This window comes from Exiguobacterium sp. s56, assembly GCF_018618255.1.
Lineage (GTDB): Bacteria > Bacillota > Bacilli > Exiguobacteriales > Exiguobacteriaceae > Exiguobacterium > Exiguobacterium chiriqhucha.
Window position 1 is genome coordinate 228,682 of the sequence record NZ_JACSLR010000001.1, and the last position, 115,343, is coordinate 344,024.

Annotated in this window: 119 protein-coding genes, 1 pseudogene and 1 riboswitch (2 of these 121 only partly in view); of the genes and pseudogenes, 117 read left to right on the forward strand and 3 right to left on the reverse strand. The window is 54.3% G+C overall.

Annotated features, from left to right (window positions below):
* From KNP71_RS01205 to KNP71_RS01345, 29 genes are all read left to right on the forward strand, one after another.
* Positions 1 to 901, forward strand: partial view of a penicillin-binding protein gene (locus tag KNP71_RS01205; protein WP_353049131.1) — the end only. The gene continues 1,208 nt to the left of window position 1, outside the view; 901 of the gene's 2,109 nt are visible here — the last part of the coding sequence; the start codon falls outside the window, past its left edge; it ends in the stop codon at positions 899 to 901.
* A gap of 58 nt (positions 902 to 959) precedes the next feature.
* On the forward strand, positions 960 to 2,267 hold the full coding sequence (locus tag KNP71_RS01210; RefSeq protein WP_251132726.1) for a UDP-N-acetylmuramoyl-tripeptide--D-alanyl-D-alanine ligase: 1,308 nt from the start codon (positions 960 to 962) through the stop codon (positions 2,265 to 2,267).
* A gap of 21 nt (positions 2,268 to 2,288) precedes the next feature.
* Entirely contained in the window at positions 2,289 to 3,248 is a 960-nt protein-coding gene (gene mraY, locus KNP71_RS01215; protein ID WP_214755772.1) for a phospho-N-acetylmuramoyl-pentapeptide-transferase, read from the forward strand.
* Between the two features lie 15 nt (positions 3,249 to 3,263).
* Positions 3,264 to 4,601, forward strand: coding sequence for a UDP-N-acetylmuramoyl-L-alanine--D-glutamate ligase (gene murD, locus KNP71_RS01220; protein WP_029595736.1), 1,338 nt, complete (start codon positions 3,264 to 3,266; stop codon positions 4,599 to 4,601).
* Positions 4,598 to 5,674 carry an undecaprenyldiphospho-muramoylpentapeptide beta-N-acetylglucosaminyltransferase gene (gene murG, locus KNP71_RS01225; protein ID WP_029595735.1) on the forward strand — a complete coding sequence of 359 codons (1,077 nt, stop codon included), beginning with the start codon at positions 4,598 to 4,600 and terminating at the stop codon, positions 5,672 to 5,674. The genes murD and murG overlap by 4 nt, the downstream gene beginning before the upstream one ends.
* Before the next feature lie 13 nt (positions 5,675 to 5,687).
* Complete coding sequence (locus tag KNP71_RS01230; protein WP_214713833.1) at positions 5,688 to 6,458, forward strand: cell division protein FtsQ/DivIB; 771 nt, start codon at positions 5,688 to 5,690, stop codon at positions 6,456 to 6,458.
* Positions 6,459 to 6,685: 227 nt separating this feature from the next.
* Positions 6,686 to 7,981: a cell division protein FtsA gene (ftsA, locus tag KNP71_RS01235; RefSeq protein ID WP_214713831.1), complete on the forward strand. Its 1,296-nt coding sequence runs from the start codon at positions 6,686 to 6,688 to the stop codon at positions 7,979 to 7,981.
* Positions 7,982 to 8,029: 48 nt separating this feature from the next.
* Positions 8,030 to 9,175: a cell division protein FtsZ gene (gene ftsZ / locus KNP71_RS01240; RefSeq protein ID WP_021067047.1), complete on the forward strand. Its 1,146-nt coding sequence runs from the start codon at positions 8,030 to 8,032 to the stop codon at positions 9,173 to 9,175.
* A 54-nt stretch (positions 9,176 to 9,229) separates the two neighbouring features.
* Complete coding sequence (gene pgeF, locus KNP71_RS01245) at positions 9,230 to 9,991, forward strand: peptidoglycan editing factor PgeF (RefSeq protein WP_214713829.1); 762 nt, start codon at positions 9,230 to 9,232, stop codon at positions 9,989 to 9,991.
* Entirely contained in the window at positions 9,988 to 10,641 is a 654-nt protein-coding gene (locus KNP71_RS01250) for a YggS family pyridoxal phosphate-dependent enzyme (RefSeq protein WP_214713827.1), read from the forward strand. The genes pgeF and KNP71_RS01250 overlap by 4 nt, the downstream gene beginning before the upstream one ends.
* A 23-nt stretch (positions 10,642 to 10,664) precedes the next feature.
* Entirely contained in the window at positions 10,665 to 11,132 is a 468-nt protein-coding gene (locus KNP71_RS01255; protein ID WP_029595732.1) for a cell division protein SepF, read from the forward strand.
* A 4-nt stretch (positions 11,133 to 11,136) separates the two neighbouring features.
* Complete coding sequence (locus KNP71_RS01260) at positions 11,137 to 11,409, forward strand: YggT family protein (RefSeq protein ID WP_021067051.1); 273 nt, start codon at positions 11,137 to 11,139, stop codon at positions 11,407 to 11,409.
* Complete coding sequence (locus tag KNP71_RS01265; RefSeq protein WP_214755774.1) at positions 11,410 to 12,180, forward strand: YlmH family RNA-binding protein; 771 nt, start codon at positions 11,410 to 11,412, stop codon at positions 12,178 to 12,180.
* An 18-nt stretch (positions 12,181 to 12,198) separates the two neighbouring features.
* Complete coding sequence (locus tag KNP71_RS01270; protein ID WP_021067053.1) at positions 12,199 to 12,744, forward strand: DivIVA domain-containing protein; 546 nt, start codon at positions 12,199 to 12,201, stop codon at positions 12,742 to 12,744.
* Positions 12,745 to 13,015: 271 nt separating this feature from the next.
* Positions 13,016 to 15,742, forward strand: a complete 2,727-nt coding sequence (gene ileS, locus KNP71_RS01275; RefSeq protein WP_214755775.1) for an isoleucine--tRNA ligase — start codon at positions 13,016 to 13,018, stop codon at positions 15,740 to 15,742.
* A 58-nt stretch (positions 15,743 to 15,800) separates the two neighbouring features.
* Complete coding sequence (gene lspA / locus KNP71_RS01280) at positions 15,801 to 16,274, forward strand: signal peptidase II (RefSeq protein ID WP_214710567.1); 474 nt, start codon at positions 15,801 to 15,803, stop codon at positions 16,272 to 16,274.
* Positions 16,274 to 17,185, forward strand: coding sequence for an RluA family pseudouridine synthase (locus KNP71_RS01285; RefSeq protein WP_021067056.1), 912 nt, complete (start codon positions 16,274 to 16,276; stop codon positions 17,183 to 17,185). The genes lspA and KNP71_RS01285 overlap by 1 nt, the downstream gene beginning before the upstream one ends.
* Before the next feature lie 201 nt (positions 17,186 to 17,386).
* A complete protein-coding gene (pyrR, locus tag KNP71_RS01290) occupies positions 17,387 to 17,920 on the forward strand; it encodes a bifunctional pyr operon transcriptional regulator/uracil phosphoribosyltransferase PyrR (protein ID WP_021067057.1) in 534 nt (177 codons plus the stop codon).
* 48 nt (positions 17,921 to 17,968) lie between these two features.
* Positions 17,969 to 19,270, forward strand: coding sequence for a uracil-xanthine permease family protein (locus KNP71_RS01295; protein WP_214713821.1), 1,302 nt, complete (start codon positions 17,969 to 17,971; stop codon positions 19,268 to 19,270).
* Positions 19,271 to 19,400: 130 nt separating this feature from the next.
* Positions 19,401 to 20,306 carry an aspartate carbamoyltransferase catalytic subunit gene (locus KNP71_RS01300; protein WP_021067059.1) on the forward strand — a complete coding sequence of 302 codons (906 nt, stop codon included), beginning with the start codon at positions 19,401 to 19,403 and terminating at the stop codon, positions 20,304 to 20,306.
* Positions 20,303 to 21,583 carry a dihydroorotase gene (locus tag KNP71_RS01305; RefSeq protein ID WP_214829863.1) on the forward strand — a complete coding sequence of 427 codons (1,281 nt, stop codon included), beginning with the start codon at positions 20,303 to 20,305 and terminating at the stop codon, positions 21,581 to 21,583. Before KNP71_RS01300 ends, KNP71_RS01305 begins: the two co-directional genes overlap by 4 nt.
* Positions 21,561 to 22,643, forward strand: a complete 1,083-nt coding sequence (locus tag KNP71_RS01310; protein WP_029595727.1) for a carbamoyl phosphate synthase small subunit — start codon at positions 21,561 to 21,563, stop codon at positions 22,641 to 22,643. Before KNP71_RS01305 ends, KNP71_RS01310 begins: the two co-directional genes overlap by 23 nt.
* Before the next feature lies 1 nt (position 22,644).
* Positions 22,645 to 25,848, forward strand: a complete 3,204-nt coding sequence (carB, locus tag KNP71_RS01315) for a carbamoyl-phosphate synthase large subunit (RefSeq protein WP_214713816.1) — start codon at positions 22,645 to 22,647, stop codon at positions 25,846 to 25,848.
* Positions 25,845 to 26,564, forward strand: coding sequence for a dihydroorotate dehydrogenase electron transfer subunit (locus tag KNP71_RS01320; RefSeq protein ID WP_131471144.1), 720 nt, complete (start codon positions 25,845 to 25,847; stop codon positions 26,562 to 26,564). The genes carB and KNP71_RS01320 overlap by 4 nt, the downstream gene beginning before the upstream one ends.
* The gene (locus KNP71_RS01325; protein WP_214713814.1) at positions 26,561 to 27,487 is read left to right on the forward strand and encodes a dihydroorotate dehydrogenase; all 927 of its coding nucleotides are present in this window, start codon (positions 26,561 to 26,563) and stop codon (positions 27,485 to 27,487) included. The genes KNP71_RS01320 and KNP71_RS01325 overlap by 4 nt, the downstream gene beginning before the upstream one ends.
* On the forward strand, positions 27,462 to 28,166 hold the full coding sequence (gene pyrF, locus KNP71_RS01330; protein ID WP_131471146.1) for an orotidine-5'-phosphate decarboxylase: 705 nt from the start codon (positions 27,462 to 27,464) through the stop codon (positions 28,164 to 28,166). Before KNP71_RS01325 ends, pyrF begins: the two co-directional genes overlap by 26 nt.
* Positions 28,150 to 28,779 carry an orotate phosphoribosyltransferase gene (gene pyrE, locus KNP71_RS01335; RefSeq protein ID WP_131471147.1) on the forward strand — a complete coding sequence of 210 codons (630 nt, stop codon included), beginning with the start codon at positions 28,150 to 28,152 and terminating at the stop codon, positions 28,777 to 28,779. The genes pyrF and pyrE overlap by 17 nt, the downstream gene beginning before the upstream one ends.
* Before the next feature lie 131 nt (positions 28,780 to 28,910).
* Positions 28,911 to 29,711, forward strand: a complete 801-nt coding sequence (locus KNP71_RS01340) for a hypothetical protein (protein WP_251132727.1) — start codon at positions 28,911 to 28,913, stop codon at positions 29,709 to 29,711.
* Positions 29,708 to 30,643, forward strand: a complete 936-nt coding sequence (locus tag KNP71_RS01345; RefSeq protein ID WP_021067068.1) for an FUSC family protein — start codon at positions 29,708 to 29,710, stop codon at positions 30,641 to 30,643. Before KNP71_RS01340 ends, KNP71_RS01345 begins: the two co-directional genes overlap by 4 nt.
* A 401-nt stretch (positions 30,644 to 31,044) precedes the next feature.
* Here the strand turns inward: KNP71_RS01345 and KNP71_RS01350 are convergent, their stop codons facing one another.
* Positions 31,045 to 32,733 carry an Rqc2 family fibronectin-binding protein gene (locus tag KNP71_RS01350; protein ID WP_214714076.1) on the reverse strand — a complete coding sequence of 563 codons (1,689 nt, stop codon included), beginning with the start codon at positions 32,731 to 32,733 and terminating at the stop codon, positions 31,045 to 31,047.
* Between the two features lie 131 nt (positions 32,734 to 32,864).
* On the opposite strand from KNP71_RS01350, the gene gmk reads away from it, so the two are divergent.
* The 14 genes and pseudogenes from gmk to KNP71_RS01415 all read left to right on the forward strand — a co-directional run bounded on the left by gmk (position 32,865) and on the right by KNP71_RS01415 (position 46,742).
* The gene (gene gmk / locus KNP71_RS01355) at positions 32,865 to 33,512 is read left to right on the forward strand and encodes a guanylate kinase (RefSeq protein WP_029595720.1); all 648 of its coding nucleotides are present in this window, start codon (positions 32,865 to 32,867) and stop codon (positions 33,510 to 33,512) included.
* Entirely contained in the window at positions 33,512 to 33,721 is a 210-nt protein-coding gene (gene rpoZ / locus KNP71_RS01360; RefSeq protein ID WP_021067071.1) for a DNA-directed RNA polymerase subunit omega, read from the forward strand. The genes gmk and rpoZ overlap by 1 nt, the downstream gene beginning before the upstream one ends.
* Positions 33,722 to 33,780: 59 nt before the next feature.
* Positions 33,781 to 34,971, forward strand: a complete 1,191-nt coding sequence (gene coaBC, locus KNP71_RS01365) for a bifunctional phosphopantothenoylcysteine decarboxylase/phosphopantothenate--cysteine ligase CoaBC (RefSeq protein WP_214713810.1) — start codon at positions 33,781 to 33,783, stop codon at positions 34,969 to 34,971.
* Positions 34,968 to 37,292, forward strand: coding sequence for a primosomal protein N' (gene priA / locus KNP71_RS01370; protein ID WP_214713808.1), 2,325 nt, complete (start codon positions 34,968 to 34,970; stop codon positions 37,290 to 37,292). Before coaBC ends, priA begins: the two co-directional genes overlap by 4 nt.
* Before the next feature lie 11 nt (positions 37,293 to 37,303).
* A pseudogene (gene def / locus KNP71_RS15975) lies at positions 37,304 to 37,729 on the forward strand (peptide deformylase); the annotation flags it as partial.
* A 45-nt stretch (positions 37,730 to 37,774) separates the two neighbouring features.
* The gene (gene fmt / locus KNP71_RS01375) at positions 37,775 to 38,689 is read left to right on the forward strand and encodes a methionyl-tRNA formyltransferase (RefSeq protein ID WP_353048041.1); all 915 of its coding nucleotides are present in this window, start codon (positions 37,775 to 37,777) and stop codon (positions 38,687 to 38,689) included.
* 1 nt (position 38,690) lies between these two features.
* The gene (rsmB, locus tag KNP71_RS01380) at positions 38,691 to 40,019 is read left to right on the forward strand and encodes a 16S rRNA (cytosine(967)-C(5))-methyltransferase RsmB (RefSeq protein ID WP_214713806.1); all 1,329 of its coding nucleotides are present in this window, start codon (positions 38,691 to 38,693) and stop codon (positions 40,017 to 40,019) included.
* Between the two features lie 2 nt (positions 40,020 to 40,021).
* Complete coding sequence (gene rlmN, locus KNP71_RS01385; protein ID WP_021067076.1) at positions 40,022 to 41,107, forward strand: dual-specificity RNA methyltransferase RlmN; 1,086 nt, start codon at positions 40,022 to 40,024, stop codon at positions 41,105 to 41,107.
* Between the two features lie 8 nt (positions 41,108 to 41,115).
* Positions 41,116 to 41,850: a Stp1/IreP family PP2C-type Ser/Thr phosphatase gene (locus KNP71_RS01390; protein ID WP_021067077.1), complete on the forward strand. Its 735-nt coding sequence runs from the start codon at positions 41,116 to 41,118 to the stop codon at positions 41,848 to 41,850.
* Between the two features lie 5 nt (positions 41,851 to 41,855).
* Complete coding sequence (gene pknB / locus KNP71_RS01395; protein ID WP_029595717.1) at positions 41,856 to 43,799, forward strand: Stk1 family PASTA domain-containing Ser/Thr kinase; 1,944 nt, start codon at positions 41,856 to 41,858, stop codon at positions 43,797 to 43,799.
* 44 nt (positions 43,800 to 43,843) lie between these two features.
* On the forward strand, positions 43,844 to 44,728 hold the full coding sequence (gene rsgA, locus KNP71_RS01400; protein ID WP_021067079.1) for a ribosome small subunit-dependent GTPase A: 885 nt from the start codon (positions 43,844 to 43,846) through the stop codon (positions 44,726 to 44,728).
* Position 44,729: 1 nt separating this feature from the next.
* Positions 44,730 to 45,386 (forward strand): ribulose-phosphate 3-epimerase, encoded by a 657-nt coding sequence (gene rpe, locus KNP71_RS01405; protein WP_029595716.1) that lies wholly within the window; start codon positions 44,730 to 44,732, stop codon positions 45,384 to 45,386.
* Between the two features lie 19 nt (positions 45,387 to 45,405).
* Positions 45,406 to 45,506, forward strand: a riboswitch (TPP riboswitch).
* A 76-nt stretch (positions 45,507 to 45,582) separates the two neighbouring features.
* Positions 45,583 to 46,155, forward strand: a complete 573-nt coding sequence (thiT, locus tag KNP71_RS01410) for an energy-coupled thiamine transporter ThiT (protein ID WP_021067081.1) — start codon at positions 45,583 to 45,585, stop codon at positions 46,153 to 46,155.
* Entirely contained in the window at positions 46,155 to 46,742 is a 588-nt protein-coding gene (locus KNP71_RS01415) for a thiamine diphosphokinase (RefSeq protein ID WP_029595715.1), read from the forward strand. Before thiT ends, KNP71_RS01415 begins: the two co-directional genes overlap by 1 nt.
* Before the next feature lie 58 nt (positions 46,743 to 46,800).
* Here the strand turns inward: KNP71_RS01415 and rpmB are convergent, their stop codons facing one another.
* Positions 46,801 to 46,989, reverse strand: coding sequence for a 50S ribosomal protein L28 (rpmB, locus tag KNP71_RS01420; RefSeq protein ID WP_015881349.1), 189 nt, complete (start codon positions 46,987 to 46,989; stop codon positions 46,801 to 46,803).
* Between the two features lie 253 nt (positions 46,990 to 47,242).
* Between rpmB and KNP71_RS01425 the strand changes: the two genes are divergently transcribed.
* The 11 genes from KNP71_RS01425 (at position 47,243) to rnc (ending at position 57,419) form a co-directional block, all read left to right on the forward strand.
* The gene (locus KNP71_RS01425; protein WP_016509701.1) at positions 47,243 to 47,605 is read left to right on the forward strand and encodes an Asp23/Gls24 family envelope stress response protein; all 363 of its coding nucleotides are present in this window, start codon (positions 47,243 to 47,245) and stop codon (positions 47,603 to 47,605) included.
* Between the two features lie 22 nt (positions 47,606 to 47,627).
* Complete coding sequence (locus KNP71_RS01430) at positions 47,628 to 49,319, forward strand: DAK2 domain-containing protein (protein WP_029595714.1); 1,692 nt, start codon at positions 47,628 to 47,630, stop codon at positions 49,317 to 49,319.
* Positions 49,320 to 49,382: 63 nt separating this feature from the next.
* Entirely contained in the window at positions 49,383 to 50,045 is a 663-nt protein-coding gene (gene sdaAB / locus KNP71_RS01435; protein ID WP_021067084.1) for an L-serine ammonia-lyase, iron-sulfur-dependent subunit beta, read from the forward strand.
* Between the two features lie 12 nt (positions 50,046 to 50,057).
* On the forward strand, positions 50,058 to 50,945 hold the full coding sequence (gene sdaAA, locus KNP71_RS01440; protein ID WP_029595713.1) for an L-serine ammonia-lyase, iron-sulfur-dependent, subunit alpha: 888 nt from the start codon (positions 50,058 to 50,060) through the stop codon (positions 50,943 to 50,945).
* A complete protein-coding gene (gene recG / locus KNP71_RS01445) occupies positions 50,932 to 52,962 on the forward strand; it encodes an ATP-dependent DNA helicase RecG (protein WP_214713803.1) in 2,031 nt (676 codons plus the stop codon). The genes sdaAA and recG overlap by 14 nt, the downstream gene beginning before the upstream one ends.
* A 92-nt stretch (positions 52,963 to 53,054) precedes the next feature.
* Positions 53,055 to 53,624, forward strand: a complete 570-nt coding sequence (gene fapR, locus KNP71_RS01450) for a transcription factor FapR (RefSeq protein WP_021067087.1) — start codon at positions 53,055 to 53,057, stop codon at positions 53,622 to 53,624.
* Positions 53,621 to 54,610 carry a phosphate acyltransferase PlsX gene (gene plsX / locus KNP71_RS01455; RefSeq protein ID WP_021067088.1) on the forward strand — a complete coding sequence of 330 codons (990 nt, stop codon included), beginning with the start codon at positions 53,621 to 53,623 and terminating at the stop codon, positions 54,608 to 54,610. The genes fapR and plsX overlap by 4 nt, the downstream gene beginning before the upstream one ends.
* Before the next feature lie 18 nt (positions 54,611 to 54,628).
* Positions 54,629 to 55,549 (forward strand): ACP S-malonyltransferase, encoded by a 921-nt coding sequence (fabD, locus tag KNP71_RS01460; protein ID WP_029595712.1) that lies wholly within the window; start codon positions 54,629 to 54,631, stop codon positions 55,547 to 55,549.
* Positions 55,542 to 56,282 carry a 3-oxoacyl-[acyl-carrier-protein] reductase gene (gene fabG / locus KNP71_RS01465; RefSeq protein WP_021067090.1) on the forward strand — a complete coding sequence of 247 codons (741 nt, stop codon included), beginning with the start codon at positions 55,542 to 55,544 and terminating at the stop codon, positions 56,280 to 56,282. Before fabD ends, fabG begins: the two co-directional genes overlap by 8 nt.
* 59 nt (positions 56,283 to 56,341) lie before the next feature.
* The gene (acpP, locus tag KNP71_RS01470; protein WP_021067091.1) at positions 56,342 to 56,581 is read left to right on the forward strand and encodes an acyl carrier protein; all 240 of its coding nucleotides are present in this window, start codon (positions 56,342 to 56,344) and stop codon (positions 56,579 to 56,581) included.
* Positions 56,582 to 56,639: 58 nt separating this feature from the next.
* A complete protein-coding gene (gene rnc / locus KNP71_RS01475) occupies positions 56,640 to 57,419 on the forward strand; it encodes a ribonuclease III (RefSeq protein WP_214829865.1) in 780 nt (259 codons plus the stop codon).
* 51 nt (positions 57,420 to 57,470) lie between these two features.
* Here rnc and KNP71_RS01480 read toward each other — a convergent pair whose 3' ends face one another.
* Positions 57,471 to 57,665 carry a DUF1128 family protein gene (locus tag KNP71_RS01480; protein WP_021067093.1) on the reverse strand — a complete coding sequence of 65 codons (195 nt, stop codon included), beginning with the start codon at positions 57,663 to 57,665 and terminating at the stop codon, positions 57,471 to 57,473.
* Positions 57,666 to 57,780: 115 nt separating this feature from the next.
* Here KNP71_RS01480 and smc point away from each other — a divergent pair, with 115 nt between their 5' ends.
* From smc to KNP71_RS01795, 63 genes are all read left to right on the forward strand, one after another.
* Positions 57,781 to 61,338: a chromosome segregation protein SMC gene (smc, locus tag KNP71_RS01485; RefSeq protein WP_214829867.1), complete on the forward strand. Its 3,558-nt coding sequence runs from the start codon at positions 57,781 to 57,783 to the stop codon at positions 61,336 to 61,338.
* Complete coding sequence (ftsY, locus tag KNP71_RS01490; protein ID WP_021067095.1) at positions 61,335 to 62,336, forward strand: signal recognition particle-docking protein FtsY; 1,002 nt, start codon at positions 61,335 to 61,337, stop codon at positions 62,334 to 62,336. Before smc ends, ftsY begins: the two co-directional genes overlap by 4 nt.
* Positions 62,337 to 62,432: 96 nt before the next feature.
* Positions 62,433 to 62,756: a putative DNA-binding protein gene (locus tag KNP71_RS01495; protein WP_021067096.1), complete on the forward strand. Its 324-nt coding sequence runs from the start codon at positions 62,433 to 62,435 to the stop codon at positions 62,754 to 62,756.
* Positions 62,757 to 62,767: 11 nt separating this feature from the next.
* A complete protein-coding gene (ffh, locus tag KNP71_RS01500) occupies positions 62,768 to 64,108 on the forward strand; it encodes a signal recognition particle protein (RefSeq protein WP_021067097.1) in 1,341 nt (446 codons plus the stop codon).
* Between the two features lie 81 nt (positions 64,109 to 64,189).
* A complete protein-coding gene (gene rpsP, locus KNP71_RS01505) occupies positions 64,190 to 64,465 on the forward strand; it encodes a 30S ribosomal protein S16 (RefSeq protein WP_021067098.1) in 276 nt (91 codons plus the stop codon).
* Between the two features lie 53 nt (positions 64,466 to 64,518).
* Complete coding sequence (gene rimM, locus KNP71_RS01510) at positions 64,519 to 65,034, forward strand: ribosome maturation factor RimM (protein WP_021067099.1); 516 nt, start codon at positions 64,519 to 64,521, stop codon at positions 65,032 to 65,034.
* On the forward strand, positions 65,024 to 65,740 hold the full coding sequence (gene trmD, locus KNP71_RS01515) for a tRNA (guanosine(37)-N1)-methyltransferase TrmD (RefSeq protein WP_214755793.1): 717 nt from the start codon (positions 65,024 to 65,026) through the stop codon (positions 65,738 to 65,740). Before rimM ends, trmD begins: the two co-directional genes overlap by 11 nt.
* 113 nt (positions 65,741 to 65,853) lie before the next feature.
* Positions 65,854 to 66,207, forward strand: a complete 354-nt coding sequence (rplS, locus tag KNP71_RS01520; RefSeq protein WP_021067101.1) for a 50S ribosomal protein L19 — start codon at positions 65,854 to 65,856, stop codon at positions 66,205 to 66,207.
* Positions 66,208 to 66,289: 82 nt separating this feature from the next.
* Positions 66,290 to 66,832 (forward strand): signal peptidase I, encoded by a 543-nt coding sequence (lepB, locus tag KNP71_RS01525; protein WP_021067102.1) that lies wholly within the window; start codon positions 66,290 to 66,292, stop codon positions 66,830 to 66,832.
* A gap of 12 nt (positions 66,833 to 66,844) precedes the next feature.
* Positions 66,845 to 67,705, forward strand: a complete 861-nt coding sequence (gene ylqF / locus KNP71_RS01530) for a ribosome biogenesis GTPase YlqF (RefSeq protein ID WP_021067103.1) — start codon at positions 66,845 to 66,847, stop codon at positions 67,703 to 67,705.
* Positions 67,706 to 67,746: 41 nt separating this feature from the next.
* The gene (locus tag KNP71_RS01535) at positions 67,747 to 68,499 is read left to right on the forward strand and encodes a ribonuclease HII (RefSeq protein WP_214713797.1); all 753 of its coding nucleotides are present in this window, start codon (positions 67,747 to 67,749) and stop codon (positions 68,497 to 68,499) included.
* An 11-nt stretch (positions 68,500 to 68,510) separates the two neighbouring features.
* The gene (locus KNP71_RS01540) at positions 68,511 to 69,356 is read left to right on the forward strand and encodes a hypothetical protein (protein ID WP_214713795.1); all 846 of its coding nucleotides are present in this window, start codon (positions 68,511 to 68,513) and stop codon (positions 69,354 to 69,356) included.
* Entirely contained in the window at positions 69,353 to 69,622 is a 270-nt protein-coding gene (locus KNP71_RS01545; protein ID WP_021067106.1) for an EscU/YscU/HrcU family type III secretion system export apparatus switch protein, read from the forward strand. Before KNP71_RS01540 ends, KNP71_RS01545 begins: the two co-directional genes overlap by 4 nt.
* A gap of 111 nt (positions 69,623 to 69,733) precedes the next feature.
* Positions 69,734 to 70,894 carry an ADP-forming succinate--CoA ligase subunit beta gene (gene sucC / locus KNP71_RS01550; RefSeq protein ID WP_029595707.1) on the forward strand — a complete coding sequence of 387 codons (1,161 nt, stop codon included), beginning with the start codon at positions 69,734 to 69,736 and terminating at the stop codon, positions 70,892 to 70,894.
* A 12-nt stretch (positions 70,895 to 70,906) separates the two neighbouring features.
* Entirely contained in the window at positions 70,907 to 71,824 is a 918-nt protein-coding gene (gene sucD, locus KNP71_RS01555) for a succinate--CoA ligase subunit alpha (RefSeq protein WP_021067108.1), read from the forward strand.
* Between the two features lie 54 nt (positions 71,825 to 71,878).
* The gene (dprA, locus tag KNP71_RS01560; protein ID WP_021067109.1) at positions 71,879 to 72,670 is read left to right on the forward strand and encodes a DNA-processing protein DprA; all 792 of its coding nucleotides are present in this window, start codon (positions 71,879 to 71,881) and stop codon (positions 72,668 to 72,670) included.
* Between the two features lie 65 nt (positions 72,671 to 72,735).
* Positions 72,736 to 74,832, forward strand: a complete 2,097-nt coding sequence (topA, locus tag KNP71_RS01565; RefSeq protein WP_021067110.1) for a type I DNA topoisomerase — start codon at positions 72,736 to 72,738, stop codon at positions 74,830 to 74,832.
* Entirely contained in the window at positions 74,784 to 76,142 is a 1,359-nt protein-coding gene (gene trmFO / locus KNP71_RS01570) for an FADH(2)-oxidizing methylenetetrahydrofolate--tRNA-(uracil(54)-C(5))-methyltransferase TrmFO (protein ID WP_051627734.1), read from the forward strand. Before topA ends, trmFO begins: the two co-directional genes overlap by 49 nt.
* A gap of 186 nt (positions 76,143 to 76,328) precedes the next feature.
* Complete coding sequence (locus tag KNP71_RS01575) at positions 76,329 to 77,210, forward strand: tyrosine-type recombinase/integrase (protein ID WP_029595705.1); 882 nt, start codon at positions 76,329 to 76,331, stop codon at positions 77,208 to 77,210.
* A gap of 11 nt (positions 77,211 to 77,221) precedes the next feature.
* On the forward strand, positions 77,222 to 77,770 hold the full coding sequence (gene hslV, locus KNP71_RS01580; protein ID WP_029595704.1) for an ATP-dependent protease subunit HslV: 549 nt from the start codon (positions 77,222 to 77,224) through the stop codon (positions 77,768 to 77,770).
* Entirely contained in the window at positions 77,767 to 79,137 is a 1,371-nt protein-coding gene (gene hslU / locus KNP71_RS01585) for an ATP-dependent protease ATPase subunit HslU (RefSeq protein ID WP_029595703.1), read from the forward strand. Before hslV ends, hslU begins: the two co-directional genes overlap by 4 nt.
* Before the next feature lie 37 nt (positions 79,138 to 79,174).
* On the forward strand, positions 79,175 to 79,954 hold the full coding sequence (codY, locus tag KNP71_RS01590; protein WP_016508279.1) for a GTP-sensing pleiotropic transcriptional regulator CodY: 780 nt from the start codon (positions 79,175 to 79,177) through the stop codon (positions 79,952 to 79,954).
* Positions 79,955 to 80,227: 273 nt separating this feature from the next.
* Entirely contained in the window at positions 80,228 to 80,596 is a 369-nt protein-coding gene (gene flgB / locus KNP71_RS01595) for a flagellar basal body rod protein FlgB (protein WP_029595702.1), read from the forward strand.
* A 2-nt stretch (positions 80,597 to 80,598) separates the two neighbouring features.
* A complete protein-coding gene (flgC, locus tag KNP71_RS01600) occupies positions 80,599 to 81,027 on the forward strand; it encodes a flagellar basal body rod protein FlgC (RefSeq protein ID WP_021067116.1) in 429 nt (142 codons plus the stop codon).
* 13 nt (positions 81,028 to 81,040) lie between these two features.
* The gene (gene fliE / locus KNP71_RS01605) at positions 81,041 to 81,325 is read left to right on the forward strand and encodes a flagellar hook-basal body complex protein FliE (protein ID WP_021067117.1); all 285 of its coding nucleotides are present in this window, start codon (positions 81,041 to 81,043) and stop codon (positions 81,323 to 81,325) included.
* Between the two features lie 21 nt (positions 81,326 to 81,346).
* The gene (fliF, locus tag KNP71_RS01610) at positions 81,347 to 82,915 is read left to right on the forward strand and encodes a flagellar basal-body MS-ring/collar protein FliF (protein ID WP_021067118.1); all 1,569 of its coding nucleotides are present in this window, start codon (positions 81,347 to 81,349) and stop codon (positions 82,913 to 82,915) included.
* A 5-nt stretch (positions 82,916 to 82,920) separates the two neighbouring features.
* Positions 82,921 to 83,928 (forward strand): flagellar motor switch protein FliG, encoded by a 1,008-nt coding sequence (gene fliG / locus KNP71_RS01615; protein WP_021067119.1) that lies wholly within the window; start codon positions 82,921 to 82,923, stop codon positions 83,926 to 83,928.
* The gene (locus KNP71_RS01620; RefSeq protein ID WP_214713793.1) at positions 83,912 to 84,634 is read left to right on the forward strand and encodes a FliH/SctL family protein; all 723 of its coding nucleotides are present in this window, start codon (positions 83,912 to 83,914) and stop codon (positions 84,632 to 84,634) included. The genes fliG and KNP71_RS01620 overlap by 17 nt, the downstream gene beginning before the upstream one ends.
* Complete coding sequence (fliI, locus tag KNP71_RS01625; protein WP_035385679.1) at positions 84,621 to 85,940, forward strand: flagellar protein export ATPase FliI; 1,320 nt, start codon at positions 84,621 to 84,623, stop codon at positions 85,938 to 85,940. The genes KNP71_RS01620 and fliI overlap by 14 nt, the downstream gene beginning before the upstream one ends.
* Complete coding sequence (locus tag KNP71_RS01630) at positions 85,937 to 86,371, forward strand: flagellar FliJ family protein (RefSeq protein WP_021067122.1); 435 nt, start codon at positions 85,937 to 85,939, stop codon at positions 86,369 to 86,371. The genes fliI and KNP71_RS01630 overlap by 4 nt, the downstream gene beginning before the upstream one ends.
* 4 nt (positions 86,372 to 86,375) lie before the next feature.
* On the forward strand, positions 86,376 to 86,936 hold the full coding sequence (locus KNP71_RS01635; protein ID WP_021067123.1) for a MotE family protein: 561 nt from the start codon (positions 86,376 to 86,378) through the stop codon (positions 86,934 to 86,936).
* Positions 86,937 to 86,956: 20 nt separating this feature from the next.
* Entirely contained in the window at positions 86,957 to 88,003 is a 1,047-nt protein-coding gene (locus KNP71_RS01640; protein ID WP_241764592.1) for a flagellar hook-length control protein FliK, read from the forward strand.
* Positions 87,975 to 88,406: a flagellar hook capping FlgD N-terminal domain-containing protein gene (locus KNP71_RS01645; protein WP_021067125.1), complete on the forward strand. Its 432-nt coding sequence runs from the start codon at positions 87,975 to 87,977 to the stop codon at positions 88,404 to 88,406. The genes KNP71_RS01640 and KNP71_RS01645 overlap by 29 nt, the downstream gene beginning before the upstream one ends.
* Positions 88,407 to 88,417: 11 nt before the next feature.
* Positions 88,418 to 89,209, forward strand: coding sequence for a flagellar basal body rod protein FlgG (flgG, locus tag KNP71_RS01650; protein WP_021067126.1), 792 nt, complete (start codon positions 88,418 to 88,420; stop codon positions 89,207 to 89,209).
* Positions 89,209 to 89,427, forward strand: a complete 219-nt coding sequence (locus tag KNP71_RS01655; RefSeq protein ID WP_021067127.1) for a flagellar FlbD family protein — start codon at positions 89,209 to 89,211, stop codon at positions 89,425 to 89,427. Before flgG ends, KNP71_RS01655 begins: the two co-directional genes overlap by 1 nt.
* Complete coding sequence (locus KNP71_RS01660) at positions 89,420 to 89,869, forward strand: flagellar basal body-associated FliL family protein (protein WP_021067128.1); 450 nt, start codon at positions 89,420 to 89,422, stop codon at positions 89,867 to 89,869. Before KNP71_RS01655 ends, KNP71_RS01660 begins: the two co-directional genes overlap by 8 nt.
* Before the next feature lie 9 nt (positions 89,870 to 89,878).
* Positions 89,879 to 90,868: a flagellar motor switch protein FliM gene (fliM, locus tag KNP71_RS01665; protein WP_021067129.1), complete on the forward strand. Its 990-nt coding sequence runs from the start codon at positions 89,879 to 89,881 to the stop codon at positions 90,866 to 90,868.
* Positions 90,865 to 91,980, forward strand: coding sequence for a flagellar motor switch phosphatase FliY (gene fliY / locus KNP71_RS01670; RefSeq protein WP_029595697.1), 1,116 nt, complete (start codon positions 90,865 to 90,867; stop codon positions 91,978 to 91,980). The genes fliM and fliY overlap by 4 nt, the downstream gene beginning before the upstream one ends.
* A 12-nt stretch (positions 91,981 to 91,992) precedes the next feature.
* Positions 91,993 to 92,358, forward strand: coding sequence for a response regulator (locus tag KNP71_RS01675; RefSeq protein WP_021067131.1), 366 nt, complete (start codon positions 91,993 to 91,995; stop codon positions 92,356 to 92,358).
* On the forward strand, positions 92,355 to 92,849 hold the full coding sequence (locus KNP71_RS01680) for a flagellar biosynthetic protein FliO (protein ID WP_021067132.1): 495 nt from the start codon (positions 92,355 to 92,357) through the stop codon (positions 92,847 to 92,849). Before KNP71_RS01675 ends, KNP71_RS01680 begins: the two co-directional genes overlap by 4 nt.
* Positions 92,846 to 93,511, forward strand: coding sequence for a flagellar type III secretion system pore protein FliP (fliP, locus tag KNP71_RS01685; protein ID WP_021067133.1), 666 nt, complete (start codon positions 92,846 to 92,848; stop codon positions 93,509 to 93,511). Before KNP71_RS01680 ends, fliP begins: the two co-directional genes overlap by 4 nt.
* An 11-nt stretch (positions 93,512 to 93,522) precedes the next feature.
* A complete protein-coding gene (gene fliQ, locus KNP71_RS01690; RefSeq protein ID WP_029595696.1) occupies positions 93,523 to 93,795 on the forward strand; it encodes a flagellar biosynthesis protein FliQ in 273 nt (90 codons plus the stop codon).
* Entirely contained in the window at positions 93,792 to 94,562 is a 771-nt protein-coding gene (fliR, locus tag KNP71_RS01695) for a flagellar biosynthetic protein FliR (RefSeq protein WP_021067135.1), read from the forward strand. The genes fliQ and fliR overlap by 4 nt, the downstream gene beginning before the upstream one ends.
* The gene (gene flhB, locus KNP71_RS01700; RefSeq protein WP_029595695.1) at positions 94,559 to 95,650 is read left to right on the forward strand and encodes a flagellar biosynthesis protein FlhB; all 1,092 of its coding nucleotides are present in this window, start codon (positions 94,559 to 94,561) and stop codon (positions 95,648 to 95,650) included. The genes fliR and flhB overlap by 4 nt, the downstream gene beginning before the upstream one ends.
* 13 nt (positions 95,651 to 95,663) lie before the next feature.
* Positions 95,664 to 97,682, forward strand: coding sequence for a flagellar biosynthesis protein FlhA (gene flhA, locus KNP71_RS01705; RefSeq protein WP_214755800.1), 2,019 nt, complete (start codon positions 95,664 to 95,666; stop codon positions 97,680 to 97,682).
* Positions 97,683 to 98,762 carry a flagellar biosynthesis protein FlhF gene (locus KNP71_RS01710; RefSeq protein WP_021067138.1) on the forward strand — a complete coding sequence of 360 codons (1,080 nt, stop codon included), beginning with the start codon at positions 97,683 to 97,685 and terminating at the stop codon, positions 98,760 to 98,762.
* Complete coding sequence (locus KNP71_RS01715; RefSeq protein ID WP_214755801.1) at positions 98,741 to 99,580, forward strand: MinD/ParA family protein; 840 nt, start codon at positions 98,741 to 98,743, stop codon at positions 99,578 to 99,580. The genes KNP71_RS01710 and KNP71_RS01715 overlap by 22 nt, the downstream gene beginning before the upstream one ends.
* Before the next feature lie 19 nt (positions 99,581 to 99,599).
* Positions 99,600 to 101,567 carry a chemotaxis protein CheA gene (locus KNP71_RS01720; RefSeq protein ID WP_021067140.1) on the forward strand — a complete coding sequence of 656 codons (1,968 nt, stop codon included), beginning with the start codon at positions 99,600 to 99,602 and terminating at the stop codon, positions 101,565 to 101,567.
* Positions 101,568 to 101,579: 12 nt separating this feature from the next.
* A complete protein-coding gene (locus KNP71_RS01725; RefSeq protein WP_029595691.1) occupies positions 101,580 to 102,011 on the forward strand; it encodes a chemotaxis protein CheW in 432 nt (143 codons plus the stop codon).
* Positions 102,001 to 102,600, forward strand: a complete 600-nt coding sequence (locus tag KNP71_RS01730) for a chemotaxis protein CheC (RefSeq protein WP_021067142.1) — start codon at positions 102,001 to 102,003, stop codon at positions 102,598 to 102,600. Before KNP71_RS01725 ends, KNP71_RS01730 begins: the two co-directional genes overlap by 11 nt.
* On the forward strand, positions 102,593 to 103,078 hold the full coding sequence (locus tag KNP71_RS01735; protein WP_214829869.1) for a chemotaxis protein CheD: 486 nt from the start codon (positions 102,593 to 102,595) through the stop codon (positions 103,076 to 103,078). Before KNP71_RS01730 ends, KNP71_RS01735 begins: the two co-directional genes overlap by 8 nt.
* A gap of 11 nt (positions 103,079 to 103,089) precedes the next feature.
* Positions 103,090 to 103,860, forward strand: a complete 771-nt coding sequence (locus tag KNP71_RS01740) for a FliA/WhiG family RNA polymerase sigma factor (protein WP_131471153.1) — start codon at positions 103,090 to 103,092, stop codon at positions 103,858 to 103,860.
* A 13-nt stretch (positions 103,861 to 103,873) separates the two neighbouring features.
* The gene (locus KNP71_RS01745) at positions 103,874 to 104,242 is read left to right on the forward strand and encodes a hypothetical protein (RefSeq protein ID WP_021067145.1); all 369 of its coding nucleotides are present in this window, start codon (positions 103,874 to 103,876) and stop codon (positions 104,240 to 104,242) included.
* Between the two features lie 152 nt (positions 104,243 to 104,394).
* Positions 104,395 to 105,135 (forward strand): 30S ribosomal protein S2, encoded by a 741-nt coding sequence (rpsB, locus tag KNP71_RS01750; protein WP_021067146.1) that lies wholly within the window; start codon positions 104,395 to 104,397, stop codon positions 105,133 to 105,135.
* Between the two features lie 117 nt (positions 105,136 to 105,252).
* Complete coding sequence (tsf, locus tag KNP71_RS01755; RefSeq protein ID WP_029595690.1) at positions 105,253 to 106,134, forward strand: translation elongation factor Ts; 882 nt, start codon at positions 105,253 to 105,255, stop codon at positions 106,132 to 106,134.
* Between the two features lie 106 nt (positions 106,135 to 106,240).
* A complete protein-coding gene (gene pyrH / locus KNP71_RS01760; RefSeq protein WP_021067148.1) occupies positions 106,241 to 106,966 on the forward strand; it encodes a UMP kinase in 726 nt (241 codons plus the stop codon).
* Positions 106,963 to 107,523: a ribosome recycling factor gene (frr, locus tag KNP71_RS01765; protein WP_021067149.1), complete on the forward strand. Its 561-nt coding sequence runs from the start codon at positions 106,963 to 106,965 to the stop codon at positions 107,521 to 107,523. Before pyrH ends, frr begins: the two co-directional genes overlap by 4 nt.
* 83 nt (positions 107,524 to 107,606) lie before the next feature.
* Positions 107,607 to 108,344, forward strand: a complete 738-nt coding sequence (locus tag KNP71_RS01770) for an undecaprenyl pyrophosphate synthase (RefSeq protein ID WP_021067150.1) — start codon at positions 107,607 to 107,609, stop codon at positions 108,342 to 108,344.
* A 1-nt stretch (position 108,345) separates the two neighbouring features.
* Entirely contained in the window at positions 108,346 to 109,143 is a 798-nt protein-coding gene (locus tag KNP71_RS01775; RefSeq protein WP_029595689.1) for a phosphatidate cytidylyltransferase, read from the forward strand.
* 15 nt (positions 109,144 to 109,158) lie between these two features.
* Complete coding sequence (dxr, locus tag KNP71_RS01780; protein WP_029595688.1) at positions 109,159 to 110,304, forward strand: 1-deoxy-D-xylulose-5-phosphate reductoisomerase; 1,146 nt, start codon at positions 109,159 to 109,161, stop codon at positions 110,302 to 110,304.
* Between the two features lie 16 nt (positions 110,305 to 110,320).
* Positions 110,321 to 111,571 (forward strand): RIP metalloprotease RseP, encoded by a 1,251-nt coding sequence (gene rseP / locus KNP71_RS01785; RefSeq protein ID WP_029595687.1) that lies wholly within the window; start codon positions 110,321 to 110,323, stop codon positions 111,569 to 111,571.
* A 40-nt stretch (positions 111,572 to 111,611) separates the two neighbouring features.
* A complete protein-coding gene (locus KNP71_RS01790) occupies positions 111,612 to 113,312 on the forward strand; it encodes a proline--tRNA ligase (protein WP_214829871.1) in 1,701 nt (566 codons plus the stop codon).
* Between the two features lie 75 nt (positions 113,313 to 113,387).
* Positions 113,388 to 115,343, forward strand: the 5' portion of a protein-coding gene (locus KNP71_RS01795) for a PolC-type DNA polymerase III (RefSeq protein ID WP_214829873.1). It continues 2,337 nt past the right edge of the window; only the first 1,956 of its 4,293 coding nucleotides appear in the window; its start codon is at positions 113,388 to 113,390; the stop codon falls past the right edge of the window.

A 115,343-nucleotide genomic window follows, 5' to 3' on the forward strand; every position in this document is an offset into this window, starting at 1 on the left:
CCCGTTGAACGTCTTGATCACGGCATGGGGCCAATCGACGGCCGTCACGCCGATGCAGATATTACAAGCGACGTCGGCCATCGCGACCGATGGGACGATGAAGCAACCCCATGTCATCAAGAAAGTCGTCAACCGTGAGACCGGTGAAACGATTCGGACGACGAATCCAAAAATCGTCGGACAACCGATCACGGCCGAGGCGGCCAAACAGACGCGGGAAGCGCTCGATGGCGTCGTCAACAGCGATGTCGGGACGGGGCAATTGTATGCCCTCGACAACTATCGCGTCGTCGGTAAGACCGGAACGGCGCAAATCGCCGAGAACGGGAAGTACTTGAGTGGACAATACATCCATTCGTTCGTCGGCATGGCGCCGGAAGACGACCCGGAACTCGTCATGTATATCGCCGTCGACCGTCCGAACGGTGACTCATCAACGACGGGACCACGCATCATGGCACCGCTGTTCAAAGATGTGATGGACGTCGCGCTCCGCTATCGGAGCGTCGAGCCAGACAAGCAAGCGAAATCGATTGACGCCTCGACGAAAACGACGGCATCGTTCGTCGACCAAGGTCGTGACGACGCTGTGAAGGAAGCCAAAGCGGCCGCGTTCACACCGGTGGCACTCGGTAACGGTGAGACGGTCACGGCGCAAAGTCCGGTCGAAGGCCAACCGTACGTCGTCGGTGAGCGGTTGCTGTTAAAGACGGAGGACTCGTTCACGATGCCGACGCTCAAGGGCTGGTCACTTCGTGATGTGAAACGACTGGCGACGCTGTATCAATTGAATTTAGAAATAGACGGCACCGGCTTCGTCACGTCCCAATCGATTGGGAAAGGCAAGCCCGTCAAGACGGGAGCGACACTCAAAGTGAGGCTCGCGTCACCGTCGAACTAACGCAAAGGGATGAAGAGGGCCTCGGCTCTCTTTTCCTTTGTCACAGGAGGAAATGGTTATGGAACAGTTGACGATTCAAACACTCGCATCTTGGTTTGGGATGGAAATACAGGATTCGCGTGAGGTACGCCACGTCGCGACCGACTCGCGAGACGACAATGCCGACGGCTTGTTCGTCCCGATTATCGGGGCACGCGTCGATGGACATGATTACATCGAGGCTGCCATCAAGCAAGGGGCGATCGTGACGTTTTGGGAACAAGACCGTCCGTTACCGGAAGGGATTATCGCCATCCCGGTCGCATCACCGTTGACAGCGCTCCAAGAAGCGGCGGCCCGCTATTTGGCGGAAATCAATCCGAAAGTCGTCGCCATCACCGGCTCGAACGGGAAGACGTCAACGAAAGACATGATTGCCGTCGTGCTCGGTGAGACGTTCAAGACGCACAAGACGGCCGGGAACTTCAATTCGGACGTCGGATTGCCGCTCACCGTGCTCCGGATGCCACGGGACACCGAAGTCGCCGTCCTCGAGATGGGCATGAACGGATTCGGGCAAATCGAACTGTTATCGAAACTCGCCAAACCGGATATCGCCTTCGTCACGAACATCGGCGAGTCACACGGTGAACAAGTCGGGGGGCGCGAGGGGATCGCCAAGGCGAAGCTCGAGATTAAAGCCGGGTTGAAACCGGACGGCGTCTTAATCGTCGATGCCGACGAGCCGCTCCTTAATGAAGCGGGCGGGTACCGCGTCGGATACGACTCGACCGCGGACGGTAAGCTCGAAGTCGTGGAGGCGACGTTTGACGCCTCGATTTTCCGCTACAATAACGAGCTGTACGAATTGAAAGTGCTCGGGGCCCACCAAATCCGTAACGCCGCCTATGCGATCGCCTGCGGTCTCAAGTTCGGATTAGGACATGACACGATTCAACGCGGTCTCGACCGCGTCCAGTTGACGTCGATGCGGATGGAGAAACGGATGTTCGGCGACGCCCACTTGGTCAATGACGCCTATAACGCGAGCCCGACCTCGATGATTGCCGCCGTCGAGACGATTAAAACGCTAGAAGGGTTCTCACGCCGCGTCCTCGTCCTCGGGGACATGTATGAACTCGGGACGGACGAGGTCGCCCAGCACGAACAAGTCGGCCACGCCATCACGGCACCGGTCACGGATTGCGTGCTCATCGGAGAGAAAGCGAAATGGATTGCGGCAGGCATCACCGACCCGCGTGTGAACGTGACGATGGTGCCGACGGTCGAGGAAGCGAAAGTCCTCCTCGGCAGTTATCAACGCCCCCAGACTGTGATATTGTTAAAAGCATCGCGAGGACTGGCGCTCGAGCGTCTAGTTCAATAAACAGAGTAGTGAGGTACGAACATGTTAATCAGTTTAATCGTCTTAATCAGTTCATTATTGACCGTATTGGTCGTCATGCCGCGGGCCATCCCGGCACTGCATAACTTAAAGTTTGGCCAAGAAATCCGTGACGTAGGTCCAGATTGGCATCAAAAGAAATCAGGCACGCCGACGATGGGCGGAATCATCATCTTGCTCGCCCTTATCATCGGATTCCTCATCTCAGTCGTCTTCGGTGAAGACGTCGCTGGGTTTGGCACGCTCTTGTTCGTGACTCTCGCCTTCGGGGTGATCGGCTTCCTCGACGACTACATCAAAGTCGTCAATAAACGCAACCTCGGTTTGACGTCGCTTCAGAAATTGATCGGTCAAATCGTCGTCTCGGTCTTATTCGTTTGGTTCCTCTCCCTCGGTGGGGCACTCGATACGACGATTCAAATCCCGTTCACTTCGATCGCGTTTGATACGGGCTGGTTGTATGTCGCCATCGTCATCTTCTGGCTCGTCGGCTTCTCGAACGCGGTCAACTTGACAGACGGCCTCGACGGTCTCGTCTCGTTCTCGGCCATCCCGACGTTCGCCTTCTTCGGCATCTATGCGCTCGGACAAGACGAAGCGGGCATCGCTTGGTTCGCCTTCAGTGCGGTCGGCGCCTTGCTCGGCTTCCTCGTCTTCAATAAATACCCGGCGAAAATCTTTATGGGTGACACGGGATCGCTCGCCCTCGGTGGTGCGGTCGCCGGCCTCGCGCTCATGCTCAAGCTCGAGCTGTTGCTCGTCTTCGTCGGAATCATCTTTGTCATCGAGACGCTTAGCGTCATCTTGCAAGTGCTCTCGTTCAAGACGACGGGCAAACGAATCTTTAAGATGAGCCCGATTCATCACCATTTCGAAATGGTCGGTTGGTCAGAATGGCGCATCGTCTTGACGTTCGGTGGAATTAGTTTGATCACGGCAGTCTTGTCGTTACTACTCATGTAATGGATGGTGGAAGACATGCAACAACAGTGGAACGATAAACGAGTCCTCGTACTCGGCGCGGCACGGAGCGGCATCGCCGCAGCCGCTTACTTAAGAAATGTCGGCGCGGACGTGACCCTCAATACCGGGAGCGAACCGTCAACGGAAGAACGGATGAAAATTGAAGCGCTCGGCATCAACGGCGTTTTCGGTGCCCATCCGCTCGAATTGCTCGACACGACGGACATGATTGTCAAAAACCCGGGAATCCCGTATCACATCCCGCTCCTTCAAGCAGCGCTTGAGCGGAACATCCCGATTTATACAGAAGTGGAACTCGCCTACTTGGCGACCGATGCCACGTTCGTCGCCATCACCGGCTCGAACGGGAAAACGACGACGACCACGCTCGTTCATGAATTGCTCAAAGGGGGAAGTCGTCCTGTCCATGTGGCAGGGAATATCGGTTTCCCGGCAATCGAAGTCGCATCGAAAGCGAAGCAGGGCGACATCATCGTCATCGAACTATCGAGCTTCCAACTGATGGGCGTTGAGCAGTTCCATCCGCAAGCGGCGGCACTGTTGAACTTGTCACCGGCGCATTTGGATTATCATGGTGACTTCGAATCGTATGCCGACGCCAAAGGGAACTTGTTCCGGAACATGACGGCATCAGACCGTGTCGTCGTCAAAGGCAGTGACACCGAAGTGATGAAACGCGTCCCGGCCGATCTCGATGCTTCGACGTTCGGTTACGACAGCGGGGATGCGCATGTCACCGACGGCTGGATTACGTTGCACGGCAAGCGGGTCATCCGGGTCGAGGATCTCGCCCTCGGCGGGGCCCATAACGTGGAGAACGTGTTGGCAGCCTTGTTGCTCGTTGAACCGTTCGATATCCCGGCCGAACATATCGATCGTGTGTTGCGCACGTTCGGTGGCGTGGCCCACCGAACGGAAAGTCTTGGCCAAGTGCTCGGACGCCGGGTTTATAACGACTCGAAAGCGACGAACAACGTGGCGGCCGAAGCGGCATTGAGCGGATTCGATGCTCCGATCGTTTGGGTGTGCGGGGGACTTGAACGTGGAGCCGAATTGGATTCACTCATTCCGGCGCTCGGACGCGTCAAAGCCATCGTCTCGTACGGTGAGACGGCAGGGCGTTTCCAAGCACTCGGTGAAGCCGAGCAGATTCCATCGTTCGCGGTCGATACGCTCGACGCAGCCGTCCCGCTCGCATTTGAACAGTCAGCCCCAGACGACGTGATTTTATTGTCACCGGCCTGTGCGAGCTGGGACCAATATAAGACGTTTGAAGAGCGCGGCGAACATTTCGTCCGCCTCGTCCATGCATATGAGGAGGCCAATCGATGAAAATCATGATTTCTGGTGGAGGAACGGGTGGTCATATCTACCCGGCACTCGCTCTCCTTGATACGCTCAAACAGCGCCATCCGAACCTCGAGGTGCTCTACATTGGCACTGAGAACGGTCTCGAGGCCGATCTCGTCCCACGCGCTGGTGTGCCGTTCAAATCGATTCGAATCGCCGGGCTCAAACGGTCGTTGTCGCTAGATAACGTCAAGACGGCCTATTGGTTTGTCCAATCTGTCCTGACGTTGCGTAAAGAGATGAAGACGTTCCGTCCGGACGTCGTCATCGGCACGGGCGGATTCGTCTCAGGTCCGGTCGTCTTCACCGCACAACAACTCGGCATCCCGACGATTCTGCATGAACAGAACAGCATCCCAGGCTTGACGAACAAGTTCTTGTCGAAGAAAGCCGACCGGGTCGCCTTGTCGTTCGCCGGTTCGGAATCACAGTTCCCTGATGCGAACGTCCGCGTCATCGGTAACCCGCGCGGGAGCGAAGTGTTGAAGACGACGGTGAACGAAACGTCCGTCCGGGCCGAATATGGTATCGATGAACGTCCAATCGTCTTGATTTACGGCGGCAGCCGCGGAGCCGAGGCCATCAACCGGGCCGTCATCGAGGCCATCCCGGAACTTGCGACCGAACCGGTGAACGTGCTCTACGTGACCGGGAACGTCCATTATGACAACGTCGTGGCGAAGGCGCCAAAAGCCGATAACGTCCATGTGTTGCCATACGTTTACGACATGCCTGAACTGCTCGCGTGTGCGAGTCTCGTCGTGTCGCGGGCCGGTGCCTCGACCATCTCGGAATTGACGGCGCTCGGTTTGCCGAGCATCTTGATTCCGAGTCCGTACGTGACGGCCGACCATCAGACGAAAAACGCCTCGGCGCTCGTCGAAAGCGGCGCGGCCGAACTGATTAAAGAAGGGGATTTGTCGGGCGAGACGCTCGTTCGCTCGATCCGACACGTATTGGCCCATCATGATGAGATGGCCGCAGCCTCGAAACGGTTAGGATTCCCGCACGCCGCGGAGTCGCTCGCCGACCTCGTCGAAGAAGTCCGCGCTTGAAAGGAGAGTAGCCATGGAGACACGTCAGAATACCGTTCGTAGTTTGGAAGACCGAATCCCGTATATGAAAGATCAACGTCGTAAGAAAGCGAACCGACGTTTGTCGACGATCCTGTTGTTGTTCGCGGTGTTGATTGCGCTCGTCGTATATATGCAGACATCGGTGTCTGACGTGAAAGCGGTGAACGTGAACGGCCTGTCCTGGTTGACAGAAGCGTATGTGCTCGCCGAAACGGATATCGACACGTCCACGAAAATCGTTCAAGTGTCGCCGAACGGGATTGAACGGGAACTTCGTAAAGTGCCTGGCGTGAAAGACGTCTCGGTCGATCGCTCCTGGTATAACGTCGTGACGATTGACGTCGAAGAAGAGAAAATGATCGCCTATTCACGAACGGACGAAGAGGAAGTCGTCGTCCTCGCTGACGGTTCTTTGCACCCGACTGGATCGATTACGGATCCAGAGAAGCTAAAAGACGGTCCGTTGTTGCGTGAATTCACCGATGCGGCGGAACTCGAGAAAATCGCGAGTGAGCTCGAGCAAGTCGATGACGCGATGCGGGCCAGGATGTCAGAGATTGTCTTCTCGAAACAGAAAGGCGAACCGACACGATATGAGATTTATATGAACGACGGCAACACGATTCAGACGCCGACGTTCAAGCTCAGTCAAACGGTATCCAAGTACGGCGAAATCTATGAGAATATTCCAAAAGGACAGCGGGGAACCGTCGTCATGGATGGCGGATATTATTTCGTTCCGTACGAAAAACCGAAAGAATAATCTGAATTTTTACAGCCCTTAGACACATAAGGGCTGTTTTTTTATCGATTGTAATCGAATTGACACCCCAAAACCGCGTAATTTGTAGGATTCTACCTTTTCTCACTATCTTATTTGTTGTAAACTTAGACGTGAGATATCTTGCCGGACCTAACAATATTTTTGGATATCTGTAACAATGTAACGGAATTCAAGCACAGAAATTAAAGCGCGGAGGTGTTTCCCTTTTGGAAGCGAATGGTTATGTGGCCGCATTGGATATAGGAACGTCAGAAATTAAGCTCGTCGTGGGTGAACTACTCGGGGGAACGCTTAACATTTTGGCGGAGGGGTGTGCCCCGTCTGCAGGAGTAAAACGTGGCGCCGTCGTCGACATCGATAAGACGGTTCAAGCCATCAAGCAAGCCGTCGAACATGCCGAAGCGGCGCTCGGTGATCAAATTCGGTCGGTATACGTTGCCATCGAAGGGGAACATATCCAAATCGCCCCATGTCATGGAATTGCATCGGTCAAACGAGAAGACCAAGAAATCACGGACACAGACGTCATCGAAGTCATCAATTCGGCGCAAGTCATGCGCTTGCCGGATGAGATGAGTGTCATCGATGTGATTCCGTCTTCCTTCACGGTCGACCAACAGACAGGTGTCGTCGATCCCCGGGGCATGCTCGGTTATCGCTTAGAGATGCACGGCAAGATGGTGACCGGTTCGAAGACGATTTTACATAGCATTCGTCGTTCCATCGAACGGGCGGGACTGAAACTAGAAGGTTTCGTCCTCGGCAACTTGGCGCTCGGCATGAGTGCGGCATCGGTCGATGAAATCGATTTAGGCATCGGCTTGGTCGATATCGGTCATGAAAAGACGACCGTCTCGGTCTTCTATCGAGGCGACCTCGTCTACTCATATATCCTTCCGGTCGGAGGCGATCATATGACGCGCGACTTGGTGTACAAGCTCAACTGTAAATACCAAGACGCCAAAGTGGCGAAAGAAGAGTACGGACTTGCCCTCGAAGAGATGGCGGACGCCTCAGAAGGGTTCTCGTTCACGAACATCAACGGGGAAGTCACGTTCGAACCGCAGTCAGAAATTAGTTACGTTTTAGAGGCAAGAATAGAGGAAATGTTCACGCTTGTGTTGAATAGAGTGCAAAAGGTAGGCGTTCCAACGCTCAGCGGAGGTTATCTCCTCTGTGGTGGGGCCGCTGCTTTACCTGGCATCCAAGAACTAGCGACTCGTGTCATGGGTCAAAAGACGAGACTGTATCAGCCATCGTCGATTGGCGTCAGACATCCGAAATACGCGACCGCGGTCGGCGTCCTCAAGTACGTGCTCATGAGCGATCACCACGTCTCGAAGTCACGACTTGAAAAGCCGGATGACCGTGTGGCCGTCGCAAAACCAGACGGCACGTCTCAAACCGGGAACGTCCAAGACCACGACGATGATGTGGAACCGGACGACCGCGAGACGAAAAACGGTTTCGGTCGATTAATGGAAAAATTATTTGGCGTGTAAATTTGACGTTGTGTTAACAATTGGAAATTACGTAGGGGGATACCTGAAATGATGTACTTTGATGAGGCGATTGACGCCGTAGCAAAAATTAAAGTAATTGGAGTCGGGGGCGGCGGGTCAAACGCTGTCAACCGCATGATCGAGCACGGAGTACAAGGTGTCGAGTTCATCGCCGTCAACACGGACGCGCAAGCACTCAACATGTCGAAAGCGGACGTTAAGCTTCAACTCGGAGCGAAATTGACGCGTGGCCTCGGTGCCGGCGCGAATCCGGATATCGGTAAAAAAGCGGCGGAAGAGAGCCGCGAGCAGTTGATTGAAGCGCTCGATGGCGCGGATATGGTCTTCGTCACAGCTGGTATGGGCGGAGGAACCGGAACGGGGGCAGCACCTGTCATCGCCGAGATTTCAAAAGAAATCGGAGCGCTCACGGTCGGTGTCGTCACGAAACCGTTCATGTTCGAAGGACGCAAACGGATGCAACACGCCCAACACGGGATTCAAGCGTTCAAAGAAAAAGTCGATACACTCATCGTCATTCCAAACGACAAGTTGCTTGAAATCGTCGAGCGCAACACGCCGATGATCGAAGCGTTCCGTGAAGCGGATAACGTCCTTCGCCAAGGTGTCCAAGGGATCACGGACTTGATCGCCATTCCTGGTCTCATCAACCTTGACTTCGCTGACGTCAAGACGATCATGACGGAAAAAGGTTCGGCACTCATGGGTGTCGGTGTCGCCACTGGCGAGAACCGTGCCGTCGAAGCAGCGAAGAAAGCCATCTCATCTCCACTTCTCGAGTCTTCAATCGAAGGCGCGAAAGGTGTCTTGATGAACATCACAGGCGGACTTAGCCTCAGCTTGTATGAAGTCACGGAAGCAGCTCAAATCGTTCAAAGTGCCGCAGATGAAGAAGTGAACTTGATTTTCGGTTCGGTCATCAACGAAAACTTGAACGACGAGATTATCGTTACCGTGATCGCAACTGAATTCGCAGAAGAAGCGCAAGGGACGAACCCGTTCCTTCAACAACCGAAGAAACAACCGGAAGCTGAAGTGAACCGTGAGGCTCAACCGAAAGCGCAAGAAGCTGCGCCACAAGATGAAGGGAACTTCCATAGACCGGTCTATGGTGGGGACGTCCCAGACGAGACGATCAACATCCCAGCGTTCGTAAGACAACGCCGTAACTAAACAACAGGGGGTGCCGGTTCTCGGCATCCCCTTTTTCTAAAAAAGGAGAATCATATGCGACTGTTACATACATGGGAAACCGAAACGTATCGCTATCAGGCTTATGTGACGACCCGGACGGACGGACATAATGAAGGCAACGTCGGACTCCACGTCGGCGATGACGCAGATCAGGTCGTCGCCAATCGGGAGTACTTCTTTGACGCGGCCGGTCTTGCCCTCGCGGATTCGGTGTGGGCCGACCAAGTCCATCAGACGAACGTCGAAGTCGTCGGTGACGCCGACCGCGGCAAAGGCGCGTATTCCTATGACGAGACGATTCCGGCGACGGACGGCCTCATCACGACGGCCGACGCGTTGCCACTCGCCCTCGTCTTTGCCGACTGTGTCCCGCTCTTCTTCTGTGCCGAGGACCATGGCGTCATCGGTGTGGCCCATGCCGGGTGGAAAGGGACGGTCGGGAATATCGTCGCCGCGATGACGGATGCGTTCGCCACGCTCGGCGTTCCGGCCGAAGCCATCGACATGTTCGTCGGGCCGGCCATCACAGCCGAACATTATGAGGTCGACCGCCGCGTCCTGGATGCGGTCGAAGCGGTCTCACCGGCTGCGTATGCATCAGCGGTCATGGACGAACGAGCGGGCCATGCCCGTCTATCCCTGCAGCAAGTGAACGAGACGCTCGCTGTGGAACGAAATATCGAGGTCACCCAATCGAACTTGTCGACCGTTTCTGATCAGACGTTTTTCTCGTATCGGAATGGAGACGCCAAGCGTCGTTTTGCGGCCGTCCTCGTCAAGGAGAAGAAATCGTGAGTATAGCCAATAATGTGAAGCAAGTCAGACAGACGATCGACGCGCATCGGGCCGATCAAGCGGTGACGCTCATCGCGGTCACGAAATCGGTCGGTCCCGACGTGGCGAACGCCCTCTATGCAGAAGGCATCCGCGACTTCGGCGAAAATCGTCCCGAAGGATTGCTTGAGAAAGTCGAGCAGTTGCCGGCTGATGCCAAGTTCCATTTCATCGGCAGCCTGCAGACACGTAAAGTGAGACAAATTATCGACCATGTGGCAGCGATTCATTCGCTCGACCGCATCTCGCTCGCCGAAGAGATCGATAAACGCGCCCAAGGCGTGATCGATTGTTTCGTGCAAGTGAACGTATCGGGCGAAGCGTCAAAACATGGTCTCGAAAAAGAGGAAGTCATCCCGTTCATCGAGAACTGTAAACAGTATCCTCACGTGCGGATCATCGGCCTGATGACGATGGCCCCGTTCACAGAGGACGAGACGGTGATTCGGGAGACGTTCCGAAACTTGAGACAGTTGCGCGATGACGTCGCGCGTCATGCCTATGCGCATGCACCGTGTACCGAACTGTCAATGGGTATGTCGAACGACTACACGTTGGCAATCGAAGAAGGCGCATCGTTTGTTCGTATTGGAACCGTACTTGTGCAATAATATATTTTAAGGAGGAATCCGTTATGTCAATCAAAAACAAAATGAAGGACTTCTTTGGACTCGAGGAAGATCCGAACAACCAGTTCGAAGGAGACGAGTATGCTGTCGCCGAAACGAAGACACAACCGATGACGGAGGCAATCGTCAAAACGGAGGACCGTCCGAAAACATCGAACAATATCGTCGCGTTGAACACGAAGAAGAAAGAACGTTCAAAAGTCGTCTTGGCCGAGCCGCGTGTATTCGCTGAGGCCCAAGACATCAGCGACCAGTTGAAAGAAAACCGGGCCGTCATCGTCAACCTTCAACGGATGTCGAAAGAGCAGTCTCGTCAAGTCGTCAACTTCTTGTCAGGTGTCGTCTATGCGTTAGAAGGGACGATGACGTCGATTGGACATAACACGATTCTATGTACTCCGAACAACATCGAGTTGACGGGGTCGATCTCGAACTTGATTTCGGAGGACGAACTCAATAGTAAAGGGTGGTAACTGAATGGAAAATGCTATACCTGCGTTAGGCAACACGATCGTTACATTGCTTGGATATTATAGCTGGGTCTTGATTGCCTATATTTTATTATCGTGGTTCCCGAATGCGCGTGAATCAAAATTTGGTCAAATCTTGTCGTATCTGTGCGAACCGTTTTTGAATCCGTTTCGTCGCATCATCCCACCAATCGGCGGGATGCTCGACATCTCCCCAATCGTCGCTTTATTTGTGCTACGGATGGCGCAATTTGGAGTGCGTGCGATTTTCGGTATTTAAATGAGCGTCTTCGATCATTATCGACCGAATGAACGGGCATTTATCGAGCAAGTGCTCGATTGGGTTCAACAAGTCGAGGACAACTATATGTTGAAAGTGACGGACTTTTTAGATCCACGCGAGCAACAAATCGTCCGGCAACTCGTCGGCAAGCAGCTCGCGATTTACGAGGATGGCGGATTTGTCGGCGCGGAACGGCGTCGTCTCATCCTGGCCCCGGATTATTACGAGCTCGACCCGAACGACTTCGAGATTGCGATTCGTCAAATCGACTATCCGACCAAATTCGTCGAATTGACGCACCGTCAAGTGACGGGGACGCTCTTGAACGCCGGGTTGAAGCGGCAGAAGTTTGGAGACGTCGTCCTCGACGAGGGCATCGCGCAATTCGCCACGACGCGTGAGGCGGCCGGTTTCATCGAGATGAACGTCGATCGGGTCGGCAAGGCCCGGATTCGCATCTCAGAAGTGGCGCCCGAAGCCGTGCTCGTCGTACCGGAAGTCAAATGGAGCGATGAGTTCGGCATCGTCTCATCACTCCGATTTGACACGGTCGTCAGCGAAGTGCTCGGGTTATCCCGACAAAAAGCCCAGGCGCTCGTCAAACATGGAGACTGTAAAGTGAACCATAAACCGATCGATGATCCGAGCTTCATCCTTGAACCAGACGATTTGGTCTCGATCCGAGGGTATGGCCGTGTCAAACTGACGGCGATTCTCGGCTCGACAAAGCGTGAGAAAATAAAAATCCAGTATGGCATCATACGTTGAACTTAGGAGGAAAGTCGAATGGCGTTGACACCGATTGATATTCATAATAAAGAGTTCTCGACTCGTTTTCGCGGGTACGACATCGATGAGGTCAATGAATTTTTAGATCAAATCATTAAAGAATTTGAACTATTGATTCGTGAGAATAGAAGGTACGAAGAACTCGTCAACGATATGCAAGCTCGCATTGACTACTTCTCCTCGATGGAAGACACGTTGAACAAATCGATTATCGTCGCCCAAGAGGCAGCCGAAGAAGTGAAGACGAACGCGGCCAAGGAAGCGAGTCTCATTTTGAAGCAAGCTGAACGTGAGGCGCTCGCCCGTGAGGAAGAAGCGTCACGCAAAGAGCAGCTCGCCGAACGTGAAGTCATTCAAATGCTCAAGAAAGTCGAATTGTACCGGACCCGGTTCCGCGTCCTCGTCGATGCTCAGATGGAGCTCTTGAACAGTACAGAATGGGACACGATTGTCGGGGAGCCGCCGGTCCAGACGGTTCTTGACGATACGACCGAACTTGCGTATAATGACGACGAAGTCATACCAACAAAACATCACGGATAATACACAATACGTCGATTAGGACACGTCGATAAAGTCATACCTACGAAGCGACTTAGGGAAGGTGCAAGCCTAAGAGAAAGACTTTATCGGTATCCCCTATGAGTGTCGGGCTGAAGTTAGTAAGCGCGACCGCCTGACCTCGTTATCGGTTACCAAGAGCGGTCTCGAGGGTTTCCTTGAGATTAGTAGGGTGGTACCGCGAGTCGACCAACTCGTCCCTATTAGGGGCGGGTTTTTTTGTTGTCAAAAAAAAGTTGCAGGAGGAGTTTCAATGAACTACAAAGACACACTATTGATGCCTGACACAGAGTTCGCGATGCGCGGAAATCTGCCAAAACGTGAGCCAGCGATGCATGAGGCTTGGGAACAAATGGACCTATACAACCGCGTCCAAGAGAAAAACGCCGGGAAACCGCAATACATCCTTCACGACGGACCTCCGTACGCGAACGGCGACATCCATATGGGCCACGCGCTCAACAAAGTATTGAAAGACATCATCGTCCGTTTCAAATCATTGAACGGCTACCAGTCACCGATGATTCCGGGCTGGGACACACACGGTCTCCCAATCGAGAACGCGCTTCAAAAAGCGGGTGTCAACCGCAAAGAAATGACGGTCGCCGAGTTCCGTGAGAAGTGTGCAGCGTATGCGATGGAACAAGTGAACTCGCAACGTGAACAGTTCAAACGCCTCGGGTTGCTCGCTGACTTTGACAACCCGTACATCACGCTCCTCCCAGAATACGAAGCGGCTCAAATCCGTCTCTTCGGGACGATGGCCGAAAAAGGCTACATCTATAAAGGGAAGAAACCGGTCTATTGGTCACCTTCTTCTGAATCGGCGCTCGCTGAGGCGGAAATCGAATATTATGACAAGAAGTCACCGGCCATTTACGTGGCGTTCCAAGTCGTCGACGGGAAAGACGTTCTTCAGACGACCGATCATTTCGTCATCTGGACGACGACACCATGGACAATTCCAGCCAACCTCGGGATCGCGGTCAGCGACGAGTTGACGTATACGCGTATCGAGCATGACGGCAAAGGCTATATCGTCGCCGAATCGCTCGTGGAAGAAGTGACGACGGCACTCAAGTGGACGGATTACACGGTGAGCGGTTCTTGGAACGGACGTGAGTTCGAACACATGACGGCGCAACACCCGCTTTACGACCGGACCTCGCTCGTCATGATTGGCGATCACGTCACGGCTGATGCGACAGGTCTCGTCCATACGGCACCTGGACACGGGGAAGACGACTATCGTGTCGGACAAGCGTACGGACTCGACGTCTTGTGCCCGGTCGACGACCGTGGTTATATGACGGATGAGGCGCCAGGTTTCGAAGGCTTGTTCTATGAAGACGCGAACAAACAAATCGGGATGAAGCTCGAAGAGAACGGCTATCTCCTCAACTTGAAATTCATCAAACACTCGTACCCGCACGACTGGCGTACGAAGAAACCGGTCATCTTCCGCGCGACACCGCAATGGTTCGCCTCAATCAAAGACTTCCGTGCCGATATGCTCCGTGAAATCGAAGAAGTGAACTGGGTGCCGGAATGGGGCATGACACGTCTTTACAACATGGTCCGTGACCGTGGGGACTGGGTCATCAGCCGTCAACGTGCCTGGGGTGTTCCAATCCCGATCTTCTATGCCGAAGACGGAACGGAGATCATCACGAACGAGACGATCGAACATATCGCCAACTTGTTCCACGAGCACGGATCGAACGTCTGGTATGAGCGTGAAGCGAAAGACTTGTTGCCAGCAGGCTTCACACACCCGAACAGCCCGAACGGCGAGTTCCGTAAAGAGCTCGACATCATGGACGTTTGGTTCGACTCAGGTTCGTCACATGCGGGCGTACTCGAACAGCGCGACAACTTGCGCCGCCCGGCCGACTTGTACCTTGAAGGATCGGACCAATACCGCGGCTGGTTCAACTCGTCACTCTCGACGGCTGTCGCGACGACTGGCAAAGCGCCGTATCGCAACGTGCTCAGCCACGGTTTCGTTCTCGACGGAGACGGACGCAAGATGTCGAAGTCACTCGGTAACACGATTGCACCGAACGACCTCGTCAAACAGTACGGAGCAGAAATCGTCCGTCTTTGGGTGTCGTCGGTCGACTATCAGTCAGATGTCCGCGCGTCACACGATAACTTTAAACAAGTGTCGGAAGTATACCGGAAAATCCGCAACACGTTGCGCTTCTTGCTCGGTAACTTGAACGGATTCGACCCGTCGATGCGTGTCGCGTTCGAAGACATGCCGGAAGCGGACCGCTTCATGGCGACAAAACTCAAACAGCTTCAAGCGAAAGTCGTCAAAGCATACGACACGTTCGACTTCATGGCCGTCTATCACTTGAGCCATAACTTCTGTGTCAACGAGTTGTCGTCATTCTATCTCGACTTCACGAAAGATATCCTGTATATCGAGCGCGAAGATGATGCGCGTCGTCGTGCCGTTCAAACGGTCATGTATGACACGGTCGTCACGCTCACGAAATTGCTCGCCCCAATCCTTCCGCACACGGCGGATGAGGTGTGGCAAGAAGTGCCGGCGAAACAAGGGGATAGCGTCTTCTTGACGGACCTTGACGAAGTAGCGGCATTGTCGGAAGACGAGAAGGCGTTGCTTGCGAAATGGTCGAAGTTCCTCACGTTCCGTGACGACGTCTTGAAAGCGATCGAGATTGCACGTGGTGAGAAATTGATCGGGAAACCGCTCGAAGCGAAGTTGCTCGTCGCGCCGAAAGGTGAGACGAAACAGTTGCTCGAGACGATCGACAACGTGCGCCAATTGCTACAAGTGTCACAGCTTGATTACGTCGACTCGGCTGATGTCGATTATGCGACAGCCGAAATCAGCGTCTTGAAAGCTGATGGTGCCGCTTGTGCCCGCTGCTGGACGTACTCGATTGAACTTGGTCAAGACGAACAGCACCCAGAGCTTTGCCCGCGTTGTACAGAAGTCATCGCATAAGCCGGACCGGAGTGGCGATCGTCCACTCCGGTTTCTTATGACTTGAAAGGAGAATCTGATGAAACGTTACTACGGATTAGCACTTTTCCTCATTTTGCTCGACCAAGTGACCAAATGGATCGTCGTCCAGACGATGACGATCGGACAGTCGATTGAACTCATCCCTGAGTTGCTTTATTTGACGTCTTACCGTAATAAAGGTGCGGCTTGGGGCATGCTCGAAGGGCAGATGGTGTTCTTCTTTATCGTCACGGCCATCGTCGTCGTCGGTTTGATTTACTTCTTGCATAAAGAAGTGAACGGGTTCGATTTGCTCGGTTATAGCGTCGGGTTACTACTCGCCGGTGCCATCGGGAACTTTATCGACCGTCTCTTCCGCGGAGAAGTCGTCGACTTTGTCGACACGTACCCGTTCGGATACAACTTCCCCATTTTTAATGTCGCCGATATGGCGCTCACGTTCGGGGTCATCTTTATGATCATCGGCGTCTTGTTCGAAGAAAAATTAAACAAAGAAAGGGGACAATCGTAATGGAAACTTACACATTTGTCGCCGAAGAAAAGGCTCGTATCGATAAATGGATGAGCGAACAAAGTGATTGGTCACGTTCGCAAATCCAAGACTGGATCAAGGCGGGAGACCTGCTCGTCAATGGACAGATCGTCAAGCCGAACTATAAATTGCAAGAAGGCGACGAAATCGTCGTGACGGTCCCAGATGCCGTCGAACTCGAAGTGTTACCTGAGGATATCCCGCTCGACGTCGTCTATGAGGACGAGGATGTCATCGTCGTCAATAAGGCACGCGGCATGGTCGTCCATCCGGCGGCCGGCCATACGTCAGGGACGCTCGTCAACGCGCTCCTTTACCACTGTGACGATTTGTCAGGCATCAATGGCGTCAAACGTCCAGGCATCGTCCACCGCATCGACAAAGACACGACCGGTCTTCTCATGGTCGCGAAAAATGATGTGGCCCACGAATCGCTCGCGAGCCAGTTGAAGGATCGTAAAATCAAGCGTGAATATATCGCCCTCGTCCACGGCGAAGTCGCCCATGAACTTGGGACAATCGAAGCGCCAATCGGACGTGACACGAACGACCGTCAACGGATGACGGTGACCGACAAGAACGCGAAAGAAGCGATCACGCACTTCCGTCTGCTCGAGCGATACAAAGATTTCACGCTCGTCGAGTGTAAATTGGAGACGGGACGGACGCACCAAATCCGCGTTCACATGCGTTATATCGGCCATCCGCTTGCTGGTGACCCGAAATACGGTCCACGCCGTACGATTCAATTGAACGGTCAGGCGCTCCACGCGGCGACGCTCGGTTTCTTCCATCCACGCACGAACGAATGGCTTGAATTCGAGGCGAAACTCCCAGCCGACTTCGAGGCGGAGCTTGCCAAATTAGACAAAATCGAGAAAACGCGTTGACTTTCAACCGATTCCGATTTATAGTCTAGGAAGCATAACACCTTTAAACCCAGTCCAGAGAGGCTGTGAAAGGATTGTGGCCGCGGCCACGACACGTCGATTATTTGAGGCAGAGGTCTGCCCTCACATATGAAGACTTCCTTTTCCAGCCGGATGAGGAAGTCTTCTTTTTTTATATAATTTGTGAGAGGGGGGAACTAGTTGAAACGTTCCACCATTTTAGACGAAGCGGCCATCCGCCGCGCACTTACCCGAATTGCCCATGAGATTATCGAGCGAAACAAAGGGACGGACAACGTCGTACTCGTCGGGATTAAAACCAGAGGCGAGACGCTCGCCGACCGGCTCGCCCGCCGAATCGAAGAAATCGAAGGCAAACCGATTGCCCTCGGCAACTTAGACATCACGCTCTACCGGGATGACTTATCAAAGAAATCACTCGACCCGGAAGTGAAAGCGACCGAGTTACCGCATGATATCAACGGCAAGACGGTCGTCTTGATTGACGACGTCCTTTATACAGGCCGGACAGTGCGGGCTGCCATGGACGCGCTCGTCGACCACGGTCGGCCGGATTATATCCAGCTCGCCGTCTTGATCGACCGCGGACACCGTGAGTTACCGATTCGCCCCGACTTTGTCGGCAAGAACGTCCCGACGTCGAAGTCGGAACAAGTCGTCGTCAGACTCAGTGAAGTCGATGCGACCGACGAAGTATTCATCAAACAGCAATAATCAAAAACCTTTAAGGTGGTCCAGAGAGGCCAGGAAGGAGAACCACATATGAAACCCATCCTCAACATCCACGAGCGTCCCGCTCACTTACCGCAATGGCTGCTCTTCAGCCTGCAACACGTCTTCGCCATGTTCGGAGCGACGATTTTAGTCCCGATTTTGACGGGCCTAAGCACGTCCGTCGCCCTCGTCGCTTCCGGTGTGGCCACGCTCTCATTCCTAGCAATCACACGTTTCAAAGTCCCAACTTATCTCGGATCGAGCTTCGCGTACATCGCGCCGATTATCGCCGTCAGTCAACAATGGGGTGTCGAAGCCGCCTTGTTCGGAGGCATCATCGCCGGTTCCGTCTACGGCGTCGTCTCGCTCGTCATCTATAAGACAGGCGTGAACTGGTTGCTACGCTTGCTGCCGCCGGTCGTCGTCGGTCCGGTCATCATGGTCATCGGCTTATCGCTCGCACCGGTCGCCATCGACATGTCGATGAATAAGGACGGGGCATACAACGGAACGTTCATCACCGTCGCGTTGCTCACGCTCGGTATTACGATTCTCGCCATGACGACGCTCAAAGGAGTATGGGGCGCTGTTCCGATCTTGTTCGGAATCATCGGTGGTTACTTCATCGCCGCACTGTTCGGAATCATCGACTACTCGGCGCTCGGACAAGCGAGTTTGTTCCAACTGCCTGACTTCACGATGGTGTTCGTCGACTACATGCCGATGTGGCAAGTCGGGGCACTCCTCGCCATCGTCCCAGTCGCACTCGTCACGATGACGGAACATATCGGCGACCAGATGGTCACGTCGAAAATCATCGGCCGCGAGACGATGAAAGACCCAGGTCTCCATCGGACCCTCCTCGGCGACGGGGTCGGGAAAGCGGTCGCCTCGGCACTCGGTGGTCCACCGTGTACGACTTACGGTGAGAACAACGGGGTCATGGCTATCACGAAAGTGTATAGCGTCTACGTCATCGCCGGAGCGGCGCTCATGGCCATCAGTTTCGGATTCCTCGGACACGTCGAAGCGTTCATCTCGACGATTCCGAACCCGGTCAAAGGCGGCATCTCGATCCTCTTGTTCGGGGTCATCGCCTCGAACGGTCTCCGGACGATGGTCGAGAGCAACGTCGATCTCGCCGAGAAACGCAACCTCATCATCGCCTCGGTCATCCTCGTCATCGGACTCGGTGGGGCGATGGTTCAACTCGGTAGCTTCCCGGTCCAAGGGATGGCGCTCGCAACGGTCGTCGGGATTCTCTTGAACGCCTTCTTGCCAAAAGCGGAAAGCGTGGAAGAACCTGCTGCCGAAACAACTGAAGACACACGACAAGCAAGTAACTTTTAATTCGATCCCGTGAGGTCGGCAAAGTGAAGGCTCGTTTATTTGGGTGTGTTCTGCCCAGATAAAGGCGTCCCTTCACGTAGGTGAAGAGACGCCTTTTCTCTTTGCCTTCACATAAAAGGAGGAGACGAACATGAACATCATCAAACAACAACCGAAGCATTTTGTCAGCCTGGACACGCTATCCCTCGACGAGATTATGGGTTTGATCGAGGAGTCACTCCGCTATAAACAAGGGAACATGCCCCCATTGTTCGATGGGAAGACGGTCGCGAATTTATTCTTTGAAAACTCGACGCGAACGAAAAATTCGTTTCAAATGGCCGAACGGCACTTGAAGGTCCAGGAGATCCCGTTCGACGTGGCGACGTCATCGGTGACGAAAGGTGAGACGCTCTACGACACTTGCAAGACGCTCGAGGCGATCGGGGTCGATGCCCTCGTCATCCGCCATCCGGAGTCGGGCTACTACCATGAACTCGTCGAAACATTGAATATCCCGGTGTTGAACGGCGGTGACGGGAGCGGGGAACATCCGTCCCAGTCACTCCTCGACCTCGTCACGATCTTTGAAGAGTTCAAGACGTTCGAAGGATTGAATATCGCCATCTGCGGTGACCTCGTTCATAGCCGTGTCGCCCGCTCGAACGCCTCGGTGCTCAAGCGGCTCGGCGCGAACGTCGTCGGCTGTAGTCCCGCCTCCTGGTGGGACGAGTCGATGGGGCTCGAGCATCGTGACCTCGACGACGTGTTGGCCGACTGTGACGTCATCATGTTGCTGCGCGTCCAGCACGAACGCCACATCATGGGCGATATCTTCTCGAAAGAAGATTACCATGTACGCTACGGCTTGACGCCGGAACGCGTCGAGCGGATGAAACCGCAAGCCATCATCATGCATCCGGCCCCGGTCAATCGGGACGTCGAGATTGCCGGCAGTTTAATCGAACATCCACAGTCGCGTATCTTTCCACAGATGACGAACGGTGTTTACGCCCGGATGGCCATCTTAAATCGAGCATTAGGGGGACAATTATGATACTTCAACACGCAACTTGGTATGACGGGAATACGAAACGGACGACGACGCTATTGATTGAAGACGGCGAGATCCGCTCGGTCGACTATAACGGCACGACTGAAGGACACGAAGTGATTGATGCGACAGGGATGCTACTCATCCCAGGACTCGTCGATGTCCACGTCCACTTGCGCGAACCGGGTGGGGAGAAGAAAGAGACAATCAAGACCGGGACAGAGGCGGCTGCAGCCGGCGGATTCACCACAATCTGTGCGATGCCGAACACGCGTCCGGTCCCAGACGACCGCGCAACGATGGACCAGCTGTTGGCTAAAATCGAGCAAGACGCCATCGTGCGTGTCCTGCCATACGCCGCCATCACGAAACGACAGCTCGGTACCGAGCAAGTCGACATGGCCTCGCTCGCAGATTCATTCGCCTTCACCGACGACGGAGTTGGCGTCCAATCGGCAGCGATGATGCGCGCGGCGATGCGGGAAGCGAAACGACTCGACAAGGCGATTGTCGCCCATTGCGAGGACAATACGCTCAAGGCCGGTTCGGTCCACGAAGGCCGGTTCAGTGAAGAACATGACATCCAAGGCATCCCGAGCCTCGCCGAGAGCATCCATATCGCCCGGGACGTCTTGATCGCCGAAGAGACAGGCTGTCACTATCACGTCTGCCACGTCTCGTCACGACAGTCGGTGCGCGTCATCCGCGACGCCAAACGAGCCGGCATCCGGGTCACGGCCGAAGTGACACCGCATCACCTCATCCTCTGTGAAGACGATATCCCAGGCCTCGACCCGAACTTTAAAATGAATCCACCGCTCCGGAGTGCGGACGACCGGGAGGCGCTACTCGAGGGCTTGTTCGATGGCACGATCGATATGATCGCGACCGACCACGCCCCGCACACGGCCGAGGAGAAAGCGGCCGGCATGGAACGGGCCCCGTTCGGGATCACCGGTTTCGAGACGGCGTTCCCGCTCTTGTACACGACGTTCGTCAAAACGGGACATATGGAAGAGGCGGCGCTCATCGAGTGGATGACGAAACGACCGAGCGACGTGTTCGGGTTGCCGTACGGTGTGATTGAAGTCGGCCGGGCGGCGGACCTCGCCCTCATCGACCCGGAGACGGAGCGGGTCGTCGATCCGACGACGTTCTGCTCGAAAGGGAAGAACACACCGTTCGCTGGGAAGAAACTAGTTGGCTGGCCGGTGATGACCATCGTGGCTGGAAAAATCGTATATAAGGGGAGATTCGATGAAACGAACATTATGGCTTGAGGACGGTACTTCATTTGTAGGAACAGCGTTTGGTGCAAGTGTGGAGACGATCGGGGAAGTCGTCTTCCAGACTGGGATGACCGGATATCAAGAGATGTTGTCTGACCCGTCTTACTGTGACCAACTCATCGTGTTGACGAATCCGTTGATCGGGAACTATGGCGTCAACCGCGAAGATTTCGAGACGACCGTTCCGATGGCGAAAGGGCTCATCGTCAAAGAAGTGTGCGACACACCGTCGAACTTCCGCTCGACCGCGACGCTTCATGATACGCTCAAACGCTTCAACATCCCGGGTCTAGCAGGAGTCGACACACGCATGTTGACGCGTCACTTGCGCTCACTCGGCGTCATGCGCGGTGTCATGGTCGACGGCGACTCGACGTGGGAGACGGTCCAACACCGCTTCGATGTTCTCCTGCCGACCAATCAAGTCGAGCGTGTCTCGACGAAGCGGGCGTATGTCAGCACCGGCAGCGGTCCACGGATTGCCCTCATCGATTTCGGCGCGAAGCTCGGCATCATGCGTGAACTCGTGAAACGCGACTGTGAAGTCGTCGTCTTGCCGCACGACGTGACGGCAGAAGAAGTGATGCGCTATGAGCCGGACGGCGTCATGCTGTCGAACGGACCGGGGGATCCGAAAGACGTCCCGACGGCGTTACCGCTCATCGAGCGCCTCATGCCGACACTCCCGATCTTCGGAATCTGTCTCGGCCATCAGTTGATTGCACTCGCGAGCGGTGCCAACACGTTCAAACTCCCGTTCGGTCATCGCGGTGCCAACCATCCCGTGGTCGAACTAGAGACCGGAGCGGTGACAATCACGTCCCAAAACCACGGCTACGCAGTCGATGAAGCGTCGCTCGCGACGACAGGACTCGTCGTCACGCATCGCGCCGTCAACGATGGCACGGTCGAAGGTGTGAAGCATCTACATCATCCGACGTTCTCGGTCCAATACCATCCCGAGGCGGCACCGGGTCCATACGACGCCAACGATTTATTTGACCGTTTCATGCAACTCGTTCAAGAAAACAAACAGAAAGTAGGAATGTGACATGCCAAAACGACCAGATATTCAGAAAATCCTTGTAATCGGATCCGGCCCAATCGTCATCGGACAGGCGGCAGAATTTGACTATGCTGGTACCCAGGCGTGTCTTGCCTTGAAAGAAGAAGGATATGAAGTCATCCTCGTCAACTCGAACCCGGCGACGATCATGACCGACCCGACGACGGCGGACCGTGTCTATATCGAACCGCTCGAACCGGAGTTCGTCGAACGGATTATCCGTCAAGAGCGACCGGACGCGCTCCTGGCCACACTCGGCGGCCAGACCGGTCTCAACTTGGCGATGGAACTCGATCGTCGCGGCGTGCTTGAAGATTGTGGCGTCGAATTGCTCGGGACAAAATTATCGGCCATCGAACAAGCTGAGGACCGGGAACAGTTCCGCGACCTCATGTATAAGCTCGGCCACGGGGTCCCGGAAAGCGAAATCGTGCAGTCGCTCGAGTCGGCTTGGGGCTTTGCCGACCGGATCGGCTATCCGATTATCATCCGTCCGGCGTACACGCTCGGAGGAACCGGTGGCGGGATTGCCCATGACCGGAATGAATTCGAACAGTTCGTCGAATCAGGGCTGAAAGCGAGTCCAGTGACACAAGTGTTGCTCGAGAAATCGATTGCCGGCATGAAAGAAGTCGAGTATGAAGTGATGCGCGATTCGAGCGACCAGGCCATCATCGTCTGTGCGATGGAAAACTTTGATCCGGTCGGGGTCCATACGGGCGACTCGATCGTCTTCGCTCCGACGCAGACACTGTCGGACCGCGACTATCAGATGCTCCGCAGCGTCTCACTCGACATCATCCGCGCTCTCGGCATCGAAGGGGGATGCAACATCCAGTTCGCCCTTGACCCGGACAGCTTCACGTACTACGTCATCGAGGTCAACCCACGTGTCTCCCGCAGTTCGGCGCTCGCCTCGAAAGCGACGGGATATCCGATCGCCAAGTTGGCTGCGAAAGTAGCGGTCGGATACAAGTTGTCAGAATTGAAGAACCCGGTGACGGAGACGAGTTACGCCTCGTTCGAACCGGCGCTCGACTATGTCGTCGCTAAGATTCCGCGCTTCGCTTTCGATAAGTTCGAGACGGCTGACCGCCGGCTCGGCACTCAGATGAAAGCGACCGGGGAAGTGATGGCGATCGGCCGCAACTTGGAGGAAGCGCTCCTTAAGGCTGTCCGTTCGCTTGAACTCGGGACAGAAGACTTGGCCGTACCACGGCTCGCACAATTGACGACGGATGAGCTCAATCGCGAGTTGACGACGCCGACTGATGAGCGACTCTGGATGCTTTATGAGGCACTCCGTCGCGGTTATTCGACGGAACAGCTGCATGAGCTGACGAAAATCGACCGTTTCTTCCTATCGAAACTCGCACGGATTTGGCAACATGAAGAGACGCTCCGGCTTGAGCCGCTCACGAAAGAACGACTCGTCGAAACGAAGCGTCTCGGGTTCAGCGATAAGATGATCGCCCGCATCATAAACGAGAACGTGGAGACGGTGACGTCGCTTCGGAACGACTGGGGCATCCGTCCGGTGTACAAGATGGTCGACACGTGTGCGGCTGAGTTCGCCTCGGAAACACCATACTTTTACGGGACGTACGAAGTTGAGAACGAGGCCGTGAAGACGGACAAGCCGTCGATTCTCGTCCTCGGCTCGGGCCCAATCCGCATCGGTCAAGGTGTCGAGTTCGACTACGCGACCGTCCACTCGATTCAGACGATTCGTGACGCAGGTTATGAAGCGATCATCATAAACAACAACCCGGAGACGGTGTCGACCGACTTCTCAATCTCGGACCGGCTCTACTTCGAACCGCTTACGACCGAGGACGTACTCGAGGTCATCCGCAACGAACAGCCACTCGGCGTCATCGTCCAGTTCGGTGGCCAGACGGCCATCAACTTGGCAGCCTCGCTCGAAGCAGAAGGGGTCCAGATTTTAGGGACATCGCTTGAAGACATCGATCGCGCCGAAGACCGGAAAGCGTTCGAAGCGACGCTCTCGGCCGAACAGCTCGCCCAACCTCCAGGCAAGACGGCGGTCACGGTCGAAGAGGCCGTCGCGTGTGCCGACATGCTTGGCTATCCGGTACTCGTCCGCCCATCATACGTCCTCGGCGGCCGGGCGATGGAAATCGTTTATGAGCGCTCGGAGCTCGAGCGGTATATGCGCCACGCCGTCGTCGCCTCGAAAGACCGTCCCGTACTGATTGACCGCTACTTGACGGGCATCGAGATTGAAGTCGACGCCATCTGTGACGGGACGGACGTCTACATCCCGGGCATCATGGAACATATCGAACGGGCCGGGGTCCACTCGGGCGACTCGATTGCCGTGTACCCGCCGCAGCGGTTGAGCGAAGCGTTGAAACAGAAAGTCGTCGATTACACGATTAAACTCGCCAAGGCGTTCCGGATCAAAGGGTTGCTCAATATCCAGTTCGTCTACGCGGACGACTTATACGTCATCGAGGTCAACCCGCGGGCGAGCCGGACCGTCCCGTTCATCTCTAAAGTGACGGGCCTTCCGGTCGCACGCATCGCCACGCAGACGATTCTCGGAACGAGTTTGAAAGACCTCGGTTTAGGGACCGGCTTACATCCGGAAGCGGACGCGATTTCGGTCAAAGTCCCGGTATTCAGTTTCGCGAAACTGAAAGAAGTCGACCCATCACTTGGGCCGGAGATGAAATCGACCGGTGAAGTCATGGCGACAGATCGCACGCTCGAAAAGGCGTTATATAAAGGACTCGTCGCCGCCGGCATGACGATCGCCTTGAAAGGGAACGTCCTGTTGACGGTCGCCGACCAAGACAAGGAAGAGGCGCTCGACATCGCCCGCCGTTTCAACCGACTCGGATTCCGCCTGATGGCCACGTCTGGCACGGCGCAGGCGCTCTCGGCAGATGGCTTGCCGGTCCACCCGGTCGGGAAAATCAATGAGGCCGGAGAGACGATGCTGAGCGTCATCGAACGAGGGGAAGTCGATATCGTCTTGAACACGACGACGCGTGACGCCCTTGCGACGAAAGACGGGTTCATCATCCGTCGGGCCGCGGCCGAGCAAGGGGTGCTCTGCTTGACGTCGCTCGACACGGTCGAGGCGCTGCTCCAAGTCATCGAGAGCCTGTCGTTCCAAACGACGAGTTTACCGGCCTTCACGACATTCGGGGTGACCGTATGAGACAACTCGCGACCATTTTATCGAACCGATTGATTGCGACGGCGACGATGGAGATGAAAATCGAGATCGCACCGCAGGCCGTTGCGCCGGGCACGTTCTTCCATGTGAAGACGTCAGAGCTGTTGCGCCGGCCGCTCTCGGTCGCGAACGTCGAAGACAACGTCGTCACATTCCTGTATAAAGTGATCGGCAGCGGGACGGCAGATTTGGCCGCGCGTCGGACGGGAGACGTCTTAGACGTCCTCGGACCGCTCGGCAACGGTTTCCCGCTTGAACAGACGGGTAAACGGGTCGTGCTCGTCGGCGGGGGCATCGGGGTGCCGCCGCTCTACTACACGCGGCGCCTGCTCGCCGCCCGTGGCATCGAGACGGTAGCAATTCTCGGGTTTGATACGAAAACGAGCATTTTTTATGAAGACGCGTTCCGTGAACTTGGGGAGACGATCATCACGACGGTCGATGGAACGTATGGAGAAATGGGATTTGTGACCAGTCCGCTCGCGCGGGTCGACGCCGATGTCTTATTCAGCTGCGGGCCGGAACCGATGCTGAAAGCGGTCGCCGCGTCACATATCGAAGAGCGATATATCTCGATTGAGAATCGGATGGGGTGTGGCATCGGCGCTTGTTTCGCTTGCGTGTGCGAAGCGCCAAGCGGTTACGTCAAAGTGTGCAGTGACGGACCGGTATTTCGGGCAGAAGAGGTGACGCTATGAGACTACACGTCGATTTGCCAGGCTTACAGTTAAAGAATCCGATTATGCCGGCATCAGGCTGTTTCGGATTTGGGGAAGAGTTCGCCAAACTCTATGACTTATCGATGTTAGGCGGAATCATGATTAAGGCGGCGACAGGCGAGTCGCGATTCGGCAACGGGACGCCGCGGGTCGCCGAGACGGCACAAGGCATGTTGAACGCCATCGGCCTCCAAAACCCGGGTGTCGACGCCATCATCGAACACAAACTACCGTTCTTGTCCGCGTTCGATACAGAGATTATCGCCAATGTGGCCGGCTCGACGCCCGAAGAGTACATTCATGTCGCGCGAGAGCTCAGTGCCGACCCGACCATCAAGGCGCTCGAACTGAACATCTCGTGCCCGAACGTGAAGTGCGGGGGGATGCAGTTCGGGACCGATCCCGACATGGCGGCGGAATTGACCCGACTCGTCAAAGCGGCGTCAACAAAACCGGTATACGTCAAACTGTCACCGAACGTCACGTCAATCACAGCGATGGCGAAAGCGGTCGAAGCGGCCGGGGCCGATGGCATTACGATGATTAACACGCTCGTCGGGATGCGCATCGACGTCACGACCGGGCAGCCGATTCTCGCCAACCGCATCGGTGGTTTGTCTGGACCGGCCGTCAAACCGGTCGCCATTCGGATGGTCTATGAGGTCGCCCAGGCCGTCGAGATCCCGATTATCGGGATGGGCGGCGTGCGGACGGTCGACGACGTCTTGGAGTTCATTTATGCGGGTGCTTCGGCAGTCGCGGTCGGAACGGCCAATTTTGAAAATCCTTTCGTCTGTCAGGAAATCATCGAAGCGTTACCAGGACGACTTGACGAACTTGGGATCGATCATATTTTAGACATCAGGGGGAAAGCTTATGAACAGACTGTATCTCGCGCTTGATGTCGAAACGGGCGCCGACGCGTTCCGATTATTGGAACGAATCGAACAAAAACCGGCCGTCAAAGTCGGGATGGAACTGTTCTATCGGGAAGGGGGCCGCTTTGTCGAGCAACTCGTCGACAGCGGGTACCCGGTCTTCTTAGACGTCAAAGTTCATGACATCCCGGAGACGGCACGGCGGACGCTCCGTCAAATCGGCCGCCTCGGCGTCGAGTTGACGAACGTCCATACGCTCGGCGGCGAGACGATGATGCGTTACGCCTTGGACGGCTTACGCGATGTGACTGATACGACGAAATTGATTGGGGTCACCCAGTTGACGTCGACCGATGAACGAATGCTCGCCGAAGAGCTACACATCGAAGGGGGATTGGAACAGGCCGTCCTTCGCCAGGCTGCCATGGCCGACCGGGCCGGGCTCGACGGAGTCGTCGCGTCCGTGCATGAGGCCCACTCGATTCGCCAAGCGCTCGGCTCGTCATTTTTGACCGTGACGCCCGGTATCCGCATGAACGAGACAGCGGACGACCAAGTCCGGATTGCCACGCCGAAAGCGGCTCGTGACGCAGGTGTGTCGGCCATCGTCGTCGGCCGACCCATCACCCGGGCTGAAGACCCGAACGCTGCCTATGCATACTACTTACAAGAATGGAGTCGAACTTATGAGACAAATCGCTGAAGCTTTATTACAAATCGAGGCCGTGACCCTGTCACCGGAAAACCCGTATACGTGGTCGAGCGGGATGAAGAGTCCGATTTATTGTGACAATCGCTTGACGCTCAGCTATCCTGACGTCCGCAACCTCATCATCGACGCGCTCGTTGAGGTGATCCGTCCGCTCGATGTCGACGTCATCGCCGGAACAGCGACAGCGGGAATTCCCCATGCGACGCTTGTCGCCGACCGGCTCGGGTTGCCGCTCGTCTATGTCCGTTCGAGTGCGAAAGGACATGGGAAAGGGAATCAAATCGAGGGCCGGTTTGAACCGGGGGCTCGTGTCGTCGTGATTGAAGACTTGTTGTCGACCGGCTCGTCGAGCATCGAGGCCGCCAAAGCGATTCAGGAAGCCGGCGGGGAAGTCGTCAAGATTCAAGCGATTTTCTCCTACAGTCTGAGCCGCCTCGCCATCAATCTGTTAGACTCCGGCTTCACTGCGCATGCACTGATTACACTTTCGGATTTGCTCGACGTTGCCGTCAAGAAGCGAATCATCAGTAAAGAAGAATATGCTTCCTTACGGGACTGGCGAAATGATCCGACAGGTTGGAGCGAACGTGTCTTATCTTCATAATCTGTAACGAGAATCCACCTCCGGGCGGATTCTTTTTCTATTCGGTACATGGCATACTGAACATGTTAGAATAGGGAAAGCAGTCAATAAAGGAGATGTGTATGGCGTATTCTAGAATGAAGGGAAAATCCTTGAAAGTCCGTTTTCAAGCAATCCCGAAACATCGTAAACTTGCGTTCGGACTCGTCCTCACCGTCTTGCCCCTCATTTTCTTCTTGAATTTATTCATATTCAGTCACGTGTTGGCACTTGGGGACACGTACGAGGACCGCTATCAAATGAAGAAACTTCGGCTCGAGACGGCGCACGGCAATGTCGAATTCGTTCGTAGCACGAATGAGAAAGTCCACATTGATGTGTTACAGACGAACTCGAAAGAGCGTCGCATCAAAGTCAAATCGGTCGGCGATACGATTTCGGTCGTCGAGCGCTACGGCCAATTCAGTCAATTCGGTAGTCGGGCGAGTGATGAACCATCCCGTTATAAAATCCGAGTCGCCTTGCCGAGCTCGATGACATCGATTGAAGTCGAGGCCGAGCAAGTGACCGGCCAAGGATTGATTGTCAAGACGATCGTCTTGGAGGCGAACGCCGTTAATGTAAAAAAACTCGAAAGTGATCGGCTTCGTGTCGAAACACGGAGTGATACGACACTCGAAACCGTCCGTGTCGTCACGGGAGATATCCGTTCGTATCGGAACGCGACCGTGAGCGACATCGTCGTCAATCAAAGCATGACGATTCAGACGGAGGCGGGGACGCTCGCGTACGCGCCGCGTAATGCGACCGGACAAGTGAACGTCACGACCACAGGCAACGTGACGGCGTCGGAACGGTTCAACGAAATCGGGGGCGGCGTGTACCATCTGTCGAACTCGAACCGACCAAACATCGAACTCATTTCCGAGACAGGAAAGGTCGAGCTTAAATGATGAACAAACGTTACATCCCAAAAGTCGGACTTCGAACTTTGAAAACCGGCATCGCCGTCGCCATCACCATCGCTTTGTCCTGGTACGTGTTCGGCATCTATTCAGGCATGGGGGCCATCGCGGCCGTCGTCGCGATGCAACCGACCGTGAAACGGTCATCGAAAATCGTCTTCAGCCGCATCTTCGGGACGATGGTCGGGCTCATGTGCGGTCTCCTGATCGTCTATGCGTTCGGGGTCAACCCGATTTCAATCGGGCTCGCCGTCATCGTCGCGCTCACGCTCAATACGACGTTCGATAAGACGCACATGTCGACGTATGCGGCGTTCGCGATCGTGCTCATGCTCGAGAACCCGACGACCGACTTCTTCCACTATGCGTGGACCCGTTCCCTGTTGACGGCCGTCGGTGTCTTCGTCTCGCTCGGTGTCAACTATGCGTTCATGCCGCCTCGTTACGAGGAGCGGTTGCTCAGTGAGATTCGGAAGACGTCGGCGTATATGTTCCAGCACTGGCGCGAGCTCGTCGGGTCGCCGTCCGAGTTGCTCGAGACGCGGGCCCGTATCCTCGGCCATCAGGAGCTGCACATGATGCTCCAAGAGGATATGAAAGTGACGAACGTGAAATTGAAGCATTTGACGATGAAGCAATACCGGTTATTGATTCACCTTGAGGACAAGCTCGTCTTATTGCTCGAGAGTCTCGCTGAACATCGGGAGGCGCTATTGGTCATGGACGAGGAAGAACGCCGGGTGTTCGAGTCCGAGTTTTTATACCTCCTCGCGCATCACCACGATATCCTTTATACGTGTGACAAGCCGCATGCGCTGTTCACGTTGCCGCATGAGGATTTATCCGTTTCTGAAATTTTACACGGGCACTTGCTCGACTATCATGAACAGCTCGAAGCGTTCAAACATAATCCGAAATAAACGAAGGCCCCGTTTTAGCGACGGGGCCTTTATTTGTTGTCAATGTAAGTGGAGATGTCATATTTACACATGCCTTTGGCGACACCCTCCGTTCCTGGGGCGATGCGGATGCCTCCGCAGTGCGTGCCGCACTTTACAGGGTCATCCTTGCATCGCTATCCCCTAGGAGTTCGGGTGCCGGCCTTGGCATGTGTCTGCTCGCCTGTCGATCAGACGTGTACCAATCCTTTCGTTCGTCCGCCGGCGTCCCGACTCCTGCAGGAAAGCAACCCAACGGAGACCCAGCAGCGACATTGAGTCGCGATGCGGCTCCGGGGTTGCCTGCGGAAAGCGTAGGCGCCGAGAGGACGAGTGACCATGGGCTAACAAGAAAAAGCCACGTCATGTGACGTGGCCAGAACTCATTGCTGGAGTGATTTGACGAGCCGCTCATCCGGCGTGACGTACACCGTCTGCTGGTCCGTATATATGACGAATCCAGGCTTGGCACCGCTCGGCTTTTTCACGTAACGTGCTTTCGTGTAATCGACCGGCACACCGCTCGAGGCACGGGCCTTCGAGAAATAAGCGGCGACGGTCGCCGCCTCGAGCAACGTCGTCTCGTCAGGTTCGCCCGAACGGATGATGACGTGGGATCCGGGAATATCTTTCACATGAAGCCAAATCTCGTCGCGACGGGCGAACTTGAACGTCAAATGATCGTTTTGCGTATTGTTCTTCCCGACGAAGAACTCTGTCCCCGTCGACGACGTATACGCCTCGAGCGAAATTTTCTTCGTCTGTTTCTTCTTTTGATTCCGTTGCTTCATGTAGCCGCCTTCGGCCAACTCTTCTCGAATCTCGACGATGTCGGCCGGTGAGGCGACGTCGAGCTGGGCGACGAGCGTCTCTAAATACTCAATTTCGGCGTCGTTCAATTCGATTTGTTTCTGTACTTCGACTTTGGCGACTTTCAACTTGTTGTATTTCTTGTAGTACGCTTGTGCGTTCTCGTTCGGTGTCTTGAGCTTGTTGAGCGGGATGTCGATCATGCCGCCTTCCTCGTCGTAATAATCGACGACGTGGGCGACGGTCATGCCTTTCTCGAGCTGGAACAAGTATGTTGTCAACAGCTCCCCGTATTTCTGAAGTTCGTCGGACCGTTCCGTCGCCTTCAAATCGTCAAGCAGTCGCTTACGCTTCAACAGGTTTTTCTCAAGCTCGGACTTGAGCAGACGCTCGACATCGTGAGCTTGTTGTTTGACACGGTCGCGGTTCGCTTTCTCATAGAAGAAACGGTCGAGCACGTCTTTGCTCGTCTCATAGCTCTCTTCAGAGGTGATCTCACCGGACGTGAGCACGATTGGACTGAAGCGTTCTTTGCCCGACGCGAGCTGTTGGAAGACGTAAGGGCCTTCGAGGTCGCTCATCACGCTGACGAACGACTCCTCGATGCTGGCCCGGTTCGGGAGTTTGGCCCGGTGGACGATCTCTTGGGCGATTTGCGGGCTGAGCCCGGCGAAACTGGCCACGAGCTGCTTGTCGAGCGAGCCGGCGTTCCAGTCGATACGTTTCAAACCGGCTTCACGCTCCGTCAACGGATCACACTTGTCTTGGGCCGGTGGCAGTAAGTACTCGCTGCCCGGCATGATTGTCCGGTATGTGTTTTGTGACGGCGGAAGATGTTTGATGGCGTCTAAAATCTTGCCGTCCTCGTTCGTCAAGACGACGTTCGAGTGACGCCCCATTAGTTCGATATACACTTTCTTATTCTCTTCGTCGCCGAGCTCGTTTCGTGAACGGATCGACAGGACGATGACACGGTCACGTCCGACTTGTTCGATTGCCGTGATGAAGCCGCCTTCGATGTGTTTTCGGAGCATCATACAAAACATCGGCGGTTCTTGCGGGTTCTTGGTCGGGTTGTCGGTCAGTTGGAGCCGTGCGTACATCGCATTCGCCGAAACGAGCAATTGGACGCTTTGGCGGTTCGAGCGGACTTGAATCATCAAATCGAGCGAATACGGTTGGTGCACGCGATTGATGCGCCCCCCGACGAGCGCTTGTAATTCTGTTACAACACGATATGTCATTAATCCATCATATGCCACTAGTCTCATCACCTTTGTTCTTTTTCTGTCTCTACGTTATCAGATTCACGGAAAATATGGTACGATGAAGTAGGAAATCCGAACTTCTTCTTGCCGGAACAATTGATTGACTGCTATTATAATTAAATGTGATGTTAGAAGATGGAGGTCTTGCAGTGAATTTTAAAGAACGAGGATTATTAATCGTCTTGTCTGGCCCGAGCGGCGTCGGGAAAGGTACCGTTTGTCGAGTACTCCGTGAAGAGAAGGACAACAACCTTCAATATTCGGTCTCGGCGACGACCCGCAAACCGCGCGAAGGAGAAGTGGAAGGCGTACACTACTTCTTTAAGACGAGAGAACAATTTGAACACATGATCGAGCATAAACAATTGCTCGAGCACGCTGAATTTGTCGGCAACTATTATGGGACACCGGTTGAATGGGTTCGTGAGACACTCGAAAGCGGGAAGGACGTCATCCTCGAGATTGAAGTCCAGGGCGCTTTCCAAGTGAAAGAGCGTTTCCCGGAAGCGGTCTTTTTATTCTTGGCTCCGCCAAGCCTGCAAGAACTACGTAACCGCTTAGTCGGTCGAGGCACGGAATCGGAAGACGTGATCAAGCAACGCTTGCTCGTCGCCCGGGAAGAAATTGAATTGATGGATGCATACGATTACGTCGTTACGAATGATGAAGTGGATAAAGCGATCGATCGTATCAAAGCGATCGTGACGGCCGAACATTGTAAACGTGAACGTGTCGCGTCTCTCTATAAAAAAGCCATGATGGAGGTCATTTAATGTTATACCCTTCGATTGATGCCTTACAACGTATCATCCCGTCGAAATACACAATCGTCACGGTGGCCGCGAAGCGGGCCCGCCAAATCCAGGACGGAAAAGCAACAAAAATCGCCGCGCCAAAATCGTATAAGCCGGTCGGTCAAGCGCTAGAAGAATTGTATTCGGGTGACACGACAATCATCACGAACGAAAAAAACAACGGATGAAGTGTGACCCAAGTCGGATGCGACTTGGGTCTCATTGTCTATAAGGGGGAGAATTGTGAATGTTGAACGATCGGAATATCTTGCTTTGTGTGAGCGGCGGTATCGCGGCGTATAAGGCGTGCGCGCTCACGTCGAAACTCGTCCAGGCCGGTGCGAACGTTCGAGTGGCGATGACCGCGTCAGCCGAAGAATTCGTCGGCAAAGCGACGTTTCAGGCGCTCAGCCGAAATCCGGTATACACCGACGTGTTCGAGGAACACGATCCGACCAAAATCGCCCACATCGACGTCGTCGATACGAGTGACTTGATCGTCGTTGCACCCGCCACGGCGAACATGATTGCGAAACTCGCAGCCGGTATTGCCGATGACTTCATCACGACCTCGATTTTAGCGGCCAAATGTCCCGTCATCGTCTCACCGGCGATGAACGTCAATATGCTCGAACATCCGGCCACGCGCCGCAATATCGAGACGCTCAAAACGTTCGGCTATCAAATCATCGAACCGGGCGTCGGCAATCTCGCGTGCGGGTGGATCGGTGGTGGACGCCTTCCGGAACCGGAAGACCTCGTCCGTATCGTCGAGAGCCAGTTCGTCCCGAAACATCTGCTCGGGAAACGCGTGCTAATCACGGCCGGTCCGACGGTCGAACGCATCGACCCGGTCCGCTTTTTATCGAACGACTCCTCTGGCAAGATGGGCGTCGCGCTCGCCGCGGCTGCCCGCGATATGGGCGCATACGTCACGCTCGTCCACGGACCGCTGCAAGTACCCGTACCGGACGGCGTGACCGCCATCGCCGTCGAATCAGGCACGGATATGCTCGAGACGGTGCTCGCGCGTTTCGATGACCAAGACCTCGTCATCAAATCGGCCGCCGTCGCCGACTATCGCCCGAAGACGGTCCATAGCGAGAAACATAAAAAAGTGCACGGCCCGTTGACGATCGAACTCGAAGAGACGACCGACATCTTGAAGACGCTCGGGGAGAAGAAGACGCATCAGCTCCTCGTCGGTTTTGCGGCCGAGACGGAGAATCTCGAGCAACACGCCCGCGATAAAATCGCCCGTAAACGGGTTGACTATCTCGTCGCCAACGATGTGTCCCAGCCAGATATCGGCTTCCGCGCCGATGACAACGAAGTCACGTTGTTTCGGGCGGACGGGGCTCATGTCCGCTTACCGCGACAGAGCAAACGTGCACTCGCTGTCGAGTTGCTCACACATTTTAAGGAAGATTTGCGATGATCGCCCACGTCCATGTCGATGCGCCCGTCATCACGATCGACCGTCCGTTCGATTATGAAGTGCCGCCCCAGTTCGAGACGTTAATCGAACCGGGCATGCGTGTCTCGGTCCCGTTCGGCTCACGACGCCTGCTCGGAATCGTCACCGGTGTCTCAGAAGGGACGCGCGAAGGGTTGAAACCGCTCGAAGCCCTATTAGATGAAGAATCATCACTGACGGACGAGTTGCTCGACTTATCGACCCATGTGAAAGAGACGACGCTCTGTTTCCGGTCGTCGGCACTCCTCGCCATGTTGCCGGCAGCGCTGAAAGTGAGTTACGACAAAGAGATTAAAGGCGAGACGCTCCCGGACGGCGTTCGAGCCGGTACCCATCTTTCGGAGTATCCGAAAGAGACGCAGTCCATCATCTTGGCGCTCGCCAAAAAAGGGGACATCTTGCTCGCGCCGGTGTTAAAAGAGAAACGGACGGTGAAGACGGACCTCGTCATCGAGCTCATCGATGCGACGCTCATCCCGGCCCGGGCGAAGAAACAACAAGAAGCGATTCAGTTGCTGAAGGACGTCCCGCGGATGTATTGGTCGTCGTTACGTCAAATCGGCTTGTCGCGCGCACAACTGCAAAAGATGGAGTCGCTCCGTGCCGTCAAAGTGACCGAGGTCGAACTGAACCGCGACCCGTACGCCACGATTGAACAGGTCATCGAGACGGTCGAACTGAATGAAAGTCAAGCCACGGCTGTCCATGCCATCCGCGATGCGGAAGCCGGGGAGACGTTACTCTTACACGGTGTCACCGGCAGTGGGAAGACCGAGGTCTATTTAGAAGCGATCGGTCAAGTCGTCGATGACGGCAAGCAGGCGATTTTGCTCGTCCCGGAAATCTCGCTCACGCCGATGATGGTCAAACGATTCAAACGTCGCTTCGGAGACCGGGTCGCCGTGCTCCATAGCGCCTTGTCACAAGGAGAGAAATATGACGAGTGGCGCAAAATCAAACGACGTGAAGTCGATGTCGTCGTCGGGGCACGCTCGGCGATTTTCGCACCGCTCGAAAACATCGGCCTCATCATCTTGGACGAAGAGCATGAGACGACGTACAAGCAAGAAGAGAACCCGCGCTATCACGCGCGTGACGTCGCGATTTGGCGGGCCGAGTACCACGAGTGCCCGGTCGTCCTCGGAAGTGCGACCCCGTCACTCGAGTCTTACGCCCGCGCCCAAAAAGGCGTCTATCGCTATTTGCAACTGAGCGAACGGTACGGTGGCGAGATGCCGCCTGTCCATATTATCGACATGCGGCGTGAGCTCGCCAAAGGCAACACGACGATGTTTTCAGAAGATTTATTTGTCGCCATCAACGACCGCATCGCGAAAAAAGAACAGTGCGTCATCTTGCTCAACCGTCGTGGTTTCACGACGTTCGTCATGTGTCGCGACTGTGGGGAAGGGCTTACCTGTCCGCACTGCGCCGTCAACTTGACGTATCACCAACACGGCGACCGGCTCAAATGCCACTACTGCGGCTATGAGATCGGTATGCCGTCGAAGTGCCCGACGTGTGACAGCAAGAAAATCAAACAGTTCGGCACCGGGACGCAAAAGATCGAGACCGAGCTGTTGAATCGCATCCCTGAGGCGCGGATCATTCGGATGGACCAAGACACGACGTCACGCAAAGGGTCGCACGAACAACTATTGAAACGCTTTGAGGATGGGGAGGCCGACATTTTGCTCGGTACCCAGATGATCGCCAAAGGGCTCGATTTCCCGAACGTCACGCTCGTCGGCGTGCTCGCGGCGGATGCGACGCTCGGCATGCCCGATTTCCGGGCGACCGAGCGTACGTTTCAACTCGTGACCCAAGTCGCCGGTCGGGCCGGACGCGGTAGTCTGCCGGGTGAGGCGTACGTTCAGACGTACAACCCGGACCATTATGTCATCGAGACGGCGAGTGAACATGATTATGAATCGTTTTACGCCCGGGAGATGCAACTGCGCCAAGTCGGTAATCATCCCCCATATTGGTACGTCACGCTCGTCACGTTCGCGGCGGAAAGTCCGCTCGTCGCCCAAGCCGAGGCCGAGCTGTTCGCCGCCGATTTCGTCGAGGCGCACGTGGCCCAGTCGCGACTGAACGGGCCGATGCCGGCACCGTTGTCGAAACTGAAGAACTTGTTCCGCTATCAGTTGTTCATCAAGACGAAACATCCGGAAGCGTTATATCCGGTCCTCGCCACGCTGCAACAGGCACGGGCAAAGGCGATTAGCAAAAAAGAATATCAATTGAGTATCGACGTAAACCCATACGTATTCATGTGAGGTGGAACCAGATGTATAAAGTAGTAGAGATTCCAAATGAGATTTTACGGGTCACGTGTGATCCGGTGACAAAGTTTGATAAAAAATTGCGTCAGACGGTCGATCGACTGTTCGACACGATGTATGAATATGATGGGGTCGGCGTGGCCGCCCCACAGGTCAATTTGAATCAACGGCTCGCTGTCGTCCATACGGATGATGAGACGGGACCGCTCGTGTTGATCAATCCGGAAATCATCGAGACGTCCGGGACCGAGATCGGTCTTGAAGGCTGCTTGAGTATCCCGGGTGAGTTCGGTTTCGTCGAACGGCATGAGACGATCGTCGTCAAGACGCAGGATTTGAAAGGCCGCACCCAACAAGTGAAGGCGAGCGGATTCTTCGCTCGGGCGATTCAACATGAGATCGACCATTTGGACGGAGTATTGTTCACGGACAAGCTCGCCGTGCCGGACAAAGGGACGGATCAGCGTATCGTCTTCATGGGGACGCCGACGTTTGCCGTATCCGTACTTGAGCGCTTGCTCGAAGAAGGATACAATGTCGTAGGTGTCGTCTCGCAACCGGACAAACCGGTCGGCCGTAAACGCGAACTGAAACCGACGCCGGTGAAAGAGTGTGCCCTGCGCCACAATATCCCGGTGTTACAGCCTGAAAAGGTGCGGACCGATTTCGCGGATATCTTGGCACTCGAACCGGACTTGATTGTGACGGCGGCGTACGGACAAATCGTCCCGACCGAACTGTTAGAAGCACCAAAACATGGCGCCATCAACGTCCATGCCTCGCTGTTGCCGAAATATCGAGGTGGCGCGCCGATTCATCAAGCCATCCTCGATGGGGACAAAGAGACGGGTGTCACCATCATGTATATGGTCGATAAGCTCGATGCTGGCGACATGATTGCCAACACGGTCGTCCCGATTGAAGAATTGGACACGGTCGGTACGTTGTTCGACAAGCTCGCGGTCGCAGGATCAGACTTGTTGCTCAAGACGCTTCCTGCCTTCCTCGCTGGTTGGATTGAAGCCGTACCGCAAGACGAGCGTGACGTCACGTTCGCACCGAACATTAGCCGAGAGCGGGAACAGATTGACTGGACCCGTGCCGGTGCAGATATTTATAACCACATCAGAGGGATGAATCCGTTCCCGACGGCGTATACGACGATTGCCGGGGAACGGGTCAAACTGTTCTTCGGGTCGAAAACGACAGGGACGGGTGAACCGGGAACGATTGTACGACTTGAAGAGGATGGATTTGTCGTCGCGACAGGCGACGCGGTCGCCATTAAAGTGGTCGACTTGCAACCATCTGGTAAAAAACGAATGGACGGGGCCACATTTATGCGTGGGGCCGGCCAAAAGTTACAAGTCGGCGATCGACTAGGAGGATAATATGAACGTACGAGTTGCAGCACTGGATACGCTAATCAAAATCGAACAAGGCGGCGCCTATTCGACGATTGCGGTCAACGATTTATTGAAACAGAAGAAATTGGCGACGAAAGATGTCGGCCTATACACAGAGCTCGTCTATGGGACGCTCGGCCGGAAACGGACGCTCGATTATATTTTAGAGAAGCGGGTTCAAAACCCGAAAAAATTGGACCGTTTCGTCTTGCCGCTCTTACGGATGAGTGTCTATCAACTGTTTTACCTCGACAAGATTCCGGATCGGGCCGTCTTGCACGAAGCGGTCGAGATTGCGAAAAAACGGGGCCATTCGGGTACCGGTAAGTTCGTCAACGGCGTGTTGCGCAACGTCATTCGGGACGGGTTCCCGGATTTGAGCACGCTTCCGGACGCTGAACGGATTGCCATCGAACATAGCCATCCCGATTGGCTCGTCGCCGAATGGGTGGAAACGTACGGTGTCGAAGCGACCGAGGCGATGTGTAAATTAAACAATGAGCCGGCTCCGGTCACGGTTCGGGTCAACCGCCAGCGCGTCACGGTCGAAGAGATGATTGAACGGCTCGCCGAAGTCGATGTCGTCGCGACACGCTCGGAGCTGTCAGCGGACGGACTCATCATCGAATCCGGAAACGTGCACTCGACAGCGTTCATCGATATGGGCTTGTTGTCGATTCAAGACGAGAGCTCGATGATCGTCGCCGATGCGCTTCAAGCCGGGAAAATGGAACGCGTCCTCGATGCGTGTGCCGCACCAGGTGGAAAAGCGATGCATACGGCAGAACGCATGGACGGTGGAACGCTCGTCGCCCTCGACTTGCATCCGCATAAAGCGAAGTTGATTGAACGTCAAGCGAAGCGTCTGCATATCGATGGAGTGACCGCACTTGCCCTCGATGCCCGCCAGGCCGGGGACAAATTTGAACCGGAGAGCTTCGACCGGATTTTACTCGACGTCCCATGTTCGGGACTCGGTGTCATCCGTCGCAAGCCCGATATCAAATGGACGAAAGACAAGTCCGCCCTCGCTGGACTGCCGAAAGTCCAACGTGAAATCATTGACGCCGTCTTGCCACTGCTTAAACGAGGTGGTACGCTAGTGTACTCGACATGTACCATCGACCCTACTGAGAATGAACAGCAGGCCGATTACATTTTGTCGAACGGATTGACGTGGGATGAGACACTCCAAGACCGTCTTCCACAAGTATTGCACCCGATGATGTCATCGGACCGCGCTGAAGTCAAATTACTCCCGACGTCGTTCGGGACGGACGGTTTCTATATCGCCGCATTCAAGAAAGAGGTATAAACATGAATCCAAAAGCAGTTGAAAAAAATCCATTAGTCGGTGCCAAGCCGTCACTCTATTCCCTCACGTACTCAGAGCTCGAACAATGGCTGATTGAAGCAGGAGAAAAATCGTTCCGCGCGAAACAGTTATATGACTGGATGTACGTCAAGCGTGTGACATCGTTCGACGATATGACGAACGTCTCGAAACCGCTCCGCGAGAAATTAGACGCGGCGTTCCAATTGACGACGTTGAAAGAACTCGTCCGTCAAGAATCAAAGGACGGGACGATCAAGTTCTTGTTCGAGCTTCAAGACGGTTATTCTATCGAGACGGTACTCATGCGCCATGAGTACGGAAACTCGGTCTGTGTCACGACGCAAGTCGGCTGCCGCATCGGTTGCACGTTCTGTGCTTCGACGCTCGGTGGTTTGAAACGTAACTTGGAGGCCGGTGAAATCACGGCCCAAGTCCTCGACGTCCAGCGCGCGCTCGACGCGAGCGAAGAGCGGGTCGACTCGGTCGTCGTCATGGGAATCGGCGAACCGTTCGATAACTACGACGAATTGATGCGCTTCTTGCGCACGGTCAACCACGATGACGGCTTGAACATCGGTTCACGTCACATCACCGTGTCGACGAGTGGGATCGTACCGAAGATTTACAAGTTTGCCGATGAAGGCATGCGCATCAACTTCGCGATCTCGCTTCACGCGCCGACGACGGAGATTCGGACACGCCTTATGCCAATCAACCGTGCTTACAACTTGGACAAGTTGATGGAAGCCGTCAACTACTATACAGAGAAGAGCGGTCGCCGCATCACGTTCGAATACGGTTTATTCGGCGGGGTTAACGACACGGAAGAACACGCGCATCAACTCGCTGACTTGTTGAAAGGCGTCAAATGCCACGTCAACTTGATTCCAGTCAACCACGTGCTCGAGCGCGATTACGTCCGCACACCACGTAAACAAATTTTTGCCTTTGAAAAAGTGCTCAAAGATCGAAAAGTGAACGTGACGATTCGTCGCGAACAAGGTTCGGATATCGATGCGGCTTGTGGGCAGCTTCGAGCGAAGGAGCGCGAACAAGAAACGAGGTAATCACGAAGATGGAATTAGCATACCGAACCGACCGAGGCCAAGTGAGAGCACAGAACGAGGATGCCGTCTTGATTTTAGGGGACGAACATGCCGGAATTGCTCTCGTGGCCGACGGGATGGGGGGACATGAAGCCGGGGAGGTCGCGAGTCAGCTCGTCATCGAGCAGTTTCGCCGTGCCTTCTCGACGCTTCCGGCCTCGCCGATGGAGATGGAGAATTGGTTCCGCCAAAACGTGGAACTGGCCAATGATCAAGTGCTCGATTTCTCGAAACAAGCCAACCTCCTCATGATGGGGACGACGATTGCCGGTGTCTGTTGGCACGACGAGACGATCGTCATCGTCCACGTCGGGGATAGTCGTGTATATGCCTTGCGAGATGATAAGCTGCAGCAATTGACGGAAGATCATTCCTACGTGAACGTGTTGAAACAACTCGGCGAATTGACCGAGGAAGAGATGCGCGTCCATCCGAAACGTAACATTATCACCCGTTCAATCGGCTCGAATGAGCATGTCGAACCTGATCTGCAAGTGTTTGCCGAACCCGAGTTTGACACGATTTTAATCTGTACGGACGGCTTGACGACTCATTTGACTGATGAGGAGATCAAGCAAGTCTTGAAACGTCCCGTCTCGGCGGACGTCAAGGCGGATCAATTGATCGATCAAGCCAACCGTTTGGGTGGGAGTGACAACATCACCGTTGCCCTCGTCCAGTTCACAGATAGAAAGAGAGGATGAATCCGATGCGAAGTGGAGAACGAATCAACGATCGTTATCGGATCGAACAGCAAATCGGCAGCGGCGGCATGGCAAATGTCTACCGGGCTCACGATGAGATTTTAAACCGAACCGTCGCCATCAAGGTGTTGCGATCTGAATTCTCGCATAACGAACAATTTATACGCCGGTTCGAACGGGAAGCCCACGCGGCGACTAGTCTGAACCATCCGAATATCGTCGCCATCTACGACGTCGGAGACGAGCGTGACATCTATTACATCGTCATGGAACACGTCGATGGGATGACGCTCAAACAATATTTGCAAGAAGAGTACATATCTGTCGACGAGGCGCTTCGCATCATGGGACAGATTTGTGATGCCATCGACCATGCCCATGCGAATCGAATCATTCATCGGGACATCAAACCGCAAAATATGATGATCGATCAGAGCGGCAACGTCAAAGTGACGGACTTTGGGATTGCGGTGGCCATGTCGAACGCGACGCTGACCCATACGATGTCAGTGCTCGGCTCGGTCCATTACTTTTCTCCAGAACAGGCGCGCGGAAAGTTCGCCGATGAGAAGTCAGATATTTATTCACTCGGTGCCGTCCTGTATGAACTCGTGACCGGACGCGTTCCGTTCATCGGGGAGACGCCAGTCGCCGTCGCACTTCAACATTTGCAAGACGACCCGATTCGACCGATGGATTTGAACCCGAACATCCCGCAAGCGCTTGAGAACTGCATCATGCAGGCGCTGGCGAAATCACCGGGCGCCCGTCACACATCGGTCGCCGCCTTTAAGAAGGATTGCATGACGGCGCTCGACCCGGAACGTGCGAACGAACCGAAACGCCTCAGTACGGAACAGGACGCATTCGATCAGACGCTCGTCATGTCACCGGTCGTCCCGGACGAACCGAACGTCAAAGAGACACCGGAACAACCGGTCGCACCGACCGAACCTGAGACAGCGAACCCGAAGCCGAAACGGAAGAAGAAGTGGTGGCTTTGGCTCCTACTCCTCTTCTTGTTGATTGGCGGCGGAATCGGGGCATATGTCATCGCCGATGAGATGTCCCGTGCCGTCGTGCCAGACGTCGTCGGGATGACGAACGACGAAGCGACGACCGAACTCGAAACAGCCGGTTTTGTCGTCGAAGCGACAGAGCGGGCGAGCGATAACATCGCCGCTGGCGACGTCATTTCGCAGACACCGCAAGCCGGTCGGAAACCGAAACGCGGAACGACCGTGACGATTGTCGTGTCGGCCGGGAAAGAGACGGTCGCGATGCCGGACGTCGAAGGATTGTCTCAGTCGGCGGCCGAGCGGACGCTCAAAGACCTCGACTTTGCGGATATCGAAATTCAATCCGAGGCGTCGGAGACGGTCGACAGCGGCGATGTCATCTCCCAGTCGATTGCTCCGGACAACGAGGTCGTCCCGTCTGAAGAGACGGTGACGCTCGTCGTCTCGACCGGTAGCAATAAAGTCGAACTCGCCAATTTAGCCGGGTATACGTTTGAGGAAGCGACGACGTACGCCGAACAGAATAGCTTGAAAATCGTCAAACGAGACGAGTATTCAACGAGCGTGCCCGCCAACCAAATCATTCGTCAGTTACCGACGGCTGGAACAGCCGTCGACCCGGGGACGGAATTGACCGTCATCGTGTCGCAAGGGGTCGAACCGACCGACGTCTCGATTGAACGGGAAGTCAACGTCGAAATCGATCCGCCTGCTGAAGGCGAAGAACCTGTGGCACTCGAGGTCGTCATTCGGACGGTAGACGCCCGTGGCGAAGTCGAAGTGTTGCGTGATAAGATAACGGAGACGACGACTTACTCGTATACGCTCGTCATTGCACCGGACGAAGTCGGAACCGCGACGATCGAAGTCGACGGGGAAGTCGTCCGGACGGATACGGTGACGTACGCACAAGCAAAAGATTCACAATGAAGAGGTGGCGCGCGCGTCGCCTCTTTTTCTAAGGAGGTCATAGGATGAAAGGTACGATTATTCGATTACAAGGCGGGTTTTATGATGTCATGACGGAAGAGAAACAAGAGATCCGTTGTCGCGCCCGCGGCAATTTCCGCAACCGGAACATCTCGCCGGTCGTCGGCGACGATGTCGATATTCAAGACCAAGGGGACGGCACAGGCTATATCTTGGCCGTCGATGAGCGGTCGAACCATCTCGTCCGCCCGCCGATCGCTAACATCGATCAAGCGTTCTTGCTGTTCTCGGTCAAGGAACCGGCGTTCTCGTTCCATCTGCTCGACCGTTTCCTCGTCTTAATCGAATCGAAGCAAGTCCATCCGATTATTGTCTTAACGAAAATGGACTTGTTGACGGAGTCGGAACTCGAAACGATTCAAGCGGCAGCGGCCTTATATCGGTCAATCGGCTATGAGGTCATCGAGACGTCGACGGAGACCGGGTCGGGGATTGAACAAATTCGTGGGTCGTTTAAAGAGAAGACGAGCGTGTTTGCCGGACAGACCGGAGTTGGCAAGAGTTCGCTCTTGAACGCGGTCGCGCCGGAACTAGAACTCGCGACCGGGAAAATCTCGAAGTCGCTCGGCCGAGGCAAGCACACGACGCGTCACGTCACGCTCATCACGCTCGCTGACGGGCTCGTCGCTGACACGCCTGGTTTCTCAAGCCTCGAGTTCCCAGAAGAACTCGAAGTCGAGGAGATGCGCTGGTGCTTCCCTGAGTTCGTCGAGCGGCATGACGACTGTAAGTTCCGAGGCTGTGCCCATTTGAACGAACCGGGTTGTGCCGTCAAAGCGGCCGTCGAGGCGGGAGAAATCGCTTCCACCCGTTATGAGAATTATGTTACGTTTATGGCAGAGTTAAACGATAGACAACGGAGGTACTGACATGATTAAAATTGCACCCTCGATTTTAGCGGCGGACTTCGCCAACCTAGAGGCAGAAGTGAAGGCGGTCCAAGAGGCCGGCGCGGATTATATCCATTTTGACGTCATGGACGGTCAATTCGTCCCGAACATCTCGATCGGTCTCCCGGTGCTCGCGAGCTTACGGAAGAAGTCGGACATGGTGTTAGACGTCCACTTGATGATCGACCAACCGGAGCGCTTCGTCGAAGACTTCATCAAGGCGGGAGCGGACATCGTCACCGTCCACGTCGAAGCGACGAACCATTTGCATCGCGTGCTTCAACAAATTAAGGCGGCCGGAGCCAAGTGTGGCGTCGTTCTCAACCCGCATACGCCGCTGTCATTGATTGAACACGTGCTCGGTGACGTCGACATGGTACTTCTCATGACGGTGAACCCTGGCTTTGGGGGTCAGAAGTTCATCGAATCGGTCGTGCCGAAAATCGCGGCGTTGAACGAGATGCGCCAAGCGCGCCGTCTCGACTTTGAAATCGAGATTGACGGAGGCGTCAACGCGGAGACTGCGAAATTATGTATCGATGCCGGTGCTGACGTGCTCGTGGCCGGCTCGGCCATCTATAACGAGCCGAGCTATAAAGACGCAATCGATAGCATTCGCAACGCATCTCGTGTATAATCGTCCATAGAACAACAAATATTGTCGCAAGGGGTGTCACATTCTGTGGCTGAGAGGCATACGCTAACCCTTTGAACCTGTTCCGTTCACACGGACGTAGGGATGTGGCGAAAATGCACGTTGCTACTCGATAGCAGCATGGCGTTTACGTCATGCTGCTTTTTGTCGTTCGCTCATATTTTAAGGAGGGAAATAGATGAAACAACGTTTAAAATTACAGGCGCTCATTGAAATCTCATTGTTCGCCGCACTCGGTTTGATTTTTGATTTGCTCATCCCGTTCCGGATGCCGCAAGGCGGGTCAATCAGCTTGGCGATGTTGCCGATTTTCGTCATGGCGTATCGTCACGGTTTGAAAGGCGGACTTGCGACCGGTGCACTTGTCGGAACGCTGCAACTGCTGTTCGGGGCCTATATCTTCACGCCGGTCCAGTTCCTGCTCGACTACACGTTCGCTTACGGTGTCGTCGGGATGGCGGGGCTGTTCGCTGGTCAAGTGAAACGAGCCGCCAAGGATGAGGCGAAAAAGACGCTCGTCGTTTATTTGGTGCTCGGCGCGCTCCTCGGTTCACTGCTTCGTTACGGGGCCCACGTCTTGTCGGGGATCGTCTTCTTCGCCGAATACGCGGAAGGTCCGGTCGTCGCCTACTCGTTCGCCTATAACATGACGTACATGCTCCCGTCCTTCCTCGTGTCGGCCGTCGTCCTCGTCCTCTTGTTCGTCTCGGCACCGCGCTTCGCGACGCTCGCGACCCGGGACGTCCGCTAATGCGGGTGTTGATTGTGGCGGCCAGCCCGGAACCAATCTCGGGACTCCCGCGTGACGTCGATTACATCATCGGCGTCGATGGGGGGTACGAGACACTGTTGAACCACGGGCTGAACCCAGATCTCGTCGTCGGCGATTTCGACTCCTTCACGGGCGAAGTGCCGATCGACGCCGTCCGTTATCCATCTGAGAAAGATGTGACCGACCTCGAGATCGCTCTCGAGGCGGCACGGGGGCATGGCGCGACGGAAATGCTCGTCTACGGTGCGCTCGGCGGCCGGCTCGATATGACGCTCAGCAATATCGGTCTGCTCGAGGCGTATCCTGAGATGCGTCTCGTCACGGCAGGGCAGACGGTACGACTCGTCGGGTCGGGACGCTATGAACTCCCGCGTCAAGACGGTCACTATTTGTCGCTCATCCCATGGAAGCAGGCGAACGTGACCATCCGCGGCGTCAAATATCCGCTCGACCGTCACGATGTCGTCAGCCATGAGGCGCTCACCATCTCGAACGAATGGGACGATGAAGCGGCGGACTTGATCGTGCACGACGGTATGGTGCTCGTGCTGTCTATCAAAAAATGAACACAAAAAAATCCCATCGGCGAATGCCGCTGGGATTTATTTCGTTCGTGTATAAAAATTATACGCGTTCAACGAGACCTGATTTAAGAGCGCGAGCTGAAACCCAAACTCGTTTAGGTTTACCGTCAACGAGAATACGAACTTTTTGTACGTTTACACCCCAAGTGCGTTTTGTCTTGTTGAGTGCGTGCGAACGGTTGTTACCTGATTTAGGTGATTTACCTGTTACGTAGCATTTACGTGCCATGCGTTTCCCCTCCTTTTTTATGTGGGTTCGTCCTAATAGACACTCGTTTATATTAGCACGGGTTTTTTCACGATGCAACTAGAAAATCATAGGATGACAAGAAAAAAACTTGACATTACTGGAAAGGATTTTAATAATGAATGAGGGTTACGGCTACAATTGACCGAGTTTATGGAGCAGGTTCTTTTAATAACTAGGTACTTATTGTAGAATGTAGTGAAGGAATCATTCCGAATAAAGGAGGCTACTCCATATGGCAATTGAAATGAAGACAACATATGGCAATATTGACATCACGAACGACGTGGTCGCGACACTCGCAGGCGGTGCGGCGATGGAATGTTTCGGCGTTGTGGGAATGGCGTCTCAAGCTCAATTGAAAGACGGGATCGCAGAACTATTGAAACGTGAAAACTACGCCCGAGGCGTTGTCGTACGTCAAGATGGAGAAGACGTACATATCGACATGCACATCATTGTAAGCTACGGGACGAAAGTGTCGGAAGTCGCATACAACGTGCAAAGCCGTGTAAAATACACGCTCGGTGAAACTTTAGGATTAAACGTTTCGTCGGTAAACATATTCGTACAAGGCGTTCGTCTGACGAATGACTGACGAGAACGAAGGAGGATTTGGTGTGGGTTTAAAACGTTTAGATGGATTGGTGTTCGCGAACATGGTCGCGAACGGTGCAGCCAACTTGAGCCAGAATGCGGATTATGTAGATTCGCTTAACGTCTTCCCGGTGCCGGACGGCGATACGGGGACGAACATGAATTTGACGATGACATCGGGTGCGAAAGAAGTGGCCGCACTCAACTCGGCGAATATCGCTGACGTCTCATCGAAGTTTGCACGCGGTCTCTTGATGGGGGCACGTGGGAACTCGGGCGTTATTTTGAGCCAGTTGTTCCGTGGTTTCGGTAAAGCAATCGAAGGCAAGACAGAAGTGTCGACAGTCGATTTCGCCGAAGCGTTGAAACGTGGCGTCGATACGGCATACAAGGCGGTTATGAAACCGGTTGAAGGAACGATTTTGACGGTTGCTCGTGAAGCGGCCGACGAAGCGCTCCGTGCTTCAGAGTCGACGAGCGACTTCAACGAGTTCATGGAACTCGTGATTGTCGAAGCGAAAGCTTCACTCGAACGGACACCGGACTTATTGCCGGTCTTAAAAGAAGTCGGCGTCGTCGATTCAGGCGGCCAAGGCTTGCTCGTCATTTATGAAGGGTTCCTCGCTAGCCTCGAAGGCAAAGAACTTGAGAAACCACATGCACCGGTCATGGATGCGCTCATTGAAGCTGAACATCATGCCCACGCTGCACAAGGATTCATGTCGACGGAAGACATCGAGTTCGGCTATTGCACGGAAATCATGGTCCGGTTCCAAGACGAGAAATTGAAGGACGCGCCGTTCAACGAGGACGCGTTCCGCAATGAATTGTCTGAACTCGGTGACTCGCTCCTCGTCGTCGCAGACGAAGAGTTGCTCAAAGTTCACGTTCACGTCGAGACGCCAGGTGACGTCATCACGAAAGGACAGCGTTACGGGGAACTCGTCGCTGTCAAAATCGAGAACATGCGTCAACAGCACTCGACCATCTTAGAAGAAGAGCATGGCGCCAACCAGCACGGCGTTCAAACGGCTGCTCCGACGGCTCCGAAGGCGAAAGCGCCGTTCGCGATCGTTACGGTCGCGATGGGCGAAGGTGTCAGCGAATTGTTCCGTTCACTCGGGGCGGCCCACGTCATCGAGGGCGGTCAGACGATGAACCCATCGACGGAAGATATCGTCAAGGCGATTGAAGCGGCCAACGCGGATCACGTCTTCATCTTCCCGAACAACTCGAACATCATCATGGCTGCTGAACAAGCGGCCTCGGTCGCACCTTGCGGCGTCTCGGTCATTCCGACGAAGACGGTGCCACAAGGACTCGCGGCAGCGATCGCCTTCAATCCGGAAGCGGATGTGGAAACGAACGAGAGCGTCATGAAGGCTGCGGCAAGCGCCGTCAAGTCTGGTCAAGTGACGTATGCGGTTCGTGATACGAGCATCGACGGTGTCGAGATTCGTAAAGACGACCACATGGCGATTGCCGAGAAGAAAATCGTCGCCTCATCGGCTTCGAGCCTCGAAGCGGCGAAAGCGCTTGTCGACGCGCTCGTGGATGCCGATGACGAAATCATCACGATTTTGACGGGCGAAGGTTCGTCAGCGGAAGACGTCGCAGCACTCTCGGCGTATATCGAGTCGAAGAACGACGAGATTGAAATCGAGGTTCATGACGGGAAACAACCGCTCTACTCCTACATTTTTAGTGTGGAATAAGCTGTAACTCAGCCCTACCTTCTGTATAATGAAGGTAGGGTTTTTTTGAAAGGGGGAAATGCGATGAAATATCGCAGTGTGTTTGATATCATCGGTCCGGTCATGGTCGGTCCATCGAGTTCGCATACGGCCGGAGCCGCGCGCATCGGCCTCATGGCTGGGAAGTTGTTCGGGCGTACGCCACGGCTCGCGCACATCACGTTTTATGGGTCGTTCGCCGATACGTATCGGGGGCACGGTACCGATGTCGCCATCGTCGGCGGCATCATGGGCTTCGATACGTTCGATTTGCGCATCCCGCAAGCACTCGATATCGCCAAAGAGCGCGGCATCGAGGTCGTCTTTGAGACGAGCGATGCGTTGACAGACCACCCGAACACGGCCCGGGTCCACCTCGAAGACGAGGATGGCACGTTCGAAATCGTCGGGATTTCAATCGGCGGCGGGACGATCGAGATTACCGAGTTGAACGGATTCCCGCTCAAACTGTCAGGCGGCGGTCCGGCACTCGTCGTGTTGCACCATGATCGCTTCGGGGCGATCGCGGCCGTGACTGGCATCTTGGCCCGGCATGAGTTGAATATTGGGCATATGGAAGTGAGTCGTCACGAGAAAGGCAAGCAAGCGCTTATGGCGATTGAGATTGATGAACATCTGTCAAAAGACGTGTTAGCGGAAATTGAGCGGTTACCTCAAATCGAGCGGGTAGCCATCTTTGGGGAATAAGGAGAAACCAATATGTTTAAATCAGTAGAAGAATTAGTCAGAACGGCAACAGAGCGAGGCATTCCGATTTCAGAAGTGATGATCGAGCAAGAAGTGCACGTCAGACGCTCGACGCGGGAAGAAGTCGTCGGTATGATGGAGCGCAATCTAGAAGTGATGGAAGAAGCGGTCGCCCGGGCACTCGAAGGCGTGACGTCCGTGACGGGTCTCACGGGGAACGATGCCGTGCTCATGACCGACTATATCCGTTCCGGCAAATCGCTCGCCGGAGACTTGATTTTAGATGCGGTCGCAAAAGCGATCGGCACGAATGAAGTTAACGCGGCGATGGGACGCATCTGCGCGACCCCGACCGCCGGAAGCGCCGGCGTCGTACCGGGTACGTTGTTTGCGGTCAAAGAACGTCTGGAGATGGACCGTGACGCGATGGTCCGCTACTTGTTCACGTCAGGAGCGTTCGGCTTCGTCGTCGCAAACAACGCTTCGATTTCAGGAGCGGCTGGTGGTTGTCAGGCGGAAGTCGGCTCAGCGACCGGGATGGCCGCCGCGGCCATCGTCGAAGCGGCCGGCGGGACGCCGGAACAATCGGCGACGGCGTTTGCAATCGCACTGAAAAACATGCTCGGTCTCGTCTGTGACCCGGTGGCGGGGCTCGTCGAGGTGCCGTGCGTCAAACGGAACGCCATGGGCGGGGCGAACGCCATCGTTGCAGCCGATATGGCACTCGCCGGGATCACGTCACGCATCCCTTGCGACGAGGTCATTTCCGCGATGCATGAGATTGGCCAGATGATGCCGACCGCGTTGAAAGAGACAGCGCGTGGTGGTCTCGCCAATACGCCGACGGCACGCCGTCTCGAACGAAACATCTTTGGAGAGAAAGAAAATGTCAAGAAGTGAGGCGTTGACGACGCTGAAAGGGGTCGGGCCAGAGATGGCCAAAAAATTAGAGACGATGGGTCTCGAACGAATCGAGGACGTGCTGGAGCACGTCCCGTTTCGTTATGAAAATTATAATAGCGGCACGGTGACGACGGCCATTCACGGCGACCTCGTCAAATGGAGCGGCACCGTCCAGGCGGCACCGCTCGTACGCTATTACAGTAAAGGCAAGAACCGTCTCCAATTCCGCTTGTTGCTCGAGGAGCGCTACGTCGTCCACGTGACGATGTTCAACCGGGCCTTTTATAAAGACAAGCTCGCGCTCGGCGCCACGGTGACGGTCAAAGGGAAATGGGATATGAACCGGATGACGATCAGTGCGACCGACCTCGAGTTCGGTGAGCTCTCGGATGGGTTGCAACCGATTTATTCGCTCCGGGCCGGACTGACCCAAAAGAATTTCGGACGCATCGTCAAACTCGCATTCGAACAGACGACCTCGTTCGAGAATCGCCTGCCCGAATCGATTCGGCAACGTTATCGTCTCGAGGACCGGGAGACGATGTTGAAAGGGATGCATTTCCCTGATTCGGTCGAGACGTATAAACAGGCACGCCGAAGTTACGTCTATGAAGAGTGTCTGCTCTATCAATTGAAACTCCAGGCGTTCCGTAAGATGGAGCGGGCGGGGAAAGGGCGCGCGCTCACGCTCGACAAGCAGCGGTTGAACGAGTTCGTCAAACAGCTCGCGTTCCCGTTGACAGGGGCACAGACACGTGTCATCCGGGAGATTGTCGGCGACTTAGAAAAGCCAGAACGGATGAATCGGTTGTTACAAGGGGATGTCGGGAGCGGAAAGACAGTCGTTGCCGCGATCGCCTTGTATGCGACGGTGTGCGCCGGCTATCAAGGGGCGCTCATGGTCCCGACGGAGATTTTGGCCGAACAGCATCTCGCCTCGTTGCAGGCGCTGTTCGAACCTTACGGGATGCGCGTCGGGCTACTGACGAGTTCGGTCAAAGGCAAGGCTAGGAACGAATTGCTCCAGGCGATTAAAGACGGCGACGTCGATATCATCGTCGGGACGCACGCCTTGATTCAAGGGCCGGTCGAGTTTTCGCGTCTGCATCTGGCCATCACCGATGAGCAACACCGGTTCGGGGTCGAACAGCGGAAAATGCTCCGTGACAAGGCGGAACTCGCCGACGTGCTCTATATGACAGCGACGCCGATTCCACGGACGCTCGCCATCAGCGCTTTCGGGGAGATGGACGTCTCGACGATTGATGAGATGCCGGCCGGGCGGAAGCCGATTGAGACGTATTGGGCCAAGACCGATCAAATTGACCGGGTCCATGCGATGGTGAACCGTGAGCTCGCCCTCGGATGTCAAGCGTATGTCATCGCGCCGCTCATCGAGGAATCGGACACGCTCGAAGTCGAGAGCGCGACTGCGCTCTACGACATGTTACGGGAGCGCTTCCCGAATTATGCGGTCGGTCTCATGCACGGTAAACTGTCGAGCACCGAGAAAGACGAGGTCATGAAGGCTTTCGCTAGCAACGCCCTCCAAATCCTCGTCTCGACGACGGTCGTCGAGGTCGGGGTGAACGTGCCGAACGCCTCGCTCATCATCATCCACGACGCCGAACGATTCGGCTTGGCGCAACTGCACCAGCTGCGTGGGCGTGTCGGTCGAGGCGCCGATCAATCTTATTGTATATTGGTAGGGGATCCAAAGTCCGACGTCGGGAAACTTCGTTTAAAGACGATGACCGAGACGAATGACGGATTCGTGCTCGCCGAGAAAGACTTGGAACTCCGCGGGGCCGGTGACTTCTTTGGGACGGCCCAGAGCGGTCTGCCAAGCTTCCGCGTCGCTGATCCAGTACTCGATTTAAAAGTGATGGAAGTGGCGATGCAAGACGCCGTCCGGCTGCTCGGGAGCGAGGCGTTTTGGAACGAGGCGACGTATGCCCCGCTCCGACACTATTTGAAACGACTCGACTTACTCGTCGGAGAACGATTGGAATGACAAACAACACTTGAAAATAAAATCTAAAGAATATATACTGCTATTAGTACCAGGTATTAAGTTCTTTAGCATAGAGTTTAGGAGGGAACTGAATGCGGGTACCTAAGAAAGAGCGGCAACGCTTATTGCAAGAAACGATTGATCGCAACCCGTTCATCAAAGACGAAGAGCTGTCGAAACAGTTTGCAGTCAGTATTCAAACGATTCGACTCGATCGGATGGAGTTAAAGATTCCGGAAGTGAGAGAACGGATCAAGCACGTTGCCTCAGAACACCTCGATGAAGTGAAGTCGCTCGCCATGAGCGAGGTCATCGGTGATATGATTGACTTGAAGCTCGATGAATCGGCCATCTCGGTTCTCGACATTGAGAGAGAACACGTCTTTAGCCGCAACGAGATCGCCCGGGGACACGTATTGTTCGCCCAGGCCAACTCGTTAGCGGTGGCGCTCATCAATGATGAATTGGCGTTGACCACTAAAGCGGACATCCGGTTTAGTCGCCAGGTCCATCTTGGAGAGCGAGTCGTTGCCAAGGCTCGTGTGATCAAACTACGTCGGGACGGAAGAACGGACGTCACAGTGGATAGTTATGTCGGCGAAGAGTGTGTCTTTAGCGGAGACTTCACGATCTATCGTCGCGGTGAGGAGGAACAGGCATGAAATTAGCAATCGATGCAATGGGCGGGGATCATGCCCCGAAAGCGATCGTGGAAGGCGTCAAACAGTTTGCCGACGCGTTCCCGAATGAGCAGATGGAACTGTTTTTAGTCGGAGATGAGGTCAAACTCGCCTCTTATGGGTTGACCGACCCGCGAATCAAAATCGTTCCGGCAAGTGAAGTCATCACCGGAGACGATGAGCCGGTCCGGGCCGTCCGCCGTAAAAAGGACAGCTCGCTCGTCGTGGCGGCCAAACTCGTCAAAGACGGAGAGGCCGACGCCCTCGTCTCGGCTGGGAATACCGGCGCCCTCATGGCGGCGTCACTATTCGTCATCGGACGGATTCCCGGCATCGAGCGTCCCGCGTTGTCACCTACGTTCCCTACATATACGGGTAGCGGTGTCGTCATTTTAGACGTCGGGGCCAACCCGGACGCTAAGCCTGAGCACTTGGTCGACTATGCGATCATGGGCTCGCTCTACGCTGAGCACGTCCGCGGCGTCAAGCGCCCGCGCGTCGCGCTACTGAACATCGGGACCGAGGCTGGGAAAGGAAACGCCCTCACGAAAGAGGCGTACCCCCTCCTTGAACAAGCACCGGTCCACTTTGTCGGCAACGTGGAAGCACGTGAGGCGATGTCCGGTGACGTGGACGTCATCGTCACCGAAGGGTTCGCCGGAAACATTTTGCTCAAAGGTGTCGAAGGTTCGTCATCGATGCTCATGAAGATGATGAAAGAGCAGTTCACGAGCGATTTCGTCTCGAAGCTCGCCGCTCTCGTCTTAAAACCGAAGTTGAAACGATTGAAACAAACATTAGATTATCGGGAACACGGTGGAGCCGGGTTATTCGGCATCAACGCCCCGGTCATTAAAGCGCACGGTTCGAGCGATGCGCTCGCCATCATGAGCGCGCTCAAACAGGCGAAAATCATGGTCGATCACGACGTCGTCGCGAAGATCAAGCAAGCCAAAGCCACAAACTAATTCAAAGAAGGTGAGTACATGGGGAAAACAGCATGGGTATTTCCAGGACAAGGGTCACAAGCCGTCGGCATGGGCCAAACGTTCCTCGACAATCCTGAGCAACTGCACGCGATCGGCCGTCGCCTCGGATTTGATTTACTCGACGCCATGGCGGCAGGATCAAAAGAAGAGCTTCAACGGACAGAACTGGCCCAACCGGCCATCGTGGCGCATGCGGCATCACTCGCACAAGCTCACGCCAAAACAGGGGCCGCGCCAGACATGGTGATCGGTCACAGCGTCGGAGAATATGCGGCACTCGTCATCGCCGGCGTCATCGATTTGGAAGAGGCGAGCGTGCTCGTCCACGAACGCGGTAAGCTCATGTCAGAAGTGAAGGATGGGGCGATGGCAGCCGTCATCGGGATGACCGATGTCGACGAGGCGTTCCATGTGACGGAGAAAATCAGTGCTAGCGGGAACCTTGTACAAATCGCCAACTACAACTGTCCGGGTCAGTTCGTCATCTCGGGACACGTCGACGCGGTCAAACAAGCCGAGACGGACTTGAAACAGGCCGGCGCGAAACGCGTCTTACCGCTCAACGTCTCTGGTGCGTTCCACAGCTCGTACATGATGCCAGCCGCGACGCGGTTCAAAGACGTGCTCGCTTCGTCACCGTTCAAACCGGCGGCGATCGGGGTTATCTCGAACGTCGATGCCGAGGTCCACACCGACCCGGAGAAATTGAAAGCACTCCTCACCGAGCAACTGTACGCATCGGTCCGATTCGAGGCGTGTGTCCGCAAAGCGATCGACGCTGGCGTCGACACGTTCATCGAATTCGGTCCGACGTCGCCATTGTCGGGTCTCATCAAGCGAATCGACGCGAACGTGACGATCAAACAGGCGACGACGCTCGAAGAGGTGGCCGCGTTAGGAGGAGAAGTACGTGCATGACCAAGTAGCAATCGTGACAGGCGCGTCCCGGGGGATCGGGGCCGCCATCGCGAAGCGTTTAGGGGAAGACGGCTTTCGGGTCGTCGTGAATTACTCGGGTAGTGTTGAGAAAGCAAAGGCTGTCGTCAGTGAGATTGAAGCGAACGGGGGCGAGGCCATCGCCGTCAAAGCGGACGTCTCAAACGCGGATGACGTGAAGGCGCTCATCAAGACGACGGTCGACACGTTCGGCCGCATCGATTGCCTCGTCAACAATGCGGGCATCACGCGTGACGGTCTACTCATGCGCATGAAAGAGGCTGACTTTGACGATGTCTTGTCGACGAACTTGAAAGGTGCGTTCTTGACGTCGCAAGCCGCGACGCGGACGCTCTTGAAATCGAAGTCGGGCCGCATCATCAATATCGCCTCGGTCGTTGGTATCACGGGCAACGCCGGACAGGCCAACTATGCGGCGGCGAAAGCCGGGCTGATCGGCCTGACCAAATCAGTCGCGCGTGAACTCGCCGGACGCCATGTCACGGTGAACGCCGTCTGTCCTGGATTTATCCAGACGGATATGACCGATGCCTTGACCGACGCCCAGCGTGAGGCGACGCTCGGACAAATCCCGTTCAACCGCTTCGGCCAAGTCGAAGACGTGGCGAACGTCGTCTCATTCCTCGCTTCACACCAAGCGGCTTACGTGACGGGTCAGACGATCGCCGTTGACGGCGGGATGACGATGGCTTAAAATCAGAACTTTACCAATCGAATCACATTTTATATACTTTAATTTGGAGGGATTTTATCATGACAACAGAACAAATCTTAGTAGACGTACAAGCAGCAGTGGCAGAGAAACTCGGGAAAGATGTATCTGAGATCACAGCCGACAAATCATTCAAAGACGACCTCGGTGCGGATTCGCTCGAAGTTATGGAAATGGTCATGGACCTTGAAGACAAATTCGATATCACAATCGAAGATGAAGATGCAGAGAAACTTGCAACTGTCGGCGACGTTGTCGCTTACATCGAAACTAAATTGTAATCAAGCCTCCCACCGCTCGTCATGAGCGGTGGGCTTGTGCTTATTCACGGAGGGAATTATGACAAAGGACAAGCGACGGTTTGACCGTCAAAGGTCGGCGCAACGACGCCGACGAAATGAGCTCGAACGGTCTCGGATTCTCGAGCAGTTCAAGACACTTGAAGAACGGCTATCCGTTCGATTCACGAATCAAGATTTATTGATGCAAGCGTTCACCCACTCCTCATACGTCAACGAACAACGCGGTCTGAAAAAAGACAATGAGCGCTTAGAGTTTCTAGGCGACGCGGTGCTCGAGTTGACGGTGTCTCGGTTTTTGTATGAGACGTATCCGGAGCGCTCCGAGGGGGAATTAACGAAGTTGCGGGCGGCCATCGTCTGTGAGCCGTCACTCGTCAACTTCGCGGAAGCCTATGCTTTCTCTGATTTTATCTTGCTTGGGAAAGGCGAAGAGTTGACCGGCGGTCGCAAGCGTCCGGCGTTACTCGCCGATGTGTTCGAATCCTACATCGGTGCGCTCTATCTGGACCAAGGGATTGAACCAGTCGAACAGTTCCTCGCCGAAGCGGTTTTTCCGAAAGTCTTAGCCGGTGTGTTTGAAGAACAGACTGATTATAAGAGCCAGCTCCAAGAGAGCGTGCAACGCGAAGGGCTCGGGCCCGTCTCGTACACGATTATCGAAGAGCGCGGGCCGGCCCATAGCCGGGAGTTTGTCGCCCACGCCCGTCTGTCTGACGACATCGTCGGGGAAGGCATCGGCCGATCGAAGAAAGAAGCCGAGCAGCTTGCGGCGAAAGAAGCGTTAATCGAATTCAATCGGCAATACGCCGGCCTATAACACAAAAGGAGTGGACCTCTCAACGGGTCCACTCCTTTTTGTATCATCTAGTTACGTCAATTGCCCGAGTTCTTCGACGATTCCATCCACTTCAGAAATCGACAACGATGAACGATTCATCACGTAGTCGTAAATCTCTTTGACGGCCGAGGCGTCGGCACGGTTATATTCTTCCGCTTTGATAGCGCCGCGGTTGATGATGTTCATTTTGTCGAGAATTTCCTCAATCATTTGTTCGTTAGTCATCGGTCGTACCCCTTTCTACAGTTCTTTTTAGAATAGCATGATTCTAGCATTTTGACGAACTGGCAACTGTGGTAAAATAAACAAATGAATGCTTACTGAGGATAGGATGGTCACGATGCACTTAAAACGAATCGAACTCGCTGGCTTTAAATCGTTTGCCAAGCGGATTGAACTGGATTTTCGTCCCGGCGTCACAGCCGTGGTTGGACCGAACGGAAGCGGAAAATCAAATATATCGGACGCTGTTCGCTGGGTACTCGGTGAGCAGTCGGCCAAATCGCTCCGCGGAGCGAAAATGGAAGATGTTATCTTTGCCGGCAGTGAAGGGGAGAACCATCGTAACGTCGCCGAAGTGACGCTCGTGTTGGACAATACGGACGCCCATTTGCGGCTACCGTATGAAGAAGTGAGCGTCACGCGCCGTGTCACGCGGAGCGGCGACAGCGACTACTTTATGAACAAGAAGCCGTGCCGTCTCAAAGATGTGATTGACCTGTTCATGGATACGGGTCTGTCACGTGATGCGTTTGCCATCATCGGCCAAGGCCGGGTCGAGCAGGTCATCTCCGGGAAACCGGAAGACCGCCGGGCCGTCATCGAAGAAGCGGCCGGTGTCTTGAAATACCGCCAGCGTAAAAAACAAGCGGAACGGAAACTGCAGGACACTGAATTGAACTTGTCCCGCGTCGACGATATCTTGTATGAACTCGCCGACCGGGTCGAACCGCTCCGTGAACAAGCCGCGCTCGCCCGTGAGTATCAAGTCGCAAAAGCTCGGCACGATGAGCTCGAGACAGGTATTCTCGGTGCCGAGATTATGGAACTCGGAACAGGAATCACCCGTACGAACGAACAACTCGGGACGGCGTCCGCCCATCTCGCCGAGCAAGACGGCGCGTTGAACGCGATTGTGGCGGAACGGACGGAGCTCGAGGCGACACTCGCCGTCGATCGGGAAACGCTCGATACGCTCCACCAGGACGAACGGACGCAGGCGACCGAACTGGAACGATTGACCGGCGAAATCAAGCTCGCGAAAGCCCGGGAAGAGCACGGGGCGGAAACGAAAGAACGTCTCGAGCGCCAGCGGGTCGAGTTGGCCGAAGAGGCCGAACAGTTGACGCAGAAATTGCACGTGGCCGAGGCGGATTTGGCGTCTAAAACCGAGGCGTTACATACCGTCGAATCGGCACGCGTCAAACTCGACACACAATTGACGGCAGCGACACGCGATTTTAACGCGGAAATCGAACAGCTCCAAGGCGAGGCGTTCGAACTGGCGACGACTCGCGCCACGCTCAGCAATCAACAGAAGCGGGAACGCCGGGATATCGAACAAGCCGAGGAAGCGAAAGCCCGCCTCCTGCGTGAGAATAAGGATCGCCTCGATGTGCGGACCGAACAGACGGCTTCGCTCGAGGCCGAGCAGGCTCGTCTCGACGAAGCGCGGACGACGTGGGAGACGCTGCTCGCGCAAGAAGCCGATTTGACCGAACAAGAGACGACACTGCGGGACAAGCTGGCCCGGGCCGAGCAGTCGTACCACGACCTCGACCGCCGGCGTCAGAAGACCGAGGACCGCATCGAATTGCTCGAGCGGATGAAGCAGTCATATGAAGGCTATTTCCATGCCGTTAAATTCGTGTTGAAAGAACGGGGGCCGGGCGTGCTCGGTGCGGTCGCGGAATTGATTCGCGTTCTCCCGTCCTACGAGGCCGCCATCGAGACGGCGCTCGGTCAGACACAACAACATATCGTCGTCGAGACGGATGTGGTCGGTCGCCGAGAAATCGATCGGCTACGGAAGGCGAATGCTGGACGGGCCACGTTTGTGCCGATGACGAGCGTGAAGGAACGTTACGTCCCGAGTGAAGTCGCGCACCGGCTCGAATCGCTCGACGGATTCGTCGGCATCGCCGCCGACCTCGTCGAGACGGACCCGGCCTATGACAAATTGAAACGGTCCCTTCTCGGTGCCGTCATCGTCGCCAGCTCACTCGAAGTCGCCAACCGGATCGCCCAGACGACCGGGTATCGCTATCGCATCGTCACGCTCGACGGGGACATCGTCAACGTCGGCGGTTCGATGACCGGGGGTAGCCGGAAGCAAGGCGTCGCCTTGTTCACGCAATCGCGTGAACTCGATGACTTGAAGCACGGATTGACGCAAGGGCTGGCCATGCTCCATGAGCAACAGTTGCGCGTGACGACGTATACCGATGAGATGTCCCGGTTGCGGGAGTCGCTCCAGTCAATCAGACTCAAGAAGCGCGAGGCCGAAGAGACGCTCCGGTCGACGGAACAGGCGTACCGAAGCTTGGAGAGGGTGTCACAAGACGCCAAGGCGCAACTTGAACTGTTCGATCATGAAATGGCCCGCTATGCCCATACGATTGAAGCCGCAACGAACGAATTGACGCGGCTCGCACAAGAGCTCGAGGCGACCGATGCGTTGCAAGCCTCGATTCGGACCGAGCTCGAGGCGCTCCGCGGTGAGCAGGCGAAAGGTGCCGCGACGACGGGGCAACTGCAAGAAGCCATCCGTCAAAACGAACTCGATCGCCAACGGCACACGCTCGACCTCGACCGGGTCCGCTCGGAAGTCGAACGGCTCGAGGCCGAGGTCGCCAAACAGACGGCACGCCTTCATCAAATCGAACGTGAGCTCGAACATGTGGCGAGCGGCCGGGTCGTCTCTTCAGCCGAACTCGAGCTCGAACATGTCGAGGCGGTCAAACAGATGGATGCGCTCAAAGCGCGCCTGACGCAACAGTTGAACCAGCTCCATGCCGAAGAAGAATCATACCGAATTCTAAGGCAGCGCGAACAACAGGCGACGGACGTGCGTCGTCGACTCGATGCGGACGTCCGTAAACTCGAGACCGACGTGAACGAACTGGAGTTGAAACGGAAGTGGAAACTCGATGCGCTCGACGAACGTGGACTCGTCTTCGATTTGCTGCCGACGCTCACGATCCCGCTCGATGAGGCGAAAGAGGAGTTCAAACTGCTCGTCCGCCAAATCGAGGAGATCGGTCCGGTCAATTTGAATGCGATTGAGGAGTTCGACCTCGTCAATGAGCGGTTCATGTTCTTGTCTGAACAGCGGGACGACCTCGTCAGCGCCAAAGAGGATTTGTACGACATCATCAACGAGATGGACCGTGAAGTGACACGATTGTTCAAAGAGACGTATACGCTCGTCCGCGGTCACTTCAAACAGACGTTCCAGGAACTGTTCGGTGGCGGCGAGGCCGATTTGAAATTGGTCGACGAGTCCGACTTGCTCAATACGGGCATCGATATCGTCGCCAAACCACCCGGGAAGAAACTGCAGACGCTCAGTCTGCTCTCGGGGGGAGAACGGGCCTTGACGGCGATCGCGCTCTTATTCGCGATTTTGAAGACGCGTCCGGTGCCGTTCTGTGTGCTCGATGAAGTCGAGGCAGCGCTCGATGAGGCGAACGTCCATCGGTTCGGGGAGTATATCCGGACGCTGTCGATTGATACGCAGTTCGTCATCATCACGCACCGGAAAGGGACGATGGAGGCGGCGGATACGCTCTACGGCGTGACGATGCAACAAAACGGGGTCTCCGAGGTGCTTTCGGTCGAACTATCTGAAGCGAAGCGCGTCGTTGAGACGGAAGAAGAGATGGAGGAATTAAGTTGAGTTTTTTTAAGAAGCTAAAAGATAAATTGACGACCTCGACGCAAGAAGCGTCACAAAAGTTTACCGATGGATTGACAAAGACCCGCGACGGGTTCGCGAATGCCGTCAACGATCTCGTCTATCGGTTCCGCGAAGTCGATGAGGATTTCTTCGATGAACTCGAGGATCTGCTCATCCAGGCGGACGTCGGGGTGACGACGACGATGGACCTCGTCGAAGATTTGAAAGAAGAAGTGAAGCGCCGCAACTTGAAAGATCCGGTCGCTGTCCGCGATGCGCTCGTCGAAGTCGTGGCGAAGCGACTCCAAGAGGACGAGTCGGACCGTGAGTTGAACATGCAAGACGGATTGACGGTCATCTTGTTCGTCGGCGTCAACGGCGTCGGCAAGACGACGACGATCGGCAAGCTCGCCCATCAATTGAAGTCGGAAGGCCGTTCGGTCATGCTTGCGGCGGGCGACACGTTCCGGGCAGGTGCCATCGACCAGCTCCAAGTATGGGGCGAACGCGTCGGAGTCCCGGTCATCCGTCAAGCCGAAGGTTCGGATCCGGCCGCGGTCGTGTTCGACGCCGTCCAGGCAGCGAAATCACGCGGTGTCGACGTCTTGATTTGTGACACGGCCGGACGTTTGCAAAACAAGGTCAACTTGATGAACGAGCTTGAAAAAGTGAAGCGGGTCATCGAGCGTGAAGTGCCGAACGGACCGCATGAAGTGTTGCTCGCGCTTGACGCGACGACAGGGCAGAACGCGATGGTCCAGGCGAAAGCGTTCAAACAAGCGACGAACGTGAGCGGCATCGTCTTGACGAAGCTCGATGGCACGGCCAAAGGCGGTATCGTGCTCGCGATTCGAAACGAGCTCGATATTCCGGTCAAATACGTCGGGCTCGGCGAGAAAATCGATGATTTACAAGCGTTCGACCCGGAACAGTTCGTATACGGATTATTCGGGGACATCTTCGAAGAAAAACAACAGACAAACGATGACCTCGCCTAAGTTTCTCTGTTAAGAAAAAAACTTGACAAGAGCTAGGGACGGCTGTACTATTGGTAGTTGTAAAGGGATTTCACTTAACATGTGGAGGTGGAGGTCATGTCGCTCGAAAAGACGAATCGAATGAACTACTTGTTCGATTTTTATCAAGCACTACTCACACCGAAACAGCGCAACTATATGTCTCTTTATTACCTAGATGACTACTCGCTCGGAGAGATTGCGGAAGAGTTTGAAGTCAGCCGTCAAGCGGTCTACGATAACATAAAGCGTACCGAAGCGATGCTTGAGCAGTATGAGGAAAAGTTGGCCTTGTTCGAGAAGTTCGAACAGCGGCAACAACTGCTTCAGACGCTCAAACGTCAAGTCGAGCATTCGCCCGACGCGACGGAAACGATTTCGGCGCTTGAGAATTTAGAGTAGGGGGCTGAAGCATGGCATTTGAAGGATTATCCGAACGGTTGCAATCGACACTGGCGAAAATGCGGGGGAAAGGTAAAATTTCCGAAGCAGATGTCAAAGAGATGATGAGAGAAGTTCGTCTCGCTCTCCTTGAAGCCGATGTCAACTTCAAAGTGGTCAAACAGTTCGTCAACGACGTGAAAGAACGGGCCATCGGCCAAGACGTCATGAAATCGTTGACACCGGGCCAACAAGTTGTCAAAATCGTTCATGAAGAGCTAACGACTTTGATGGGGAGCGACGTCGTCCCGATCACATTTAACCCAAAACCACCGACAGTCGTCATGATGGTCGGGTTACAAGGTGCGGGGAAAACGACGACGACCGGAAAGCTCGCGAACTTGATTCGCAAAAAGCATAACCGGAGTCCACTTCTCGTCGCGGCGGATATTTATCGGCCCGCGGCCATCAAACAGCTCGAGACACTCGGCAAGCAACTCGATTTACCGGTGTTCTCACTTGGCGACCAAGTGAAGCCGGAAGAAATCGTCACAAAAGCGCTCGAGTACGCCAAAACCAATCATCACGATTTCGTGTTGATCGATACGGCCGGTCGCCTTCACATCGACGAGACGCTCATGGGCGAACTCGAAAACGTGAAGACGATTGCCAAACCAAATGAAATCTTCCTCGTCGTCGATGCGATGACGGGTCAAGATGCGGTCAATGTGGCCGACAGCTTCAATGAGAAACTCGGAATCACCGGCGTCGTGCTCACAAAGCTCGACGGTGATACACGTGGTGGGGCAGCCCTTTCAATCAAGGCAGTCACGGGAGCGCCGATTAAGTTCGTCGGTCTCGGTGAAAAGTTGGATGCCCTCGAACCATTCCACCCGGAACGCATGGCGTCACGGATTCTTGGGATGGGGGACGTGCTCACACTCATTGAAAAAGCCGAGTCACAGATGGACCAAGATGCTGCGAAGGAGCTTGAAAGCAAAATTCGCGATGCATCGTTCACGTTCGATGATTTTATCGAGCAGTTGGGTCAAGTGAAAAACATGGGCCCAATTGATGAATTGCTCTCGATGTTACCTGGTGCAGGTAAGATGAAAGGGTTGAAGAACGTCCAAATCGACGAGAAGCAACTCGATCATGTCGAGGCGATCATTCGCTCGATGACAAAGCATGAGCGCTCCAATCCTGAAGTGCTCAACGCGAGTCGTCGCAAGCGAATCGCAAAAGGGAGCGGTCGTTCCATCCAGGAAGTGAACCGTCTCATCAAACAGTTCGATGACATGAAGAAGCTCATGAAGCAGATGTCAGGACAAATGAAAGGGAAGAAAAAAGGTCTCGGCCTTCCGTTCTTCTAAGAAAACTTTTGTCAGTCGGGCAAAAAAACAGTATACTATTAAAGTTGTCAATTCTTAAACACATGATGGAGGTATATTACCATGGCAGTTAAAATTCGTCTCAAGCGCATGGGCGCAAACAAATCACCTTTCTACCGGATCGTTGTAGCTGATTCACGTTCACCACGTGATGGCCGTTTCATCGAGCAACTCGGTCACTACAACCCGGTTGCAAAACCAGAAGCAGAAGTTCGCATCAACGAAGAACTCGCTCTCAAATGGTTGGCAGACGGCGCGAAGCCATCTGACACAGTACGTAACTTGTTCTCTAAAGCAGGGATCATGGAGAAATTCCACAACGCGAAAAACGCGAAGTAAGGATGTGGCCGACCTTTTATGAGGTCGGCCCATTTTTTTGAGGAGGCATAACAATGGAATGGTTATACGTAGGTAAGATCGCCAATACCCACGGCTTGAAAGGGGAACTGAAGTTGCTCGCCGCGACCGATTTCCCGGCCGAACGCTTCAAGAAAGGCGAGACGCTCTATTTGGACGTCGATGGCAAGAAGCTCCCGTTCGAGGTGACGACGTATCGTCCGCATAAGCAGTTCCATCTCGTGACGTTCAAAGGGCTTGAGAATATCAATCTCGTCGAGAAGTATAAAGGGATGAAACTATACGTTCACGTCGAGCACGTTCACGAGTTACCGGAGCATGAGTTTTACTATCATGAGATTATCGGTTGCGAGGCCGTCGTCGACGGTGAGGTCATCGGTGTCGTCGACGATATCTTCGAGACTGGTGCCAACGACGTCTGGGTCATCAAACGCCCTGGCAAGTCGGACGCCCTCATCCCGTACATCGAATCGGTCGTGAGCGACATCGATGTCGAGGCGAAACGTGTCGTCATCACCCCGATTCCGGGAATGATTGACGATGAAGATTGATGTTTTAACGTTATTCCCCGAGATGTTCGCCCCGCTCGATCATTCAATCGTCGGACGGGCCCGTGCCCTCGGACAAGTCGAGATGGCGTTCACGAACTTCCGTGACTTCTCGACGAACAAACACCATAAGGTCGACGACTACCCGTACGGAGGCGGGGCGGGCATGTTGCTCACCCCGCAGCCGATCTTTGACGCCTTCGACGCCATCGACAAGAAGCGTCCCCGCGTCATCGTCACGACGCCGACCGGACGCCGTTTCGACCAACAGATGGCGGAAGCATGGGCGTCCGAGGAACACTTGATCTTTTTATGCGGCCATTATGAAGGGTTCGACCAACGGATTCATGATGAGCTCGCGACGGACGAAGTGTCAATCGGTGACTTCGTCATGACCGGCGGTGAGCTCGCCGCGATGGTCATGATCGATGCGACGGTCCGTCTCATCCCGGAAGTACTCGGCGATCAGGCGAGCCATGAAGATGACTCGTTCTCGACAGGGCTACTCGAATATCCGCACTATACACGCCCAGCGGAGTTCCGTGATCTGAAGGTGCCTGACGTCCTCTTGTCGGGCAATCACGCCAAAATCGAAGCGTGGCGCCGAGAGCAGTCGCTCCTGCGCACGTATCGCCGGCGACCGGACCTGCTCGAGCGCATCGAACTGTCGAAGGCAGATAAAAAATTCATTGAATCGTTGCGCGATTGACCGAATTGTGCTATGTTTGAGCATGTGGGTTAACCCCACCAATTACCGATGTTCCGCTGTTGGATGCTTGGGCAGATGAAGATATGAACATTGAAGAAAAAGGAGAACTATTCATGAACACACAAAAACTGTTCCGTGAAATCACAGAAGAACAATTCAAATCAGACGTACCTGCTTTCCGTCCTGGTGACACAGTACGTGTCCACGTTAAAGTCGTAGAGGGAACGCGCGAGCGTATCCAGATCTTCGAAGGCGTAGTCATCAAGCGTAAGGGTGGCGGCATCGGCGAAACATTCACAGTTCGTAAGATTTCTTACGGCGTAGGTGTTGAGCGTGCATTCCCGCTTCACTCACCACGTGTCGCGCAAATCGAAGTCGTTCGTTACGGTAAAGTCCGTCGTGCGAAACTCTACTACCTCCGCAACCTTCGCGGTAAAGCAGCACGTATTAAAGAAATCCGTCGTTAAGATGGGGATTAAGCTTGTCGCTTGCGACAAGCTTCTTTTTTTCTAGTACAATAAGTTCAAACGGACAGAGGAGTGAGGCAAGTTGAAAGAAGTGTTCAGTTGGCTTAAGGCGATCGTCGTTGCGCTCGTCATCGCGTTCGTGATCCGGACGTTCATCTTTGTACCTGTCATCGTCGAAGGAGAGTCGATGATGCCGACGCTCCAAAATGCCGATCGCATGATCGTCAGCAAAATCTCGAACTACGTCGGTGAGCTCGACCGGGGCGATATTATCGTCTTCCACGCGACAGAATCGAAAGACTATATCAAACGCGTCATCGCCATTCCTGGCGACACGCTCGAATATCGGGACGACACGCTTTATTTGAATGATGAGGCGGTCGAAGAACCGTATTTAGAGGATTTCCAGGCACAGATGAACGGCTTTCCTCTTACCGAAAACTTTACGCTCGAACAAGTGACGGGCGAGACGGTCGTCCCTGAAGGCTCGTACTTCGTCATGGGTGACAATCGTCAAAACTCGAAAGACAGCCGTGAAATCGGCTTTGTCCCGAAAGAGGACGTCGTCGGCAAAACGAACTTCGTGTTCTGGCCGCTCGGTGATTTCGGGACCGTACAAGAATAAGGTGGTGTTTGTTTGGCAATTCAATGGTTCCCTGGCCACATGGCCAAGGCACGAAGACAAGTAACAGAAAAGTTAAAGCTCATCGATGTCGTCATCGAACTCGTCGATGCACGTGTTCCACAATCGAGCCGTAACCCGATGGTCGATGAGATCACGGAAGGCAAACCGCGTCTCATCGTCTTGAATAAAGCCGATATGGCCGATCCGGTCGTCACTGACGCCTGGCTCCGCGCCTTGAAGCGCGATGACATCGAGGTCGTCGCCGTCGACGCGAAACATAGCAAAGGCTTGAAACAGCTCATGTCGGGCGCCGAGAAGCTCATGCAAGAGAAGCATGACCGCATGCGTGAGAAAGGCCGGAATCCCGGCCCGATCCGCGCGCTCATCATCGGCATCCCGAACGTCGGCAAGTCGACGCTCATCAACCGTCTCGCCGGACGTAACATCGCTGTCACCGGCGACCGTCCGGGTGTCACGAAGCGTCAGCAATGGATCAAGATGAAAGGCGGCGAGATGGAATTGCTCGATACGCCAGGGATTCTTTGGCCGAAGTTCGAGGATCAGATGGTCGGCTATCGCTTGGCGGCGACCGGTGCCATCAAAGATGATATCTTGAACCTTGATGATATCGCGCTCTATACGGCCCGCGAGCTATCGGCCCGCTATCCGGACCAGTTGAAAGAGCGATTCAAAATCGATCAACTGCCGGAAGATGCCGTCGAACTGCTCGAATTGATCGGGAAGAAACGTGGACTCGTCAGCGGTGGTTACGTCGATTTCGAGAAAGCGAGCGAATTACTATTGAACGAACTGCGTCATGAGAAAATCGGACGCGTCTCCCTCGAGACGCCGGCCGACCATGACATGGCGTGAAGTCCTGTGCAAACAGGGCTTTTTTGAATAGGAGGAACGGAATGACGATTCAAGCGATTAAACAACGGCTACAGACGGTCCGATATGAAGAGTGGGAGCAGGTACGGGCCGAGTTGAAAGACGACCCGCGGACAGGCGTCCAGACGCTCATCCGGCAACGGGAGCGGCAGTTCGCACAAGAACATGCCCTCCGTGCCGACTATACGGCCCGTCAGGCGTTCGAAGACGCTTGGAAGGCCCAAGGGTTCCGTCTCATCGGCGGCGTCGACGAGGTCGGTCGAGGGCCGCTCGCGGGACCAGTCGTCGCGGCGGCCGTCATCTTGCCGGAAGGGTTTTATCATCCCGGCCTGAACGATTCGAAAAAGATGTCGAAACGGGCGCGGGAACTGGCATACCGCATCCTCATGGACGAGGCATCGGTCGGTGTCGGCATCGTCGACGCTGACGTGATCGACCAGGTCAATATTTATGAGGCGACGAAACTGGCGATGGTGGAAGCGGTCCGGCAGCTCGGAACGGTCGATGCGCTGTTGATTGACGCGATGCGCCTCGACCTCGACATCCCGCAGCAGTCGCTCATCAAAGGGGATGCCCGGAGTGTCTCGATTGCGGCAGCGAGCGTCGTCGCCAAAGTCGTTCGCGACAACATGATGGAGGATTACGCTATTCTCTATCCCGGGTACGGGTTCGAACGGAATGCGGGTTATGGCACGAAAGACCATTTGACCGGCCTCGCGGAACACGGCATCACACCGATTCACCGGAAGTCGTTCGCACCGATTAAACAGATGTAGGAGGGGAAACGATGCGCATCGATCACCAAGGCGTCCTGCCGTTCAAGGTCACCGAACAAAATTCACGGCAACTGCTCGTCGGCAATACAGTCGTCGGCCGGGTGCTCCAACTGTTGCCGGGAGGCGAGGCGGTCATGCAGCTGCCGCAAGGCATGTTCCGGGTCGGGGTGAACGCCGACGTCAAAGAGAACGTGACGTACAAGATGGTCGTCACCGAGCTCGAACCGAAACTCGTCTTGAAGGTCGTGCCGCAACAAATCGAGGCGCAGCAGGCCCAACGGTCACCGCTCGCCCAGCTCGGCAGCGAGCTCGGGCGCCTGGCTCGCCAACCACTCGCTACGCCCGAGCCGCTCCAGGCGCAAGGCCGGCAGCTGCTCGAGAGCGGGGCCGGTGCTGACGTGAAGCAACTCGTTGGCGAGCTGTTCAAAGCGAAAGGCGACCCGAAGTTCGAACAGTTCGTCCGGGCCCAGGAGACGTTCAACGCCGTGCAGACCCCGCCGTTCGTCGTTCAAGCATTTCACATACCGCATTTAGGGCCGTTTGAACAAGTGCGGTTCCGTCTCGAGGCGCCGAAAGGCGAGGTCATCGACTCCGACCACGCCCGTATCGTTCTATTCCTCGAGACCCCGAAGTATGGAGAGACGGGCATCGATTTGCTCGTCCAGAAGCGGCACGTGTCGGTTAAAGTGTTCAACGAGCAACATGACTTGAGTCCGTTCGTCAACGCCTACGAGCCGTTGCTCGGTCGGGCACTCGAAGCGAGCGGCTATGAGCTGTCCCGCTTCTCGTTCGAAGCAAAGCGTGAAACGGTGCCGGACACGTTCGCCCCACTCGGAAAGGTGGACCAACGCGTATGACCGATCGCAAACAAGCCATCGCCTTGTCCTATGAGCAATCGATGGAGTCACCGCGCGTCGTCGCCAAAGGGGGCGGACTCGTCGCCGAGCGCATGCTCGCGCTCGCGCAAGCGAACGGTGTGCCGATTCATGAGGACCCGGCCTTACTGTCACTCTTGTCCGCGCTACAGATTGAAGAGCAGATTCCAGACGACCTGTACCAGGTCATCGCCGAGCTTTTCGTGTTTCTTTATCAGATGGAACAAGGAAAAATCGAGGATGTCTAGGGGTAGATGTGAAAAAAAGATGAAAACTTAAAGCAAGAACGATAGACAGCGCTTTCAGTTTTTCGTTACAATAGACGTGCCGATATTAAAGGGGACTAAGGGGGAAACGAAATGAATATCCATGAGTATCAGGCGAAAGAATTGCTTCGGGCGTTTGGAGTGGCCGTACCTACGGGCTATCCAGCGTTCACGGTTGAAGAAGCAGTCTCAGCCGCCGCCAAGCTAGACGGTGAACTAAAAGTTGTCAAAGCTCAGATTCACGCAGGAGGCCGCGGTAAAGCCGGCGGTGTCAAACTTGCGAAGTCAGATGAAGAAGTCAAACAGTACGCGTCAGAGATTCTCGGCAAGACGCTCGTCACGCATCAGACTGGACCAGAAGGAAAAGTCGTGCAACGCCTTTACATTGAAGAAGGCTCTGCCATTGACCAAGAATTTTACTTAGGACTTGTGCTTGACCGTTCGATCGGCCGAATTGTCATCATGGGTTCATCAGAAGGCGGTATGGACATCGAGGAAGTCGCTGAACATACACCTGAAAAGATTCATAAAGAAGTCGTCGACCCAGTCGTCGGACTCCGTTCGTTCCAAGCACGCCGTCTCGCGTTCAAGATGGAAGTGCCGACCAAACTCGTCAACAAATTCAGCGACATGGTCATGAAATTGTATAAAGTGTACGTCGAGACAGATTGCACGATCGCGGAAATCAACCCGCTCGTCACGACGAAAGACGGCAACGTCATCGCACTTGATGCGAAGCTCAACTTCGACAGCAACGCGCTTTATCGTCATAAAGACATCGTCGACCTTCGCGACACGACAGAAGAAGATCCGCGTGAAGTCGAGGCGTCAAAACACGACCTTAGCTATATCGCGCTCGACGGCAACATCGGTTGCCTCGTTAACGGGGCTGGCTTGGCCATGGCGACGATGGATATCATCAAGCATTACGGCGCCGAACCCGCTAACTTCCTCGATGTAGGCGGCGGTGCAACGAAAGAAAAAGTAACGGAAGCGTTCAAATTGATTTTGTCAGACGACCAAGTCAAAGGAATCTTCGTTAACATCTTTGGTGGCATCATGAAGTGTGACATCATTGCTGAAGGTATCGTCGCGGCGACGAAAGAAATCGGTCTCGATTTGCCACTCGTCGTCCGGTTAGAAGGCACGAACGTGGATGCGGGACGACGCATTCTCGATGAATCTGGACTTGCGATCACTTCGGCGAGCTCGATGGCTGACGGTGCAGAAAAAATCGCGGCACTCGTTCGATAAGGGGGAAACGACATGAGTATTTGGGCGAATCAAGATACAAAAGTAATCATTCAAGGGATCACGGGGAAACAAGGTCTGTTCCACGGCGAACAGATGCTGGCATATAACACGAAATTGGTCGGAGGGGTGACACCTGGTAAAGGTGGCACGACCGTCCTTGACGGCGTACCGGTCTTCAACACCGTATCCGAGGCAGTCGAAGCGACTGGCGCGAACGCGTCAATCATCTACGTGCCACCTGCGTTCGCAGCCGATTCGATTATGGAAGCGGCCGATAGCGGCATCGAGTTGATCATCTGTATCACAGAAGGTATCCCGGTCATCGACATGATTCAAGTGAAGCGTTACCTCGAGGACAAACCGGCCCGTCTCATCGGACCGAACTGCCCGGGGATCATCACGCCAGGGGAAGCGAAACTTGGCATCATGCCAGGCTATATCCACACGAAAGGCCACGTCGGCATCGTCTCGCGCTCAGGGACGCTCACATACGAAGCGGTCCATCAGTTGACGACTGCCGGAATCGGACAATCGACAGCTGTCGGGATCGGTGGAGACCCGGTCAACGGAACGAACTTCATCGACACGCTCCAAGCGTTCAATGAAGACGAGGACACGAAAGCGGTCATCATGATCGGTGAAATCGGTGGAACGGCTGAAGAAGAAGCTGCTGAATGGGTGAAAGCGAACATGACGAAACCGGTCATCGGTTTCATCGGTGGACAAACAGCCCCTGAAGGCAAGCGGATGGGCCATGCCGGCGCCATCATCTCAGGCGGAAAAGGTACAGCTGCTGAGAAAATTAAGACGTTGAACGCCAACGGGATTGAAGTCGCCGAGACGCCTGCCGTCATCGGAGAGACGCTCATCCGGGTGTTGAAACAACAAGGTTTGTATGAAGCTTGCGTGACGGGTCAACCGACAACGTAAACCATTCGGAATGAGGGATGCGCGGCATCCCTCATTTTTTTAGAGGTGATTGTGATGAATCAAACAATCGCTCGATTCGCAGCCGAACGGTTGCCGGTCGAGTTCGTCCATCATTACTTGTCGCACGCGCATATGAACATGCAGCAGTTCCATCCGAGCGTCCGAAGCAAAGCAGAACGGGCGCTTCGTTCCACGGTCACGTACGACCGTTTTTTGACGTGGGAGGATGAATTGTTCCCGTCCGCGCTGCTCCATATTCCGAATCCGCCATATTGTTTGTTTTATCGAGGTGATTTAGAGGTACTACATCAACAAACGACCGCATTGGTCGGAAGCCGTGAATTGAATCGTATCAGCCGACGACTCGTCGAACATTTCCGTCCTTTAATAGAAGAAACTGTCTCCGTCTCGGGTGGGGCGCTCGGCATCGACGGTCTCGTCCATGAGCTGTCGCTCGATCATGACCGGCCGACCATCGCCATCCTCGGAGCGGGCTTTTCGCACTTGTATCCACAGGTCCATTCGCCCTTGTTCGAGCGGATTTCGCGACACGGGTTACTCCTCACGGAATACACACCGGAAACACCTGTCAAAAAATTTCAATTTTTAGAACGAAATCGTCTCGTCAGCGGACTTGCCGATCGTCTCGTCGTCATCCAGGCTCGTCAAAAGAGCGGGACGATGAACACGGTCGGACATGCCCTCGAGCAAGGAAAGACGGTATTCGCGGTGCCTGGAAGCCCGCTCGATCCGCTCGCGGCTGGTCCGAATCAATTGATTGAAGACGGGGCGATTCCATTGACGACTGCCGATCAAATTCTAACATGTTCAAGGATTGGACGTTGACAAACCATCGACAACATGAATATTATGGTAGGGATTTAAATGACCTCTAAAAGGGGAGCAGATGTATGGCAAAATACTTGGTGATCGTCGAATCACCCGCGAAAGCGAAAACAATTAAACGTTATTTAGGATCGAATTACACGGTCAAGGCATCTATGGGTCACGTCATCGATTTACCGAAGAGTCAACTCGGTGTCGACGTGGAACATGACTTCGAACCGAAGTACATCACGATCCGTGGCAAAGGCCCAGTTTTGAAAGAATTGAAGACGGCAGCCAAAAAAGCGACGAAAATCTTTCTCGCGGCTGACCCGGATCGCGAAGGGGAAGCGATTGCTTGGCATTTAGCACGTGCCCTCGGTGTCGACGAAACGACGGAATGTCGCGTCGTCTTTAACGAGATCACGAAAGATGCGATTAAAGAGTCGTTCAAACACCCGCGTAAAATCAACCATGACCTCGTCGACGCCCAGCAGGCGCGTCGAATTTTGGACCGTCTCGTCGGATACGGGATGAGCCCATTACTATGGAAGAAAGTCAAAAAAGGATTATCGGCCGGACGCGTTCAATCCGTGGCCGTTAAAATGATTATCGACCGGGAGCGGGAGATCAATGCCTTCGACCCAGAAGAGTATTGGACCATCAAACTCACCCTCAACCATGAAGGCGAATCGTTCGAGACTTCGTTTTATGGTAAAGACGGGAAAAAAATGGAGCTCAAGAGCGAGGCAGATGCCGACGCGGTGCTCAAAGCGATTGACGACTCATTCAAAGTCATCGACGTCACGAAGAAAGAGCGGAAGCGCAACGCGTCGCTCCCGTTCACGACGAGCTCGCTCCAGCAAGATGCGGCTCGTAAATTGAACTTCCGTGCCAAGAAGACGATGATGCTCGCGCAACAGCTATACGAAGGGATCGACCTCGGGAAGAAAGAAGGCACCGTCGGTTTGATCACGTATATGCGTACCGACTCGACGCGTATCTCAGATTTGGCGAAAGCGGAAGCGAAAGAGTATATCGAATCCACATTCGGAGAAGAGTACGTCGCGTTGCAGAAGCAAAAAGAGAAGAAAGCCGCGAACGCCCAGGACGCACACGAAGCGATTCGTCCGACTTCGGCGTTACGCGACCCGGCCTCGGTGAAAGCGTACTTGTCGCGTGACCAGCTCCGCTTGTACAAGTTGATTTGGGAGCGCCTCGTCGCGAGCCAAATGGCGCCGGCCATCCTCGACACGGTGAAAATCGACGTCGAGTCGAACGGCATGATTTTCCGTGCCAACGGGTCGACCGTCAAATTCCCTGGTTTCATGAAAGTGTATATCGAATCGAAAGATGAAGATATCGAAGACACGAACCCGGAGAAAGAAGGGTTGCTCCCACCGCTCGAAGTGGATGACCTCGTCAAGTTCGAGACAATCGAACCGAAGCAGCACTTCACACAGCCGCCGCCACGTTACAGTGAGGCGCGTCTCGTTCGGGCGATGGAAGAACTCGGAATCGGTCGTCCGTCGACGTATGCACCGACGCTCGATACGATTCAAAAACGCGGATATGTCGTCCTTGAAGAGAAGAAGTTCGTCCCGACAGAACTTGGCGAACTCGTCATCGAGATGATCGATGAGTACTTCAACGACTTTATCACCGTCCAGTTCACGGCCGACATGGAGACGCTCCTCGACTCGATTGAGAACGAGGAAGTCGAATGGACGGAAGTCGTCGCTCCAATCTATCGCAGTTTCGAGAAACGTCTGAAACGAGCCGAGTCAGAGATTGAGAAAATCGAAGTGAAAGATGAACCGGCCGGCATCGACTGCGAAGTGTGCGGTTCGCCGATGGTCATCAAGATGGGCCGTTACGGGAAATTCATGGCATGCTCGAACTTCCCGAACTGTACGAACACGAAACCGGTACAAGTCGAAATCGGCGTCCCATGTCCGAGCTGCAAAGACGGACAAGTCGTCGAACGACGCAGTAAGAAGGGTCGTCTGTTCTACGGTTGCTCGAACTATCCAGACTGTGAGTTCGTCTCATGGGACAAGCCGGTCGCGAAACCGTGTCCGGAATGTGGTAAGATGATGGTCGAGAAAAAAATTAAAGACGGTGTGAAATATCAATGTACGAACTGTACCCATGCCGAGGTACATCAGTTAGAGGAGGATTAACTTTGCAGCAACGTGTAACTGTGATCGGAGCGGGCCTCGCCGGCTCCGAGGCGGCTTGGCAACTCGCGAAACGCGGAATTCAAGTCGATTTGTATGAAATGAGACCGGTCCGAAAAACACCGGCACACCATACGGACCAATTCGCTGAACTGGTCTGCTCGAACTCGCTTCGAGCGAACGGGCTACAAAACGCGGTCGGCGTCTTGAAAGAAGAGATGCGCACGCTCGACTCGCTCATCTTGAAAGCGGCCGACACGGCAAGTGTACCGGCCGGCGGCGCTCTCGCCGTCGACCGTCATGACTTCGCCGGATTCGTGACGGACACGTTGAAGAACCATCCGAACGTGACCGTGCACAACGAAGAGATCACGGCGATTCCGGACGGGATCGTCATCATGGCGACCGGTCCACTCACGTCACCGGACCTCTCGGCTTCGCTCAAAGCGTTCACAGGTGAAGATTACCTTTACTTCTACGACGCCGCGGCGCCGATTTTGGACGGCGAGACGATTGACCGGGACAAGGTATACTTGAAATCACGTTACGACAAAGGTGAGGCGGCGTACCTCAACTGTCCGATGACGGAAGAAGAGTTCGACTTGTTCTACGACGAGCTCGTCAAAGCAGAGGTCGTCCCGCTCAAAGAGTTCGAGAAAGAGATTTACTTCGAAGGCTGCATGCCGTTTGAAGTTCTTGCCCAACGCGGCAAGAAGACGCTCTTGTTCGGACCGATGAAACCCGTCGGCCTCGAAGATCCGAAGACGGGCAAACGTCCGCACGCGGTCGTGCAGTTACGGCAAGATAACTCGGCCGGCACGCTGTTCAACTTGGTCGGTTTTCAAACCCACCTCAAATGGGGGGAACAGAAACGGATCCTTCAACTCATCCCGGGTCTCGAGAACGCGGAGATCGTGCGCTACGGTGTCATGCACCGGAACACGTTCATCAACTCACCGAGCCTGTTGAAACCGACGTATCAGGCGCGGACACGCGACACGTTGTTCTTCGCCGGGCAGATGACCGGTGTGGAAGGGTACGTCGAATCGGCGGCGTCAGGACTTCTCGCTGGGATTAACGCAGCGAAACTGATTGCCGGTGAAGACCTCGTCGTCTTGCCACGCGAGACGATGCTCGGTTCGATGGCGCACTATATCACGACGACGGACGGCAAGCACTTCCAACCGATGAACGCAAACTTCGGTCTCGTGCCGTCGCTCGAGGATGCACCGCAGAAGATGAAGAAACAAGAACGGTACGAACGTTACGCGAACCGTGCCCTTGAAACGATTCAGCAATATAAAGAGATTTAAGGGAAAGGAGCCATTTTTTGGCTCCTTTTTTGTGAATTTAAATTTCAATTGTGTAATTTGTACAACACTTTGAAAATTTTCAGATTATTGAGGGGCTATCTATTGTCACCTCTGACGGGGTATGCTATGCTAATTTCGATTTGACGAGAACATGCGTTTTTAAGTTGAAAACGAGGGGGCGAGAGAATGGGATTCGGTGACGATCAACAGTCATTTTTGCGCTATTGCCAAGTCGAACGCCGGCTGTCTCCTCACACGAAACGCTCTTACGAGCAGACGCTCGACCAGTACGCCGCTTATTGCCAATCGACACATCAAAATCCGTATGATGTGCAGTCGGCGCGGCGTTATTTATATGCCCTTTATGAGACCGACAGCGCCACGACGACGGTCGCCCAAAAAGTATCGTGCCTCAAGCAATTCGGGAAATTTGTGGCACGTGAGACGGGTGTCGAGCCTCTGTTCCACGGACTAACGTCTCCGAAACGGCGCAAGACGCTGCCGACGTTCGCCGTGCCTAGCGAAGTCGAACAGCTCATCGCGACCGCGGACGGACAAGATGATCCGTTCCTGCGGGCCCGTGACGTCGCCATCGTCGAGATGTTGTACGGGACGGGCATGCGCGTCGCTGAGTTGTGCGGGATGGACGTGTCGTCCTACGATGCCGACCTCGCCTTCGTGCATGTCGTCGGGAAAGGGAAGAAAGAACGCTACATCCCAATCGGACAGTTCGCCATCGCGGCGCTCGATCGTTACCTCGACGTGCGCCAAACATGCGCTTCCCCCCAAGAAACGGCATTATTCCTCAGTCAAAAAGGGAATCGAGTGACAACAGACCAAATTCGCTACGTCATGAAGCGTCTGAGGAAGCAAGGCGGCCTGCATAAGCCGTTGACGCCTCACTCGCTCCGTCATAGTTTTGCGACGGACCTGCTCGAGCGCGGGGCTGACCTCCGTGCCGTCCAAGAGTTGCTCGGTCACGAGTCACTCTCGACGACGGGTCGTTACACTCACGTCTCGACGGAGCGCTTGCGAGCGGTCTATCAAGCCACACATCCGAGAAAGTAGGAGGTCATCAGATGTTTCACGCAACCACGATTTTCGCAGTCCGCCACAACGGGCAGGGTGCCATGAGCGGGGATGGACAAGTCACGTTCGGAAACGCCGTCATCATGAAAAACAAGGCCAAAAAAGTACGACGTCTCTACGGCGGTAAGGTCGTCGCCGGGTTCGCCGGAAGCGTGGCCGACGCATTCACGCTCTTCGAGAAGTTTGAATCGAAGCTAGAGATGTACAACGGGAACTTGCCGCGTGCGGCCGTCGAGCTGGCTAAAGAGTGGCGCGGGGATAAGATGCTCCGTCAACTCGAAGCGCTTTTGATCGTCATGGACCGTGAGCACCTACTGCTCGTGTCTGGGAACGGCGAAGTGATCGAACCGGATGATGGCATTTTAGCGATCGGTTCGGGCGGGAACTATGCGCTCGCTGCCGGGCGCGCCCTCGTACGCCATTCGCCTGAGAAATCAGCGGAAGACATAGCCCGCGCCGCTCTCGAGATTGCCGGAGAGTTGTGCGTCTATACAAACGACCAAGTCATCGTAGAAACGATCGGAGGCGATTCTGAATGAAACGTGAACTGACACCACGCCAAATCGTAGCGGAACTAGACCGCTTCGTCATCGGACAAAAGGATGCCAAGCGCGCCGTCGCGATCGCACTCCGCAACCGTTATCGTCGCCAAAAATTGAGTGCCGACCTGCGTGATGAAGTGACACCGAAGAACATCTTGATGATCGGCCCGACCGGTGTCGGGAAGACGGAAATCGCACGCCGCTTGGCCAAACTCGTTGGCGCGCCGTTCGTCAAAGTCGAGGCTACGAAATTCACTGAAGTCGGCTACGTCGGCCGCGATGTCGAATCGATGGTCCGTGACCTTGTCGAGGCGTCGGTCCGTCTCGTGAAGGAAGAGAAGAAAGAAGGCGTGAAAGAGCAAGCGGAAGTCGCTGCGACGGAACGCATCCTTGACGCTTTGCAAGGCAAGGCCAAAGTCGAACCGACCGCATCGAACCCGTTCGAGGCGTTGTTCGGCGGCCAAGCTCAAAAGACCGAAGAGCCGACTAACACGCAGTCGTCCGACCGCGCACAGTTGCGTCGCTTGCTCGAGCTCGGTGAACTCGAAGAACGATTAATCGAGGTCAATCTCGAAGAAAAGCAGACCGTCGACTTGTTCCAAGGGCAAGGCATGGAAGGTTTATCGAACTTGCAGGACATGCTCGGTCAAATCGTGCCGAAGAAACGGAAGAAACGCAAGTTGCCGGTCCGCGAAGCACGTCCGCTCATCGTCGCCGAGGAAGCAGAGAGTTTGCTCGATATGAACGAAGTTCATGACGAGGCCGTGCGCCGTAGTGAGCAGATGGGTATCATCTTCGTCGATGAGATCGACAAGATTGCGACGAAGTCGCAAGATCATGCCGGCGTCTCACGAGAGGGCGTCCAACGTGACATCTTGCCAATCGTCGAAGGATCGACCGTCGTCACGAAGTATGGACCGGTCAAGACGGACCACGTGCTCTTTATCGCCGCCGGAGCATTCCATATGGCGAAGCCGTCCGACTTGATTCCTGAGCTCCAAGGACGTTTCCCGATTCGCGTTGAACTGAGCAGCCTGACCGAAGAGGACTTCGTCAAGATTTTGACGGAGCCGTCCCAGGCGCTCATCAAGCAGTACACGGCACTCCTCGAGTCAGAGGAGATTAGCGTCGAGTTCACGCATCCAGCCATCGAAGAGATTGCGCGCATCGCGACGCACGTCAACCGAGAGACGGATGACATCGGGGCCCGCCGTCTGTATACGATTATGGAGCGCGTCCTCGAGGACTTGTCGTTCGAGGCGGCCGACATGCCACAAACGCATGTTCAAATCACACCGGCCTATGTGAAAGAGAAAGTCGGCTCGATTGCGGAAGATCGAGACCTTAGCCAATTTATACTATAAGATTCTGTATGCACATACAGGGAGGAAAATAAGAATTATGAACTTACTAGACAAAACACGCCAATTGAACACGATGCTTCAACAAGAGGCAAGCGCGCACGTAGACTTTAAAGAAATGGCGGATAAGATGCGCGAAGTACTCGAAGCAAACACGTTCATCGTCAGTCGTCGGGGCCGTTTGCTCGGCTTTGCCATCAAACAACAAATCGAGAACGAACGCATGAAGGCGTTCTTGGTCGACCGTCAATTCCCGGAGCCATACGCCTCAAACTTGTTCAACGTCAAAGAGACGACGGAAAATATCGGCATCGACAGTGAGTATACGGCGTTCCCGGTCGAGAACCGTGAGTTGTTCCTCGACTCGATGACGACGATCGTTCCAATCATCGGTGGTGGCGAGCGTCTCGGTACACTCGTGCTCGGTCGGCTCAACAACGAGTTCACGGAAGATGACCTCGTCTTGGCCGAATATAGCGCGACCGTCGTAGGGATGGAGATTCTTCGTGAGAAAGCGGCCGAAGCGGAGGCGTCAGCCCGTAAAAAAGCGGTCGTCCAAATGGCGATCAACTCGCTCTCGTATTCTGAGCTTGAAGCGATCGAGCACATCTTCGAAGAGCTTGGTGGCAACGAAGGTTTACTAGTTGCTTCCAAAATTGCCGACCGTGTGGGAATCACTCGTTCGGTCATCGTTAACGCACTCCGTAAATTGGAAAGTGCGGGTGTCATCGAGTCACGTTCTCTCGGTATGAAAGGAACGTATATTAAGATACTGAATGACAACTTCTTGTTCGAATTACAAAAGTTGAAATCGAATTGAAATAAACTAGATTCAACTGACGAATACTAGAAAGTCTATCGAATTAGGACTTTAGACTTACAAAGTCGCTCCCGACGTAATGGGAGCGACTTTTTTTAGTGCAAAAGTAATTATTTTCAGAATTCGTCGTAAATTCGACAAAAACAGAAGACAGCATTTACCTGTTTTAATAAAAATATCTTTCAACACTGTTACAGATTTGTTTCAATGAAATAGTGGATTTTCCAAATAAGGTATATACATGCATTCTTTTAGTGAAAGCGAGTGAAACGCATGAACTGGATCGGTAGCGACTATCAATTAATGAAGCAAGCGATCAATCATTCGGTCGTAAATCAAAAAGTCATCAGCCATAACCTATCGAATATCGATACCCCGAACTTCCGGGCGAAGCAGGCCGTGTTTGAACAGACGCTGAACAACGAGATGCGTCTCAAGCTGGCAGGCGGTCGTCCGAGTGAGCGCTCGGCGACGACGATCACGGACCGGGCCGGAGGCGCGATGCGAAGTGACGGCAATAACGTTGATCTCGATTACGAGATGAGCGAGTTGGCACGGAACCAGCTTCAATACGAAGCGGTGATGGAACAGTTGAACCGCCGGCTCGGCGGACTCAAAACCGTCATTAGAGGAGGACGTTGACGATGGGCATGTTTGATAGTTTTCATATCTCGGCGACGGCACTGACGTCGCAGCGGTTACGGATGGACACGGTGTCCGCGAACATCGCGAACGCCCAGACGACACGCGGCAAGTTAGTTGACGGGGAGTGGCAACCGTACACGCGAAAGATGACCGTGATGCAGGAAGCACCGTTTCGCCAACAGCTGTCCGCTGTCAGCGGCGGGGTCGAAGTCTCACAGATTGTGGAAGATGAGAGCCCGTACAAGCTCGTCTATGACCCGAGCCATCCTGATTCGGATGACCGGGGCTATGTCCAGATGCCAAACGTCGACCTGTTGAAAGAAATGGTCGATTTGATGGGAGCGACACGGTCGTACGAGGCGAACATCGCCGCGATGAACGCCACGAAGGCGATGCTCGTCAAAGCGATGGAAATTGGTAAAGGATAAGGAGTGATCGAGGATGCAGATTAACCCCATTCAATTGATTGGCACACAACCGACAGTCGCGCCGGCTGTGAAAGAGACGCCATCCCAGTTCGGAACGTATTTGAACGAGGCGATGCGCTCATTAAATGACGTCCAACAAGCGACGAGCTCGGCCCGAGCCGATCTTGCCGTCGGCAAAGCCGATTTACATCAAGTCATGATTCAAAGCGAAGAGTCATCGATTGCGATGCAGCTCGCCATAGAGGTGCGGAACAAAGCGGTCGAGGCCTATCAAGAAATGATGCGAATGCAAGTTTAAAGTAGAGGATGACGAGTAGCGATGAATGAAAAGTTAAAAGAACGATTCGGTTCACTGACCGGTTCGCTTCAAACGATGAAAACGAACCGAAAAATCATTTGGGGTCTCGTCATCGTCGGCGTGATTCTTGTCGCGGTGCTCTTGACCGTCTGGCTGTCGCGCCCGAACATGGCCCCGCTCTATACGAACCTGTCCGCTCAAGAAGCGGGCGAGGTGACGGAACAGTTGACGGCCGACGGAGTAAAGGCTGAGATTAAAGCGACTTCGAACGGTGTCAGTGTATACGTACCGAGTGAGCAAGTCGACCAACTGAAAGTCAGTCTGGCGGCAGCAGGCATCCCGAAGTCGGGTGCAATCGATTATAGCTTCTTTAGCGAGAACGCTGGCTTCGGAACGACGGACCGTGAGATGGCCGTCATCGAACGGAGCGCGATGCAGACCGAGCTCGAACGGTTGATTACGCAAATCGAAGGAATCAACCAGGCGAAAGTCATCATCTCGATTCCAGAGAAATCGGTCTTCTTGGCCGAAGATCAAGGTGAACCGACGGCCTCCATCGTCTTAAATTTAGGAGCTGGTACGAATCTCGAGCCGGCGACGGTGAAAGGGCTCTATCATTTAATCAGTAAGAGCGTACCGAACTTGAAACCTGAAAACATATCGGTCATGGACCAATATTTCACGTATTACGATTTAGACCAGACGACGACGGCCGGTGGATCATCGACCGACCCGCTCGTCTTGAAACGCCAAGTCGAGAAAGATGTCCGTCAACAGATTCAACAAATGTTGTCGGTGTTGCTCGGCGAACGAAGCGTGCTCGTCTCGGTCACAGCTGATATCGACACGACGCAAGCGGCTGAAGAGCAAAACCTCGTGACACCTGTCAATGAGGACAGCATGGAAGGCATCGTCACTTCGGCCGAGCGGATTGCTGAAGCGTATACAGGCGGAACCGGCGCAGCAACTGCTGCCGGGACGGCCGAGAACGATACGGTCAATTTCCCGGCCGCTACGGGCACTGGGGAAGAAGAGAGCGAAAAGAATCATGAAATCATCAATTATGAAGTCAACCGAATCACGAAACAGATTCAGAACGCACCGTACTCGATTCGTGACCTCGGCGTCCAATTGATCGTCGAACCACCGAACGGGGCGACGACAATCGACCCTCAACTCGAGGGTGACCTCGAGACGATGATGTACTCGATTATCCGGACGTCACTCGCCAAGACCGGAGAGGCACTCACTGAGGCGGAACTTGAACAGAAAGTCGTCGTCGTCTCACGTCCGTTCGCAGAAACGGAAGAAGCGGCCGTGGTCGAACAACCGACCCAATGGTGGATGTATGCCGCCGCAGCCGGTGCCGTCGTCTTGCTCGCGCTCTTGTTCTTCGCGATGCGCAAGCGCAACCGCGAACCAGTCGCCGAGTCGAACGAGTGGGAAGTCCCATATGAAGACGAAGTGCCGGACCTCGACCTCGAAGAACGGGGCGAAGGGGCCGTCAAGAAGAAACAGTTGGAGAAATTGGCAGAGAGCAACCCTGAAGAGTTCGCCAAACTTCTCCGTACATGGATGTCTGAGGAGTGAGTACTGTGAATTACGCCAAACAACCGAACCGAGAAAAAGCGGCCATGCTCATGATCTCGCTTGGACCTGAAGTGGCAGCAAGCGTCTACAAGCATCTGTCCGAAGAAGAGATGGAGCAATTGACGCTACAAATTTCGGCGTTGAAAAAAGTATCATCCGAACAAAAAGAAGCCATCATGGGCGAGTTCCACGAGCTCGCCATGGCGCAGAGCTATATCACGCAAGGGGGCATCGGATTCGCGAAAACGGTGCTCGAGAAAGCGGTCGGAGAAGAGAAGGCGATGGCCCTTATCCACCGCCTCACCTCGACGCTTCAAGTCCGACCGTTCGAGTTCGCCCGCAAGGCCGACCCGAAACAGCTGTTGAACTTTATCCAAAACGAGCATCCGCAAACGATCGCCTTGATTTTGGCGCATTTGGAACCGGTCAAGTCAGGACAAATTTTGTCTGAGCTCCCGCCTGAGATTCAGTCGGAAGTCGCCAAGCGGATCGCGACGATGGACCGACTCAACCCGGACGTGATTCATGAGATTGAACAGATTCTCGAGAAGAACTTGTCCCAAACGGATATGCAAGATTATGCCCAGTCTGGTGGCATCGAGGCGGTCGTCGAAGTGCTCAACGGCGTCGACCGTACGACCGAGCGCACGATTCTCGATGCGCTTGAAATCGAAGACCCGGAATTGGCCGAAGAAATCAAAAAACGGATGTTCGTCTTCGAGGATATCGTTACACTCGATTCACGGGCGATTCAGCGGATTATCCGCGAAGTGGCGAACGACGATCTCTTGCTCGCCCTCAAAGTCTCGTCCGACGAAGTCAAACAGATCATCTTCAAAAACATGTCGCAACGAATGGTCGAAACGTTCAAAGAAGACATGGAATTCATGGGGCCTGTCCGGTTGCGTGACGTCGAAGAGGCACAAAGCCGTATCGTCGGCATCATCCGTCGCCTAGAAGACGTCGGAGAAATCGTGATTAGCCGCGGTGGAGGAGATGACATCGTTGTCTAACGTAATCAAACGCCACTATGCGACACCACTCGAGCCGCAACGGATTGATTCAAAGCCGTTCCTCGAGCCGGTGAGTATGCTACACCAGGATGAAGAGCGGGAGCGGTTGGCCCAAACGCGTGCGAAACTAGACGAGCAAGCAGCCACACTCGAAGCGCGCCGCACGGCGATGGAACAAGAACTCGCCGACTTACGGGAAGAAGTGCTCGTGTCGGCTAGACAAGAAGGCTACGACGCAGGCTTTGAGCAAGGAAGACGGGACGGCAAGGCCGAGTATGAGGAATTGACGACCCGCTTAAACACGGTCAGCGTCGAACTCGAGCAGTTGTTTGACACGAAATGGCGGGACGCCGAGCAACAGCTCGTCGCCCTCGCCGTCGAGGTCAGCGCTCGCGTGACGACAGAACTCGTCCGAAACGATGAGGCGTTGTTCGCCGATCGTGTCCGTGAACAGTTGCTCCGTCAACTCGATGCGGAATCATTGACGGTGTACGTCCATCCAACGCGACTCGCCTCGATCCAACGCTTTGAAGCGGACTGGGTCATTCCAGACGGCCCGGGCATCAAATACCGGGCGGATGCAGGCTTGGATGAGACGAGCGTAAGGATTGAGACCCCTCATCACGGGGATGAGCTCGATTTGAGCTATAGCTTTGATCGCGTACGTTCCAAAATCGAGGAGGTCCTGGCCGATGGCGCTTATTGACCGCGTGCTCGAGTCGATTGTGTCCTCGCCCGATGACGAGTACGTCCGAAAAGTCGGACGCGTCTGTCGGGTCGTCGGTCTGATGATCGAGTCGAATGGACCGAGTGCTTTTATCGGAGAACGTTGTTTGATCGAGCTACCATCCGGTCAACACGTCGAAGCCGAAGTTGTCGGATTCAATGAGGCACGCGTCCTCCTCATGCCTTACGGCGAAACGACGCAAATCGCACCGGGATGTATGGTCAAAGGGACAGGCCGGATGCTTCAAGTGCCGGTCGGCGACGAGTTGATTGGCCAAGTGCTCGACGGTCTCGGCCGTCCGTTGTCCGGTGAGGGTGACACGCCTGGCGCACGTTACGACGTGCTTCGTAAGCCGCCGAACCCACTTGAGCGGCCCCGCATTTTAGACGTCCTCTCGACAGGCGTTCGCGTCATCGACGGTCTCTTGACAGTCGGGAAAGGACAGCGGGTCGGATTGTTCGCAGGTTCCGGCGTCGGGAAGTCGACATTGCTCGGCATGATTGCCAAACGATCATCGGCCGACATCAACGTCATCGCCTTGATCGGAGAGCGTGGCCGGGAAGTGAAAGAGTTCATCGAGAAAGAACTCGGACCAGAAGGGATGGCCCGCTCGGTCGTCATCGTGGCGACGAGCGACCAACCGCCGCTCGTGCGGTTGAAAGGAGCTTATACGGCGACAGCCATCGCCGAATACTTCCGCGATCAAGGTAAAGAAGTCGTCCTCATGATGGATTCGGTGACCCGGTTCGCCATGGCGCAACGTGAAATCGGACTCGCCACAGGGGAACCACCGACGTCTAAAGGGTATACGCCTTCCGTCTTCGCGATGCTGCCGCAACTGTTAGAACGAAGCGGGACCGCCGTGACAGGATCGATTACTGCGTTCTATACCGTCCTCGTCGACGGGGACGATATGAACGAGCCGATTGCGGATGCGGTGCGCGGGATTTTAGACGGACACTTCGTCATGGACCGCTCGCTCGCGAACCGTGGACAGTTCCCGGCGATTCACGTCTTGAAGTCGATCAGCCGCGTCATGAACCAAATTGCCACGCCGATGCATCGGGAGGTCGCGCAGACGTTCCGGGGTTGGCTGGCCACGTATTTGGATGCCGAAGACTTAATCAATATCGGTGCTTATAAAAAAGGGACGAACCCTGCCATCGATACCGCCATCGAGCAGTATCCGAACTTGTTGACGTTTTTAAAGCAATCCATCGAAGAAGAGGCCCCGCTTGAGGAATCGTTAGAGCGCCTGGCCCAAATCGTGCGAGGTGAACGATGAACAGATTATTGTTAGAGCGCATCATGCCGATCGCAGAACATGAGAAAGAAGAGTCGGCGACGGAGATGAGACAACATAAAGCGCGGTTCGAGACAGAGATGGAGACGCTGTATCGGCTCGTGTTGACGTACGAGTCGCTCATGAAGAGTCAAGACGAACAAGCTGGCGTCATTGATTTGCTCATGTCGCAATACCGTGAACAGACACGCGAACGGTTGAAACGCCAAATCGAGACACAACAACTCGTCGTCCAGCAGGCGCGTAACCGCTACCATTTGTCGCAGGAACGTCTGCTCGGAAAAGTCGTCGAGGAAAAGAAATATGTAACGTTGCATGAAAAAGTCAGTCAAGATGAAGTGGCCGCGACAAAGCTCATCGAACAGCATTTCATCGATGAGTTGGCAGTGATTCATCACGGGAAAGGGAAGTAAACCGATGGAAAAAGACAACACGAAGCGAGGCAGACAGCTATTGGTCGCGCTCGTTCTCGTCCCGGCCATCTTTCTACTCGTTGGAGGGATTGTCGTCATGAACTATGCGATGGACCGTCCGTTGTTATCGGTCCCGTTTCTAGAGACCGGTTCAAAACAAGAGCCGGAAGAAAAAGTGAAGACGAACGTGAACGTGACCGGTGTGGATACTGATGCCGCGAATCGCTTGAAAGTGGCGAATGCCGAGATTGAGAAGCTTCGGGCCGATAACGCCGAGTTGACGAACGAAGTGAAGGCTAGACAAGAAGAAGTCTCGAAGTTGATTCAGGAACGTGACCGACTCGTCGCGGAATTGGCGACGGCCAGTGCGGTCGAAGAAGAAACCTCGGACGTGTCTCGTGTCTATGAGGAGATGTCAGCGAAACAAGCCGCTGCCATCATGAACGAACTCGAGAGTCCGCAAGTGGCGAACCTATTGAAGGAATTGTCGCCGAAGCAACAAGCCGACATATTGGGACGGATGGATGCCCAACAGGCCGCCGTCGTCACCCAGTTGCTCCAGTGACTGGAAAGGAGGACATGATGATGAATATCGCCTTACTGGCCCAATCGATGCAAGGGGCACCACAAAAAGGCGGGGACGCGAGTGCGACCCCGACCGGACAGTTTTTAGAATTGCTCTCGGCCATGCTCGGAACGACGCCGACCTCGTCGCCTGAAGCTATGGCTGTTCCGGAAGACGAAGCATCACTCCCGCTCGAGAACGTATCGAATCGGTTAGAGCAGTGGCTGCAACAGCCGGATAGCCTGCAATGGTTGAAGTCGTTGCCGGCCGATGCGTATCGCAAGTTCATGGATGCCTATATCGGAATTTTGAATCAAGTCGCCCCGGAGCCTGCAACGGCCAAGGCCCCGGACGCAATCCCTGCACTGATCACAAGCCAAGCGGCAGCGCCGACGCTCTCGTTTACGCTCACGAAGAAAGAGACGGACACACTCGTCCAAACGGTGCCGGTCGATCAAGTAGAGGAGAACGTGCGCATCATCCAGCAAGTCGTTGCGCAGTTTAAAGGGACGCTCGGACAGACCCCAAAACCTTTACCCGGTATGACACAAACTGAAACGCAACCCGCACAGATGCAACAGCCGATCAAAGAAACCGACTGGATGCCGAAAAGCATGACGTGGTCGAAACCGAATATCGATTCTGAGATGGTGATGTACGCCTCGAAAGGCTCATTACCTGAAAACATGCAGGCCCGCATCGAAGCGGCCTTGCACCGGGCACCGTTCAAGAGCGGGGCCGATGGGTCGAAAGTGTTCACGGTCCGTCTTTATCCGGAACAGTTAGGGGAACTCGTCGTCAAACTCGAACGGCAGAACGGAGAACTCGTCGTCAAGCTGTTTGCGAGTAACCAAGAGGCGAAGCAGTTATTGCAATCACAACTAGGACAGTTGCAACAGACGCTCCAGCCCGCGAACCCGAACGTCCGCGTCGAGGTCAACTTGACCCAACAAGCGCTAGAGACGAAAAACTCGAGCTTCAATGAGTTCGACCAACCTGAACCGGAACACCATGAACAACCGAAAGGAGACCCTGACGATGACGACAATCCAGCCGAAGACGAATGACTATACGCTACCGGATCAATCGATGCCGAAAGCGACGAACCAATACGATCAAAGCATGTTCTTGAAACTGTTGCTCGCCCAACTCGCCAACCAAGACCCGATGTCACCGATGGAAGACCGTGAGTTCATCTCTCAGATGGCTCAGTTCTCTTCACTCGAACAGATGCAGACGATTTCGAAACAACTCGATTCCGCGCTCGTCGATCGACAAATGGCCTCGATTTCGGAGTTCAGCAATATGATCGGGCAAACGGTCGCTTATACAAACGAAACGGAAACCGAGACGATTAAAGGCTCGGGACGTGTTCTCTCGATTTCGAAGACCGAAGCCGGCTATGTGGCCGACCTTGAAGACGGAACGTCCGTCAACGTGTACAACATCACTTCCATCAAACAAGCATAGGAGGATTCATCATGTTAAGAGCAATGTACTCAGGAATCAGTGGTTTAAAGAACTTCCAATCGAAGCTTGACGTCGTCGGGAACAACATCGCCAACGTCAACACGTTCGGCTATAAAAAGGGCCGGGTCACGTTCAAAGACCTCGTCAGCCAACAAGTCGGTAGTGCGACGGCGGCGAACGGTGTCAGCGGTGGGGTCAATCCGAAAGAAGTCGGTCTCGGGGGCACGATGGCGACCGTCGATAACGTCTATAACCAAGGCGCCATGCAAAACTCAGGGAGAGCGCTTGATGTCGGGATCTCAGGAGAAGGATTCTTCGCCTTGGACGTGAACGGCCAGACACAATACACGCGGGCAGGTAACTTCTATACAGATAACACAGGAGACCTCGTCAACGGAGACGGTGCGTATGTCCTCAGCATGACAGGAGACCGAATCAACATCCCTGCCGGTGCGAAGTCGCTCTCAATCGGGAAAGACGGACAAGTCAGCTACGTCGATAACGCCGGAGCTTCGACAGTCGTCGGCCAAATCCAAGTCGTCACGTTCGCCAACAACGCCGGATTGTCAAAAGTCGGCGCGAACAACTTCATTCAATCGCAAAACTCAGGTGAGCCGAACATTGGTATCCCTGGACAAGATGGGCGTGGCGAACTCGTCTCGGGTGCGCTCGAGATGTCGAACGTCGACTTGTCGGAAGAGTTCACAGAAATGATTGTCGCGCAGCGTGGTTTCCAAGCGAACACACGAATCATCACAACATCGGACGAGATTCTCCAAGAACTCGTCAACTTGAAACGCTGATGATTCGCGTCACGACGCTCCGGGGTGAAGAACTTGTGCTGAACGCCTTGTTCATCGAGACGGTCAAAGCCGAGCCCGATACGATCATTCACTTGTATAACGGAAAGACGTATATCGTCCGCGAGACGAAACAACAAATCATCGACCGGACGACGGCGTTCTATGCCTCGGTCGGTCTGGTTGGAACGATAGGCATACGAGGTGAAGAAGATGAGTGAAGAAAAACAAAAAGGCGGCGCCATGAAGATGGTGCTCATCCTGCTAGTCGTCCTGCTCGTCATGGGCGGGGCCGGATTTATGACTTATAAATACTTGTTCGGTGACAACGTGACGGCGAAGACGAAACCTGTCACCGCCGAAGAATTGGCCGAACGCAGCTTCACGACGGACGATATGACGACGAACATCCAAGATGAGCGTTTCATCAACGTCCAGTTCACAATCGTGACGGATGCTGCGGAGACGAAAGAAGATCTCGAACTTCGAAAGTTCCAAGTGCATAACGTCATCCTCGGCGATTTGGCCGGCATGACGAAAGCGAAGCTCACGACGAAAGAAGACATGCAGAAGTTTGAGCAGTCGCTCCGCAAACAACTAAACGGACTGTTGGAGTCAGGTGAGGTCCAACGAGTCTACATGACGAAGAAAATCATACAGTGAGGTGGCATCATGGGAGAAGTCTTATCTCAACAAGAAATTGATGCCTTGCTATCGGCGTTAAGCAGTGGCGACGTCGAAGCCGACTCCTTTTTGGCCCAGGAAGAAGAGCGGAAAGTCCGGCAGTATGACTTTAAACGGGCGGTCCGCTTCTCGAAAGACCAAATCCGAAGCTTGACCCGGATTCATGAGCATTTCACACGGATGCTGACCACGTTCTTCTCGGCCCAGCTCCGGACATACGTCCAGTTCACGGTCAACTCGGTCGAGCAGCTTCCTTATGACGAATTCATTCATTCCATTCCGAGCATGACGATGATCAACTTGATTGAAGCGCCGCCGCTCAACGGCCGTTTCATCATCGAAGTGAATCCGAACATTTCGTACGCGATGCTCGATCGCCTACTCGGCGGTCCCGGGGTCGAGATTGAAAAAGTCGAGAGCTTCACGGAAATCGAGATGCGCATCTTGACGCAATTATATAAACGAGCGTTTGCAGGATACGGAGACGCCTGGGAATCGATTGCCGAGATCAAGTCAGAGATGACAGCGGTCGAGGTCAATCCCCAGTTCCTCCAACTCGTCTCGCCAAACGAGACGGTCGTCCTCGTCTCGATCGGTGTCACCATTGGCGAAGTGAGCGGGACAATCAACGTCTGCTTACCGTTCGTGACGATTGAGCCGGTGTTATCGAAACTATCGAGTCATTACTGGATGCAAGAGGCCAATCGCCGTAATGCGAGCGGGAACAGCAAAGAACCGCTCAAAGCCCAGTTGATGAACTCGTCGGTCGAGGTCGTGTCCCTGCTCGGGGAGACGACGATCACGTTCGGTGACTTGTTGCATTTAGAGGTCGGGGACTGTTTGACCCTCGATCAATTGGTGAAAGACCCGTTATCGATCATGGTAGGGGAAAATAAAGTGTTCAGAGGGCAAGTCGGTGTGAGCGGGAAGCGGATGGCGGTCCAAGTGCTCCACCGGGTGAAGGAGGAAGAGCAATGAGTGAGATGTTGTCACAAGATGAAATAGACGCGTTATTGCGCGGGACGAGCGAGTCGTCAAAACCGGAGGCGAATCCTGAAGAACATCTTGATTCGATGGAAAGCGACGCCTTAGGGGAAATCGGGAATATTTCGTTCGGTAACTCGGCGACGGCGCTATCGACGTTACTGCAACAAAAAGTAGAAATCACGACTCCAATCGTCAGTGAGGTCACAATCGATGCGCTCCGTGAGCGTTATCCGACGCCGCACGTGGCACTTCGAGTCGGCTATACGGAAGGCTTGAAAGGCGAGAACGTGCTCGTATTGACACGTGAAGACGCCGCCATCATCTCAGACTTGATGCTCGGTGGAACTGGGATTGGCGTCGATCCGGAAGGACTCGATGAAATTCGACTCTCGGCCGTGCAAGAAGCGATGAACCAAATGATGGGTGCGGCAGCGACATCATTGTCGACCGTATTCTCGAAAAAGATTGATATTTCACCACCGCTCGTCGAAGTGTTCGATGCGACGAAGAACCAGACGATTATCGACCGCCTCGAGCTTTGGGAGACGATGGTCTTAATCGAGTTCAACTTGAAGGTCGGTACGTTAATCGATTCGAAAATCGTTCAAATCGCCCCGGTCCAGTTCGGGAAACAACTTGTCAACGAACTGATGGCCGCCACATCGCCAGCCCCTGTCGCACCAGCTCCGGCAGCTGCCCCGGCCGCGCCGAAGCAGGAAGCGCCGAAGGCACCGGCTCCCGCCGCCCAACAACCGGTTCGTCCGGCAGCGAAGTCGGTACCGGAAGTCGCGGTCAGCCAGGCCGAGTTCATGCCGCTCCACGCACCGGCGACGAACGACTCGATTCCAGCGAATCTGGGATTGTTGTATGACGTGCCGCTCAACGTGACGGTCGAACTCGGACGGACGAAACGTTCGGTCCGAGAAGTGCTTGAGCTGTCACAAGGTTCGATTATCGAACTCGACAAGTTGGCCGGTGAGCCGGTCGATATTTATGTGAACCAACAACGGATCGCCCGCGGCGAAGTCGTCGTCATCGAAGAGAACTTCGGCGTCCGTGTAACAGAAATTATCCAACCGCACGAGCGGATTGGCATCGTTTAAGGAGGAAGAACAATGAGTGCAAAAATTTTAGTGGTAGATGATGCGGCGTTCATGCGCATGATGATTAAGGATATCTTGACAAAGAATGGATTTGAAGTCGTCGGAGAAGCGGAGAACGGTGTCGATGCAGTCGCGAAATATCGTGAGCTCATGCCCGATCTCGTCACGCTCGACATCACGATGCCAGAAATGGACGGCTTGGCAGCCTTGAAGGAAATCCGCGGGTTCGATTCGAACGCGAAAGTAATCATGTGTTCGGCGATGGGACAACAAGCGATGGTCATCGATGCGATTCAAGCAGGAGCAAAAGACTTTATCGTCAAACCGTTCAACGCTGAACGCGTCGTCGAGGCAGTCTCAAAAACGGTCGCACAATGAACAAGTGGTGGTTGATTATCCTTCTCGTGGCTGGGTTATTCGTCCCGGCCACGGTCGAGGCCGCCACCGTCGACCAACAGTTCGAACAGCAACAACCAGACACGAAAGAGGAACCGGTCACATCGGCCGTCTCATCGGTCGGCACGGCCATCAAGCTCATCTTGAGCCTGGTCGTCGTCATCGGTGGGTTCCTCGTCCTCGTGCGATGGTTGAACGCACGGACACAAGGCGTGAAGTCGGCTCAGCATTTGACCCATCTCGGTGGTGTCCCGCTCGGCAAAGACCGTTCGGTGCAACTCGTCAAGCTCGGTGAACAAGTGTACGTGCTCGGTGTCGGCGACTCAATTCAATTGCTTGACCGGATTGATGCCGAAGCGATGGACGAGGCGGCGCTCGATGCCCCGACCTTGAACCAGTCGAACTCGTCGGCTTTCCTCGACACGTTTAAACAACAGTTGGCCCAGATTGAAGAAGTGAGGAAGAAACGATGACGACGATTGAACAATTAATCAACTTGGAGACGCCAGACAGTACATCGACCTCGATCAAATTGTTGGTCGTGCTCACCTTGCTCACGCTCGCGCCATCGTTTTTAATCTTGATGACTTGTTTCACACGGGTCGTCGTCGTGCTTTCGTTCATCCGCCCGGCACTCGGGACGCAGCAGACGCCACCGAACCAGCTGATTATCGGGCTCGCCCTGTTCATCACGTTGTTCGTCATGTCGCCTGTACTATCGGAGTTGAATGATCAGGCGTTGTCGCCATATATGGACGACGAAATCAGCCAAGACGAGGCGTTCGAAGAGGCGGGGAATACGATGAAGCGGTTCATGGCCCAATATACGCGCCAAGAGGATTTGCAATTATTTATTAAATATGGGAACTATGAGCAACCTGAGTCGGTCGAAGATGTCCCGCTGCTCGCGATGGTCCCGGCCTATGCGATTAGCGAGTTAAAAACGGCGTTCCAAATCGGATTCATGATCTTCTTGCCATTTTTGATTATCGATATGGTCGTGGCGAGTGTCCTCATGTCAATGGGGATGATGATGCTTCCGCCGGTCATGATCGCATTGCCGTTCAAATTGTTACTGTTTGTGTTGGTGGATGGATGGCACTTGATTGTGGAGTCCTTGCTTAGAAGTATGTAGGAGGAACGAATATGACGCAGGAAATGATCATTTATTTGGCGACGGAGAGTGTGTGGACGTTATTGAAAATCTCGATGCCGCTCTTATTGATCTCGCTCGTCGTCGGTCTCGTCATTTCGATTTTACAGGCGACGACACAAATTCAAGAGCAGACGCTATCGTTCGTCCCAAAGATTGTCTCGGTCTTTATCGGACTCGTCGTCTTTGGGCCTTGGATGCTGCAACAGATTGAAGGGTTCACCCGTTTGATTTTTGAACTGATGGTCGAGGTCGCCTCGAAATGAACGCGGTCGATTTCATCAGTCTCTATGGATTGACGTTTGCCCGTCTTTCCGGCTTTTTCGTGAGCGTCCCGTTATTTTCATCCCGGCAACTGCCGGTCATGCATCGCGTCGCGTTCAGTGCCTTTTTAGCGTACTATGCGATGTTCACGGTGACAGAGCCGCTCGATCTCGGTCAAGCCTATATTTTACAGGTGTTGTACGAGGTGTTGATCGGGTTAGTGCTCGGTATTTTGATTAACATTTTATTCTTTGCGCCTCAGATTGCGGGTGGCGTCATCGATTTACAGCTCGGACTCGCGATGGCATCGGCCTATGACCCGATGTTCGGAGGCCAGTCGCCGCTGATCGGTCGATTCTATTATATTTTTACGTTGTTTATCATGCTGTCGAGCAACTTACATCTGTTGCTGATTGATGGCATCTATTATAGCTTTCAAATTTATCCGCCGGGTCAGCCGATCATCGACTTTAGCGAAGCGTCACTCATGATGGCCGTCAAGGTCGTCACGATGACGATGATGGTCGCCTTGCAGCTTGCCTTTCCGCTCATGGCGTCGCTCTTGCTCGTCGACATGGCGCTCGGGTTCTTGGCGAAATCGGCGCCGCAGTTCAATATTTTTGCAATCGGATTTTCATTCAAGCTGATTGCGGGATTTTCGGTCATGGTCGTCATGATGGGCTTGACCTTGAACGGCATCAGCCAATTCATCCCGATTCTACAAGAAGTGTTACGTGATTTTATGACTGTGCTAGGAGACGCCTCATGAAGCCTCTATATACCTTATCGGTCGATCTTCAATTTTTTGCAGGAGAAAAAACCGAAAAAGCAACACCACGCAAACGAGAGGATTCGCGCAAGAAAGGCCAAGTGGCCAAGTCAGCCGATTTGACCGGTGCCTTCGCCTTGTTCGCGATGTTTCTCATGTTATCGTTCTTAGGACCGTATCTCGGCAAACAGTTGTTCAGTGTGACGAAAGAGTTGCTCGGTCCGAACTACTTGCTGTTCGATCTGTCCAACGGATTGTCCGGCATGCTCACCGACTTGTTGCTTCGGGTCGGACTGATTGTAGGCCCGTTCTTCGCGGTCGCCGTCGTGTTCGGGATTTTAATCAACTACCTTCAAATCGGGACGTTGTTCTCGGCGGAAGCGATTCAACCGAAACTCGAACGAATCGATCCGATTAAAGGGGTCAAACGGATTATCAGTATGAAAGCGGTCGTCGAATTTTTAAAGTCCTTATTCAAATTATTGATTATCCTGACGACTGCCGTCGCCGTGCTTTGGCAGAATCAAAAAGAGCTGTCCCGCATGGCGGTCGAACATATCCGTGAATCGGTCATCGCGCTCGCCCATATCACGATCGAACTCGGACTATGGGTGAGCGTGGCCTTGCTCGCACTCGCGTTGCTCGACTTCTTCTATCAACGATTCGACTTTGAGAAATCGATTCGTATGTCGAAGCAAGATATTAAAGACGAGTATAAGAACAGTGAGGGTGATCCGCTCATCAAATCGAAAATCAAACAACAACAGCGGGAGATGGCGATGCGCCGCATGATGCAAGAAATTCCGAACGCGGATGTCGTCATCACCAACCCGACCCATTATGCCGTCGTCATCCGGTACGACGACACGAAAGACTTCGCGCCGCTCGTCGTCGCCAAAGGGGTCGATCGCGTCGCCTTCAATATCCGTGACGTGGCCAAAGAACATGACATCCCGATTGTCGAAAACAAACCGTTGGCCCGTGCGCTGTACGCCCAAATGGATATCGGGGAAGTCGTTGACGAGTCGTTTTATCAGGCGATCGCCGAAGTGCTCGCATTCGTCTATCAATTGAAACAACCGTCTTGAGGAGGAGTATGTATTGGCTGTAAAAGCTAAAGATTTTGCGGTATTGATCGGCGTTCTGTTAATCGTCGTCATGCTCGTCATCCCGTTACCGGGGTTCATGTTAGATTTCTTAATCATTGTCAATATACTGGTTGCGTTGCTGATTTTACTCGTCGCGATGAATGCACGTGAAGCACTCGACTTCTCGGTCTTTCCTTCGCTCTTGCTGATCGTGACGTTGTTCCGGCTCGGATTGAACGTGTCGACGACACGTTCGATTTTATCGACCGGATACGGTGGAGAAGTCATCGAGACATTCGGTAACTTCGTCGTCGGCGGGAACGTGCTCGTCGGGTTCGTCGTCTTCCTCATCCTCGTCATCATCCAATTCGTCGTCATCACGAAAGGGGCCGAACGTGTATCCGAAGTGTCGGCGCGTTTCACCCTCGATGCGATGCCAGGGAAACAGATGGCCATCGATGCCGATTTGAATTCGGGCTTGATTGATGACAAAGACGCGCAAATCCGTCGGAAAAAGATTCAAAGTGAAGCCGACTTCTATGGGTCGATGGATGGGGCCTCGAAGTTCGTCAAAGGGGACGCCATCGCTGGGATTATCATCGTCGCCATCAACTTGATTTTCGGAATCATCATCGGTACCGTCCAAATGGGTCTTCCGGTCGGTGAGGCGTTCCAGACGTTCTCGCTCATGACGATCGGGGACGGGCTCGTCGGTCAAATCCCGGCGCTCCTCATCTCGACGGCAACCGGGATTATCGTCACGCGTGCCGTCTCGGACGGGAATCTAGGCGAGGACGTCGTCGATCAGCTCGGTCAAAACCCGACGCTGCTCTATATCGCCGGCTCCATCGTCATCATGCTCGGCTTTATTTCGCCGAGTCTGCTCCCCGTGACGCTCATCATTGCCGGCGCCACGTTCTATGGCGCCTATACGATGCGTCGCAATTTGAAACGGGTCATCGATACGCCGTTACCGGAAGAAGAACCGTCGGCACCGACCGAGACTGTCGTTTCGCTTTTACAGATTGATGCTATCGAGTTCGAGTTCGGTTACGGACTCATTCCGCTCGCCGATGAATCGCAAGGCGGCGACTTGCTCGACCGGGTCGTTATGATCCGTCGTCAGCTCGCGCTCGAACTCGGGTTCATCTTGCCGACGGTACGGATTCGTGATCATCTGCAACTGTCACCGAACGCATATCGCATCAAAGTGAAAGGCAACGTCGTCGCTGAAGGCGAACTCTTGCTCGATCATTACTTGGCGATGAGTCCTGGGATTGAAGATCCAGAAGTATATGGGATTGAAACGACGGAGCCGGCGTTCGGTCTCCCGGCGCTATGGATTGATGAAGAGACGCGCACCCGCGCCGAAATGAGCGGGTATACCGTCGTCGATCCGCCGTCCGTCGTGGCGACACATTTGACGGAGACGCTCAAGAAACACGCTACCGACCTGCTCGGCCGTGAAGAGACGAAACAGCTCGTCGAGCATTTGAAAGAGACACATCCGGTGCTCGTCGAAGACGTGACACCATCCGTCTTGTCGATTGGAGACATTCAAAAAGTGCTCCGTCATCTGTTGAAAGAACACGTCTCGATTCGCAATTTACCGCTCTTGTTCGAGACGATGGCCGACTATGGAAAAGTGACGAAAGACGCGGATATCCTCGGCGAATACTGCCGGCAAGGTCTGTCACGTCAATTGACGGATCAAGTCAGTCCGCCCGACGGACCACTCTACGTGGTCACCCTAGGCGGTCAGACCGAACAGCTGATTCAAGACGCCGTTCAAAAGACGGAGTTCGGCAACTATTTGGCGCTCGACCCGGAACAAGCGCGCGAGATTATCGAACGCTCGGGCGAGCAGCTGTCGATGTTCGAACGCTACGGGGCATCGGCCGTCATTCTTTGTTCGCCGACGATCCGCCTGTTCGTGAGACAATTGCTCGAACGGTATTATCCGGATGTGCCGGTCCTCGCCTACAACGAACTGCTCAGCTCGATTGAAGTGAAAAGTATTGGGGTGATTTAAGTGCAAATCAAAAAATATACAGGCAAGACGATGGCGGAAGCGATGGCGAAAGTCAAACAAGAGTTTGGCGACGACGCCGTCATCTTGAATTCGCGCCAAGTGAAGAAAGGATGGCTCGGCTTGTTCGCCTCACAACACGTCGAGGTCATCGCCGCGCTCGAGAAGGCGCCGCTCGCCGTCAAACCACGTACGGTTGCGAAGCCGGTCGCGGCAACGAAACCTGAGGCGACGCAAAAACGTCAACCGCAACCACGTAACGTCGCGTATGCTGCGCCTGAAATCTCGGGAGCGAGACGTTTGCCGGCACCATTGGCACACGTCGAAGCGCTGCTCGCGTCCGAATCGTTTCAAGGTGAAGCGTGGGACGAAGCGATTCAGGAACTGTATTACACGACAAAATCGGTCGACGCCGTCGAACGTTACGTCCGCGATCAAATCCAAAATTCTTTCTTGCCTGTACCGGAACCGAAACGGTACATGATGCTCGTCGGTCCGACCGGTGTCGGCAAGACGACGACGCTCGCGAAACTAGCCGCCCACTATAAGCTCGAGCATGGACTCTCGGTCGGCCTCATCACGACGGATACGTATCGAATCGCTGCCATCGAGCAGTTGAAGACGTACGCCGAGATTCTAGACATCCCGGTCGAGGTCGCCTACGATTTTGATGATTTCAAACGGGCGAAGCAGCTGTTCGCTCGAAAAGACATCATTTTGATTGATACGGCTGGCCGCAACTTCCGCGACGAGGCGTATGTTGAGCAGTTCGAGCGGCATCATGACTTTTCGGAGACGAGTCTCTCGCTCGTCCTCAGCTTGACGTCAAAGATGCGGGACATGGAAATGATATATCGCCAGTTCGAGCCGTTGCCGCTCGGGTCGCTGATCTTCACGAAAGCGGACGAGACGAGCGACATCCATGCGATGTATCGGATGGTTCGCGAAAGTGGGCTGCCGGTCGCTTGGCTGACGGATGGACAAGAAGTGCCGGACGACCTCGTCAACGGGGACCCTTCCCGGCTGACGGATCGGTTGCTTGAGAAAGAAGGGTGGACCCAATGGACCAAGCAAGACGTCTAAGGGCGAAAACAGAGACCCCACCGACGACGATCGCTTTCGCGAGCGGGAAAGGCGGGGTCGGCAAGACGAACGTCTGTGTCAATACGGCCATCGGCCTCGTCGAGCTTGGGAAGCGCGTGTTAATCGTCGATCTCGACATCGGGATGGCGAACGTGCATATCTTGTTGAACGCCTCGAGATCACGGACGATGATGGATTCGGTCAAAGCCCGAATTCCGCTGGCCGCCTCGGTTCAGAAAGGTGTGCATGGTGTCGATATATTACATGGGGGGAGTGGACTTGATGAACTAGTCCAATTCTCACATGCCGATATGCAATTTTTTATGCGTGAACTCGAAGTGCTCACTGAATACGATTATGTCCTGTTCGACATGGGGGCCGGGGCGACCGACACATCACTTCAATTCATTGAAGGATGCGATGAGATGTTTCTCATCTTGACGCCTGAACCGACCTCGCTCATGGATGGGTACGCCTATACGAAGCTGGTGCATCGACAAAGCCCAGACTTACCGCTCGGCATCATCGTCAATCGGGCCCAATCGGGTGAGGAAGCGCTGCAATGTTTTGAACGAATGGAAGTTGCGTGTGAGCAGTTTTTAAAGAAATCGATTCGATTCCTCGGGTATTTACCAGATGACGCCACGGTCAGACGAGCGGTCATCGCCCAAGTCCCGTTTTACCATTTGGACCGAAAAAGTGATATCAGTTGGCGGTTAGAGCGGATTTTAACGACATTGACCGGGACACCGCCGAAACCGCGTCATTTTATGGATCGCTTGATGGGGAACTTGAAACGTCAGTGGAACCGAGTCTAACGACAGGGAGGCATTATAGATGGACGTGAACGAATACTTAGGATTGTTTTTAGATGAGTCGCAAGAACATATTCAATCGGTGAACACCCAACTGTTAAAACTTGAACAGACGGGCAGCCAAGAAGCGATTCAAGAGATTTTCCGCTCCGCGCATACGCTCAAAGGAATGTCGGCGACGATGGGTTATGAGAGTGTGGCCAACTTGACACATGAGATGGAGAGCGCGCTCGACTTGGTTCGGGCCGGTAAGAAAGAGAGCAACCAGCTGTTGCTTGATACGATGTTCTCAGCGATGGAACAAATCGAAGAGATGATCGCCAATATCGAGACCGGCGGCCGAGGCGCGAACGTCGATGTCGCTGCGACGGTGTCTGCGTTCCAGTCGTTCATCGGCAGCTCGCCAAAGGCGGCTCCGACGGTCGAAGCCAACGTCTTCACGGCCGACCTTTATACGGATTCGGTCATCACCCAAGCGAAGGAGACGGGCTTCGAGGCGTTCCAATTGCACGTGAAACTATCCGATGCCGTCGTTTTGAAAGCGGCGCGTGCCTATATGGTATTCGATCGCCTGCAAGAACTCGGCGAGGTCGTCCGGACGTTACCGGAAACCGAGGCCATCGAACAAGAGCAGTTCGACCTCTCGTTTGACGTCTTGTTCGTGTCACAAGAGACGGCAGATGTGATTGAACACGCCGTGTCCCAAGTGTCAGAAGTCGAGCACGTCCTCGTGACGGTGTATACGAGTGCATCGAGTGAACCGGAAGTCGCCGTCAGTGCCGAGACCGTCGCCGTCGCTGAAGCGAAACCGAAAGTCGAGGCGGACGAGCCGAAAGAACAGGCTGTCGCCCAGGCGAAGACGATTCGCGTCAACTTGGAACGGATTGATCGTTTAATGAACTTATTCGAAGAGTTCATTATCGACCGTGGTCGTCTCGAGCGGCTCGCCGACGAAGTCGGACAGCCTGAATTGAACGAGACGGTCGAGAAAATCAAACGCGGGACGAACGAACTCCAATCACTCGTGCTAACGCTCCGGATGATGCCGATCGAGCAAGTGTTCAACCGCTTCCCACGCATGGTACGTTCGGTCGCGAAAGACATCCATAAAAAAGTCCAGCTTGAAATCACAGGCGCGGAGACGGAACTCGATCGGACGGTCATCGATGAGATTGGCGACCCGCTCGTTCACTTGATTCGCAATGCCATCGATCACGGCATCGAACTACCAGAAGTCCGTGTCGCGGCCGGGAAACCGGAGCAAGGGAGTCTTGCGCTCCGGGCTTACCATGGCGGCAACCGTGTCTTCATTGAAATCGAGGACGACGGGGCAGGGATCCATGTCGATAAAGTCCGGTCGAAAGCGCTCGAGCGCGGCGTCATCACGCCGGAAGAAGCGACAGCGATGACCGATAACGAAGTCGCTATGCTCATCTTCGCCCCAGGCTTCTCGACGGCAGATGTCGTCACCGATTTGTCTGGTCGCGGTGTCGGTCTTGACGTCGTGAAAAACAAAATTGAATCACTCGGTGGGGTCGTCACGCTCGAGACGGTCGTCGGACAAGGGACGAAATTCCAAGTCAGCCTTCCGCTCACGCTGTCCATCATCTCGGCGATGCTCGTTCAAGCCGGTGAGGAGACATACGCTATCCCGTTGTCATCGATTCTTGAGACGACACTTCTTGACGAGGCCGACATTTTGACGGCCCATCGCGAACGTGTCTTCGATTTCCGAGGTCAGCTCGTCCCGCTCGTCTATTTAAAAGAAATGTTTGCGATTGAGACGGAAACGAAGACGCAATTCCCGGTCGTCGTCGTCCGTAAAGGAAATAAACTCGTCGGCGTGGTCGTCAACGATTTGATTGGCCAACAAGAGATTGTCATGAAGCCGCTCGGTACGTATCTCGAGGGCATTCCGGCCATCTCTGGTGCGACGATACTCGGAGACGGGCGTGTCGCCTTGATTGTCGACAGCAACGATCTGTTCTAAGGAGGAAGAAGGATGGAACAAAAATGGGTAGTCTTTTCACTGGGAACGAACACATACGGGATCGATGTCCAGTCGGTCCGCTCGATTGAACGGGTACAACCGGTCACACGCGTCCCGAACGCACCGGCTCACGTCAAAGGCGTCATCAATCTGCGCGGTGTCGTCACGCCTGTCATCGACCTTCGCCTCCGCCTCGGGTATGAGGCGATTGAACCGACCGACGAGACTCGGATTTTAATCGCCTCGCTCAATCAAGGCGATGCCGGTTTTATCGTCGATCGCGCCAACGAGGTCGTGGAAAGCGAGGACGTTCGTCTCGAGCCGATTCCTGAATCGAGTCGAGACATGTTGTCGGCTCATTTGACGGCGATTGCGAAAGGGGAGGACAAACTGTTCTCGCTTCTCGACGCCAACGCGTTGTTCGAGGAACAACATGCTGAGTGAGTTCGAGCAAGATTTATTGAAAGAACTTGGCAATATCGGATCAGGCCACGCAGCGACGGCATTGTCGACGCTCTTGGCCAAGCCGGTCAACATTACCGTCTCCTCGGCCGAGATGGAACCGATCACGTATTTGCCGGAACGGGTCGGCGGTCCTGAGCGTCATGTGGCATCCGTGCTATTAGAGCTCGGAGGCGACATCAGCGGCATGATCCTCATCTTATTTCCGGTCGACGACGCCGAGATGATGGTCTCATCACTCATCGGGAGCGGGTTCACGTTCCAAGCGGCCGATGAACTCGGTCAGTCGGCATGGGAAGAGATTGGGAATATCATGAGCGGGGCATATGCCCGGGCGCTCGGCGATTGGTTGAATACACCAATCCCGATTCACGTCCCGGCGACAGCGGTCGACATGGCCGGTTCGATCGTCGAATTCGTCGTCACATCGGTCCAGCCCGAAGAAGATGCGGCGCTCTATATCGATACGACGTTCCGCATCGACGGAAAAGTAAGTGCCGGACATGTGTTGTTTCTACCGACGCATGGCTCGCTCGAACGGATTAAGCAGCGGTTGATGGGCCATGGCTGAAGTACTCAAAATTGGGATTGCGGAATGGAAGCAGACGACGGCGCCGAACAAGTTGCGGACGGCCGGACTCGGTTCGTGTGTCGGGGTCATCCTGTACGACGTCCGGCTCCAAGTCGCGGCGATGGCTCACGTCATGTTGCCGGATTCGGCGATTGCCCGCAAACATCAAACGATTGAAGTAGGGAAATATGCGGATACGGCCATCGATGCTCTCGTCGCTTCATTGAAACGGGCCGGGGCCGGTCGGTTGCAAGCAAAGATGGCCGGCGGCGCCCAAATGTTTCAATTCAAATATGAGAATGAGGCGATGCGCATCGGTGAACGAAATGCCGAGGCCGTCCGCAATGCGTTGAAAGCGCACCGGATCCCGCTCATCGCCGAGGACTGTGGCGGAAATAATGGGCGGACGATTGAATTTGATGTGGCGACTTGCGTCCTCTCGATTCGAACGGTCAGCGTAGGAACAAAGGAAATTTAGGGGGGATCGACATGACGACTCAACTTACCGAGTTGTGGGATCGTTGGAATACTGACCGCGATATGGATACGGCGAATGAACTATTGACGCACTATGAGTTCCTGATCCATTATCACGTGCAACGAATGATCGTGACGCTCCCGAAGAGCGTCGAACGCGACGAATTGAAAAGTTTGGGTTACATGGGATTGTACGATGCCCTCATGAAATATGATCCAGAACACAACAACAAGTTTGACACGTACGCGGCGTTTCGGATTCGGGGCGCCATCATCGACGGATTACGGAAAATCGATTGGTTGCCGCGATCGGTGCGTGAACGGGTGAAGAAGATTGACCACGTCGCCGAACAGCTCGAACAGAAGTTGCATCGGGCCCCGACGAAAGAAGAACTGGCGCACGCGTGCGAGCTGCCGGTCTCAGAAATCGAGAAAGCGATGGCGGAAGGGTACTTTGCGAACATGTTGTCCATCGATGAGGCGGTGACGCATCAAGAGGAAGGCAAGGTCATGTCCGTCACGTATTTTGACCCCGACTCCGAAAAACCGGAAGACACGCTCCTGCAGCGCGAGTTGCTCGATGTGTTGACGAACGAGATTGAGCATTTATCTGAGAAAGAACGGCTCGTCGTGTCGTTATTCTATTTCGACGAGTTGACGTTGACGGAGATTGGTGAAGTGTTAGAACTATCGACGTCCCGCATCTCACAAATTCATTCCAAGGCGCTGAAGACGTTGAAGCTTGCGCTCGGACGTTCCTATTTAGAAGAAAAGACATCGTGAAGGAGGGATGGAGATGACCGTCGTCTATATCGGAATCGCCTGTATCGTCGCGTACGGACTGTTGATTTTGTTTCGTCAGGTCCAGGCGCTGACGGCTCGTGTCACGCGGCTCGAACAGGAGAAGCGTGAGACCGAGGCCCTCCTGTTGTCGTTCATGGAATCGATGAACGATGTCGTGAAACACCCTGCGCCATCGAGCGAGGAATCGGCTGTGGAACCTGCACTTGAGGATTCGCCGATGGAGGCACCGTCGTCCCGTGAGCGCCAACAGGCACCGCACGTCGAGGACGTTTTACTGAACCATTCGGTCCGAGAGACGGCCCGACTGCTCGGAAAAGGTGAGGGAGAAGTCGCCCTTTATGCCAAACTTCGCAAAAAGTGAGAGTTGCCGGATTGGCTGACATATGCTATAGTAATTTTCGGTGTTAAACACATCACACACGTCTCGGGATGGTATTCCTCGGTGCCGAAAGGTCGGAATACAACGATGAACGAGGCGGAGGACTTTTTTAAACCACAAGGAGGAAATTTATCATGGCAGTAATCTCAATGAAGCAATTGCTCGAAGCTGGTGTACACTTCGGTCACCAGACACGCCGTTGGAACCCAAAAATGGCGAAATACATCTTCACGGAGCGTAACGGAATCTACATCATCGACCTTCAAAAAACGGTCAAAAAAGTAGACGAAGCTTACAACTTCGTTCGTGAACTCGCGGCAGAAGGCGGAAACGTCCTCTTCGTAGGTACGAAAAAACAAGCTCAAGACACGATCAAAGAAGAAGCACTCCGTTCAGGTATGTACTTCATCAACGAGCGTTGGTTGGGTGGAACACTCACAAACTTCTCAACAATCAAAAAGCGTATCAACCGCTTGAAGCAGCTTGAGAAAATGGAAGCTGACGGTACGTTCGAAGTACTTCCTAAGAAAGAAGTCATCATCTTGAAAAAAGAAATGACACGTCTTGAGAAGTTCCTCGGCGGAATCAAGGACATGCCAGGTGTTCCTGATGCCCTCTTCATCGTTGACCCACGTAAAGAGCGTATTGCGATTGCAGAAGCTCACAAATTGAACATCCCAATCGTTGCGATTGTCGACACAAACTGTGACCCAGACGAAATCGACTACGTCATCCCAGCGAACGACGATGCGATTCGTGCGGTTAAATTGCTCACTTCTAAGATGGCAGACGCGATCATCGAAGCGAAGCAAGGCGAAGAAGAAGTAGCTGAAGAAGCAGTAGCTCCAGAAGCTGAAGCGACAGAAGCTGAGTAATCGGTCAGACAACAGGTGATAAAGGGAAAGCCTTTTATCACCTTTTTTTAGGACACGTATATAAAGCCTTAGTGCTTTTTCTTAAAAATTCGTAAGTTTTACAAGGAGGAATTTCCGATGGCAGTTACAGCAGCAATGGTAAAAGAACTTCGTGAAAAAACAGGCGCAGGTATGCTCGATTGCAAAAAAGCACTCACTGAAACAAATGGTGACATGCAAGCGGCAATCGACTTCCTTCGTGAAAAAGGGATCGCTAAAGCAGCAGCTAAAGGTGACCGCATCGCAGCAGAAGGTTTGACGGCAGTAGCGGTTGACGGCAACAAAGCTGCGCTCGTCGAAGTTAACTCAGAAACAGATTTCGTTGCGAAAAACGAGAAGTTCCAAACACTCGTTTCTGACGTGGCGAATGCAGTTCTCACTTCAGGCGCGACTTCAGTAGAAGCGGCACTTGCTTCTGAATTCGTAGCAGGTAAAACACTTGAGACGCACATCCAAGAAGAAGCTTCGACAATCGGAGAGAAAATCTCACTCCGTCGTATCGCTGTTCTTCAAAAAGCTGACGATGCAGTCTTCGGCACGTACCTTCACATGGGTGGACGCATCGGTTCGGTCGTCATCATCGACGGTACAACGGACGAGACAGTTGCGAAAGACGTAGCTATGCACGTCGCAGCAGCACGCCCACTTTACGCGACACGCGACGAAGTATCGGCTGAAGAAGCAGATCGTGAGAAGAAAGTCTTGACTGAGCAAGCCCTCAACGAAGGCAAGCCTGCCAACATCGTCGAGAAGATGATCGCGGGACGTATGAACAAGTACTTCGAGGAAATCTGCCTCGTCGACCAAACATTCGTTAAAGACGCTGACTTCAAAGTTGGGAAATACGTAGAGTCTAAAGGCGGCCGTGTCAACTCATTCGTACGTTTCGAAGTTGGAGAAGGTATGGAAAAACGCGAAGAAAACTTTGCTGAAGAAGTAATGAACCAACTTAAAAAATAATCTGCATCACGCGTGATGCAATCAAAATTGGGAACACGTCTGTATAACCTTGAGTTAGTTCGTTAAGGGAGCGTGTTCCCTTTTTTCAAGCAAGAGGAGGCAAAGTATGGAACCGAAATATAAGCGAATTGTGTTAAAATTGAGTGGAGAAGCGCTCGCAGGAGATCAAGGGTACGGGATTGACCCGGCCATCGTCAACTCGATCTCTGGACAAATCAAAGAGTTGGTCGCCTTGGGCGTCGAAGTAGCCGTCGTCGTCGGAGCCGGAAACATCTGGCGCGGGAAGACGGGCAGCGAACTCGGCATGGACCGGGCGAATGCCGATTATATGGGCATGCTTGCCACGGTATTGAACTCGCTCGCACTTCAAGATAGCCTTGAATCGAACGGTGTCCAGACGCGCGTCCAAACCTCAATCGAAATGCGCCAAGTGGCTGAACCGTACATCCGTCGTCGGGCGATGCGTCACCTTGAAAAAGGTCGAGTCGTCATCTTCGCGGCAGGGACGGGGAACCCGTACTTCTCAACAGATACGACAGCGGCACTCCGCGCAGCGGAAATTGAAGCTGACGTCATCCTGATGGGTAAAAACAACGTCGATGGTGTCTATTCGGCGGATCCGAAACTCGTTCCGGATGCGGTCAAATACGACACGCTCACGTACTTGGACGTCTTAAAAGACGGACTCCAAGTGATGGATTCGACAGCCACATCACTATGTATGGACAACCATATCCCACTGATTGTATTCTCATTGCTTGAAGAAGGAAACATCAAACGTGTCGTACTCGGGGAACATATCGGGACGGTAGTAGGAGGAATCAATTCATGAGTGTTAATGACGTATTGAAAACTGCTGAAGAAAAGATGGAGAAAGCCCATTCTGCCTTGAAACGTGATTTCGGGACACTTCGTACGGGACGCGCGAGCGCGTCAATCTTGGACCCGGTCCAAGTCGACTACTACGGCGTACCGACTCCGCTCAACCAAGTGGCGAACATCAACACTCCGGAAGCGCGTCTACTCTTGATTCAACCATGGGACAAATCGATGGTGTCAGATGTCGAGAAAGCGATTCAAAAAGCAGACCTCGGCCTCTCGCCGTCTTCTGATGGGACGGTCATTCGTCTCGCGATCCCAGCTTTGACAGAAGAGCGCCGCAAAGAGCTCGTGAAAGTGACGAAAAAATATGCGGAAGAAGCGAAAGTAGCTGTCCGTAACGTTCGTCGTGACGCGAATGAAAACTTGAAGAAGCTTGAAAAAGATGGGGACTTGACTGAGGACGACCTTCGCGGTTACGCGGATGACGTTCAATCGTTAACGGATTCGTACATCAAAAAGATTGATGAATCTGCAGCGACGAAAGAAAAAGAAATCATGGAAGTGTAATCACGGAAGTGGTATACCAAAAAGCTGTGTGGGGACCCTTTTACTGAGAGGGTCCCTCTTTCATACAATCAGGAGGATAGAGTATGTTTAAATGGGTGAATCCTAAAACAAAAACCGAGGCGGAACTGAGCATTCCCGAACACGTCGCCATCATCATGGACGGCAACGGCCGTTGGGCGAAGAAGCGTGGGCTCCCTCGCATCATGGGTCACCGGGAAGGGATGAAGTCGGTCCGGGAAGCGGTGCGCACCGCCCAAGAACTCGGCATCCGTTCATTGACGCTGTATGCGTTCTCGACGGAGAACTGGACGCGTCCTGAAGAAGAAGTCAACTTCTTGATGAAATTGCCGAAGCAATTTTTAGAGACGGATTTAAAAGAATTGGATGAACAGAACGTTCGCGTGCTCGTCGCAGGCGATGTGACAAAACTGCCACGCGGGACGCGAGAAGCGGTCGATGAGGCACGGACACGGACGGCGACGAATACGGGGCTCGATCTCGTCTTTGCGCTCAACTATGGCGGACGTGATGAACTCGTTCAAGCGATGAAACAAATCGCGAGTGATGTGGCGCACGGTACGATCCAACCGGACGAGATCGATGACGTCATGATTGGTGAGCGTCTCATGACGAACATGCAAGACGTTGATTTGATTATCCGCACGAGTGGGGAACAGCGCCTCTCGAACTTCTTGCTCTGGCAAGGGGCTTACGCTGAACTACATTTCACGGACGTGTTGTGGCCTGAGTTCAAACGGGATCACTTCGTCGAGGCGATTGAAGCGTACAATGCGCGGACTCGCCGGTTTGGCGGGGTGTGACATGAAAACACGAATCATTACCGGTCTCTGGGCCGGCGCCATATTTGTCACGTTGATTGCCTTAGGCGGTAGCCCGTTCGTCATCTTGATGGGCGTGCTCGCCTTAATCGGATTGAGCGAGTTCACGTTGATGCGCAATCATAAATTGATGGCGTTCCCGTTTCTCGTGACGTCACTTCTCGTGGCGTTCCCGTTCATCTTGATGTTGCTCGAGCGTCGGCTCGTCCTCGAGGAACTGCCGATGTCGACGACGCAATGGATGGTGCTCGGTTTAATGCTCCTCTTGTTCTGGACGGTCGTCACGAAAAACCGGTTCACGTACGAAGATGCGAGCTTTTATTTCGTCTCTGCCGTCTATCTCGTCATCGGGTTCTCGAGTTTCGCACTCGTCCGCTTGTCAGAAGACGGGCTCGTCAAAGTGTTGCTCGTCTTGTTCATGATTTGGGCGACCGATTCTGGAGCCTATTTCACAGGGAAAGCAATCGGAAAGACGAAACTATGGCCGTCTATCAGCCCGAATAAGACAATTGAAGGTGCGATCGGCGGCATCGTGTCGGCGATCGTCCTCGGCATCGTCTACGTACTCATCGAGCCGGTGTTACCGATTCTCGAAGTATTGGTGCTCGCGGTCGTCGTATCAGTCGTCGGTCAACTCGGTGATTTGGTACAATCAGCATACAAGCGTCAATATAATGTGAAAGATTCCGGTCATCTGTTACCGGGACACGGTGGGATTTTAGACCGGTTTGATAGTATGATCGTGGTATTCACCGTCATTTGGGTATTTAATTTGTTATAAAAGAGGAGTGTCAAGATGAAGCGAATCAGCTTAATCGGGGCGACTGGATCGATTGGCGTACAAACATGCGACGTCATCGAACAGCACCCCGACTTGTTTGAACTTGAGGCATATGCGTTCGGAACGAACGTAGACGTGGCGGAAGAATGGATCAATCGCCTACGGCCAAAATACGTATCCGCTAAAAATATCGAGGTACTCGAACAGCTCAAGTCACGCCTTACATATGAACCACTCTTTTTCATCGGACTGGAAGGGTTGATTGCATGTGCGACCGCTGAACGGGCCGATGTCGTCGTGACGGCAGTCGTCGGGGCCGTCGGGCTTGAACCGACCCTTGCCGCCATCGAAGCGGGGAAAGACATCGCGCTTGCGAACAAAGAGACGCTCGTCACGGCAGGGCATCTCGTCACCGCAGCCGTCAAAAAGCATGGCGTCAGCCTGCTCCCGGTCGACAGTGAACATTCGGCCATCTATCAATGCTTGAACGGCGAACGTCGCGACGACGTCTCGAAAATCATCTTGACGGCCTCAGGCGGAAGTTTCCGTGACAAGTCGCGAGAAGAGCTTGAAGGGGTTACGGTCGCAGAGGCGCTCGCGCATCCGAATTGGTCGATGGGTGCCAAAATCACAATCGATTCGGCGACGATGTTCAATAAAGGACTCGAAGTCATCGAAGCGCACTGGTTGTTCGATATCGATTATAATGATATTGAAGTAGTGCTCCATCGCGAGTCGATCATCCACTCGATGGTCGAATTCAAAGATGCCGCTGTCATGGCGCAGCTCGGCAACCCCGATATGCGAGGCCCGATTCTCTATGCGCTATCAGCCCCGAAACGTCTTGAAATCGAAGGGAACAAGCGGTTAAACTTGAGAGAAATCGGGACGCTACACTTCGCGGAAGCCGATTTAACACGTTATCCGGCGTTACGCCTCGCTTATGAGGCCGGGCGTGCCGGCGGTTCGATGCCGACCGTGCTCAATGCGGCCAACGAGGCGGCCGTCGAGCTGTTCTTGAACGGGGAGATTGCATTCCTCGATATCGAACGCATCGTCGAGCAAGCGATGGAGACACATACGGTAATTGCAGAACCGACGCTCGAGGAGATTCTTCAAATCGACCGAGCGGTTCGAGAACAAATTCAGCAAGGAAAGTGAAGGTGGGGAATAGACAATGACGACTTTTATCGCCATCGTTTTGATGTTTGGAGTACTCATTTCGGTTCATGAATGGGGACACCTCGTCATGGCGAAACGGGCAGGGATTCTCTGTCATGAATTTGCAATCGGGTTTGGACCGAAAATCCTCTCATTCCGAAAAAATGAGACGCTGTATACGATTCGACTATTGCCAATCGGCGGTTATGTCAAAATGGCCGGGGAAGATTTTGAGCCGATCGAAGTGAAGGCCGGGCAACACGTCGGATTGCGTCTGACGAGTGCTGGGACGGTCGATCGCGTCTATTTCCAACCGGACCAGGCCCAAGACGTTCATGTCGTCGGGACGGTCGACAAGTTTGACTCGGTCCGCGAATTGAAAGTACAACTGCTCGTCGATGATGAGGTCCGTGTCTATTCGCTCGAGCGGGACACGCTTCTCGTCGACCAAGGCATGGAGATTCAAATCGCGCCTTACGACCGCACGTTCGGAGCCCAGTCTGTCTGGAAACGGGTGCTTGCGATTGCAGCCGGTCCGGCGATGAACTTCGTCCTTGCCTTCCTCCTCCTCGTCATCGTCGGTCTCGTCCAAGGGACACCGACGGACGATGGTCAAATCGGTACGGTCCAACCGGACTCGGCCGCCGATCAAGCCGGGCTCGTCGCAGGCGACGAGATCGTCTCGATCGAGGGTCAACCGATCGACAACTGGCTCGATTTGCGGACGGTATTGGCCGATCGTGCCGACACACCGACCGAAGTGACGTATATTCGTGACGACGTCGAGCAAACGGTGACGATTACGCCGCAAGCGGTCGAACAAAATGGGGAGACGGTCGGAATTTTAGGCGTGACGAACGCGCTCGAACGTTCACCGGCCAAAGCCTTTACAACCGGGGCCGAGACGACGTGGACGATGTCGACGCTCATCTTCTCCGCGGTCGGTGACTTGGTGACGGGTCAGGTCGGCGTCGATCAGTTGGCCGGTCCGGTCGGGATCGTCCGCATGACCGACGAAGTGGCAGCGAGCGGATTCATCATGCTCCTTAACTGGACGGCACTTCTATCCGTCAACTTGGCCATTTTCAACTTGTTGCCGCTCCCGGCGCTCGATGGGGGACGACTCATCTTCCTCTTGTTCGAAGCGGTGCGCGGACGACCGATTGATCCGAAAAAGGAAGGATTCGTCCACTTTATCGGTTTCGCTTTGCTCATGCTGCTCATGTTGATTGTCACCTGGAATGATATCCAGTCATTCTTTAAATAATAAGATCTAATCGAGTTACAGAAGGGAAACGTTGATACCTATGAAACAATCGAGACTGTTCATGCCTACATTACGAGAAGTACCGGCCGATGCGGAAGCCATCAGCCATCAGCTTCTCGTCCGTGGGGGCTTCATGCGCCAAAACGCCGCTGGGATTTATTCATATCTCCCGCTCGGCCATCGCGTATTGCACAATATCCAAACGATTATCCGCGAAGAGATGAATCGGGCCGGAGCGCAAGAGTTGCTCATGCCAGCGATTCAACCGGCCGAACTATGGGAAGAGACGGGACGCTGGGGCATTTACGGTCCAGAATTGATGCGATTGACGGACCGTCATGACCGTCGTTTCGCACTCGGTGCGACCCATGAGGAACTCATCACGTCAATCGTGCGCGATGAACTCAACTCCTACAAAAAGTTACCGGTCAACTTGTATCAGATTCAAACGAAGTATCGCGACGAACGTCGTCCGCGCTTCGGATTGCTCCGGGGTCGTGAGTTCTTGATGAAAGACTCGTACTCGTTCCATGCGACGCAAGACGACTTGGACGAAGAGTATACGAATATGTATAACGCCTATTCACGCATCTTTGACCGCATCGGCTTGAAATATCGTCCGGTCGTAGCTGATTCAGGTGCCATCGGCGGGAAAGATACACACGAGTTCCAAGCGCTCGCCGAAATCGGTGAAGATACGATCGTATATACGGATTCATCAACTTATGCGGCGAACATCGAGATGGCTGAAACGCTCGACCGCTATGACATGCAAGCGGCCGACGTGCTCGCACTCGACAAGGTCGACACGAAAGACAATAAGACGATTGAAGATGTGGCGCGTTTCTTGAACGTCGATCCGAAGACGACGATCAAGTCGGTCCTCTTCAACATCGATGGCGAGACGGTCATGGCCATCGTTCGAGGTGATCACGAGGCAAACGACGTCAAAGTGAAGAACGCTCTCGGTGGACTCGACATCCAAATGGAAGAAGAAGCGACGATTATCGACTTGTTCGGCTGTGAACCGGGCACGCTCGGACCGATTCATTCACCGGTCAAAGTCGTGGCTGATTACGCCGTCAAATATTTGGTCGACGCGGTATGTGGCGCCAACGAGGCGAACACCCATTATACGCACGTCAACGCCGAACGCGACTTGTCGCATTTGACGTATCACGACCTCCGTTTCGTCGTCGAAGGCGACATGGCACCTGACGAGTCGGGTCCGGTCCGCTTCGCCCGCGGGATTGAAGTCGGACAAGTGTTCAAGCTCGGCACACGCTATTCAGAAGCGATGGGCGCGACGTTCTTGAACGAAGAAGGTCGGGCCGAACCTCTCATCATGGGCTGTTACGGCATCGGCGTCTCGCGGACGTTGTCGGCCGTCATCGAGCAACATCATGACGATCGCGGAATCGTCTGGCCGAAGAGCGTCGCTCCGTTCGATGTGCACGTGATTGCCATCAACACGAAAGACGAGGCGCAAGTCGAACTCGCGAACCGTTTATACGATGAGCTGTCATCGACGTACGATGTGTTGTATGATGACCGTAAAGAACGGGCTGGCGTCAAGTTTGCCGATGCTGATTTGATCGGTCTTCCGATTCGTATCAACGTCGGGAAAAAAGCGAGCGAAGGAATCGTCGAAGTGAAAGTACGTGCCACTGGCGAAGTCCTCGAGACGACAGTCGATGAGTTGCCACGTGTCATCACGACGCAACTGAACGAAGCCAAATGATCGATGAAGGTGACGGTTTCTTGCCGTCACCTTCATTTTTCGACATTGAATGATAAAAGGGGGGACTTCTTACCCGTGGAAGCTAATCAAAAAATGCAATTGCTCTTGGGTGACCTCGGCATCACGACCGAAACGGATCAATTCGACGGAGCGGAGCTGTCACGACTCGTCGTCAACAAGCAACGCCGGACATGGACGTTTTATTTCCAATTGCAACACGTGTTGCCGTATGAGGTGTATCAACTATTCATGAGCCGGCTCGAGAGTCGCTATGCGACGTTCGCGGACGAGGTGTACGCTCGGTTCACGACGACGTCAGGTGGGGGCGAACAGGACTATACCGACTATTGGCCCCGAATCGTCAGTGAATTGAGCCAAGTGTCAGGCGCGATGCGCAGTTATTTCGCATCGGTCGCACCGCGCTTCGAGCAGAACAAATTGCTCATCCCGGTGCGCTCGGCCCCTGAGGCGAACTATGTCGATAAAGAGTTATGCCAAGAAGTCCAGGCGCTCTACAGCGCCTATGGCTTTATGAAAAAACCATGCCAAGCGTTGTTCTCAGAAAATGAAGAAGCGAACCAAGCGTTGCGCGAACAAGTCGTCCAAGAAGATTTGGAACAGGCGAAGCTCGCACTCGCGGCGCAGTTCGCCAAGTCGACCGAGACGAACGATGAGCCGGTCACTGAAGTGCGGATGGGCGCTTTGATTAAAGACGAGATTGTCCCAATCAAGACGATTATCGAAGAAGAACGACGCGTCGCCATCCGTGGCCTCGTCTTCTCGGCCGAACGGAAAGAATTGAAGAGCGGGAAGAAACTGTTCACGTTCAAGATGACGGACTATACCGATTCACTCATCGTCAAAGTGTTCGCGCGCGATGACGACGATGACCGTATGCTCAGTGCCGTCAAAAAAGGCATGTGGATTCAAGCAGCCGGTCGGGTCGAGGATGACAGCTTCATGCGCGAACTGTGCATGATGGCGTCACAACTGCAAGAAGTGAAAGTCGAACCGGTCCGGGACGAATGGGCCGGTGAAAAGCGGGTCGAACTGCACGCGCACACGCAGATGAGCCAGATGGACGCGGTCACAAACGTATCGGCACTCGTCGCACGAGCGGCGAAATGGGGCCACCGTGCCATCGCCATCACGGACCATGCCGGAGTCCAGTCGTTCCCAGAAGCCTATTACGCCGGGAAAAAGAATGACATTAAAGTGCTGTTCGGGGTCGAGGCGAACGTCGTCAATGACGGCGTACCGGTCGCCTATCATCCGACCGACGTCCCGCTCGACGATGCGACGTACGTCGTCTTCGACGTCGAGACAACGGGGCTTTCGGCCGTCTACAATAAAATCATCGAGCTCGCGGGTGTCAAAATCAAGGACGGAGAGATTATCGACCGCTTCGAGGCGTTCGCCGATCCGAAGCATCCGCTCTCGGCCACGACGATTGAACTGACGGGTATCACCGATGACATGGTCCATGGCCAGCCCGACCCGGAAGTCATCGCCAAGCAGTTCGTCGATTGGTGCGGGGACGGCATTCTCGTCGCCCATAACGCATCATTCGATATGGGCTTCCTTGAAGCGACGCTCCGGAGCGGTGGGCACGAGCCGGATGACTATCCGGTCATCGACACGCTCGAGCTCGCCCGGACGATTTTACCGACGCTCAAGAACCACCGTCTCAACACGCTCGCGAAGCGATTCGATATCGAGTTGACGCAACATCACCGCGCCATCTATGATGCCGAGGCGACGGCTTATTTGCTCATGAAGCTGCTCGAACTCGCCAAACAGATGTTTGAGATGGAAACGCATCGCTCGCTGAACGCGAAAGTCGGGAGCGACGTCTCGAAGATTCGTCCGTTCCATGCGACGATTTATGCGAAAACGAAAAAACCGGGACTCCGGAACTTATACGAACTGATTTCCTTGTCGCACATCGACTACTTGTTCCGCATGGCACGCATGCCTCGCTCGGAGATTATCAAGCGTCGTGAGGGCCTCTTGATCGGTTCGGCGTGCGAC

What these genes read in the sequence shown, in the direction of transcription:
- carB (WP_214713816.1), top strand. Translation starts at nt 22,645, where the DNA reads ATGCCAAAACGACCAGATATTCAGAAAATCCTTGTAATCGGATCCGGC.
- KNP71_RS01310 (WP_029595727.1), top strand. Translation starts at nt 21,561, where the DNA reads ATGAAACGAACATTATGGCTTGAGGACGGTACTTCATTTGTAGGAACA.
- fliR (WP_021067135.1), top strand. Translation starts at nt 93,792, where the DNA reads ATGAACGCGGTCGATTTCATCAGTCTCTATGGATTGACGTTTGCCCGT.
- lspA (WP_214710567.1), top strand. Translation starts at nt 15,801, where the DNA reads ATGAAACGTTACTACGGATTAGCACTTTTCCTCATTTTGCTCGACCAA.
- dprA (WP_021067109.1), top strand. Translation starts at nt 71,879, where the DNA reads ATGAATCAAACAATCGCTCGATTCGCAGCCGAACGGTTGCCGGTCGAG.
- murD (WP_029595736.1), top strand. Translation starts at nt 3,264, where the DNA reads ATGCAACAACAGTGGAACGATAAACGAGTCCTCGTACTCGGCGCGGCA.
- smc (WP_214829867.1), top strand. Translation starts at nt 57,781, where the DNA reads ATGCACTTAAAACGAATCGAACTCGCTGGCTTTAAATCGTTTGCCAAG.
- flgC (WP_021067116.1), top strand. Translation starts at nt 80,599, where the DNA reads ATGGGCATGTTTGATAGTTTTCATATCTCGGCGACGGCACTGACGTCG.
- pyrH (WP_021067148.1), top strand. Translation starts at nt 106,241, where the DNA reads ATGGAACCGAAATATAAGCGAATTGTGTTAAAATTGAGTGGAGAAGCG.
- fliQ (WP_029595696.1), top strand. Translation starts at nt 93,523, where the DNA reads ATGACGCAGGAAATGATCATTTATTTGGCGACGGAGAGTGTGTGGACG.
- rpmB (WP_015881349.1), bottom strand. Translation starts at nt 46,989, where the DNA reads ATGGCACGTAAATGCTACGTAACAGGTAAATCACCTAAATCAGGTAAC.
- rsgA (WP_021067079.1), top strand. Translation starts at nt 43,844, where the DNA reads ATGAAAGGTACGATTATTCGATTACAAGGCGGGTTTTATGATGTCATG.
- KNP71_RS01715 (WP_214755801.1), top strand. Translation starts at nt 98,741, where the DNA reads ATGGACCAAGCAAGACGTCTAAGGGCGAAAACAGAGACCCCACCGACG.
- fliP (WP_021067133.1), top strand. Translation starts at nt 92,846, where the DNA reads ATGACGACGATTGAACAATTAATCAACTTGGAGACGCCAGACAGTACA.
- KNP71_RS01675 (WP_021067131.1), top strand. Translation starts at nt 91,993, where the DNA reads ATGAGTGCAAAAATTTTAGTGGTAGATGATGCGGCGTTCATGCGCATG.
- KNP71_RS01255 (WP_029595732.1), top strand. Translation starts at nt 10,665, where the DNA reads ATGTCAATCAAAAACAAAATGAAGGACTTCTTTGGACTCGAGGAAGAT.
- KNP71_RS01285 (WP_021067056.1), top strand. Translation starts at nt 16,274, where the DNA reads ATGGAAACTTACACATTTGTCGCCGAAGAAAAGGCTCGTATCGATAAA.
- KNP71_RS01720 (WP_021067140.1), top strand. Translation starts at nt 99,600, where the DNA reads ATGGACGTGAACGAATACTTAGGATTGTTTTTAGATGAGTCGCAAGAA.
- KNP71_RS01300 (WP_021067059.1), top strand. Translation starts at nt 19,401, where the DNA reads ATGAACATCATCAAACAACAACCGAAGCATTTTGTCAGCCTGGACACG.
- mraY (WP_214755772.1), top strand. Translation starts at nt 2,289, where the DNA reads ATGTTAATCAGTTTAATCGTCTTAATCAGTTCATTATTGACCGTATTG.
- fliM (WP_021067129.1), top strand. Translation starts at nt 89,879, where the DNA reads ATGGGAGAAGTCTTATCTCAACAAGAAATTGATGCCTTGCTATCGGCG.
- KNP71_RS01660 (WP_021067128.1), top strand. Translation starts at nt 89,420, where the DNA reads ATGAGTGAAGAAAAACAAAAAGGCGGCGCCATGAAGATGGTGCTCATC.
- KNP71_RS01535 (WP_214713797.1), top strand. Translation starts at nt 67,747, where the DNA reads ATGACGATTCAAGCGATTAAACAACGGCTACAGACGGTCCGATATGAA.
- KNP71_RS01725 (WP_029595691.1), top strand. Translation starts at nt 101,580, where the DNA reads ATGGAACAAAAATGGGTAGTCTTTTCACTGGGAACGAACACATACGGG.
- hslV (WP_029595704.1), top strand. Translation starts at nt 77,222, where the DNA reads ATGTTTCACGCAACCACGATTTTCGCAGTCCGCCACAACGGGCAGGGT.
- sdaAB (WP_021067084.1), top strand. Translation starts at nt 49,383, where the DNA reads ATGAAATATCGCAGTGTGTTTGATATCATCGGTCCGGTCATGGTCGGT.
- rpsP (WP_021067098.1), top strand. Translation starts at nt 64,190, where the DNA reads ATGGCAGTTAAAATTCGTCTCAAGCGCATGGGCGCAAACAAATCACCT.
- KNP71_RS01680 (WP_021067132.1), top strand. Translation starts at nt 92,355, where the DNA reads ATGAACAAGTGGTGGTTGATTATCCTTCTCGTGGCTGGGTTATTCGTC.
- sdaAA (WP_029595713.1), top strand. Translation starts at nt 50,058, where the DNA reads ATGTTTAAATCAGTAGAAGAATTAGTCAGAACGGCAACAGAGCGAGGC.
- trmD (WP_214755793.1), top strand. Translation starts at nt 65,024, where the DNA reads ATGAAGATTGATGTTTTAACGTTATTCCCCGAGATGTTCGCCCCGCTC.
- KNP71_RS01415 (WP_029595715.1), top strand. Translation starts at nt 46,155, where the DNA reads ATGCGGGTGTTGATTGTGGCGGCCAGCCCGGAACCAATCTCGGGACTC.
- KNP71_RS01775 (WP_029595689.1), top strand. Translation starts at nt 108,346, where the DNA reads ATGAAAACACGAATCATTACCGGTCTCTGGGCCGGCGCCATATTTGTC.
- KNP71_RS01735 (WP_214829869.1), top strand. Translation starts at nt 102,593, where the DNA reads ATGGCTGAAGTACTCAAAATTGGGATTGCGGAATGGAAGCAGACGACG.
- KNP71_RS01730 (WP_021067142.1), top strand. Translation starts at nt 102,001, where the DNA reads ATGCTGAGTGAGTTCGAGCAAGATTTATTGAAAGAACTTGGCAATATC.
- frr (WP_021067149.1), top strand. Translation starts at nt 106,963, where the DNA reads ATGAGTGTTAATGACGTATTGAAAACTGCTGAAGAAAAGATGGAGAAA.
- KNP71_RS01210 (WP_251132726.1), top strand. Translation starts at nt 960, where the DNA reads ATGGAACAGTTGACGATTCAAACACTCGCATCTTGGTTTGGGATGGAA.
- KNP71_RS01480 (WP_021067093.1), bottom strand. Translation starts at nt 57,665, where the DNA reads ATGACTAACGAACAAATGATTGAGGAAATTCTCGACAAAATGAACATC.
- gmk (WP_029595720.1), top strand. Translation starts at nt 32,865, where the DNA reads ATGTTAGAAGATGGAGGTCTTGCAGTGAATTTTAAAGAACGAGGATTA.
- murG (WP_029595735.1), top strand. Translation starts at nt 4,598, where the DNA reads ATGAAAATCATGATTTCTGGTGGAGGAACGGGTGGTCATATCTACCCG.
- KNP71_RS01295 (WP_214713821.1), top strand. Translation starts at nt 17,969, where the DNA reads ATGAAACCCATCCTCAACATCCACGAGCGTCCCGCTCACTTACCGCAA.
- fabD (WP_029595712.1), top strand. Translation starts at nt 54,629, where the DNA reads ATGGGGAAAACAGCATGGGTATTTCCAGGACAAGGGTCACAAGCCGTC.
- KNP71_RS01320 (WP_131471144.1), top strand. Translation starts at nt 25,845, where the DNA reads ATGAGACAACTCGCGACCATTTTATCGAACCGATTGATTGCGACGGCG.
- pyrE (WP_131471147.1), top strand. Translation starts at nt 28,150, where the DNA reads ATGAGACAAATCGCTGAAGCTTTATTACAAATCGAGGCCGTGACCCTG.
- tsf (WP_029595690.1), top strand. Translation starts at nt 105,253, where the DNA reads ATGGCAGTTACAGCAGCAATGGTAAAAGAACTTCGTGAAAAAACAGGC.
- KNP71_RS01740 (WP_131471153.1), top strand. Translation starts at nt 103,090, where the DNA reads ATGACGACTCAACTTACCGAGTTGTGGGATCGTTGGAATACTGACCGC.
- sucD (WP_021067108.1), top strand. Translation starts at nt 70,907, where the DNA reads ATGAGTATTTGGGCGAATCAAGATACAAAAGTAATCATTCAAGGGATC.
- acpP (WP_021067091.1), top strand. Translation starts at nt 56,342, where the DNA reads ATGACAACAGAACAAATCTTAGTAGACGTACAAGCAGCAGTGGCAGAG.
- KNP71_RS01645 (WP_021067125.1), top strand. Translation starts at nt 87,975, where the DNA reads ATGACGACAATCCAGCCGAAGACGAATGACTATACGCTACCGGATCAA.
- fliI (WP_035385679.1), top strand. Translation starts at nt 84,621, where the DNA reads ATGGCGCTTATTGACCGCGTGCTCGAGTCGATTGTGTCCTCGCCCGAT.
- KNP71_RS01655 (WP_021067127.1), top strand. Translation starts at nt 89,209, where the DNA reads ATGATTCGCGTCACGACGCTCCGGGGTGAAGAACTTGTGCTGAACGCC.
- sucC (WP_029595707.1), top strand. Translation starts at nt 69,734, where the DNA reads ATGAATATCCATGAGTATCAGGCGAAAGAATTGCTTCGGGCGTTTGGA.
- KNP71_RS01745 (WP_021067145.1), top strand. Translation starts at nt 103,874, where the DNA reads ATGACCGTCGTCTATATCGGAATCGCCTGTATCGTCGCGTACGGACTG.
- ffh (WP_021067097.1), top strand. Translation starts at nt 62,768, where the DNA reads ATGGCATTTGAAGGATTATCCGAACGGTTGCAATCGACACTGGCGAAA.
- KNP71_RS01545 (WP_021067106.1), top strand. Translation starts at nt 69,353, where the DNA reads ATGACCGATCGCAAACAAGCCATCGCCTTGTCCTATGAGCAATCGATG.
- rsmB (WP_214713806.1), top strand. Translation starts at nt 38,691, where the DNA reads ATGAACGTACGAGTTGCAGCACTGGATACGCTAATCAAAATCGAACAA.
- KNP71_RS01575 (WP_029595705.1), top strand. Translation starts at nt 76,329, where the DNA reads ATGGGATTCGGTGACGATCAACAGTCATTTTTGCGCTATTGCCAAGTC.
- thiT (WP_021067081.1), top strand. Translation starts at nt 45,583, where the DNA reads ATGAAACAACGTTTAAAATTACAGGCGCTCATTGAAATCTCATTGTTC.
- codY (WP_016508279.1), top strand. Translation starts at nt 79,175, where the DNA reads ATGAACTTACTAGACAAAACACGCCAATTGAACACGATGCTTCAACAA.
- rseP (WP_029595687.1), top strand. Translation starts at nt 110,321, where the DNA reads ATGACGACTTTTATCGCCATCGTTTTGATGTTTGGAGTACTCATTTCG.
- KNP71_RS01305 (WP_214829863.1), top strand. Translation starts at nt 20,303, where the DNA reads ATGATACTTCAACACGCAACTTGGTATGACGGGAATACGAAACGGACG.
- KNP71_RS01265 (WP_214755774.1), top strand. Translation starts at nt 11,410, where the DNA reads ATGAGCGTCTTCGATCATTATCGACCGAATGAACGGGCATTTATCGAG.
- rimM (WP_021067099.1), top strand. Translation starts at nt 64,519, where the DNA reads ATGGAATGGTTATACGTAGGTAAGATCGCCAATACCCACGGCTTGAAA.
- KNP71_RS01620 (WP_214713793.1), top strand. Translation starts at nt 83,912, where the DNA reads ATGACATCGTTGTCTAACGTAATCAAACGCCACTATGCGACACCACTC.
- fapR (WP_021067087.1), top strand. Translation starts at nt 53,055, where the DNA reads ATGCGGGTACCTAAGAAAGAGCGGCAACGCTTATTGCAAGAAACGATT.
- rpsB (WP_021067146.1), top strand. Translation starts at nt 104,395, where the DNA reads ATGGCAGTAATCTCAATGAAGCAATTGCTCGAAGCTGGTGTACACTTC.
- ileS (WP_214755775.1), top strand. Translation starts at nt 13,016, where the DNA reads ATGAACTACAAAGACACACTATTGATGCCTGACACAGAGTTCGCGATG.
- fliE (WP_021067117.1), top strand. Translation starts at nt 81,041, where the DNA reads ATGCAGATTAACCCCATTCAATTGATTGGCACACAACCGACAGTCGCG.
- rplS (WP_021067101.1), top strand. Translation starts at nt 65,854, where the DNA reads ATGAACACACAAAAACTGTTCCGTGAAATCACAGAAGAACAATTCAAA.
- plsX (WP_021067088.1), top strand. Translation starts at nt 53,621, where the DNA reads ATGAAATTAGCAATCGATGCAATGGGCGGGGATCATGCCCCGAAAGCG.
- fliF (WP_021067118.1), top strand. Translation starts at nt 81,347, where the DNA reads ATGAATGAAAAGTTAAAAGAACGATTCGGTTCACTGACCGGTTCGCTT.
- rpoZ (WP_021067071.1), top strand. Translation starts at nt 33,512, where the DNA reads ATGTTATACCCTTCGATTGATGCCTTACAACGTATCATCCCGTCGAAA.
- pyrF (WP_131471146.1), top strand. Translation starts at nt 27,462, where the DNA reads ATGAACAGACTGTATCTCGCGCTTGATGTCGAAACGGGCGCCGACGCG.
- trmFO (WP_051627734.1), top strand. Translation starts at nt 74,784, where the DNA reads ATGTACGAACTGTACCCATGCCGAGGTACATCAGTTAGAGGAGGATTA.
- KNP71_RS01790 (WP_214829871.1), top strand. Translation starts at nt 111,612, where the DNA reads ATGAAACAATCGAGACTGTTCATGCCTACATTACGAGAAGTACCGGCC.
- flgB (WP_029595702.1), top strand. Translation starts at nt 80,228, where the DNA reads ATGAACTGGATCGGTAGCGACTATCAATTAATGAAGCAAGCGATCAAT.
- fmt (WP_353048041.1), top strand. Translation starts at nt 37,775, where the DNA reads ATGGGGACGCCGACGTTTGCCGTATCCGTACTTGAGCGCTTGCTCGAA.
- KNP71_RS01325 (WP_214713814.1), top strand. Translation starts at nt 26,561, where the DNA reads ATGAGACTACACGTCGATTTGCCAGGCTTACAGTTAAAGAATCCGATT.
- KNP71_RS01540 (WP_214713795.1), top strand. Translation starts at nt 68,511, where the DNA reads ATGCGCATCGATCACCAAGGCGTCCTGCCGTTCAAGGTCACCGAACAA.
- KNP71_RS01390 (WP_021067077.1), top strand. Translation starts at nt 41,116, where the DNA reads ATGGAATTAGCATACCGAACCGACCGAGGCCAAGTGAGAGCACAGAAC.
- pknB (WP_029595717.1), top strand. Translation starts at nt 41,856, where the DNA reads ATGCGAAGTGGAGAACGAATCAACGATCGTTATCGGATCGAACAGCAA.
- KNP71_RS01425 (WP_016509701.1), top strand. Translation starts at nt 47,243, where the DNA reads ATGGCAATTGAAATGAAGACAACATATGGCAATATTGACATCACGAAC.
- hslU (WP_029595703.1), top strand. Translation starts at nt 77,767, where the DNA reads ATGAAACGTGAACTGACACCACGCCAAATCGTAGCGGAACTAGACCGC.
- rpe (WP_029595716.1), top strand. Translation starts at nt 44,730, where the DNA reads ATGATTAAAATTGCACCCTCGATTTTAGCGGCGGACTTCGCCAACCTA.
- pgeF (WP_214713829.1), top strand. Translation starts at nt 9,230, where the DNA reads ATGCGACTGTTACATACATGGGAAACCGAAACGTATCGCTATCAGGCT.
- priA (WP_214713808.1), top strand. Translation starts at nt 34,968, where the DNA reads ATGATCGCCCACGTCCATGTCGATGCGCCCGTCATCACGATCGACCGT.
- topA (WP_021067110.1), top strand. Translation starts at nt 72,736, where the DNA reads ATGGCAAAATACTTGGTGATCGTCGAATCACCCGCGAAAGCGAAAACA.
- KNP71_RS01270 (WP_021067053.1), top strand. Translation starts at nt 12,199, where the DNA reads ATGGCGTTGACACCGATTGATATTCATAATAAAGAGTTCTCGACTCGT.
- KNP71_RS01635 (WP_021067123.1), top strand. Translation starts at nt 86,376, where the DNA reads ATGGAAAAAGACAACACGAAGCGAGGCAGACAGCTATTGGTCGCGCTC.
- fliY (WP_029595697.1), top strand. Translation starts at nt 90,865, where the DNA reads ATGAGTGAGATGTTGTCACAAGATGAAATAGACGCGTTATTGCGCGGG.
- flgG (WP_021067126.1), top strand. Translation starts at nt 88,418, where the DNA reads ATGTTAAGAGCAATGTACTCAGGAATCAGTGGTTTAAAGAACTTCCAA.
- rlmN (WP_021067076.1), top strand. Translation starts at nt 40,022, where the DNA reads ATGAATCCAAAAGCAGTTGAAAAAAATCCATTAGTCGGTGCCAAGCCG.
- KNP71_RS01495 (WP_021067096.1), top strand. Translation starts at nt 62,433, where the DNA reads ATGTCGCTCGAAAAGACGAATCGAATGAACTACTTGTTCGATTTTTAT.
- KNP71_RS01260 (WP_021067051.1), top strand. Translation starts at nt 11,137, where the DNA reads ATGGAAAATGCTATACCTGCGTTAGGCAACACGATCGTTACATTGCTT.
- KNP71_RS01630 (WP_021067122.1), top strand. Translation starts at nt 85,937, where the DNA reads ATGAACAGATTATTGTTAGAGCGCATCATGCCGATCGCAGAACATGAG.
- coaBC (WP_214713810.1), top strand. Translation starts at nt 33,781, where the DNA reads ATGTTGAACGATCGGAATATCTTGCTTTGTGTGAGCGGCGGTATCGCG.
- rnc (WP_214829865.1), top strand. Translation starts at nt 56,640, where the DNA reads ATGACAAAGGACAAGCGACGGTTTGACCGTCAAAGGTCGGCGCAACGA.
- KNP71_RS01770 (WP_021067150.1), top strand. Translation starts at nt 107,607, where the DNA reads ATGTTTAAATGGGTGAATCCTAAAACAAAAACCGAGGCGGAACTGAGC.
- KNP71_RS01345 (WP_021067068.1), top strand. Translation starts at nt 29,708, where the DNA reads ATGATGAACAAACGTTACATCCCAAAAGTCGGACTTCGAACTTTGAAA.
- ftsZ (WP_021067047.1), top strand. Translation starts at nt 8,030, where the DNA reads ATGATGTACTTTGATGAGGCGATTGACGCCGTAGCAAAAATTAAAGTA.
- dxr (WP_029595688.1), top strand. Translation starts at nt 109,159, where the DNA reads ATGAAGCGAATCAGCTTAATCGGGGCGACTGGATCGATTGGCGTACAA.
- recG (WP_214713803.1), top strand. Translation starts at nt 50,932, where the DNA reads ATGTCAAGAAGTGAGGCGTTGACGACGCTGAAAGGGGTCGGGCCAGAG.
- flhB (WP_029595695.1), top strand. Translation starts at nt 94,559, where the DNA reads ATGAAGCCTCTATATACCTTATCGGTCGATCTTCAATTTTTTGCAGGA.
- KNP71_RS01230 (WP_214713833.1), top strand. Translation starts at nt 5,688, where the DNA reads ATGGAGACACGTCAGAATACCGTTCGTAGTTTGGAAGACCGAATCCCG.
- KNP71_RS01640 (WP_241764592.1), top strand. Translation starts at nt 86,957, where the DNA reads ATGAATATCGCCTTACTGGCCCAATCGATGCAAGGGGCACCACAAAAA.